This is a genomic window from Stenotrophomonas bentonitica (assembly GCF_013185915.1).
In the GTDB taxonomy this organism is placed as follows: Bacteria; Pseudomonadota; Gammaproteobacteria; order Xanthomonadales; family Xanthomonadaceae; genus Stenotrophomonas; species Stenotrophomonas bentonitica.
Window position 1 is genome coordinate 977,346 of record NZ_JAAZUH010000001.1, and the last position, 113,300, is coordinate 1,090,645.

General features: G+C 66.6%; 100 protein-coding genes, 5 tRNA genes and 5 pseudogenes (2 of these 110 cut by a window edge). 37 read left to right on the plus strand and 73 right to left on the minus strand.

The window, feature by feature from the left end; all coding sequences use genetic code 11:
* Together HGB51_RS04330 and HGB51_RS04335 are read left to right on the plus strand one after the other, a co-directional pair.
* On the plus strand, positions 1–296 hold the 3' portion of the coding sequence (locus HGB51_RS04330) for a SufE family protein (protein WP_070209252.1). Its footprint begins 148 nt before the window's first position; 296 of the gene's 444 nt are visible here — the last part of the coding sequence; its start codon lies beyond the left edge, outside the window; its stop codon occupies positions 294–296.
* Positions 293–1,546 carry an MFS transporter gene (locus HGB51_RS04335; RefSeq protein ID WP_070209253.1) on the plus strand — a complete coding sequence of 418 codons (1,254 nt, stop codon included), beginning with the start codon at positions 293–295 and terminating at the stop codon, positions 1,544–1,546. Before HGB51_RS04330 ends, HGB51_RS04335 begins: the two co-directional genes overlap by 4 nt.
* A 296-nt stretch (positions 1,547–1,842) precedes the next feature.
* Here HGB51_RS04335 and dksA read toward each other — a convergent pair whose 3' ends face one another.
* Positions 1,843–3,033 carry an RNA polymerase-binding protein DksA gene (gene dksA, locus HGB51_RS04340; RefSeq protein ID WP_084739125.1) on the minus strand — a complete coding sequence of 397 codons (1,191 nt, stop codon included), beginning with the start codon at positions 3,031–3,033 and terminating at the stop codon, positions 1,843–1,845.
* A gap of 248 nt (positions 3,034–3,281) precedes the next feature.
* Here dksA and yidD point away from each other — a divergent pair, with 248 nt between their 5' ends.
* Genes yidD through HGB51_RS04355 form a run of 3 tightly spaced genes read left to right on the plus strand, consistent with a single transcriptional unit; the run spans position 3,282 to position 5,729 of the window.
* A complete protein-coding gene (gene yidD, locus HGB51_RS04345; RefSeq protein WP_070209637.1) occupies positions 3,282–3,536 on the plus strand; it encodes a membrane protein insertion efficiency factor YidD in 255 nt (84 codons plus the stop codon).
* Between the two features lies 1 nt (position 3,537).
* Positions 3,538–4,884 carry a dihydroorotase gene (locus tag HGB51_RS04350; protein WP_070209638.1) on the plus strand — a complete coding sequence of 449 codons (1,347 nt, stop codon included), beginning with the start codon at positions 3,538–3,540 and terminating at the stop codon, positions 4,882–4,884.
* Complete coding sequence (locus HGB51_RS04355; RefSeq protein ID WP_070209639.1) at positions 4,884–5,729, plus strand: M23 family metallopeptidase; 846 nt, start codon at positions 4,884–4,886, stop codon at positions 5,727–5,729. The genes HGB51_RS04350 and HGB51_RS04355 overlap by 1 nt, the downstream gene beginning before the upstream one ends.
* A gap of 254 nt (positions 5,730–5,983) precedes the next feature.
* On the opposite strand, the gene HGB51_RS04360 is transcribed toward HGB51_RS04355, so the two are convergent.
* From HGB51_RS04360 to efp, 5 genes are all read right to left on the minus strand, one after another.
* Positions 5,984–6,691, minus strand: coding sequence for a squalene/phytoene synthase family protein (locus HGB51_RS04360; RefSeq protein ID WP_171966738.1), 708 nt, complete (start codon positions 6,689–6,691; stop codon positions 5,984–5,986).
* The gene (locus HGB51_RS04365) at positions 6,688–7,389 is read right to left on the minus strand and encodes a phosphoglycolate phosphatase (RefSeq protein WP_256123638.1); all 702 of its coding nucleotides are present in this window, start codon (positions 7,387–7,389) and stop codon (positions 6,688–6,690) included. The genes HGB51_RS04360 and HGB51_RS04365 overlap by 4 nt, the downstream gene beginning before the upstream one ends.
* Positions 7,382–8,113: a bifunctional 2-polyprenyl-6-hydroxyphenol methylase/3-demethylubiquinol 3-O-methyltransferase UbiG gene (ubiG, locus tag HGB51_RS04370; protein ID WP_070209429.1), complete on the minus strand. Its 732-nt coding sequence runs from the start codon at positions 8,111–8,113 to the stop codon at positions 7,382–7,384. The genes HGB51_RS04365 and ubiG overlap by 8 nt, the downstream gene beginning before the upstream one ends.
* A 16-nt stretch (positions 8,114–8,129) precedes the next feature.
* Positions 8,130–9,470: a TRZ/ATZ family hydrolase gene (locus HGB51_RS04375; protein WP_070209428.1), complete on the minus strand. Its 1,341-nt coding sequence runs from the start codon at positions 9,468–9,470 to the stop codon at positions 8,130–8,132.
* 78 nt (positions 9,471–9,548) lie between these two features.
* A complete protein-coding gene (gene efp, locus HGB51_RS04380; RefSeq protein WP_070209427.1) occupies positions 9,549–10,118 on the minus strand; it encodes an elongation factor P in 570 nt (189 codons plus the stop codon).
* Positions 10,119–10,211: 93 nt separating this feature from the next.
* Here efp and epmB point away from each other — a divergent pair, with 93 nt between their 5' ends.
* Entirely contained in the window at positions 10,212–11,216 is a 1,005-nt protein-coding gene (gene epmB, locus HGB51_RS04385) for an EF-P beta-lysylation protein EpmB (RefSeq protein ID WP_070209426.1), read from the plus strand.
* 9 nt (positions 11,217–11,225) lie between these two features.
* Here epmB and HGB51_RS04390 read toward each other — a convergent pair whose 3' ends face one another.
* Genes HGB51_RS04390 through HGB51_RS04400 form a run of 3 tightly spaced genes read right to left on the minus strand, consistent with a single transcriptional unit; the run spans position 11,226 to position 15,105 of the window.
* A complete protein-coding gene (locus HGB51_RS04390; protein WP_070209425.1) occupies positions 11,226–13,352 on the minus strand; it encodes an EAL domain-containing protein in 2,127 nt (708 codons plus the stop codon).
* A complete protein-coding gene (locus HGB51_RS04395; RefSeq protein WP_084739106.1) occupies positions 13,349–14,278 on the minus strand; it encodes a phosphate/phosphite/phosphonate ABC transporter substrate-binding protein in 930 nt (309 codons plus the stop codon). The genes HGB51_RS04390 and HGB51_RS04395 overlap by 4 nt, the downstream gene beginning before the upstream one ends.
* A 56-nt stretch (positions 14,279–14,334) precedes the next feature.
* Positions 14,335–15,105 carry an RNA methyltransferase gene (locus HGB51_RS04400; RefSeq protein WP_070209431.1) on the minus strand — a complete coding sequence of 257 codons (771 nt, stop codon included), beginning with the start codon at positions 15,103–15,105 and terminating at the stop codon, positions 14,335–14,337.
* A gap of 120 nt (positions 15,106–15,225) precedes the next feature.
* Here HGB51_RS04400 and HGB51_RS04405 point away from each other — a divergent pair, with 120 nt between their 5' ends.
* On the plus strand, positions 15,226–16,053 hold the full coding sequence (locus HGB51_RS04405) for an inositol monophosphatase family protein (protein WP_070209423.1): 828 nt from the start codon (positions 15,226–15,228) through the stop codon (positions 16,051–16,053).
* 560 nt (positions 16,054–16,613) lie between these two features.
* Here the strand turns inward: HGB51_RS04405 and htpX are convergent.
* Entirely contained in the window at positions 16,614–17,486 is an 873-nt protein-coding gene (htpX, locus tag HGB51_RS04410) for a protease HtpX (protein WP_070208529.1), read from the minus strand.
* A gap of 92 nt (positions 17,487–17,578) precedes the next feature.
* Here htpX and gluQRS point away from each other — a divergent pair, with 92 nt between their 5' ends.
* From gluQRS to phaR, 3 genes are all read left to right on the plus strand, one after another.
* The gene (gene gluQRS / locus HGB51_RS04415) at positions 17,579–18,463 is read left to right on the plus strand and encodes a tRNA glutamyl-Q(34) synthetase GluQRS (protein WP_070208530.1); all 885 of its coding nucleotides are present in this window, start codon (positions 17,579–17,581) and stop codon (positions 18,461–18,463) included.
* Between the two features lie 68 nt (positions 18,464–18,531).
* Complete coding sequence (gene phbB, locus HGB51_RS04420; protein ID WP_070208531.1) at positions 18,532–19,272, plus strand: beta-ketoacyl-ACP reductase; 741 nt, start codon at positions 18,532–18,534, stop codon at positions 19,270–19,272.
* Positions 19,273–19,604: 332 nt separating this feature from the next.
* Complete coding sequence (gene phaR / locus HGB51_RS04425) at positions 19,605–20,129, plus strand: polyhydroxyalkanoate synthesis repressor PhaR (RefSeq protein WP_070208532.1); 525 nt, start codon at positions 19,605–19,607, stop codon at positions 20,127–20,129.
* A 69-nt stretch (positions 20,130–20,198) separates the two neighbouring features.
* Here the strand turns inward: phaR and HGB51_RS04430 are convergent, their stop codons facing one another.
* From HGB51_RS04430 to HGB51_RS04455, 6 genes and pseudogenes are all read right to left on the minus strand, one after another.
* Entirely contained in the window at positions 20,199–21,149 is a 951-nt protein-coding gene (locus HGB51_RS04430; protein WP_070208546.1) for a TraB/GumN family protein, read from the minus strand.
* A gap of 5 nt (positions 21,150–21,154) precedes the next feature.
* Positions 21,155–22,090 carry a DUF1684 domain-containing protein gene (locus HGB51_RS04435; protein ID WP_070208533.1) on the minus strand — a complete coding sequence of 312 codons (936 nt, stop codon included), beginning with the start codon at positions 22,088–22,090 and terminating at the stop codon, positions 21,155–21,157.
* Positions 22,091–22,101: 11 nt separating this feature from the next.
* Positions 22,102–23,964: a DNA mismatch repair endonuclease MutL gene (gene mutL, locus HGB51_RS04440; RefSeq protein WP_070208534.1), complete on the minus strand. Its 1,863-nt coding sequence runs from the start codon at positions 23,962–23,964 to the stop codon at positions 22,102–22,104.
* A gap of 312 nt (positions 23,965–24,276) precedes the next feature.
* Entirely contained in the window at positions 24,277–25,920 is a 1,644-nt protein-coding gene (locus HGB51_RS04445; protein ID WP_070208535.1) for an N-acetylmuramoyl-L-alanine amidase, read from the minus strand.
* Positions 25,921–26,002: 82 nt separating this feature from the next.
* A complete protein-coding gene (gene tsaE / locus HGB51_RS04450) occupies positions 26,003–26,485 on the minus strand; it encodes a tRNA (adenosine(37)-N6)-threonylcarbamoyltransferase complex ATPase subunit type 1 TsaE (RefSeq protein ID WP_070208547.1) in 483 nt (160 codons plus the stop codon).
* Between the two features lie 5 nt (positions 26,486–26,490).
* A pseudogene (locus tag HGB51_RS04455) lies at positions 26,491–27,303 on the minus strand (NAD(P)H-hydrate dehydratase); the annotation flags it as partial.
* Positions 27,304–27,356: 53 nt separating this feature from the next.
* Here HGB51_RS04455 and queG point away from each other — a divergent pair.
* A complete protein-coding gene (queG, locus tag HGB51_RS04460) occupies positions 27,357–28,445 on the plus strand; it encodes a tRNA epoxyqueuosine(34) reductase QueG (protein ID WP_070208536.1) in 1,089 nt (362 codons plus the stop codon).
* A gap of 67 nt (positions 28,446–28,512) precedes the next feature.
* Entirely contained in the window at positions 28,513–29,847 is a 1,335-nt protein-coding gene (xseA, locus tag HGB51_RS04465; RefSeq protein WP_070208537.1) for an exodeoxyribonuclease VII large subunit, read from the plus strand.
* On the opposite strand, the gene HGB51_RS04470 is transcribed toward xseA, so the two are convergent.
* Complete coding sequence (locus tag HGB51_RS04470) at positions 29,848–30,765, minus strand: M48 family metallopeptidase (protein WP_070208538.1); 918 nt, start codon at positions 30,763–30,765, stop codon at positions 29,848–29,850. It abuts the gene before it with no gap.
* Positions 30,766–30,815: 50 nt separating this feature from the next.
* Entirely contained in the window at positions 30,816–32,711 is a 1,896-nt protein-coding gene (locus HGB51_RS04475; RefSeq protein ID WP_246233403.1) for a formylglycine-generating enzyme family protein, read from the minus strand.
* Between the two features lie 82 nt (positions 32,712–32,793).
* On the opposite strand from HGB51_RS04475, the gene rnd reads away from it, so the two are divergent.
* Entirely contained in the window at positions 32,794–33,876 is a 1,083-nt protein-coding gene (rnd, locus tag HGB51_RS04480; protein ID WP_070208540.1) for a ribonuclease D, read from the plus strand.
* Between the two features lie 44 nt (positions 33,877–33,920).
* Here the strand turns inward: rnd and HGB51_RS04485 are convergent.
* Together HGB51_RS04485 and HGB51_RS04490 are read right to left on the minus strand one after the other, a co-directional pair.
* Positions 33,921–36,226: pseudogene (locus HGB51_RS04485) on the minus strand (TonB-dependent receptor).
* A gap of 128 nt (positions 36,227–36,354) precedes the next feature.
* Positions 36,355–38,907, minus strand: coding sequence for a Cache 3/Cache 2 fusion domain-containing protein (locus HGB51_RS04490; protein ID WP_070208541.1), 2,553 nt, complete (start codon positions 38,905–38,907; stop codon positions 36,355–36,357).
* A gap of 322 nt (positions 38,908–39,229) precedes the next feature.
* Between HGB51_RS04490 and HGB51_RS04495 the strand changes: the two genes are divergently transcribed.
* A tRNA-Ala gene (locus HGB51_RS04495) sits at positions 39,230–39,305 on the plus strand.
* Positions 39,306–39,399: 94 nt separating this feature from the next.
* Here the strand turns inward: HGB51_RS04495 and HGB51_RS04500 are convergent.
* The 6 genes from HGB51_RS04500 to HGB51_RS04525 form a co-directional block, all read right to left on the minus strand.
* Positions 39,400–40,491, minus strand: a complete 1,092-nt coding sequence (locus tag HGB51_RS04500; RefSeq protein ID WP_070208542.1) for an alpha/beta fold hydrolase — start codon at positions 40,489–40,491, stop codon at positions 39,400–39,402.
* Positions 40,492–40,569: 78 nt separating this feature from the next.
* The gene (locus tag HGB51_RS04505; RefSeq protein WP_171966739.1) at positions 40,570–40,731 is read right to left on the minus strand and encodes a hypothetical protein; all 162 of its coding nucleotides are present in this window, start codon (positions 40,729–40,731) and stop codon (positions 40,570–40,572) included.
* 71 nt (positions 40,732–40,802) lie between these two features.
* The gene (locus HGB51_RS04510) at positions 40,803–41,633 is read right to left on the minus strand and encodes an alpha/beta fold hydrolase (protein WP_070208543.1); all 831 of its coding nucleotides are present in this window, start codon (positions 41,631–41,633) and stop codon (positions 40,803–40,805) included.
* Between the two features lie 214 nt (positions 41,634–41,847).
* Positions 41,848–42,216: a response regulator transcription factor gene (locus tag HGB51_RS04515; protein ID WP_070208544.1), complete on the minus strand. Its 369-nt coding sequence runs from the start codon at positions 42,214–42,216 to the stop codon at positions 41,848–41,850.
* A gap of 62 nt (positions 42,217–42,278) precedes the next feature.
* Positions 42,279–42,911 (minus strand): response regulator transcription factor, encoded by a 633-nt coding sequence (locus HGB51_RS04520; protein ID WP_070208545.1) that lies wholly within the window; start codon positions 42,909–42,911, stop codon positions 42,279–42,281.
* Positions 42,908–44,383, minus strand: coding sequence for a PAS domain-containing sensor histidine kinase (locus HGB51_RS04525; protein WP_171966740.1), 1,476 nt, complete (start codon positions 44,381–44,383; stop codon positions 42,908–42,910). The genes HGB51_RS04520 and HGB51_RS04525 overlap by 4 nt, the downstream gene beginning before the upstream one ends.
* Positions 44,384–44,603: 220 nt before the next feature.
* Between HGB51_RS04525 and HGB51_RS04530 the strand changes: the two genes are divergently transcribed.
* From HGB51_RS04530 to HGB51_RS04545, 4 genes are all read left to right on the plus strand, one after another.
* A complete protein-coding gene (locus HGB51_RS04530; protein ID WP_070209378.1) occupies positions 44,604–45,122 on the plus strand; it encodes a Dps family protein in 519 nt (172 codons plus the stop codon).
* A 31-nt stretch (positions 45,123–45,153) separates the two neighbouring features.
* Positions 45,154–45,663, plus strand: a complete 510-nt coding sequence (locus HGB51_RS04535) for a redoxin domain-containing protein (RefSeq protein ID WP_070209379.1) — start codon at positions 45,154–45,156, stop codon at positions 45,661–45,663.
* A complete protein-coding gene (locus HGB51_RS04540; RefSeq protein ID WP_070209380.1) occupies positions 45,660–46,178 on the plus strand; it encodes a DsbA family protein in 519 nt (172 codons plus the stop codon). Before HGB51_RS04535 ends, HGB51_RS04540 begins: the two co-directional genes overlap by 4 nt.
* 72 nt (positions 46,179–46,250) lie before the next feature.
* Positions 46,251–47,291, plus strand: a complete 1,041-nt coding sequence (locus tag HGB51_RS04545; protein ID WP_070209381.1) for a cupin domain-containing protein — start codon at positions 46,251–46,253, stop codon at positions 47,289–47,291.
* Between the two features lie 137 nt (positions 47,292–47,428).
* On the opposite strand, the gene HGB51_RS04550 is transcribed toward HGB51_RS04545, so the two are convergent.
* Complete coding sequence (locus HGB51_RS04550; RefSeq protein WP_070209382.1) at positions 47,429–48,274, minus strand: AraC family transcriptional regulator; 846 nt, start codon at positions 48,272–48,274, stop codon at positions 47,429–47,431.
* A 73-nt stretch (positions 48,275–48,347) separates the two neighbouring features.
* On the opposite strand from HGB51_RS04550, the gene HGB51_RS04555 reads away from it, so the two are divergent.
* Both HGB51_RS04555 and HGB51_RS04560 read left to right on the plus strand, forming a co-directional pair.
* Positions 48,348–49,538, plus strand: a complete 1,191-nt coding sequence (locus HGB51_RS04555; RefSeq protein WP_070209383.1) for a YbfB/YjiJ family MFS transporter — start codon at positions 48,348–48,350, stop codon at positions 49,536–49,538.
* A 182-nt stretch (positions 49,539–49,720) separates the two neighbouring features.
* Positions 49,721–49,796 (plus strand) — tRNA-Phe (locus tag HGB51_RS04560).
* A 178-nt stretch (positions 49,797–49,974) separates the two neighbouring features.
* On the opposite strand, the gene HGB51_RS04565 is transcribed toward HGB51_RS04560, so the two are convergent.
* Positions 49,975–50,268, minus strand: coding sequence for a hypothetical protein (locus HGB51_RS04565; protein ID WP_070209384.1), 294 nt, complete (start codon positions 50,266–50,268; stop codon positions 49,975–49,977).
* A gap of 333 nt (positions 50,269–50,601) precedes the next feature.
* Here HGB51_RS04565 and HGB51_RS04570 point away from each other — a divergent pair, with 333 nt between their 5' ends.
* From HGB51_RS04570 to dxs, 6 genes are all read left to right on the plus strand, one after another.
* Positions 50,602–51,078 carry a hypothetical protein gene (locus HGB51_RS04570; RefSeq protein ID WP_141739232.1) on the plus strand — a complete coding sequence of 159 codons (477 nt, stop codon included), beginning with the start codon at positions 50,602–50,604 and terminating at the stop codon, positions 51,076–51,078.
* Positions 51,079–51,155: 77 nt separating this feature from the next.
* Positions 51,156–51,695, plus strand: coding sequence for a lipocalin family protein (locus HGB51_RS04575; protein WP_070209386.1), 540 nt, complete (start codon positions 51,156–51,158; stop codon positions 51,693–51,695).
* Between the two features lie 168 nt (positions 51,696–51,863).
* A complete protein-coding gene (locus HGB51_RS04580) occupies positions 51,864–52,349 on the plus strand; it encodes an LEA/WHy family protein (protein ID WP_070209387.1) in 486 nt (161 codons plus the stop codon).
* Positions 52,350–52,385: 36 nt separating this feature from the next.
* Entirely contained in the window at positions 52,386–54,176 is a 1,791-nt protein-coding gene (locus HGB51_RS04585; RefSeq protein ID WP_171966741.1) for an acyl-CoA dehydrogenase C-terminal domain-containing protein, read from the plus strand.
* A 187-nt stretch (positions 54,177–54,363) separates the two neighbouring features.
* A complete protein-coding gene (locus HGB51_RS04590; protein WP_070207843.1) occupies positions 54,364–55,023 on the plus strand; it encodes an HNH endonuclease in 660 nt (219 codons plus the stop codon).
* A gap of 115 nt (positions 55,024–55,138) precedes the next feature.
* Positions 55,139–57,031 carry a 1-deoxy-D-xylulose-5-phosphate synthase gene (gene dxs, locus HGB51_RS04595; protein ID WP_070207842.1) on the plus strand — a complete coding sequence of 631 codons (1,893 nt, stop codon included), beginning with the start codon at positions 55,139–55,141 and terminating at the stop codon, positions 57,029–57,031.
* Between the two features lie 3 nt (positions 57,032–57,034).
* Here dxs and HGB51_RS04600 read toward each other — a convergent pair whose 3' ends face one another.
* The 4 genes from HGB51_RS04600 to HGB51_RS04615 all read right to left on the minus strand — a co-directional run bounded on the left by HGB51_RS04600 (position 57,035) and on the right by HGB51_RS04615 (position 60,095).
* A complete protein-coding gene (locus HGB51_RS04600; RefSeq protein ID WP_070207841.1) occupies positions 57,035–57,583 on the minus strand; it encodes a DUF3011 domain-containing protein in 549 nt (182 codons plus the stop codon).
* A 121-nt stretch (positions 57,584–57,704) separates the two neighbouring features.
* Positions 57,705–57,950 (minus strand): hypothetical protein, encoded by a 246-nt coding sequence (locus HGB51_RS04605; RefSeq protein WP_246233404.1) that lies wholly within the window; start codon positions 57,948–57,950, stop codon positions 57,705–57,707.
* A gap of 127 nt (positions 57,951–58,077) precedes the next feature.
* Positions 58,078–59,424 carry a sensor histidine kinase gene (locus HGB51_RS04610; RefSeq protein ID WP_070207839.1) on the minus strand — a complete coding sequence of 449 codons (1,347 nt, stop codon included), beginning with the start codon at positions 59,422–59,424 and terminating at the stop codon, positions 58,078–58,080.
* Positions 59,421–60,095 (minus strand): response regulator transcription factor, encoded by a 675-nt coding sequence (locus HGB51_RS04615; RefSeq protein WP_070207838.1) that lies wholly within the window; start codon positions 60,093–60,095, stop codon positions 59,421–59,423. Before HGB51_RS04615 ends, HGB51_RS04610 begins: the two co-directional genes overlap by 4 nt.
* Positions 60,096–60,209: 114 nt before the next feature.
* Here HGB51_RS04615 and HGB51_RS04620 point away from each other — a divergent pair, with 114 nt between their 5' ends.
* The 4 genes and pseudogenes from HGB51_RS04620 to HGB51_RS20505 all read left to right on the plus strand — a co-directional run.
* Positions 60,210–60,986 carry a MipA/OmpV family protein gene (locus tag HGB51_RS04620; protein WP_070207837.1) on the plus strand — a complete coding sequence of 259 codons (777 nt, stop codon included), beginning with the start codon at positions 60,210–60,212 and terminating at the stop codon, positions 60,984–60,986.
* 10 nt (positions 60,987–60,996) lie between these two features.
* Positions 60,997–61,419 carry a hypothetical protein gene (locus HGB51_RS04625; RefSeq protein ID WP_070207836.1) on the plus strand — a complete coding sequence of 141 codons (423 nt, stop codon included), beginning with the start codon at positions 60,997–60,999 and terminating at the stop codon, positions 61,417–61,419.
* Positions 61,420–61,495: 76 nt separating this feature from the next.
* Positions 61,496–62,263, plus strand: a complete 768-nt coding sequence (locus HGB51_RS04630; protein ID WP_070207835.1) for a transporter — start codon at positions 61,496–61,498, stop codon at positions 62,261–62,263.
* Positions 62,264–62,375: 112 nt separating this feature from the next.
* Positions 62,376–62,627: pseudogene (locus HGB51_RS20505) on the plus strand (type II toxin-antitoxin system HicB family antitoxin); the annotation flags it as partial.
* Positions 62,628–62,690: 63 nt separating this feature from the next.
* Here the strand turns inward: HGB51_RS20505 and HGB51_RS04640 are convergent.
* From HGB51_RS04640 to HGB51_RS04655, 4 genes and pseudogenes are all read right to left on the minus strand, one after another.
* Positions 62,691–62,864 (minus strand): DUF1328 domain-containing protein, encoded by a 174-nt coding sequence (locus tag HGB51_RS04640; protein ID WP_070207834.1) that lies wholly within the window; start codon positions 62,862–62,864, stop codon positions 62,691–62,693.
* A 434-nt stretch (positions 62,865–63,298) separates the two neighbouring features.
* The gene (locus HGB51_RS04645; protein ID WP_084738940.1) at positions 63,299–63,691 is read right to left on the minus strand and encodes a response regulator; all 393 of its coding nucleotides are present in this window, start codon (positions 63,689–63,691) and stop codon (positions 63,299–63,301) included.
* Entirely contained in the window at positions 63,688–64,695 is a 1,008-nt protein-coding gene (locus HGB51_RS04650; RefSeq protein WP_070207845.1) for an HWE histidine kinase domain-containing protein, read from the minus strand. The genes HGB51_RS04645 and HGB51_RS04650 overlap by 4 nt, the downstream gene beginning before the upstream one ends.
* 129 nt (positions 64,696–64,824) lie before the next feature.
* Positions 64,825–65,205: pseudogene (locus HGB51_RS04655) on the minus strand (GNAT family N-acetyltransferase); the annotation flags it as partial.
* 471 nt (positions 65,206–65,676) lie between these two features.
* On the opposite strand from HGB51_RS04655, the gene HGB51_RS04660 reads away from it, so the two are divergent.
* Complete coding sequence (locus HGB51_RS04660) at positions 65,677–66,159, plus strand: hypothetical protein (protein WP_070207833.1); 483 nt, start codon at positions 65,677–65,679, stop codon at positions 66,157–66,159.
* A gap of 130 nt (positions 66,160–66,289) precedes the next feature.
* Here the strand turns inward: HGB51_RS04660 and HGB51_RS04665 are convergent, their stop codons facing one another.
* The 10 genes from HGB51_RS04665 to thrS all read right to left on the minus strand — a co-directional run bounded on the left by HGB51_RS04665 (position 66,290) and on the right by thrS (position 74,558).
* Positions 66,290–66,727: an acetyltransferase gene (locus HGB51_RS04665; protein WP_070207844.1), complete on the minus strand. Its 438-nt coding sequence runs from the start codon at positions 66,725–66,727 to the stop codon at positions 66,290–66,292.
* A gap of 83 nt (positions 66,728–66,810) precedes the next feature.
* Positions 66,811–66,887: transfer RNA gene (locus HGB51_RS04670), tRNA-Pro, on the minus strand.
* Positions 66,888–66,954: 67 nt separating this feature from the next.
* Entirely contained in the window at positions 66,955–67,311 is a 357-nt protein-coding gene (locus HGB51_RS04675; protein WP_068853353.1) for a MerR family transcriptional regulator, read from the minus strand.
* Positions 67,292–67,591 (minus strand): integration host factor subunit alpha, encoded by a 300-nt coding sequence (locus HGB51_RS04680; protein ID WP_005410432.1) that lies wholly within the window; start codon positions 67,589–67,591, stop codon positions 67,292–67,294. Before HGB51_RS04680 ends, HGB51_RS04675 begins: the two co-directional genes overlap by 20 nt.
* Before the next feature lie 26 nt (positions 67,592–67,617).
* Positions 67,618–69,996: a phenylalanine--tRNA ligase subunit beta gene (gene pheT, locus HGB51_RS04685; protein WP_070207832.1), complete on the minus strand. Its 2,379-nt coding sequence runs from the start codon at positions 69,994–69,996 to the stop codon at positions 67,618–67,620.
* A gap of 82 nt (positions 69,997–70,078) precedes the next feature.
* Positions 70,079–71,074 (minus strand): phenylalanine--tRNA ligase subunit alpha, encoded by a 996-nt coding sequence (pheS, locus tag HGB51_RS04690; RefSeq protein WP_070207831.1) that lies wholly within the window; start codon positions 71,072–71,074, stop codon positions 70,079–70,081.
* A gap of 153 nt (positions 71,075–71,227) precedes the next feature.
* Positions 71,228–71,587, minus strand: a complete 360-nt coding sequence (rplT, locus tag HGB51_RS04695) for a 50S ribosomal protein L20 (protein WP_017355264.1) — start codon at positions 71,585–71,587, stop codon at positions 71,228–71,230.
* A gap of 10 nt (positions 71,588–71,597) precedes the next feature.
* Complete coding sequence (rpmI, locus tag HGB51_RS04700) at positions 71,598–71,795, minus strand: 50S ribosomal protein L35 (RefSeq protein WP_017355265.1); 198 nt, start codon at positions 71,793–71,795, stop codon at positions 71,598–71,600.
* Between the two features lie 270 nt (positions 71,796–72,065).
* Complete coding sequence (gene infC / locus HGB51_RS04705; protein ID WP_026070650.1) at positions 72,066–72,605, minus strand: translation initiation factor IF-3; 540 nt, start codon at positions 72,603–72,605, stop codon at positions 72,066–72,068.
* 48 nt (positions 72,606–72,653) lie between these two features.
* Positions 72,654–74,558: a threonine--tRNA ligase gene (gene thrS, locus HGB51_RS04710; protein WP_070207830.1), complete on the minus strand. Its 1,905-nt coding sequence runs from the start codon at positions 74,556–74,558 to the stop codon at positions 72,654–72,656.
* Positions 74,559–74,860: 302 nt separating this feature from the next.
* Here thrS and HGB51_RS04715 point away from each other — a divergent pair, with 302 nt between their 5' ends.
* The 5 genes from HGB51_RS04715 to HGB51_RS04730 are packed head-to-tail and all read left to right on the plus strand — an operon-like array spanning position 74,861 to position 79,114.
* Positions 74,861–76,267, plus strand: a complete 1,407-nt coding sequence (locus HGB51_RS04715) for a TonB-dependent siderophore receptor (protein ID WP_246233405.1) — start codon at positions 74,861–74,863, stop codon at positions 76,265–76,267.
* Positions 76,179–76,982, plus strand: coding sequence for a TonB-dependent siderophore receptor (locus tag HGB51_RS20250; RefSeq protein WP_246233468.1), 804 nt, complete (start codon positions 76,179–76,181; stop codon positions 76,980–76,982). The genes HGB51_RS04715 and HGB51_RS20250 overlap by 89 nt, the downstream gene beginning before the upstream one ends.
* Positions 76,979–77,275 (plus strand): hypothetical protein, encoded by a 297-nt coding sequence (locus tag HGB51_RS04720; protein ID WP_256123603.1) that lies wholly within the window; start codon positions 76,979–76,981, stop codon positions 77,273–77,275. The genes HGB51_RS20250 and HGB51_RS04720 overlap by 4 nt, the downstream gene beginning before the upstream one ends.
* On the plus strand, positions 77,275–77,538 hold the full coding sequence (locus tag HGB51_RS04725; protein ID WP_070207828.1) for a hypothetical protein: 264 nt from the start codon (positions 77,275–77,277) through the stop codon (positions 77,536–77,538). Before HGB51_RS04720 ends, HGB51_RS04725 begins: the two co-directional genes overlap by 1 nt.
* 10 nt (positions 77,539–77,548) lie before the next feature.
* Positions 77,549–79,114: a PepSY-associated TM helix domain-containing protein gene (locus tag HGB51_RS04730; RefSeq protein ID WP_070207827.1), complete on the plus strand. Its 1,566-nt coding sequence runs from the start codon at positions 77,549–77,551 to the stop codon at positions 79,112–79,114.
* Positions 79,115–79,171: 57 nt separating this feature from the next.
* On the opposite strand, the pseudogene HGB51_RS04735 reads toward HGB51_RS04730, so the two are convergent.
* The 14 genes and pseudogenes from HGB51_RS04735 to HGB51_RS04800 all read right to left on the minus strand — a co-directional run bounded on the left by HGB51_RS04735 (position 79,172) and on the right by HGB51_RS04800 (position 99,003).
* A pseudogene (locus HGB51_RS04735) lies at positions 79,172–80,343 on the minus strand (glycoside hydrolase family 18 protein).
* Between the two features lie 190 nt (positions 80,344–80,533).
* Complete coding sequence (gene pnp, locus HGB51_RS04740; RefSeq protein ID WP_070207826.1) at positions 80,534–82,642, minus strand: polyribonucleotide nucleotidyltransferase; 2,109 nt, start codon at positions 82,640–82,642, stop codon at positions 80,534–80,536.
* A gap of 150 nt (positions 82,643–82,792) precedes the next feature.
* Complete coding sequence (gene rpsO, locus HGB51_RS04745; protein ID WP_070207825.1) at positions 82,793–83,053, minus strand: 30S ribosomal protein S15; 261 nt, start codon at positions 83,051–83,053, stop codon at positions 82,793–82,795.
* Positions 83,054–83,217: 164 nt separating this feature from the next.
* Complete coding sequence (gene truB / locus HGB51_RS04750) at positions 83,218–84,126, minus strand: tRNA pseudouridine(55) synthase TruB (protein WP_070207824.1); 909 nt, start codon at positions 84,124–84,126, stop codon at positions 83,218–83,220.
* 46 nt (positions 84,127–84,172) lie between these two features.
* A complete protein-coding gene (rbfA, locus tag HGB51_RS04755; protein ID WP_070207823.1) occupies positions 84,173–84,583 on the minus strand; it encodes a 30S ribosome-binding factor RbfA in 411 nt (136 codons plus the stop codon).
* 93 nt (positions 84,584–84,676) lie between these two features.
* The gene (gene infB / locus HGB51_RS04760; protein WP_070207822.1) at positions 84,677–87,310 is read right to left on the minus strand and encodes a translation initiation factor IF-2; all 2,634 of its coding nucleotides are present in this window, start codon (positions 87,308–87,310) and stop codon (positions 84,677–84,679) included.
* Between the two features lie 95 nt (positions 87,311–87,405).
* Entirely contained in the window at positions 87,406–88,917 is a 1,512-nt protein-coding gene (gene nusA, locus HGB51_RS04765; protein ID WP_070207821.1) for a transcription termination factor NusA, read from the minus strand.
* 4 nt (positions 88,918–88,921) lie between these two features.
* Positions 88,922–89,512 carry a ribosome maturation factor RimP gene (gene rimP, locus HGB51_RS04770; RefSeq protein ID WP_070207820.1) on the minus strand — a complete coding sequence of 197 codons (591 nt, stop codon included), beginning with the start codon at positions 89,510–89,512 and terminating at the stop codon, positions 88,922–88,924.
* A 298-nt stretch (positions 89,513–89,810) separates the two neighbouring features.
* Complete coding sequence (locus HGB51_RS04775; protein WP_141739126.1) at positions 89,811–90,017, minus strand: hypothetical protein; 207 nt, start codon at positions 90,015–90,017, stop codon at positions 89,811–89,813.
* Between the two features lie 127 nt (positions 90,018–90,144).
* A complete protein-coding gene (locus tag HGB51_RS04780; RefSeq protein WP_171966742.1) occupies positions 90,145–91,275 on the minus strand; it encodes an RHS repeat-associated core domain-containing protein in 1,131 nt (376 codons plus the stop codon).
* An 18-nt stretch (positions 91,276–91,293) separates the two neighbouring features.
* Positions 91,294–92,739 (minus strand): RHS repeat-associated core domain-containing protein, encoded by a 1,446-nt coding sequence (locus HGB51_RS04785; RefSeq protein ID WP_070207237.1) that lies wholly within the window; start codon positions 92,737–92,739, stop codon positions 91,294–91,296.
* 17 nt (positions 92,740–92,756) lie between these two features.
* Positions 92,757–94,211 (minus strand): RHS repeat-associated core domain-containing protein, encoded by a 1,455-nt coding sequence (locus HGB51_RS04790; RefSeq protein WP_070207236.1) that lies wholly within the window; start codon positions 94,209–94,211, stop codon positions 92,757–92,759.
* A 3-nt stretch (positions 94,212–94,214) separates the two neighbouring features.
* Positions 94,215–97,748, minus strand: coding sequence for an RHS repeat domain-containing protein (locus tag HGB51_RS20450; RefSeq protein ID WP_171966743.1), 3,534 nt, complete (start codon positions 97,746–97,748; stop codon positions 94,215–94,217).
* A 223-nt stretch (positions 97,749–97,971) separates the two neighbouring features.
* The gene (locus HGB51_RS04800) at positions 97,972–99,003 is read right to left on the minus strand and encodes a hypothetical protein (protein ID WP_141739084.1); all 1,032 of its coding nucleotides are present in this window, start codon (positions 99,001–99,003) and stop codon (positions 97,972–97,974) included.
* A gap of 712 nt (positions 99,004–99,715) precedes the next feature.
* Here HGB51_RS04800 and HGB51_RS04805 point away from each other — a divergent pair.
* The gene (locus HGB51_RS04805) at positions 99,716–100,339 is read left to right on the plus strand and encodes a hypothetical protein (RefSeq protein ID WP_070207233.1); all 624 of its coding nucleotides are present in this window, start codon (positions 99,716–99,718) and stop codon (positions 100,337–100,339) included.
* A gap of 80 nt (positions 100,340–100,419) precedes the next feature.
* On the opposite strand, the gene HGB51_RS04810 is transcribed toward HGB51_RS04805, so the two are convergent.
* The 13 genes from HGB51_RS04810 to HGB51_RS04870 all read right to left on the minus strand — a co-directional run.
* Positions 100,420–100,496 (minus strand) — tRNA-Met (locus HGB51_RS04810).
* A 172-nt stretch (positions 100,497–100,668) separates the two neighbouring features.
* Positions 100,669–100,745, minus strand: a tRNA-Met gene (locus HGB51_RS04815).
* Between the two features lie 107 nt (positions 100,746–100,852).
* Positions 100,853–102,313, minus strand: a complete 1,461-nt coding sequence (gene nuoN, locus HGB51_RS04820) for an NADH-quinone oxidoreductase subunit NuoN (protein ID WP_070207240.1) — start codon at positions 102,311–102,313, stop codon at positions 100,853–100,855.
* 15 nt (positions 102,314–102,328) lie between these two features.
* Positions 102,329–103,837: an NADH-quinone oxidoreductase subunit M gene (locus HGB51_RS04825; protein ID WP_070207232.1), complete on the minus strand. Its 1,509-nt coding sequence runs from the start codon at positions 103,835–103,837 to the stop codon at positions 102,329–102,331.
* Between the two features lie 23 nt (positions 103,838–103,860).
* A complete protein-coding gene (gene nuoL, locus HGB51_RS04830) occupies positions 103,861–106,059 on the minus strand; it encodes an NADH-quinone oxidoreductase subunit L (protein ID WP_070207231.1) in 2,199 nt (732 codons plus the stop codon).
* A 7-nt stretch (positions 106,060–106,066) separates the two neighbouring features.
* On the minus strand, positions 106,067–106,372 hold the full coding sequence (nuoK, locus tag HGB51_RS04835; protein WP_068853402.1) for an NADH-quinone oxidoreductase subunit NuoK: 306 nt from the start codon (positions 106,370–106,372) through the stop codon (positions 106,067–106,069).
* Entirely contained in the window at positions 106,369–107,028 is a 660-nt protein-coding gene (locus tag HGB51_RS04840) for an NADH-quinone oxidoreductase subunit J (protein WP_171966744.1), read from the minus strand. Before HGB51_RS04840 ends, nuoK begins: the two co-directional genes overlap by 4 nt.
* 5 nt (positions 107,029–107,033) lie before the next feature.
* Positions 107,034–107,522 (minus strand): NADH-quinone oxidoreductase subunit NuoI, encoded by a 489-nt coding sequence (gene nuoI / locus HGB51_RS04845; protein ID WP_070207230.1) that lies wholly within the window; start codon positions 107,520–107,522, stop codon positions 107,034–107,036.
* 3 nt (positions 107,523–107,525) lie between these two features.
* Positions 107,526–108,617, minus strand: coding sequence for an NADH-quinone oxidoreductase subunit NuoH (nuoH, locus tag HGB51_RS04850; RefSeq protein WP_070207229.1), 1,092 nt, complete (start codon positions 108,615–108,617; stop codon positions 107,526–107,528).
* Positions 108,614–110,857 (minus strand): NADH-quinone oxidoreductase subunit NuoG, encoded by a 2,244-nt coding sequence (gene nuoG / locus HGB51_RS04855; RefSeq protein ID WP_070207228.1) that lies wholly within the window; start codon positions 110,855–110,857, stop codon positions 108,614–108,616. The genes nuoH and nuoG overlap by 4 nt, the downstream gene beginning before the upstream one ends.
* Positions 110,854–112,194 (minus strand): NADH-quinone oxidoreductase subunit NuoF, encoded by a 1,341-nt coding sequence (gene nuoF, locus HGB51_RS04860; RefSeq protein WP_070207227.1) that lies wholly within the window; start codon positions 112,192–112,194, stop codon positions 110,854–110,856. Before nuoF ends, nuoG begins: the two co-directional genes overlap by 4 nt.
* Before the next feature lie 3 nt (positions 112,195–112,197).
* Positions 112,198–112,725 (minus strand): NADH-quinone oxidoreductase subunit NuoE, encoded by a 528-nt coding sequence (gene nuoE, locus HGB51_RS04865; protein WP_070207226.1) that lies wholly within the window; start codon positions 112,723–112,725, stop codon positions 112,198–112,200.
* A gap of 94 nt (positions 112,726–112,819) precedes the next feature.
* Positions 112,820–113,300 carry the final stretch of an NADH-quinone oxidoreductase subunit D gene (locus HGB51_RS04870; protein WP_070207225.1) on the minus strand. 827 nt of this gene lie beyond the right edge of the window, so only the last 481 of its 1,308 coding nucleotides appear in the window; the start codon falls outside the window, past its right edge; its stop codon occupies positions 112,820–112,822.

Here is a 113,300-nt window from a genome sequence, read left to right on the forward strand (position 1 = left end):
GGAAGACGGAGGAGCACCGGCTGCTCGGCTGCCAGTCGATGGTGTGGATCGTGCCGGAAGGCAACGCCGATGCGCTGCGCTTCCACGCGATCAGCGATTCGGCGATCGTGTCGGGCCTGATCTATCTGGCGCTTCGGGTGTACTCGGGGCGTTCGGCGGCGGAGATCCTGGCCACGGAGCCGACCTACATCCAAGACATCGGGCTGTCGCGGCACCTGTCGCCGACGCGCAGCAACGGGGTGGCGGCGATGCTGGCGTTCATCCGTGAGACGGCGCAGGCGCAGTCGGCGTCGTGAGTTCGCCTGCCCCTTCGGAGCCCGCCGAAAGCGCGCTGGGCCTGCTGCGTCGTCCGGGTTTTTCGCTGCTGCTGGCGTACCGGATCCTGGCGATGCTGTCCTATCAGATCGTGGCGGTGACGGTCGGCTGGCATATCTACGAGGTCACGCGGAATCCGTTCTCGCTGGGACTGGTGGGGCTGGCGGAGGTGCTGCCGTTCTTCTGCGTGGCGCCGTTCGCGGGCTATCTGGTGGACCACCTGCCGCGTCGGAAGCTGGGCATGGTGGCGTGCAGCGGGCTGGTGCTGACGGCGGTGGTGCTGACGGCGGTGGCGGAGGGCTGGCTGCCGTTCAACGGGGTGTGGCCGATCTATGCGGCGGTGGCGATGACGGGCATGGTCCGGGCGTTCCTGTCGCCGATCTACAACGCGTTGTTTGCGCGGGTGCTGGAACGGCACCAGTTCGCGCGCGGTGCGGGGCTGGGTTCGGTGGTGTTCCAGGCGGGCATGGTGGTGGGCCCGGCACTGGGCGGGCTGCTGGTGGCCTGGGGCGGCAAGAGCCTGTCGTACGGGGTGGCGGTGGTAGCGGCGCTGGCGGCGCTGGGCTGCCTGGCGACGCTGCGGGTGTCCGAGCCGGTGCACACGGGTCCGGCGGCGCCGATCTTCAAGAGCATCGCGGAGGGCGGGCGCTTCGTGCTGGGCAACCGGATCATGGTCGGCGCGATGGCGCTGGACATGTTCTCGGTGCTGCTGGGCGGGGTGGTGGCGATGCTGCCGGCGTTCCTGCACGAGATCCTGCACCACGGTCCGGAAGGGCTGGGCATCCTGCGCGCGGCGCCGGCGCTGGGTTCGGTATGCGTGGGCCTGTGGCTGGCGCGCCGGCCGCTGCAGCGCAATGCGGGGCGGGTGCTGTTGTTCGCGGTGGCGGGGTTCGGCTTGTGCGTGATCGGGTTCGGACTGTCGCACAGCTTCTGGCTGTCGGCGGTGATCCTGCTGTTCTACGGGGCGTTCGACGGAGTGTCGGTGGTGATCCGCTCTACGATCCTGCAGTTGGCCACGCCGGAAGAAATGCGCGGGCGGGTGTCGTCGATCAACGGCATTTTCATCAGTTCGTCGAACGAACTGGGCGCGTTCTACGCGGGCACCATGGCCAAGCTGCTCGGCCTGGTCCCGGCGGTCGTACTGGGCGGGTTTGCGGTGTTGAGCGTGGCCGGCATTACTGCCTGGAAGAACCCGACCCTGCGACGGTTGAATCTGCGCGACCTGCAGTAGCGCGCGCGCCCGTGGGTTTGCAAGCAGCCTGGTAGAGCCGGGCCCTGCCCGGCTGCTGTTGGACTCAGGCGAACAGCCGCCGCCTGCGCGGTTTCCCTGGTCAGGGCCGTCGGGTGCGGGTTTGTGGGGGACGCCGTAAATACATCCATGTAGGCTCATCGCCGCATCCATGCGGCTCGTGCCCCCTCAAACCCACCCCCGCCGACCCTCCGACAGTCGATCGGTGGCCACGGGAAAGGCGCAAAAAAAACCCGGCCATGGCCGGGTTTTTCGTTTCAATCAACTGCGACCTGGGATCAGTCGCCCTGCTGCTTCTGCAGGTGTTCCCAGCGTTCCTGGGCGTCGATGGTGCGTTCGGCGGTCAGGCGCGCTTCGAGGCGGTCCAGGCCGATTTCTTCGCCGGTGTCGACGCAGTAGCCGTACTCGCCGTCTTCCAGGCGCTTGAGCGTGCTGTTGATCTTGGAGATCAGCTTGCGGTAACGATCGCGGGTGCGCAGTTCCAGCGAGTTTTCGGTCTCGCGGGTGGCGCGCTCGGCTTCGTCGCCGATGTCGCGCACTTCTTCCTGCAGGTTGGCGATGGTCTGCTTGGACTCTTCGATCAGCTCATTGCGCCAGACCAGCAGACGCTGGCGGAAGTACTCCAGCTGCAGCGGGCTCATGTACTCCTCTTCCGGGCTCGGCTTGTAGCCGGCCGGCAGGATCGGGCGGCCAGTGGCCTCGTCGGTCTTGTATTCCACCACTTTCACCTTGGTGCGCGGGGCCGGTGCGGCCGAACGGGCAGCCACGGCCACGGCGACCTTGCCAACCGGACGCGACACGGGCTTGGGAGCGGATTCGGTTTTCACGGGAGTTTTTGCAGGCGATTTCGAAACGGGCACGGGATTCTTGTTTTGCGGGGCCTTCGGGGCGGGGGCGGCCGCTACCGGCTTCGGCGCGGCGGCCGGAGCGGGAGCAGGCTTGGCCGCGGCCTTGGCCGGGACAGACTTGGCCGGGGCCGGCGATGCCGGCTTCGGTGCGGACTTCACTACGGGTGCTGCAACCGGCTTGGCAGCCGGCTTGGTGGCGGCAGGCTTGCTGGCCGGCTTGGCCGGTGCAGGCTTGGCAGCCGCCTTTTTCACCGGCGCGGACTTGGCCGCCGGTGGGGTCGTTTTCTTGGCCGTGGTCTTGCTGGCCGGTGCGGCGGCCTTTTTCACCGGGGTCTTGGCGACCGGCTTCTTGGCTGCCGCGGTCTTGGCGACGGCCTTCTTTGCGGCCGGCTTGGCAACAGGCTTCGGCGCTGCCTTCTTGACCGGCGCCTTGGCGACCGGCTTCTTGGCAACGGCCTTCTTCACCGCCTTGGCCGGCGCCTTGGCGGCCGCCTTCTTCGCAGGTGCCGGCTTGGCGGCCGGTTTTTTGGCAACAGGCTTGGCCGCCAACTTCTTTACAACGGGCTTGGCGGTTTTCTTGGCGGCCTTGACGGCCTTCTTTGCAATTTTTTTAGCAGCCACGAAACGCTCTTCCTTGGTTTCCCCGGGGCCCGGGAAAGCGGGCCTTTATAGCCTACCCGACCAGCAGCAGCAACCTCTTCACCCACTCCGTTCAGGCCTGGAGTCTGGCGGGGGTTCCCGAGCTGCGCAGTTCGGAACCTGACCCGGCGATGGCGCCGGGGCGGCCCGCCGCGCCTGCGCGCGGACGGGTCCAACACCCCATCCTGCGACAAATGCGGCCTTCATGCCAACTGCTCTAAGATTGGGGGGTGATCTCCCACCTGCTCATCGCCCTGTTGCGCTTCTACAAGCGCTTCATCAGCCCCCTGCTCGGGCCGCGCTGCCGGTTCGTGCCCAGTTGTTCTGAATACGCCATGCAGGCCATCGCCACGCATGGTCCCGCGCGCGGCAGCTGGCTGGCCGCGCGCCGGCTGGGGCGCTGCCACCCCTTCCATCCCGGTGGCGTGGACGAGGTGCCGCCGCGCACCGCGCACGCCGATTGCCGCTGCACAGGAAAACACTGAAATGCCCTCCACGCTCATCGTCAACGCCCGCATGGTCAACGAAGGCCGCGTCTTCAACGGCGACCTGCGCATCGAAAACGGACGCATCGCGCAGATCGGCACCGGCCTGCAGCCGCAGGACGGCGACCAGGTGGTCGACGCGGCCGGGCGCTGGCTGCTGCCCGGGATGATCGACGACCAGGTCCATTTCCGCGAACCGGGCCTGACCCACAAGGGCGACATCGCTACCGAGTCGGCCGCGGCCGTGGCCGGGGGCCTGACCAGCTTCATGGACATGCCCAACACCAACCCGCCGACCCTCAACGCGGCCGCCCTGCAGGCCAAGTACGACTCCGCTGCCGGTCGTGCGCGCGCCAACTACGGCTTCTACATGGGTGCCAGCAATGACAACCTGGAAGACGTCAAACTCATCGACCCGCTGACCACGCCGGGCGTCAAGGTGTTCATGGGCGCCTCCACCGGCAACATGCTGGTAGACAACCCCGAGACGCTGGACGCGATCTTCAAGTTCGCGCCGACCCCGATCATCACGCACTGCGAAGACACGCCGATGATCGACGCCAACGCCAAGGTGTACGCCGAGAAGTACGGCGATGCGCTGAGCGCGGAGCAGCACCCGGACATCCGTTCGCGCGAGGCCTGCCTGAAGTCGTCGGTGCTGGCCGTTTCGCTGGCGAAGAAGCACGGCACCCGCCTGCACGTGCTGCACATTTCCACCGCCGACGAGCTGTCGCTGTTCGAGAAGGGCCCGCTGGTGCGCGCCGACGGCAGCCGCAAGCAGATCACCGCCGAAACCTGCATCCACTTCCTGCGCTTCGACCGCAGCGACTACGCGCGGCTGGGCAACCTGATCAAGTGCAACCCGGCGATCAAGGAAGCCAGCGACCGCGAGGCACTGACCCGCGCGGTGGCCGAGGACGTGATCGACGTGCTCGCCACCGACCACGCCCCGCACACCTGGGAAGAGAAGCAGAAGCCGTACCCGCAGGCGCCGTCGGGCCTGCCGCTGGTGCAGTACGCGCTGGTGGCGGCACTGGAACTGGTGCACGAGGGCAAGCTGGAGATCACCCAGGTGGTGCAGAAGTTCGCGCACGCCCCGGCCCAGCTGTTCGACGTGAGCCAGCGCGGCTATCTGCGCGAAGGCTACTGGGCCGACCTGGTGCTGGTGGAAGACGTGCCGTTCACCGTGAAGCGCGAGGACGTGCTGTCCAAGTGCGGCTGGTCGCCGTTCGAGGGCATGACCTTCCGCTCGCGGATCGCCTCGACCTGGGTCAACGGCCAGCTGGCCTGGGACGGCACCCATCTGGTGGGCGCGCCGAACGGCCAGCGCATGAGCTACGACCGCTGATGCGGGCACGTGTTCTGGGCCTGGGGCTGGTGCTGCTGGCCCCGGTTGCCGCGCTGGCGCTGCTGCCCTCGCCCGCCGTGGCCCAGGCCGATGCGCGCGTGGTGTTTCCAGCCAGCGCCTCGCAGGGTGCGATGGTGATCGGCAAGGTGCCGGCCGGCAGCGTGGTCCGCTATGACGGGCGCACGCTGCGGGTGAGCGGCTATGGCAGCGTGGTGTTCGGGATCGGCCGCGACGCGCAGGGACCGCTGCAGGTGCAGGTGCAGCGCCCCGATGGGGGCAGCGAAACGGTGAGCATCGCGGTGACCCCGCGCGACTGGCCGGTGGAGCGCGTCAACGGCGTGCCGCCGAAGACCGTGAATCCGCCGCCGGCGATTGCCGAACGGATCAAGCGCGAACAGGCGCTGGTCACCGCCGCGCGTGCGCGCGACGACAACCGCACCGACTTCGCGCAGGCCTTCATCTGGCCGGTGCAGGGGCGGATCAGCGGTCGCTTCGGCAATGCGCGGGTGTACAACGGCCAGCCCGGCTCGGGTCATTCGGGCATGGATATCGCGGTGCCGACCGGTACGCCGGTGAAGGCACCGGCGGCGGGCGTGGTGACGTTCGCGGGGCCGGATCTTTACCTGACCGGCGGCACCTTGTTGCTCGACCACGGGTTCGGGATCAGCTCGAATTTCCTGCACCTGTCGCGGATCGACGTGAAGGTGGGCGACCGGGTCGAACAGGGCCAGGTAATTGCCGCCGTCGGCGCCACCGGTCGTGCCACCGGCCCGCACCTGCATTGGGGCATGAACTGGTTCGACACGCGCATCGACCCGTTGTTGGTGCTTGAACGCGGGAAGTAATCGAGTGGTCGCTCCGGCGGCCGCTCACCTGAAATGACCGCTCGCCGGTAGGGTCGGTTCCCAAACGACCGCCGATAACGGTGATCGGTGCGACGAACGCATGACCCACACCGAAATGCGCATTCCGATCAGGGGTCCATGCCCCAACAGAACGATGCACGTTTATCGGCGGTCGTTTGGGAACCGACCCTACCGGCGATGCGTGCGATCGCACGCATGCCAAACCCCGGAATGCCGCAAAAACGCGTGTCGCTTTAACCTCGCGCGGCCCACCAGGTGCGCAGGAGGGTGCGTACCGGCGTCGCTTTGAGCTCCTGCCCATGCGACCACGCCTGCTGGCGGGTGCGGGCCAGGGAGGCGTACAGGCGGCGTGGGCGCGGGCCGGCGACGCGGGCCGGCCAGTTCCGCAGCAGCTGCTGGCCCCAGCGATGGGTGGCATTGCCATCGTCGTCGGCCAGCAACGAACGCGGCACGGCGGCGACGCCGGCTTCGTGCAGGCGCTGGGCCAGGGTCTGCAGCACCACCGGGGTGGCGACGTCACCGCGCGCCGGGGTCTCGAACATCACCGCTTCCACCGCCGCTACCGCCGCGCCATAGGCCTGCAGCGCGCGTTGGGCCTGGGCCGGGTCGACCGGCACTGCGCGCGCTTCGATCAGGTCCGGCAGCGTCTGCGCCAGTTCCGCCCATGGTGCGCGCACCGGCTCCAGCATCCGCCCCAGCGGATGCCGCGAGCGCTGCGCCGACCAGCTGCGCAGTTCTTCGCCCCACCACGCCAGCTTGGCGTCGGCCGGCATCGGGTCGCCGCTGGTGTTGAGGATGTCGTCGAATTCCTGCAGCAGCGAGAACCAGGCCACCACCAGGGTGCGCTGGGCTTCCGGCACGAACGGTTCGGCCACCTGCCATTCCGGCCAGCGGGTGCGCCATTTGTCGAGGAAGCTGTCGAGGGCGGTGGAGGTGGTCATTGCGAGTTCCTTGCCGCCGGCCAGGCGCGCGCATGCTGCAGCTCAGCAGGCTGTTCGACCATGACCTCGGCACCCCAGGCCAGCGGGTTGTCTTCGTCAAGGCGATAGCCCCACAGCGCGGCCACCGAGGCCATGCCGGCGGCGTTGGCGGCGACGATGTCGCGCTCGTCGTCGCCGACGTAGATGCAGGTGCCCGGCGCGATCTGCATGCGCTCGGCGGCGGCCAGCAGCGGCAGCGGATGCGGCTTGCGCTGGGCCAGGGTGTCGCCACCGATCAGCACCGCGCAGCGGGTTTCCCAGCCCAGCTGCGGCAGGATCAGCCGTGCCAGGTACTCGGGCTTGTTGGTGACGATGCCCCACACGCAGCCGGCCGCTTCCAGCGCGTCCAGCATGCCGGCCACGCCGTCGAACAGCACCGCGTGCTGGCCGATCAACGCTTCATAGCGTTGCAGGAATTCGGGAATCAGCGCATCGCGCGGTGCCTGCTCCAGCTCGGGGAAGGCGACCGAGACCATCGCACGGGCGCCCTTGGACACCACCGGGCGCAGTGCGTCCAGCGTGATCGGCGCGCGACCGCGCGCGTCCAGCATGGCGTTGGCGGTGGCCAGCATGTCCGGGGCGCTGTCCAGCAGCGTCCCGTCCAGGTCGAACAGCACGGCGGCCGGGAATGCCGCAGCGGTCGAAGCGATCTCAGACACCGGCGCTGTCTTCCGGCTTGACCGCATGGGCCAGGTAGTTGATGTCGGTACGCGAGCTCAAGCGGGCGCGGTTGCGCCACGGCTCGTAGGCCATGCCGCTGACATCGCGCAGCGTGAAGTCCGCCTCTCGCAGCCACCTGCCCAGCTCGGCCGGCTTGATGAAATCCTGGTAATGGTGCGTGCCCTTGGGCAGCAGGCGCGCGACGTACTCCGCGCCGACGATGGCCACCGCGAACGCGGCCGGGGTGCGGTTGATGGTGGACAGGAACAGCTGGCCACCGGGCTTGAGCAGGCGGTGGCAGGCGGCGATGATCGCGCCCGGGTCCGGTACGTGCTCCAGCATTTCCATGCAGGTGACCACGTCGAAGCTGCCCGGCTGTTCGGCGGCCAGGTCTTCCGCAGCCTGCACGCGGTAGTCCACGCTCACGCCCGACTCCAGCCCGTGCAGGCGCGCCACCTTGACCAGCTCGGGAGCGAGGTCGATGGCGGTCACGTTGGCACCGGCCTGGGCCAGCGCTTCGCTGAGCAGGCCGCCGCCGCAGCCGATGTCGAGCACGCGCGCGCCGCGCAGCGGTGCGCGGTCGGCCACGTACTTCAGGCGCACCGGGTTGAGCGCATGCAGCGGCTTCTGCGGGCCGTCGGCGTCCCACCAGCGGTTGGCGAGCGCGGCGAACTTGTCCAGTTCAGCCTGGTCGAAATTGGTGGAAGCGTGGGGAGCGTTCATGGGGGTCCTCAAACGTTTAGCGGACGTGGCGGATTCGCTCGCGCCACTGGCGGGCGTTGGCCACGAGGGCGGCAGTGTCCATGCCGACCAGCTCGCGCTGGACCAGCTTGGGCTGCCCGGCGATCCACACGTCGCTGACCTGGTGGCGGCCGGCGGCGTACACCAGCTGCGAGAGCACGTGGTGCAGCGGCTGGGTTTCCAGCGCCGACAGGTCCACGCAGACCAGGTCGGCCTGCTTGCCCACTTCGATCGAGCCGATGCGGTCGCCGAAGCCCAGCGCGCGGGCGCCGCCCAGGGTAGCCGCACGCAGCGTGGTCGCCGCGTCCAGCGCGGTGGCGTCGTTGGCCACAGCCTTGGCCAGGATCGCCGCGGTGCGGTTCTCGCTGAACATGTCCAGGTCGTTGTTGCTGGCGCAGCCGTCGGTGCCGATCGCCAGGTTGACCCCGGCGCGCTGCAACGCGCAGGCCGGGCAGAAGCCGGAGGCCAGCTTCAGGTTGGATTCGGGGCAATGCACCACGCTGACGCCGCGCTCGGCGCACAGGTGGATTTCCGCTTCGGTGAGCTGGGTCATGTGCACCGCGATCAGGCGGTCGTTGACCAGGCCGAGGCGGTCCAGGCGCGCCAGCGGGCGCTGGCCGTGCAGCTTGATCGAGTCGCTGATCTCCTGCGCGGTTTCATGCGTGTGCAGGTGCACCTGCATGTCCAGCTGGTCGGACAGCATGCGCACGCGTTCGAAGTTGGCGTCGTTGACGGTGTACGGCGCGTGCGGGGCGAACGAGGTGCCGATCAGCGGGTCGTTGCGCCACTGGTCGTGCAGTTCGCCGGCCTTGGCGAAGTACTCGTCGTCGCTCTTGGCCCAGGCGGTGGGGAAATCGATGATCACCGCGCCGACCAGCGCACGGAACCCGTGCTGCTTGTACACGGCGGCCTGGACGTCGGCGAAGAAGTAGTTTTCGTTGGCGCAGGTGGTGCCACCGCGCAGCATTTCGGCAATCGCCAACGTGGTGCCGTCGGCGACGAATTCGGGGCCGATCACCGCCGCTTCCACCGGCCAGATGTGCTGCTGCAGCCAAACCATCAGCGGCAGGTCGTCGGCAACGCCGCGCAGCAGGGTCATCGGGTTGTGGGTGTGCGCGTTGACCAGGCCCGGCATCAGCGCCGCGTCCGGGCGCGAGACGGTCTGCTTCGGGGCGAAGCGCGCGCGCGCTTCGGCACGCGGCAGGATCGCGACGATTTCGCTGCCGCGCACGGCCACGGCATGGTCTTCCAGCACCACCGCATGCGGTTCGATCGGGACCACGTAGCCGGCTTCGATCAGCAGGTCACAGGGTTCGGGAATGCGGGGGGTGTCGGTCATGCGGGCTCGCTTTTTCGATGAATCATTACGACAGCGCCGGGCCAAGCCCGGCGCCGCCGACATTCGACCGGGGTCGAATTATTTCGCAGCGCGTGCGGAGTATTCGCCCGAGCGGGTGTCGACCTTGATGATTTCATCCTGGTTGACGAACAGCGGCACGCGGACCACGGCGCCGGTTTCCAGGGTGGCCGGCTTGCCGCCGCCGCCGGAGGTGTCGCCACGGACGCCCGGGTCGGTTTCGGTGATCTTCAGTTCCACGAAGTTCGGCGGCTGCACGAAGATCGGCTCGCCGTTCCACAGGGTGACGATGCAGGACTCTTCGCCCTTCAGCCACTTGTCGGCGCCGCCCATGCCGGCCTTGGTGGCCTGGACCTGCTCGAAGGACTCCGGGTCCATGAAGTGCCAGTACTCGCCGTCGGTGTACATGTAGTTCATGTTGGTGTCGACAACGTCGGCCTTCTCCACGTCATCGGTCGCCTTCATGGTCATTTCGACCACGCGGCCCGACTTGATGAAGCGGTACTTCATACGGGTGAAGGCCTGGCCCTTGCCCGGCTTGACGTACTCGGTCTCGGTGATGACCGCCGGTTCATTGTTGACCAGGATCTTCATCCCGTTCTTGACGTCGTTCATGCCAACAGTGGCCATGCTGAAACTCCTGAATGGGCAAACGCCGCGCGGGCGCGGCGAGCCGGATAGAATGGAAAGGCTTTCCCTATGATAACCGCAGGCCCCCATTCCATGCAGCTTTCCGCCACGCCCCTGCCCACCCCCGTCCGCTGGCAGCAGCTGTGGCGCGAGGCGGTCCGCGACCCGCGCGCCCTGCTGGAACAGCTGGGGCTGGACCCGGACGCGCTGCCGCTGTCGGGTGAGGCCGCCGCACAGTTCGCGCTGCGGGTGCCGCAGGGCTTCATTGCCCGGATGCGCAAGGGCGACCGCCACGACCCGCTGCTGCGCCAGGTGCTGCCGGTGACCGACGAGCTGCAGCACGCGCCCGGCTTCACCCTGGACGCGGTGGGCGACGGGCTGGCGCGCAAGGCCACCGGGGTGATCCAGAAGTACCACGGCCGCGCCCTGCTGGTGACCACCGGCAGCTGCGCGATCAACTGCCGTTACTGCTTCCGCCGCCATTTCGACTACGGCACCGAGAACGCGGCCCGCGAGGGCTGGCGCGAGGCGGTGGACGCCATCGGCCAGGACCCGGGGATCGACGAGGTGATCCTGTCCGGCGGCGACCCGCTGTCGCTGGCCACCCACAAGCTGGTCGAGCTGACCCAGGCGCTGAAGCAGATTCCGCACCTGCGCCGGCTGCGCATCCACAGCCGCCTGCCGGTGGTGCTGCCCGAACGCGTGGATGACGAGCTGGTGCAGTGGATCGCCGGGCTGCCGTGGCCGGTGGCGTTCGTGATCCACGCCAACCACGCCAATGAGTTCGATGGCGCGGTGGATGCGGCGATGGCGCGCCTGCGCGCCGCCGGCGCCACCCTGCTCAACCAGGCGGTGCTGCTGCGCGGGGTGAATGATTCGCTGCAGGCGCTGCAGGACCTGAGCGAGCGCAGTTTTGCTGCGGGCGTGCTGCCGTATTACCTGTACCAGGTGGACCGGGTGCAGGGCGTGGCGCATTTCGAGGTGGACGACGACACGGCCAAGGCGCTCCACGCGCAGCTGACCGCGCGGTTGTCGGGTTATCTGGTGCCGAAATTGGTGCGGGAAATTTCCGGGGATGCGAGCAAACGCCCCGTGTAACCGGGCGCATCAACGCCCGGATTCAATCATCTCCACGACCTCGGTCGCGGTGATCGGCACGCTCAGCCAATAGCCCTGCGCCAGGTCGCAGCCGCGCTGGCTCAGCAGGTCGAACTGCACTTCCTGTTCGATACCCTCGGCCACCACCGTGATGCCCAGTGCATGCGCCATGGCGATGATCGCGGTGGTCAGGGCCAGGTCGTCCGGGTCGCGCTGCATGTCGGCGACGAAGCTCTTGTCGATCTTCACCCCGTCCACCGGTACCTGGCGCAGGTGGCTCAGGCCGGAGAAACCGGTGCCGAAGTCGTCCAGCCATACCTTCACGCCGGTGCGGTGCAGCTTGTCCAGCAGCGCCGCGGCCAGCATTTCATCGCCGATCACCGCCGTTTCGGTCAGCTCCAGGTGCAGGCGCGAGGCCGGCAGGCCGGTGTCGCGCAGGCAGTCGGCCACCAGGGCGGGCAGCTCGCCGCCGCGCAGCTGGCGCGGCGACACGTTGACCGAGACGAACATGCCTTCGCCGTCGACCGAATGCGGCCACTGCACCGCCTCCATGCACGCCGCACGCAGCACCTTGGGCCCGATCACTTCGATCAGGCCGCTCTGCTCGGCCACTTCGATGAATACCGACGGCGGAATGGTGCCCAGGGTCGGGTGCTGCCAGCGCAGCAGCACTTCCACCCCGACCATGCGGCGGTCGCGGGTGCGGAAGATCGGCTGGTAGACCAGGCGCAGCTCGCCGCGCTCCCAGGCGCCGCGCAGCTCCTGCTCCATGTGCACGCGGCGCTCCACCGCATGGTCCATGGCCCGGCTGTAGTAGCGGTAACAGTTCTTGCCGGCGACCTTGGCCTGGTACATGGCGATGTCGCCATTCTTCAGCAGGGTGGTGGCGTCGGCGGCATCGTCGGGGAACAGGGTCACGCCGATCGAGGTGCCCAGGAACAGCTCCCTGCCCTGCACCACCAGCGGCTTGCTCAGTTCGCGCACCAGCAGTTCGGCCAGCTGGCGTGCCCCGGCGGCAACGTCGCCGTCGCCGATCAGGATCACGAACTCGTCGCCGCCAAACCGCGCCAGCAGCGCTTCGTCGCCACCGGCCTGTGCCACCGCCGCGCTGATGCGCTGCGCGAACTGCAGCAGCGCTTCGTCGCCGGCCTCGTGGCCCAGGGTGTCGTTGACCCGCTTGAAGTCGTCCATGTCGGCGAACAGGAGGCCGAGGCGGTGCCCGGAGGCGCGCGCGGCCATCAGCCGGTGGTCCAGCGCCTCACGGAACGCCAGCCGGTTGGTCAGCCCGGTCAGGGCGTCGGTGTAGGCCATGTGCCGCACTTCGCGGTCATGCCGGGCAATCGCTTCGCTCATTCGGCCGAAGGCGCGGACCAGCTCGCCTACTTCGTCCTGGCGGCTGTTGTGGCTGAGCTGCGGGCGGTAGTCGCCGGCCTCGATCTGGCGCGCCGCTGCGGCCAGGCCACGGATCGGCGCGACCAGGGTGCGCTGCACGTAGACGATGACCATCGCACCGATCACCAGCAGCAGGCCGAGCATCAGCAGCAGCCAGCCCAGGTGGCGCTTGCCGACCTGCTGCAGGCGCTCGCCCAGGGTGGTGTTGGCGCGCTGCTCCATCGCCTGCACGTCGTCCAGCGCCATGCCGACGCGGACCCCGCCGATGCGCTGGTTGCCGACCATGATCGGCATCGCGTTGTCGAGCACCTTGGGCGATTCCTGCACCACCAGCTTGCGCGCGGCCACCGCACCGGGTGCCAGCGGGTCCTGCATGGTCTTGCCGAAGTCGATCACTTCGGTGCTGCCGTCGTGGATCAGCTTGCCGTCTTCGTCGAACACCAGCACATAGCGCACCACCTGCTGCCGCGAGGTATTGCGCACCAGCGCACCGACCTGGGCCAGGTCGTTGTAATAGAGTGGATTGGCCAGCGCGTCGGACAGCTCGCGCGCCAGGGCCTCGCCCCGGCTGCGCACGCTTCGGTCGAACAGCTCATGGATGACGCTGCCGCTGAGGCTCTTGACCTCATCCTGCATCGCCGCCTGGCGCCCCAGCACCACGGCCACGATCGCCACCACCACCACCATCGCCCCGCCCATCGCCAACACGAAACGGGACTGCATTCCGGAACCCAACGGCCTCATTCCACTTCCATCCGCACGCGTGTAAGACCCTGTTTCAATTCATCCAAACGGTGCTGCATCTGCGCATCGACCCGATGGAACCCGGACGTACCAAAAAACTTTTCCAGCGCGTCCTGCGCCTGCGGATCCGAAGCGGCATCCAGCAACACCTGCTGCAACCGGTCGCGCACCTTCGGGTCCAGCCCCGATCGCACCACTTCCACTGCACGCGGGTACGGCTCGGTGCGGAGGATGACGCGGAAATCCCGCCGGAACGTGGCCGGGATGCGGTGTTCGTCCGTCCAGTCGACGCTGCTCACGGCACCGGCGTCGACCACCCCCTTGTGCACGTAGGTGGCGATGTTCGCCTCCGAGCGCGCGAACACGTAGCCCACGGTGTCCGGTGCGGCCGCGTCGCGCGCGGACAACAGGATCTCCGGGGTCAGTCCGTTCTGCAACAGGGTCATCACCGGTACCAGGTAGGCGCTGGTGGAGGCCACGTTCTGCAGGGCCAGGGTGTGGCCCTTGAGGTCGGACAGCGAGGTGATGGGGCTGTCGCGGCGCACGAAGAACACGGTCTGGTAGTCGCGCACGCCGCTGCGTTCGGTCAGCAGCAGCGGCTGGGCGCCACTGCGCAGGCCCAAGGCCACGGCAGTGCCGGCGGTTTCCGTGACCCAGTCGACCCGGCCACGGCGCAGGTAGCTGGCCATCTGCTGCGCATCCGGTGCCATCAGGATGCGGCCTTCGGTGATGCCGACGTCGCGCATGCGCGGGACGACGTAGTCGAGCAGGGGTTGCAGTTGCGCATAGTGTGACTTGGGATTGTCGCTGATCCGGCCCAGTACGAGGACGTTGTCAGGGCCGGCGGCTGCGGTACCGGCCATCAATATGATGCCCAGACACAGCAACCCTCCCTGCAACAGCCATCGCAGAACCGGCAATCCCATTCGCTCCCCCCAAGGAATGGCCACAGCCTACCCGAAAAAGTGAGACGTGCGTCAGGTCATTCGGGCTTGGCGTTCGCCAGGCGGGCCATCCGCTGGGCATCGGCAAGGATGCCGCGCAGCAGCCGCACTTCCTGTTCGCTGAGTTCAGAACGCAGGAACAGGCGGCGCAGCTTGCGCATGGCCGAGTCCGGGGCGCGGCCCTTGTGGAAGTCGATCTCGTCCAGGGTCTGGCCGAGCTGGCCGAACAGGCCTTCGACCTGGGCATGGCTGGCCGGCTGTTCACGGTGTTCAGGATCGGCCGGGGCGGCGGCTTCGACCCCGCCGAGGCTGGCCATGCGCAGTTCGTAGGCCAACACCTGCACGGCGGCGGCCAGGTTCAGCGAGCTGAACTCCGGATTGGAGGGAATGTGCACGGCCAGGTGGCACAGCTGCAGTTCTTCGTTGGTCAGGCCAGTGCGTTCGCGGCCGAACACGAAGGCGACCTCGCCTTCTTCTTCGGCGGCCTTGGCCAGTCCGCGCTGGGCGGCCACGGCGGGCAGCAGCTCTTCGAGCTGGACCCGGCGGGCACGGGCGGTGCAGCCCAGCACCAGCCGGCAGTCAGCCACGGCTTCGGCGAGGGTGGCGACCACGGGGGCGTCGCCGAGCACGTCCTCGGCGCCGGCCGAGCGGCGGAAGGCCTCTTCGTCCAGGGGTTTTTCGGGCGCGACCAGCACCAGCCGGCCCAGCCCCATGGTCTTCATGGCACGGGCGGCGGCGCCCATGTTGCCGGGGTGCTGGGTGCCCACGAGGACGAAACGGATGCGGGATTGAGCGGATTCTGAAGACATGAACAGGCCAAACGCGAGCAGGACAGTCACAAATGGTAAACTGTGCGACCGGCCTTTGCGCCGGAACCGCTCTTTTCCCCCGCCAGTACCCCATCTCTGCCTTTCCGGGAGCTTTTCGCCATGCAGAAACCCGCCGTCACCGTCATGGTCAAGGCCGCCCGCCTCGCCGGCAACGTCCTGTTGCGCAACATCAACAAGCTGGAGGCGTTGAACGTCGTCCAGAAGGGGCGCATGGACTACGCGAGTGAAGTCGATGCGGATGCGGAAAAGGTCATCGTCAAGGAACTGAAGCGCGCCTACCCGGATTACGGGATCATGGCCGAAGAAAGCGGCGTGACGGCGGTGAACCGTTACATGTGGGTGATCGACCCGCTGGACGGCACCAGCAACTACCTGCGTGGCTTCCCGCACTACTGCGTGTCGATCGCCCTGGTGGAAAACGGCGAGCCGATCGACGCGGTGATTTTCGACCCGCTCCGCAATGAACTGTTCACTGCCAGCCGTGGCGCCGGCGCCGTGCTGAACGACCGCCGCATCCGGGTGACCGACCGCAAGGACATGGAAGGGGCGATGATCCACACGGGCTTCGCGCCGCGCGAGCGCAGCCGCACCAGCAGCCAGCTGAAGGCGATCGACGCGCTGCTGGTGCACGCCGAAGACGTCCGCCGCACCGGTTCGGCCGCGCTGGACCTGGCCTACGTGGCCTGCGGCCGTGCTGATGCTTATTTCGAAGCCGGCGTGAAGGCGTGGGACATCGCCGCCGGCGTACTGCTGGTCCGCGAAGCCGGTGGTCGTGTCTGCGACTTCAAGGGCGCCACCCCGGCCCGCATGGACAGCCGCGGCCCGGAAACCCAGCAGATCGTGGCTGGCAACGTGAAGAACACCGATGTGCTGCAGAAGGTGCTGGTCAACACCGGCTATGCAGCAGAGTTCGACGCGAAGTTCTGATCGGTTTGAAATGATCTTCCAACAACGGCGCCTTTGGGCGCCGTTGTTGTTTTTGGGTCCCGCCGGTAGAGCCGGGCTCTGCCCGGCTGCTGGACTCTGCGCGAACAGCCGGCGCCTCAATGCCACGTGCAGGGGCGGCCGCCGGGCAGCCCCCATACATGGTCGTGTGCGGTTGGGAACGGCGGACACGCATGGCGTGTCACTACGCGGGTGGTCCGTCGGCGTAGTTGGGTTTCCCGTGGCCACCTGCCAACTATCGGAGGGTCGGCGGGGGTGGGTTTGAGGGGGCACGAGCCGCATGGGTCGGGCGCATGCGCCCGACGGGTTGGGCAGGAGCCCAACCCCGGTCTTGCCGTGTGCGCAGGACAGCGCACACGTGCAAGCGGCGATGAGCTTACATGGACGTACTTGCAGCGTCCCCCACAAACCCGCACCCGACGGCCCTGACCAAGGGGACCGCGCAGACGGCGGCTTTGGCTTTGGCTTTGGCTTTGGCTTTGGCTCCAAACAAAAACGCCCGACCAACCGGCCGGGCGTCTTCAAACATCAATATCCGCGAATCACGCCACAGTGCTGCTCGCAGCCTTCAGCGCAGCAATGCGCTCTTCCAGCGGTGGGTGGCTCAGGAACAGCTTCTTCGCGGTGGAACCGGCGATACCGAACGCAGCGATCTGGGTCGGCAGCGTGCTTTGGCCGTGGTTGAGCTTCAGGCGCTCCAGCGCCGCGATCATCTTCTGGCGGCCCGCCAGGTGCGCACCGCCCGCGTCTGCACGGAATTCGCGGTGGCGCGAGAACCACATGGCGATCATGGTGGCGAACAGGCCGAACACCATTTCCAGCAGGAACACGATGATGAAGTACGCGAAGCCACGACCGCCGCCCTCGCGGTTGCCCGACAACGCGCTGTCGACGATGCCGCCCACAATGCGCGCCGCAACGATCACGAACGTATTGAGCACGCCCTGCAGCAGCGCCATCGTGATCATGTCGCCATTGGCAACGTGCGCGATCTCGTGGCCCAGCACCGCCTCGGCCTCGTCCTCGCTCATGTTGTGCAGCAGGCCCGTGGACACCGCCACCAGCGCATTGTTGCGGTTCGCACCGGTCGCGAACGCATTGATTTCCGGACCGTCATAGACCGCCACTTCCGGCATCCCGATGCCCGCCTCGCGCGCCTGGCGCTCCACCGTCGCCAGCAACCAACGCTCGGTCTGGTTGCGCGGCTCCTTGATGACTACCGCACCCGTCGAGCGCTTGGCCATCCACTTCGACATCAGCAGCGAGATCAGCGAACCGCCGAAGCCCAGGATCGCACCGAACACCAGCAGACCGCTCATCTGGGTGGGATTGACGCCCAACAGTCGCATCACCAGGCTGGCCAGGAGCAGCACAGCAAAGTTGGTGGCGAGGAAGAGTGCAATACGGCTGAACATGGCAGAGGCTGCTTGTATGTAGGGGTTATCCGCAAATCTGCGGGGACTTCAGGTTGAATTCAAGCCACAACCTGACCGACGATTCATAGTTCATGTCCATGACTGCCTACCGAGGGCGTTTCGCCCCCTCCCCCACCGGCCCCCTCCACGCCGGCTCTTTGCTGGCCGCATTCGGCAGTTGGCTGCTCGCCCGCCATGCCGGCGGCCGCTGGGCCGTCCGCATTGAAGACATCGATCCACCCCGAACCGTCCCCGGCGCCATCGGCCAGCAACTGACTGCACTTGCCGCGTTCGGGCTGGCCAGCGACGACCCCATCGTCCACCAGAGCCAGCGTGATGCCCTGTACCAGGCCGCCCTCGACCGGCTGCTGGCCGAGGACAAGGCTTTCCCCTGTCACTGCAGCCGCACCGACCTGGCCGACCAGCATGGCATCCACCATTACTGCGTTGGACGTACGGAGCGGGCCCGACCGGCCATCCGCCTGCGCGTCCCGCCCGGCAGCCTCGTCACCTTTCAGGACGGCCTGCGCGGCCCGATTCAGCAGGACGTGCATGCCGACGTCGGCGACTTCGTCCTGCGCCGCGCCGACGGCTACTGGGCCTACCAGCTCGCCGTCGTCGTCGACGACGCCGACCAGCGCATCACCGACGTCGTCCGCGGCGCCGACCTGCTCGACTCCACCGCCCGCCAGATCCTGCTCCAGCAGGCCCTCGGCCTGCCCACCCCGCACTACCTGCACCTGCCCCTGCTGCTCGAGCCCGACGGCCACAAGCTGTCCAAATCCGACGCCGCCCGCCCGGTCGACCCGCATGCCCCCGTGCCCGCCCTGCAGCAGGCCTGGGCCCAGCTCGGCCAGGACCCCGCCGTGCTGGCCCGCGTTTCCGACGTCCCCGCCCTGCTCGACCGCGCCCGCGCCGGCTTCGACCCCGCGCGTTTGCCACCGGGCGACATCCGACTCGCCGCAGACCCCGCCTGAGCCGCCCCCTTTTTCGCCGTGATGTTGCAGAATCGCTTTCCCCCCTGCTGGTCCCGGAGTAGCTGCTCATGACATCTCGCGTCGCACTGGTCACCGGTGGTACCGGCGGTATCGGTTCCGCCATCTGCCAACGTCTGGCCGACCAGGGCCATCGGGTTGCCACCAACTACCGCGACGAAGCCAAGGCCCTGGCCTGGCGCGAGCGCATGCTGGCGAAGGGCTGCGATGTGGCGATCTTCCCCGGCGACGTGTCTGACCCGGACACCGCCGAGAAGATGGTGCACGACGTCGAAGCCGCGCTCGGCCCGGTCGAGATCCTGGTCAACAACGCCGGCATCACCCGCGACACCACCTTCCACCGCATGCGTGCCGACCAATGGCACGACGTGATCAACACCAACCTCAACTCGGTGTTCAACGTCACCCGCCCGGTCATCGAAGGCATGCGCCGCCGCGGCTGGGGCCGCGTAATCCAGATCAGCTCCATCAACGGCCTCAAGGGCCAGTACGGCCAGGCCAACTACGCCGCCGCCAAGGCCGGCATGCACGGCTTCACCATCTCGCTGGCACGCGAGAATGCCGGCTTCGGCATCACCGTCAACACCATTTCCCCCGGCTACGTCGCCACCGACATGGTCATGGCCGTGCCCGACGAAGTCCGCGCCAAGATCATCGCCGACATCCCCACCGGCCGCCTCGGCAAGCCCGAGGAAATCGCGTACGCGGTAGCGTTCCTGGTCGCCGAAGAAGCCGCCTGGATCACCGGTTCGAATCTCGACATCAACGGTGGACATCACATGGGTTGGTAACGGTTACAACACCGTTTTCGCCCATCAACCCGAGGAGCCGGCCGGCGGCCGGCACTACGGATTTCTGCGGTTTTTCAATGAATTAACTCTTCCTCCCTCTGGAGGAGAGCCCCCTTTTTGTTAAAGGGGGCGCGGCGAAGCCGCGGGGATAAGGAAACATACCGAGGGGGCCCACGTTTTGCTGCGCAAAACGTCGGCAGTGCAGCATTGCCGCAGGCAATGCTGCAGTTCATGCTGCGCAGCATGAAGAATTCAATAGGATGACCAAAGGAGGTTGCAACCGGTGCTGCGCTGCGCCATGCTGCGCGCCTACGCTTGCGAGTGATTGCTTCATGGCTGCGAACCGCATCATCAAGAAGTATCCCAACCGCCGTCTCTACGACACCGAAATTTCCAGCTACATCACCATCGAGGACGTGCGCCAGCTGATCCTGGACGGTGAAGACTTCGAGGTCCGCGACGCCAAAAGCGGCGACGACCTGACCCGTTCCGTCCTGCTGCAGATCATTGCCGACCAGGAACAGGACGGCGAGCCGATGCTCTCCACCCAGCTGCTCAGCCAGCTGATCCGCTTCTATGGCGATTCCCTGCAGGGCTTCATGGGCAACTACCTGGAGCGCAGCATGCAGGTGTTCCTGGACCAGCAGCAGCAGTTCCGCCAGCAGATGGGCAACCTGCTCGGCCAGACCCCGTGGGCGATGATGAACCAGCTCACCGAACGCAACCTCGAACTCTGGCAGGACTTCCAGCGCAACATGGGTGGCGGCTTCGGCCCGCGCCCGCCGGGCACCTCCACCGGCACCTCCACCGGCACCGGCAAGCCCGAGGCCCCGGCCACCGGCAAGACCCGCCGCTGATCCACGGGCGGCACCAAAAAAAAGGCGCAGCCCCCGGGCCGCGCCTTTTTTCGTTTCAGGCTGAAGGGTTCAGCGCTTGGACTTCGGCTTCGCACAGCCGCTGCAGACCCGCTCCACCTGGTAGCCCCGGGCGCGCAGCTTTTCGACCACGCCGTCCTCGCCCAGCAGGTGCAGCGTGCCCACCACCACCAGCGTGCCGCCCTGCCCGGCCTTGAGCTGCTGTTCCAGCTTCGGCACCCAGGCGTCGTTGCGGTCGGTGTTGATGCGCTTGTACAGCTGCGGGTATTCGCCGCGCATCTCCGCGGCCATCGAGGTCCACAGCAGCTTGTCGTCGCCGCGACGCCACGCGTCATGCAGCTTGCGGCCTTCCGCGTCGGCCTGGTCGGCCTGGTCCAGCGCCTCGGCCACCATCTGCTGCTGTTCCTGCAGCGACATGCCCGACAGGACCGCCACCTGGGTGTCGATGTCTTCCAGCCCGCTGGTCGGCTTGCCGGCGTCGGCAGCGCGGGCCATGAAATGGCGGTCCAGGCCCAGCTCCGGGTCCAGCCCCATCTTGGTGAACTGCGACAGGGTGATGGTCAGGCCCACGAACCACGGCTTCATGCCCTGCAGCTGGGCCAGCGGCAGTTTGTTGTCGGCCGCGTACTTCTGCAGCTTGGTCCAGGTCGCTGCGTCCAGGTCACGCTTCAGCTCGCTGCCATCGGTGCGCATCGCCGCCTGCAGCATCTTGCGGGTCAGGTCCGGCGACTGCATGTCCTGCGGCGAGAGTTCGAACACCACCCGCTTCGACGCCGCGAAGGCCTGGTCCACGTCGGCCGCCAGCGGATAGTCCTCGGCGCGCAGCAGGTGGAACGAGCCCAGCAGGTACAGGCGGCTGTCGCCCGGGCCGGTCACCTTCCACAGCAGCGGCACCGGCGCGGTCGACGCGGCCGAGGTCGTGGCCGGCGCGGCGCTGGCCGCGGTGCCCAGCAGCAGGCCGGTGGCAAGCAGCAGCGGTGCAGCCAGTCGCTTCAACATCATCATGGTCAAGCCCCTCCCTGGGGCGGGTGATAGGCCTGCTCGCCCGCCTCGACCCGCAGGTCCAGGCGGTTTTCCGGCGGTGTCAGCGGGCACGTGGCGAACGGCGTGAACGCACACGGCGGGTTGTAGGCATGGTTGAAATCGATCACCACGTTGCCGCTGGCGTCCGGCGCCGGCAGGTCCAGGTAGCGCCCGGCCGGATAGCTGCCGTGGCCGCTGGTGCGGTCGCCGAAGATCACGAACAGCTCGCGGCCCGGCTCGCCCAGCGCTTCCAGCCGCCAGGTCTTGCCGTCGCGCTCGAACTCCAGCGCGCCGGCATTGGGCATGTCGGTGGTGAGCCCGGTGATGTCCACGATCGGCAGGGTCTTGCCGACCGGGTGCGGCACGAAGCGCGCGGTAACCCGCCAGTCCGGACCGCCCGGCCAGTAGTCCAGGCCGGTGAAGCCACTGCGCGAGTATGCATCGGCATGCTTCACGCGCAGCGCGAAGCGCTCGCCGCGATGGATCAGGCTGAGCTGGCCCTTGCCGTCGTCGAAGGCAATCTTCGTGGGCGTGGCATCGCGGTCGCTGTAGAAGCGGATGCGGCCGGTCAGCGGCTTGCCGTCCACGCTCAGCGCCACGCCACGCTCAGGCGTGAAGGTGACCGTATCGCCGTTGCGCGCCACCATGCCCAGTTTGGCCGGGCCGACCGCCAGGCGGATGCCGCTGCCCGGGCCGCTGCCGATGTAATGCGCCTTGTGTTCCAGCCAGTGCAGACCGACCAGGCTGGTCCAGCCATCGGGCGCGTGCAGTTCGTTGTAGCGCTGCAGGCGCCACTGCTGCTGTTCGGCCGCGAATGCCGGATCCACCGCCGCCTTGACCGGCGCAGCCTCCTTGTCGCCGCAGCCTGCCAGGCCCAGCGCCAGCAGTGCCGCGCCGAGTCCCCATCCCCAGATACGCATCGTGCTCCCCTTCAACGTCCGCGTAGGAACCAGCGGTCGATTTCCGCCAGTGAAAAACGGGCCCAGGTCGGCCGGCCGTGGTTGCACTGGCCGGACCGTTCGGTAATTTCCATGTCGCGCAGCAGCGCGTTCATTTCAGGCAGGGTCAGCCGCCGGTTGGCGCGCACCGCACCGTGGCAGGCCATGGTCGACAGCAGCTCGTCGCGCGCGCTGGCGATGCGCCGGCTCTGCCCGTGTTCGCGCAGGTCGGTCAGCACGTCGCGCAGCAAACCTTCCGGTTCGGCATTGGCCAGCAGCGCGGGAATGCTGCGCACATGCAGCGAGCCGGGACCGGAGCGGGTGATTTCGAAGCCCAGCGCGGTCAGCGTTTCCGCTTCGCGCTCGGCGGTGTCGGCATCGCGCTCGCCCACCGCCAGGGTGATCGGCACCAGCAGCGGCTGCGCGTGCAGGCCGGTGGCATCGTGCGCGGTCTTCAGCCGTTCGTAGCCGATGCGTTCGTGCGCGGCATGCATGTCCACCACGATCAGGCCTTCGGCGTTCTCGGCCAGGATGTAGATGCCGTGCAGCTGCGCCACCGCGTAGCCCAGCGGCGGGACGCCGCTGTCGGCCGCGGTCACCGGCAAGCCCTGCTCGCTCGGCATTGGCGGCAGGCTGCTGTCGTCGCTGCCAGGCGGCCGCGCGTACAGCGCCGCGTATGCGGACGGCGCATCGGCCACGCGCAGGCCCAGCGGCGACTGCTGCGGTCGCCAGGCCTGGCTGCCCATTCCGCCACCGCCACCACCGCCGGCCAGCGCGTAACCGTTGCCGGCGGGCGCGGTGGCGTACATCGCGGCGGCCGCTTCAGCCACGCCTTCGGCGCTCGCGCCCACGGCGGTCATGCCGGCGCGGGTTTCGGCGAGCGCTTCCTTGAGCGTGCGGTAGACGAAGTCGTGGATCAGGCGCGAATCGCGGAAGCGCACTTCGTGCTTGGCCGGGTGCACGTTGACGTCGACGCGGGTCGGATCGAGTTCCAGGAACAGCACGTAGGCCGGCTGGCGGCCATGGAACAGCACGTCGCCATAGGCCATCTTCACCGCATGCGCGACGCTGCGGTCGCGCACCGAACGGCCGTTGACGTACAGGTACTGCTGGTCGGTACTGGCGCGGGAATAATGCGGCTGCGCGATCCAGCCATGCAGGCGCAGGCCGGCACCGCTGTGATCAACGCGCATGGCCTGGGTGGCGAAATCCTCGCCGAGGGTTTCGCCCAGGCGCGCATCCGAATACAGATCGCCGGGCTTGTAGCGGCGCGACGGCTTGCCGTTGTGCGACACGCGCAGTTCCACATCGGGACGCGCCAGCGCCAGCGAGCGCAGCCATTCTTCGATGTGGCCCAGTTCGGTACGTTCGGCGCGCAGGAACTTGCGGCGCGCGGGCACGTTGTAGAACAGCTCGCGCACTTCCACGGTCGTGCCCGGCGCATGCGCACGCGGCGTCACCTCGCCCAGCTTGCCGCCTTCGATCTGCAGCGCCGAGCCATGCTCGTCGCTGCGCCGGCGCGAGGCCAGCGTGAACCGGCTCACCGAGGCGATCGACGGCAGCGCTTCGCCACGGAACCCGAGCGTGGCCACGGCTTCAAGGTCATCCAGGCTGGCAATCTTGCTGGTGGCATGCCGCGACACCGCCAACGGCAGCTCCTCGGGCGCAATGCCGCCGCCGTCGTCGCGGATACGGATCAACCGCACCCCGCCCTCCTCCAGGTCGATATCGACCCGGCTGGCGCCGGCATCCAGCGCGTTTTCCACCAGTTCCTTGACCACCGACGCCGGCCGCTCCACGACTTCGCCGGCAGCGATCTGGTTGATGAGGATTTCGGGGAGTTGGCGGATGCTCATCGCGTGATGATAGCGAAATGCGCGCCCCAACAGCCGGGCAGAGCCCGGCTCTACCGCCTTTGGATGACTCACCTGCCAACTATCGAAGGGTCGGCGGGGGTGGGTTTGAGGGGGCACGAGCCGCATGGATGCGGCGATGAGCTTACATGGACGTACTTGCAGCGTCCCCCACAAACCCGCACCCGACGGCCCTGACCAGGGAACCCCCGCACCCCAAGGCTGTTCGCCCAGATCCAACAGGGGCCGGGCAAAGCCCGGCTCTACGCCATCTGTCGAATACCGAACCAAACAAAAACCCGCTTTCGCGGGCTTTTATTTGCTACCCCCGGCAACCGTCCCGGCGGCGTCTATTTCGGCCTGGGCGCGGGCCGCGTAAAGCGTGCCTGGCGGAGGCTGGCGGCTGAAGAAGGTGTGTACGCCATCAAGCACCGCACCCGCGATCTGGCGCTGGTAGGCCGGGTCCATCAGGCGGCGCTCTTCGTCCGGATTCGAGATGAACGCCGTTTCCACCAGCATCGCCGGCATGTCCGACGTGCGCAGCACCGCGAAGTTCGCGCGCTCGATGTTCGGCTTGTGATTCTTGCCAATGCGCTTCAACCCACCCAGCACATGCCCCGCCGCATCTTCCGACGCCTTCATGTAACCGCTCTGCGCCAGGTCCAGCAGCACGTTGGCCAGCGTCCCCTCCGTCTGCTGCAGACGCACGCCACCGACCAGATCCGCCGCGTTTTCCTTGTCCGCCAGCCAGCGCGCACGCTGCGAAGACGCACCCTTGGTCGACAGCACATACACCGACGACCCCGTCGCCGCGCGGTTTTCCGCCGCGTCCGCATGGATCGAAATGAAAATGTCCGCCTTCGCCGAACGCGCCTTCTGCGCACGCATCGGCAGCGGAATGAACACGTCCGTATCGCGGGTCAGGTACGCCTTCAGGCCCGGCGTCGCATTGACCTGGCGTGCCAGCTCACGTGCCACCGCCAGCGTGATGTCCTTCTCCCGCTTCCCGGTCGGCCCCACCGCACCCGGATCCTGGCCGCCATGGCCCGGATCGATCGCCACCACCAGCGGGCGCATGCCCGACTGCATCTTTACCCGCGACGCATCGCTCGGCATCGCCGGACGCGGCGGTACCACCGTCGTCTGTACCGGCGTCGGCGCAGGCTGCGCAGGCGCCACTGCCGCCGTCGGCTGCCCGGCCAGGATCGCCGCCGGCGACGCCGCATTGCTGGCCGCGTTCGCCGTTCCGGCTGCGGCCACGTTGGTAGTCGTCACTGCGGTCGGTGCTGCCGGCGTCGGCACCGCCGTCGCCACACTCGCACTCGCCTGCTGCCGCACCGTAGCGGTCAGCAGCGCCGCCGCGCGGGCCGCATCAGCACGCGCCTGCGCCTGCGCAGCTTCGGCAGGCGTCGGCGGCAAGGTACGGGTCGTTTGAACAACGGGCGCCGGCGTCGGCTGCGCGGCCACCGGCGTCGACGCCGTCGGCGTCGTTGCAGGCGGCGTCGTTGCAGGCGCGGCCGCAACCGGCGCATTCGCCACAGGCGCCTTGGCCACGCTGGCCGGCGCATCGCCCGGCCACTCGATCACCAGCCGCGAATCCTGGCCCTGCTTCACCATCTGCGGCTTGAACGGCGCCACCGACTCCGCCAGGTCGAATACGACCCGGAACGTGCCCGGCACCGGCTGCCCGGTTCGCACCGCCGTGACCACACCCGTGGGCGCAGGCAGCTTCAGGTTGCGCACCGCGCTCGAATCCGGGAAATCCACCACCAGCCGGTTCGGACCGGACAGGCTCAGCGTCTTGTAACCACCGCTGCCGGCCAGCGCGATCTCCGCGCGGGTCCCGGTCGAACCGGTCTCCAGCGCCACCTGGCGGACCTCGCCAGCCCACGACATCGCGCTCGCCAGACAGAGTCCGACGGCGGCGCAGATGGCGGTGAGTGGTTTCCCCATTGGCATGGCTGAGGATTCAATCACCGCGCTGAATGAAATGCAACCGCTTTTTCCTTAATAATCCGTAACCTGGGGGTCTTTCCTACTGTCAGCCCACAGATAGGGCCTGCAAGTCGCCCCCTTGCGGCAGCCGTTCCAGCCATTCATGTCCGGCGGCACTGACCGCCGAGAGCCGCGCGCGACGGCCCTGCCCCTCGATTTCCAGCGCCACGATCAGGTCCGTCGGCGGCAGCGCCCCGGCCCCGCGCTCCGGCCATTCCACCAGCCACAGCGACGCGCTGCCCTCGTCCAGCCCCAGGAAATCCAGCTCCTCGGCCTGGCCGATCCGGTACAGGTCCAGGTGCCAAGCCTCGTGCCCGTCGGCCAGCGGGTAGCGCTCCACCAGCGTGTAGGTCGGACTGCGGATGCCGCCCTCCACTCCCAGCGCACGCAGCAGCGCCCGCGCCAGCGTCGACTTGCCGGCGCCCAGGTCGCCCTGCAGCTGGACCACCGCATGCGGCGGGCGGGTCGCGGCCAGCCATTGACCCAGCAGGTCGGTGTCCTGCGGTTCGGCCAGGAAGAAATCGATCATCGGCATCACGGTTCCGGGTTCGCCCGCCGGCGCAGCGGCACCAGCAGGTCGGTGGGGAGCAGGCCACGCTGGCCGTCGCGGGCCGCGTCGTCGCCGGCCAGGGCATGCAGCAGCGCGCCGCCGCTGGCGGCGTCGAACGCGTCCAAGCCCTGCGCGCGCAGGGCCGCAATGATGCCGGTGAGCAGGTCGCCCATGCCGCCCACGGCCATGCCGGGGTTGCCTGCCGCGATGCGCCGCGGCCGCGCATGCGGCGCGGCGACCAGCGTGCCGGCGCCCTTGAGCACCACCACCGCATTGAAGCGTGCCGCCAGCGCGGTCACCGCAGCGACGCGGTCGGCCTGTACGCTGGCGGTGTCGGTGCCGAGCAGGCGCGCGGCCTCGCCCGGGTGCGGGGTCAGGATCGCGTCGTGCAGCGGCTGCGGATGCGCAGCCAGCAGGTTGAGCGCATCGGCGTCGATCACCAGCGGTTTGCCGCAGGCCTCCACCTGGCGCCACAGCTCACGCGCCCAGTCATCCTGGCCCAGCCCGGGGCCGATCGCCACCACCGTCGCACGCGGCAGCAGCGCCTGCAGCTCGCCGCTGTCCTGCACCGCGTGCACCATTGCTTCCGGCAGGCGGCTGAGCAGCGGCGCCACGTGCTGTGGCTGGGTGGCCACGCTGACCAGCCCGGCGCCGGCGCGGAGCGCCGATTCGGCCGCCAGCATCACCGCGCCGCCGCTGCCCGCATTGCCACCCACGCACAGCACATGGCCATTGCGGCCCTTGTGGCTGTCCACGGGCCGTGGCGGCAGCAGCGGCACCAGGCGCTGCGCCTCCCACAGGTCATACGGTTCAGCAAGCTCGGACATGCCGGGATTCTATACTTGTCGCCATGTCCGCGGTTCCCCTGCCCACGCCCGTCCACCTGCCACGCGCTGCCGAGCGCGTGCGCGCACTCGCGCGCGAACACGGCTTCCAGCGCTGCGGCATCGCCGGCATCGAACTGGGCGAGGACGAAGCACATCTGGCCGACTGGCTCGGCAAAGGCCTGTACGGCACCATGGAATGGATGGCGCGCCATGGCACCCTGCGTGCGCGCCCGGCCGAACTGCTGCCCGGCACCGTGCGCGTGATCTCGGTCGGCATGGATTACGGCCACAAGGACGACACCCAGGCCTGGGACACCCTGCACGACGGCGACCGCGCCTACGTGGCGCGCTACGCGCTGGGCCGCGATTACCACAAGCTGATGCGCAACCGCCTGCAGAAGTTCGCCGACGCATTGGCGGCAGAGATCGGCGCGTTCGGCTACCGGGTCTTCGTCGACTCGGCACCGGTGCTGGAGCGTGCCCTGGCGCGCAATGCCGGGCTCGGCTGGATCGGCAAGCACACCTGCCTGATCGACCGCCACGGCGGCTCGTGGTTCTTCCTGGGTGAGATCTACATCGACCTGCCGCTGCCGGTGGACACCCCAGCCACCGCGCACTGCGGCACCTGCACGCGTTGCATCGACGTGTGCCCGACCCAGGCCATCATCGCGCCGCAGCGGCTCGACGCGCGGCGCTGCATTTCCTACCTGACCATCGAACACGATGGCGCCATTCCCGAAGACATGCGCGTGCCGATGGGCAACCGCATCTACGGCTGCGACGACTGCCAGCTGGTCTGCCCCTGGAACAAGTTCGCGCGGCGCACCGACGAACCGGATTTCCGTGCGCGCAATGATCTGGATACGGCAAGCCTGGCGCAACTGTTCGCGTGGGAAGAAGACGAGTTCCTGCGCCGCACCGAAGGCAGCCCGATCCGGCGCAGCGGACACGAACGCTGGCTGCGCAACATCGCGGTGGCGCTGGGCAACGCGCCCGGCCATGCCGAGACCCTGGCCGCGCTGCACTCGCGCGTTGAGCACTCCTCCGCGCTGGTGCGCGAGCACGTGCAGTGGGCACTGCAGCAGCACGCCACGCGCGGCAACGCCGGCTGACCGCCGCCTGCACGCCGCGCGCCCGGGCATGCGACCATGGACGCCCGTTCGTACCGTTTGACCCGTCATGGACCGCAGCGCGCAGATCCTCACGCCCAGCCAGCTCAACATCCTGGCCCGCGACCTGCTGGAAGGCTCGTTCCCGTCGGTGTGGGTGGAAGCCGAGCTGGGCAGCGTGACCCGCCCCGCCTCCGGCCACATGTATTTCACCCTGAAGGACGCGCGCGCGCAGATCCGTGCGGCCCTGTTCAAGCCCAAGAGCCAGTGGCTGAAGTTCGTGCCGCGCGAAGGCATGCGCGTGCTCGCCCGCGGCCGGCTGACGCTGTACGAAGCGCGCGGCGAGTACCAGATGGTGCTCGACCACATGGAAGAAGCCGGCGAAGGCGCACTGCGCCGCGCCTTTGAGCAGCTCAAGGCGCGGCTGGAAGCCGAAGGCCTGTTCGCGCCCGAACGCAAGCGTGCCCTGCCCGCCCACGTGCGCCGGCTGGCGGTGATCACCTCGCCCACCGGCGCGGCCGTGCGCGACGTGCTGAGCGTGCTGGAACGACGCTTCCCCCTGCTGGAAGTGGACCTGTTGCCCAGCCTGGTGCAGGGCGACAGCGCCGCCGCGCAGATCACCGCGCTGCTGCGCAGTGCCGACGCCAGCGGCCGCTACGACGTGATCCTGCTGACCCGTGGCGGCGGCTCGATGGAAGACCTGTGGGCATTCAACGACGAGCAGCTGGCGCGCGCGATCGCCGCCAGTACGACGCCGGTGGTGTCGGCGGTCGGCCACGAAACCGACTTCAGCCTGGCCGATTTCGCCGCAGACCTGCGCGCACCGACGCCGTCGGTAGCGGCCGAACTGCTGGTGCCCGACCAGCGCGATCTGCAGCTGCGCCTGCGCCGCCAGGCGGCACGACTTGTGCAGCTGCAACGGCACGGGCTGGGCCAGGCCATGCAGCGCGCCGACCGCGCCCTGCTGCGGCTCAATGCGCAGAGCCCGCAGAACCGCCTGCAGTTGCTGCAGCGCCGCCAGCAGGACCTGGCGCGCCGGTTGGCCGGCATCTGGCAGCAGCAGCACGAACGGCGCCTGGCGCGCCTGCGGCATGCCGCCGTGGTGTTGCGCAACGGCCACCCTCAACGCCAGCTGGATGCGCTGGGGCAGCGACTGCAGCGCGCCCTGCCGCGCGTGGAAGCAGCGATGGCCCGGCAGCTGCAGCGCGACACCCTGCGCCTGCGCGCGCTGGCGCGTTCGATGGAAGCGGTGAGCCCGCTGGCGACGGTGGCGCGCGGTTACGCGATTCTTACGCGGGAAGACGACGGCCGCCTGGTGCGGTCGCCGTTGGATGTGGCGCCTGGGGATGCGTTGCAGGCGCGGGTGCAGGACGGGGTGATCGACGTGGTGGTCAAGGACCGTTGATCACTGCATGGCGGCCGACCCACCGGCCGTTTCGCAGAACCGTTGGCGGTATTCCATGGCCTTTGGCATCAATGCCTGCAGGTTCTGGATGCGGGTGCCCGGGTTCGGGTGCGTGGACGAGAATTCCGGCGGCGCCTGGCCGCCACTGGCCTGGCCCATGCGTTCCCACAGCGGTATCGCTTCGCGCGGGTCGAAACAGGCGGCCGCCGCCAGCATGAGGCCCACTTCGTCGGCCTGGGTTTCATGGCTGCGCGCGTAGGGCAACAGATACCCATAGCCCATCGCCGACATCACCATCTGCTGCTGCCCCGGGTCCATGCCACTGGCGGCACCGGCCATCTGCCCGATCTGGGTGAGCTTCTGCTGGGCCATGCGCTGGGCGCCATGGCGCAGCAGCGCGTGCGCGATCTCATGGCCCATCACCACCGCCATCGCGTCCTGGGTCTGGGCCACTGGCACCAGCCCGGTGTACACCGCCATCTTGCCGCCGGGCAGGCAGAACGCGTTGGCCTGGTCGGACTGGATGACGTTGACCTCCCACTGGAAGTCACGCGAGAAGTGCGCCGGCTTCAACCCGTGTTCCTGCGCCAGCGAAGTCTCCACCACGTCGACCTTGCGGATCAGGCGTTCGGCAATGGCGCGCACATCGCGCGAGACCTGCGCGTTGGGGTCCAGCGGGCGTTCCTGCTGCAGGATTTCCTGGTAGGCCTGCAGGCCCATCGCCATTTCCTGGTCGGCATCGAGCGAGCTGTCGATCAGCACGCTTTCGCCGGTGTACGGGTCCACGCTGCGGTTGGAGAACCAGTAGAACGCGGCATAGCCGGCAAACGCCAGCAGGACCCACCAGCGGATGTTGCCGAACAAACCCGGGCGCCGTGCCCGTTGCTGCTGCTGACCGCCGAAGGGATCGCTGCGCATGCTGGTGGTTCCTGAGGGTTGAGGGAAATGCTACCGCCAAATCCGCCCGGTCAGATACCCCGGACCAGGCGGAACCCGATCCTGGCGCTGGTCGTGTCCGAATCCTGTGATTGTCGCCAGGCGGCCCGGGTCTGTTCCGGCGCGTTGGCCCAGTTGCCGCCGCGGATCACCCGCTGCCGGCAGCCCGGGTTGAACCAGGCCAGGCCGTCGGCCGGGGCGCGCCGGTAGCTGGCATGCCAGCAGTCGGCCACCCACTCGCTGAGGTTGCCGGCCATGTCGTGCAGGCCCCAGGCGTTGGGCTCGAAGGTGGCCACCGGGGCGGGGCCCCACCAGCCGTCGCCATAGCCGACGAAGGCGTTGAACCAGCGCCGGCCGGACGGCGAGACGTCTTCGCCGCCGGTGAAGTTGCCCGACAACGGCGGCGGCGTGCCCTCGTTGCCCCACGGATACCGGCCGCTGGTCCCGGCGCGCATGGCGTACTCGAATTCGGCTTCGCTGGGCAGCCGGTAGGAGCGCCCGGTCTGTTCGGACAGCCACATCGCGTAATGCTCGGCATCGCGCACGCTGACGTGCATCACCGGCGAGTTGGCGATGGCCGGGGTGCCGTCGTAGCCCGAGCGCCAGTCCACGCCGCTGCTGCGGGTGAAGTTGCCGCTGCGCTCGTCGTAGATGATCGAATGGCCGCGCCGGGTGGCGCGCGGGCGTGCGTTGCTGGCCTGCACGTAACGACGGTAGTCGGCCACGGTGACTTCGGTGATCGCCATGGCGAAACCGCGCTCGAAGCGTACGTAATGGGCCGGCTTTTCCGCATCGCTGGCGCCCAGCTCGCTGTCGCCCGCGCCCATCTGGAAGCCGCCGTGCGGGACCACGATCATCTGTGGGCCGCGGCCGCCGTCGCGCAGCGCGTCGCTGAACACCTGGCGCGGACGGAAGCTGCCGTAATGGGTGGCCAGCTCGATGCGCTCGCGCAGCTGGCCCACCACCGGATCGCCGGGCATCGCGATGCGCAGTGCGTCTTCCAGCTTCTCCCGTGCGGACTTGAGCCCCTGCGGCGTAGCGAGGTCACGCAGCCCCTGGTCGCGGAGGCGAACCAGGGTCTGGGCACGGATGGCTTCGATCCGCTCGAAGGCGTCGTCAATGGTCGGCGCCGAGTCGCGCACCTTGGCCGCTTCGGCCAGCCAGGTCCCGGCGGCGGTGAAGTCGGCGCTGCGCGCGGCCGCTTCGGCGCGCCGGATCAGCGCGCTTTCGGCCGCGGCCAGGCCCTGCCGCGCACGCGGGCTGTCGGGCTGCAGCGCCAGCGCCTCGCGGAAGTTGGGAATGGCGCCGTCGCCGTCTTCGCCGACCCGGTCGGCGCGCAGGTCGTCTTCACCCGCACGGTTGTAGGCGATCACCCGCTGCGCGAGTTCCACGCGGGACTGCAGCTGCCGCACCTTGGGATCGTCGGGCGCCAGGGTCAGCAGGACCAGCGCCATCTCGCCCGCCTCGGCCACCGCCTCACGCTGCTTCAGCGGGCGCTCCAGCAGGGCCGAAGCGTCAATGAGCAGGCGCTGGCGGGCCTTGGCCAGCCCGGCCTGGGCCTGGCGATCCTTCGGGTCGCGCTCCAGCAGCGCCAGCCAGATCGGAATGGCATCGGCGGCCGTCGCATACAGCCGGTCTTCGGCCAGGGCCTTGTTCGCATCCCGCCGCGCCTGGGCCACGCCGTCGTCGGCAATGACCACCGCCGGCGGCTGCCAACGCTGCGCGGTCTCGGCCGCGTCTTCACCGCCAATGGTGACCTGGGCCGGCGCTGGGGCGGCGCGTTTGGCCGGTTTGGCCGGTGCCTTCTGCTTCGCCGGCTCGGCCTGGCGCGCCGTTGGCGGCGTCGGCGCAGGCGTGTCGGGCGAGCACGCGGTCGTGGCCAGCAGCAGCGCGGCCAGCAACAACGGGGCGGGGCCTGGAATACGCAATTCGGGATCCTTCGGCGGGGCAGGTTCGACGTTAGGCTATTCTCCCTCACCTGAGCAAACCTGCAGTAGACGGAACCCCTACGTGGCCTATTGGATCAAAACCCCGGCGGAACTGGACGAGCGCTACCGCCAGCGCCCCACCCGGATCGGGCTGGACACCGAATTCATCCGCGAACGCACCTACTGGCCGCAGCTGGCCCTGGTGCAGATGGCGGTCGGAGACGAGATCCTGCTGATCGACCCGCTCATCCCGGGCATGAACGAAGCACTGGCCAAGTGGCTGGCCGACACCTCGATCACCAAGGTCATGCACAGCGCCAGCGAAGACCTGGTCACCTTCAAGGTGGCCTGCGGCGTGCTGCCCCGGCCGCTGTTCGATACGCAGATCGCCGCCTCGCTGGCGGGGATCGGCGGCGGCATGGGCTACCAGAAGCTGGTCACCGCGATCACCGGCGTGACCCTGGCAAAGGGCGAGACGCGCTCGGACTGGATGCGCCGCCCTCTGTCGGACGCGCAGCTGGAATATGCCGCCGACGACGTGGAGTACCTGTTCGCGATCCACGACGTGGAGGAAGCGAAACTGGCCGAACTCGACCGCCGCCAGTGGCTGCAGGACGACGCCGAGCGCCTGCTGGCCAGCGTGGAGCATGATGAAGAGCGCTGGCCGCACGTGGCGATGCGCTCGGCGCAGTTCATGGACGCGGCTGCCCAGCGCCGCCTGCTGCGCCTGCTGCGCTGGCGCGATGTGCAGGCGCGTGCCAGCGACAAGCCGCGCAGCTGGATCCTGGACAACGAGCTGGCCGCCCTGCTCGCCCGCACCCCACCGGCCGACGCGGCCGCACTGGCGAAGGTGATGGAAGGGTTCCCGAAGGCGCCGCGCAAGCTCGCCACGCAGGTGTGGGACGCGCTGGACACCCCCCTGCATGATGAAGCCGAGGCCCCGCTGGCGCTGCCTGCCAACGATGCCAACAAGCAGGCGTTGAAGCGGTTGCAGGACGCGGTAAGCGCGCGCACCGCCGAACTCGGCCTCCCCGACGGCGTACTGGCGTCGCGCAAGCACCTGGAAAGCTACCTGGAAAGCCGCAAGTGGCCGCAGGCCCTGGCCGGCTGGCGCCAGGCAATGCTGGAACCGGTGCTGGCGCCGTTGTTGCCATCGGCCACCTGAAATGAAAAGGCCCCGCTCGCGCGGGGCCTTTTGCATTCAACGCATCACCAATTGAGGTTCAACGACACCCCCACGGTCCGCGGTTCGTTGTACACCGCCGCCATGTAGTTCTCGATCACGCCCTTCAGGTTCTTCTCGTTGGTGATGTTGCGCGCAAACAGCGCCGCTTCCCACGCACCATAGTTGCCGGAGTAGCCCAACTTCAACCCACCCTCGAAGCTCCCCTTCGAATTGAATTCGGCAGTGTCGTACAGCACGAAGCTCGTGTACCCCTGCTTGTTCCAGTCGGTGGAAATGAACACCGCGTCGCTGTCGTTCACCGGCAAGTCGTAACGCGCGGCGAAGTTCAGGTTGTACTTCGGCGCGTTCGGCAGCGGGCTGCCATTGATCTGCGCGAAGGTGTTGGCACCCACCTTGATGGTCGGGTCGTTCACCGTGCACACCACCACGCCGTTCAGCGCGCACACCTGCGCATACACTCGGTCGTCCTGGATCTCACTGTGCAGCAGGCTCACGCCGGCGGTCAGGCTCAGGTTCGGGATCGGGCGCAGCTCCATGTCCGCTTCCAGGCCGTAGGCCTTGGCCTTGTCGGCATTGAACAGCACGCCGTTGCCGTTGGAGTCGTTGCCGTTGAGCTGGATGTCGTTGACCGTGTAGGTGAACGCCGTGGCATTCAGGCGCAGGCGGTTGTCCCACAGGCTGCTCTTGACGCCTGCTTCCCACGACAGGATGGTTTCCGAATCAGCGGTGGTGAAGTCGGCGTTGAACACCGCCGAGCGGCCCTGGATGGTCGGTCCGCGGAAACCGCGTGCCACCTTGGCATACACGCTCACCTGCGGGTTGAACGCGTACATCGCGCTCAGGTCCCAGCTCGGCGTGGTGTCGGACATTTCCACGTCGGTGCGGCCACGGTAGGTGACCACGCCGGCGGCGGTGTCGGCGGTCTTGAGCAGGCGCGTGCGCTTCTCGTCGCGGGTCTGGCGCAGGCCGGCGGTCAGCGTGAACCTGTCTGTCACGTCATAGCTGAGCTGGCCGAAGCCGGCGAACGAGGTGTTGGTGTTGCGCAGGCGCACCCAGTTGTTCGGGTTGCGCGCGGCACCCTGCAGGAACCAGGCGCGCTGGTAGAAGTCGGTGGTGTCGCGGCCGTCGAAGTAGTACGCGCCGACCTGCCACTTCAGGCGGTTGTCGTCGGCGTTGGCCAGGCGCACTTCCTGGGTCCACTGGTCCAGGTCGCGGACTTGGCCCATCGACTGGCCATAGCCGTTCGGCACGCCGTTGACCGGGAAGTTGACCGCCGCGCCGCCGTCGGTGTCGCCACGGCTGTAGCCGGAGGTGGTTCGTAGGCGGTGATCGAGGTCAACGAGACATTGCCGAAGTCGTAGATCGCCTTCAGCGAGCCGCCGTAGGTCTTGTACGCCTGCGGGTTGTTGTCGGCTTCGTCGTAGGCCACCTGATCGCGCGGCGCGTCCACGCGGTTGGAGCCCTTGGTGATCGCGCTTCGCAGGAACAGGGTCGAGGTGCCTTCGTAATCGCGCGCATGCGCCGAGGCCAGCAGCGAGAAGGCCTCGCTGGGCTGCAGCAGCAGCTGGGCGCGCACGTTGCGGTCGTCGAAGCCGCCCATCGCGTTCTTCTTCGGCGCCACCGTGCCGTCGGCGCTGGGGCCGGTGTAGGTGTTGTCCACGTAATCATCGCGGTGCTGGTACAGCGCCGAGACGCGGAACGAGGCGATGTCGTTGATCGGGCCGCCGAAGCCGCCGTCCACCGCCACGCTGCCGTAGCTGCCATAGCTGGCCTGCACGCGGCCGGCGTAGTCCTGGCTGGGCTTGATGCTGTCGAACTTGACGATGCCGGCGGTGGTGTTGCGGCCGAACAGCGTGCCCTGCGGACCACGCAGCACTTCCACCTGGTCCACGTCGAAGACCGGATTGGACTTGAGCACCACGTGCTCCAGCACCACGTCGTCCTGGATGATCGAGACCGGCTGCGAGGCACCCAGGTAGAAGTCGATGTTGCCTAGGCCACGGATATAGAAGCGCGGGAAGATGCGTCCGGTGGTGGTTTCGGCGTAGAAGCTCGGCACGCGGCCGCTCAGCGCCAGCAGGGTGTCGTCGCCACCGGCGGTGAACTCGCGCAGGCGCTCGCCCTGGACCACGCCGACCGAGACCGGCACGTCCTGCAGGTTGCGCTCGCGGTGGTCCGCGGTGACGGTGATGGCATCCAGCGAGGTCGGGCTGACATCCTGGGCAAGCGCGGTGCCACTCAGACCCAGCAGCGCGGTGCACGCCAGCGCCAGTGCATGCGGGCGCGGCTGACGCAGGGTCGAAACGGAAACAGTGTGATGGGAAGACATTCTGTGGGCTCGGGTAGCGCGTTTGAGATGCGGCACGATATTGCGCCGATGTTTCAAACGAGTTTCAAGCCCACGTTGACCCGGCAGTGGCGTCTGCGACTCCCCATCGCAGACGCCACTGCACCCGATCAGGCCGCAACGCGCTCCATGCGCGCGGGCTGCGCGTCAGCCAGGCGGAACTGCCCGACCGATTGCTGCAGCTCGGACGACTGCGCGTTCAATGCGCGCGCAGCGGCCGAAGCCTCCTCGACGAGGGCAGCGTTCTGCTGGGTCACACCGTCCATCTGCACGATGCCCTGGTTGACCTGCTCGATCCCTGCCGCCTGTTCCTGGCTGGCGCTGGCGATCTCTTCGATCAGCCCGCCCAGCTCGCCCACCGACGCCACCACGCGCTGCAGGGTCTGCCCCGCCTGGTGCGCCAGCTCGCTGCCGTCAGCGACCTGGGCCGCCGACGCTTCGATCAACGTCTTGATTTCCTTGGCCGCGCTGGCCGAACGCTGCGCCAGCGCGCGCACTTCCGAAGCGACCACTGCGAACCCTCGGCCTTCTTCGCCCGCCCGTGCGGCTTCCACCGCGGCATTGAGCGCCAGGATGTTGGTCTGGAACGCGATGCCGTCGATCACCGTGGTGATGTCGGCAATGCGGCGCGATGACGCCTCGATGCCACTCATGGTCTCCACCACCTGGGCCACGGCAGTACCGCCCTGCACCGCCACTTCTGCCGCTTCAGACGCCAGACGGTCGGCACGGCGGGCGTGGTCGGCGTTCTGCTTGACTGCAGCGGTCAGCTCTTCCAGCGATGCCGCCGACTCTTCCAGGCTCGCGGCCTGCTGCTCCGTACGGCGCGACAGGTCGTCGTTGCCGGCCGCGATCTCCGCCGACGCGGTCGCCACCGACACCGCCGCCTGCTGGATCCCGCCGACAATGGCGGTCAGCTGCGCCACGGTGGCGTTGGCATCGTCGCGCATGGTAGCGAACACGCCCTGGAACTGGCCGTCGATGCGCCCGCGCAGGTCGCCCTGGGCCAGGGCGCGCAACAGACCGGACAGCGCACTGAGGTTGCGGTCGGCGGTGACCATCAGGGTATTGAGGCCGTCGACCATCACCCGGAAGTCGTGCTGGTAGGCCTCGGCATTGCCACGCACGCTGAAGTCGCCAGCGGCCGCCGCTGCGACCAGGTGCTTGATCTCGCCATTGATCGCCTGCAGGCGGTCGCGCACGCCATTGACCGCTTCGGTGATGCGGGCCTTCTCGCCCGGCAGCTGCTCCATGGACTGCGAGAGGTCGCCATCGGCGTAGCGACGGACCAGTTCGACCATGCGCATCTTCACCGAGATGTGCGCGTCCACCAGTTCATTGGTGCCCGCCACCATCGTGCCGAACTCACCCTCGAAGCGGCTGGCGTCGATGCGGTGGCTGATCGTGCCCTCGGCGTGGCGCTGGCTCATTTCGTTCTGCGCCTGGATGATCTCGCGCAGCTTGTCCTGCATCTGCTGCAGCGCGCCCATCAGGCGGCCTACTTCATCCTGGCTGTTCACCACGATGCGCTGGTCCAGGCGGCCGGCGGCCACGTCCCGCGCGACCTGCCCGGCCCGGGCCAGCGGCGCGCTGATGACGCGACGGACCACCACGATCAGCGCCACGATCACCGCCAGCAGGCCGGGCCCGGACACCACGCCGATCTGCACCATCAACTTATGCAGCACCGCCTGCAGCACCGAGGTCGGCTCCAGGCCGAGCACGGTCCACTGCCACGGGCCGTAGCTCTGCGCACTGACGAAGTACGGCGTGGCCGGGGCGTCTTTTGCACTGCGCAGGTTGAGCGTGGCCTGCGTGGCCTTGCCGGTCAGCAGCGCCTCCAACGCCGCCTGGTCGGCCGGGTCCACCAGCGCCGATAGCATCTCGCCTTCGCCCGCAGTGGCGGCCACCACAGTGCCGAACTGATCGCCGGCGCGCGTGTTGACCGCCAGGAACTGCCCTTCCTTGCCCAGCTTGGACTCGCGCAGGCGGGTTTTCAGTGCTGCCAGGCCTTCGGTGTAGTTCTGGCCGACGAAGGCGATGCCGGACACTTCGCCTGCGGCATCCTTGATCGGCATGTAGTGGGTCATGTAATCCACGCCGAACAGCCGTACCGGACCGGTGAAACCTTCGCCGGCCAGCATCTTCGGATAGGCCGGGCTGGCGTGGTCGAGCACGGTGCCCATGGCGCGGGCACCTTCGGCATTGCGGACCGAGGTGGAGACGCGCACGAAATCATCGCCGTCGCGTACGAATACAGTCGCCACGCCACCGCCGGTGGCTTCGGCGAAACGATCCACCGCGCCCTCCTGCAGATTCAGCACCTCCTTGCCGAATCGCAGGGTCGGGGTCTGGCGCTCGCCTACCGCGACCTGTTTGGCCGGGTCCACGCTGACCTCACCGGTCGGCAGCATGGCGCGGAACATGCCCGCCATGCGCTCGGTGCTGTCGCTGAGGCTGCGGTCGTACAGCTCGACCGAGTCGCGCATCAGTTCGGTCGAGCTCTGCAGCCCGGCTTCAACGCGCTGCTGATAGCTGGTGGCAGCCTGGCGGTAGATCAGCACGGCCAGCGCCACGAAGGCCAGGGTGGTGATCAGGCCCATCAGCAGCGCGAGGCGCGCGCCAAGGGAAGTGGAGAAAACGGTGGCGGCACGGGTCGTCATCGTCGGAGCTCGGAGGGAGGATTGGATTGAGAGATTCGTCACAGTTCTTATCGGCACCGAAGTGGTCCTCTTTACGTAAAAAAAGACAGAATCGATAGACCTTTCGTTTCCTCCAAGTGATTGATCCACAAGGGATGTCCTCCGGTCGCATCTTCACGAAGCCGGTGATCCGTTCAGAAATGGTCGAAATTTCTCAAGTTGCGCCTATGGCTGCCGCAGACGGCGACGGCCTCGAAGTCCGTAGTCAGACTCTTGGCAGCGCGGGGCACGCAGCGCTACACTTGGATCCATCGCGGCACCCACGCCGCGTAGCAGCACACATGGGGCCATAGCTCAGCTGGGAGAGCGCGTCGTTCGCAATGACGAGGTCAGGAGTTCGATCCTCCTTGGCTCCACCACATTCCCGCAGCCATCCCATGGATGGCAGCGAAACGAAAAAGCCACCCGTCGGGTGGCTTTTTTGTTCGTGCTCCGATGGGGCGAACGTAGACCCTACCGCCCGTCCCCTGCCCGCTCGGCTATGGGTCGCACCTGCTGCACAAGCGTCAGGAGCGTCTTCCCTGGCTCCTCGATCATCACTTCGTGCGCGGACTGCTCGAACCAGACCAGCTGCTTGCTGGGCGCGCGCACGGTCTCGAACCATTCGGCCGCCAGTTCGGACGAGACGTTGTAGTCATGCCGGCCCAGGAACAGGAACAACGGGGTCTTCAGCTCGCGCACCTGGCTCATGTCCTGGGTGAGTACCCCGGACAGCAGGTGCTGCATGGAAAAGTCGTTGCCCTTCCACATCGCGGTCACGTCCTGGTCGGAGTACTCGGGCGAAAGCCGGATGGCAGCGGCTTCGGCACTCCCACCGGTGCGGTTGTGGACCATGCCACCGTACTGATTGAGCCACTTGCGCTGCTTGAACAGCGTTTCAAGTGGCAACGGCGCGTTGCCCTCCGCATAAGGCGCGAGCGATTCAAGTTCGGCCACTGCTTCCGCGTTACCGGCTGCCTTGGCCTGCTGCAGCGTCCACGCCCAGCCACGACGTTCGCTTTCCGGCGCGTTGGTTATCTGGCCCATGCCGATATAGGCATGCAGCCATTCGGGACGACGCTGGGCCAGCTCCAGCCCCAGGTAGCTCCCCCAGGAATGGCCAAGGACGAAAACCCTGTCCTTGCCGAACTCCTTGCGCAGCCAGGCCACCATCTCTTCGGCATCAGCGACCATGCGCTCCCGGGTCATTGTGGGGGCCACGAGAGTCGGATCATTCGACGCATACGTCTTGCCGGCGCCGCGCTGGTCCCACTGGACCACGGTGAAGTATTCCTCCCACCCACGCTGGAAGTACCAACTGGTAGGCATTGCCACCCAGCCCGGACCACCGTGCAGCATCAGCAGGACGGGATTACGTCGATCACTGCCTCGAATCGACACCCACTGGTTGATACCGCCGATAGGCACCGTCTCCAGCCGCTCGATGCCATTGTCTGCCACCACCTTGCGGATGTCGGCGACAATACGAGTGGCTTCAGCGCGACTGGCGGGCGACGGCGCCTGGGTTTCGGCAGTCGCCGCGAGCGGAACGAACAGCATCAGCATGGCCCTGCAGAGCAGGCCGGCAATCCCATGTTTCATCGGCGTACAACCCGTGACGGCAGCGGTGGTACGCCGATTGTGTCACGCCTCCGGATTGTCCTTGGTCGGCGGACGGCGGCTCTCGGACTCGCGGATCTGCTCGTCGGTCTGCCCCTGGCGGGTCTTGGCAACCTCGTCCTGCTTGCGGTCCTGCTGGGCTTCCTTGACGCCCTGCTGCTTGCCGGGCTGCTTTTCAGTGTTCATGGTGCGCGCTCGTTGTGGCCAGCCCTGTCTGGGCATGGCCACAACCTAGCCATTGGCGCGTGACGCAGGGGTCAACCTTCCACGAAAGCCAGCAGTTCCGCATTGATCGCGTCGGCGTGGGTGGTGCACATGCCGTGCGGATAGCCCGGGAAGACCTTCAGAGTGCCCTGATTCAGCAGCTTGATCGTCAGCAGGCTGGCATCGGCGATCGGTACGATCTGGTCGTCATCGCCATGCAGCACCAGCGTCGGCACGTTGATCGCCTTCAGGTCTTCGGTGAAGTCGGTTTCCGAGAACGCCTTGATACCTTCGTAGTGTGCCTGCGCGCTGCCCGTCATGCCCTGCCGCCACCAGTTGCGGATGGTGCCTTCCGACACGGCGGCGCCGGTGCGGTTGAAACCGTAGAACGGGCCGCTGGCCAGGTCCAGGTAGAACTGCGCGCGGTTCTGCGCCAGCTGGGCGCGGAAGCCGTCGAACACGGACAGCGGCAGCCCGCCCGGGTTGGCCGGGGTCTGCAGCATGATCGGCGGCACCGCGCTGATCAGCACCGCCTTGGCAACCCGGCCCGGAGCCGCCTTTGCCACGTAGCGCGCCACTTCGCCACCGCCGGTGGAGTGGCCGATATGCACCGCGTTCTTCAGGTCCAGATGGTCGGCAACTGCGGCCGCATCGGCCACATAGTGGTCCATGTCGTTGCCTTCGCTGACCTGCGCGGAGCGGCCGTGGCCGCGGCGATCGTGGGCGACCACGCGGTAGCCCTTGGCAAGGAAGAACAGCAGCTGGGCGTCCCAGTCGTCGCTGGATAGCGGCCAGCCGTGGTGGAACACGATGGGCTGGGCGCCTTTCGGGCCCCAGTCCTTGTAGAAAATCTCGACGCCGTCGGCGGTGGTGATGATGCTCATCGGTGCTGCTCCTGGAGTAGTGGGGACTGCAGGGACAGCCTAGGTGGAGGCGTTGCAGCGCGACATCGTACGCTTGGGTCGCTGGCTCATACCGAGGTATGGATGGTAAGCGGCTACCGATCAGGGTCATGCGTTCGTCGCACGGATCATTCTGGTCGGCGGTCGTTTGGGAACCGACCCTACCCGGCCGAGGCGTGGCTGGTGCCGGCCGGCATCATGCTATGCCGAGCGCCTCAGCCAGGCATTGCGCCATGGCCTCACCGTCCACCGGCTTCACCAGGAACGCGCGGGCGCCACGCGCCATTACGCGGGCACGCAGGGCGTCGTTCGGGAAGCCGGTCATGAAGATCATCGGGTAGGTGCAGCCACGGGCCAGCAGCTCGGCCTGCAGCTGGTCGCCGTCCATCTGCGGCATCTGGATGTCGGTGAGCACGCAGTCCGGCGGGTCGCCGTCGTCGGCGAGGAAGGCGGTGGCGGAGGGATAGGTGCGCACTTCGTGGCCCAGCGCGCGTACCAGGCTCGAGAGGGACTGGCGCACGCCGTCATCGTCGTCAACGATGGCAATGCGGTAGATCGGCTTCATGGCTCCATTTTCGCCCGATCCGCCCGCGCCCGGGAACCATACACAGGTTTGGGCCAGCGCCCTCAGCCCGGCGGATGCCCCACGCCCAGCGCTTCCGCCTGCCGCACCAGGTCAGCCAGCGCGCGCACGCCCATCTTTCGCATGACGTTGCCGCGATGGATCTTCACCGTGATCTCGCTCAGGTTCAGCTCGCCGGCCACCTGTTTGTTCATCAACCCGGCCACCACGTGCGCCATCACCTCGCGCTCGCGTTTGGTCAGGGTGGCGTAGCGCGCATCCAGCGACCCGCGCGCGGCGCTGTCCTGGCGGCGGCGGGTGTCGCGCTCTATCGCCGCGCTGACCGCGTCCAGCATGTCCTGGTCGCGGAACGGCTTGGACAGGAAGTCGACCGCGCCGGCCTTCATCGCGCGCACCGTCATCGGTATGTCGCCATGCCCGGTCATGAACACGATGGGCAGATGGATGCCCTGCACGGCGAGCTGACCCTGCAGGTCCAGTCCGCTGATGCCGGGCAGGCGCACATCCAGCACGATGCAGCCGGGAATGTCCGGCAGTTCGGTTTGCAGCAGCTCGGCCGGCGACCCAAGCACCCGGGTCTGCAATCCCACCGAGCGCAGCAGGCTGTCGAGCGCGTCGCGGACGGCAGCGTCGTCGTCGACGACCACGACCAGGGGCTGGGGAGGGGTTCGGTTCATGACGGCACGCCTTCGTGGATCGGGGTGGCCAACACCAGCCGGAAGCGCGCGCCACGGCCGGGCGCGTTGTCGACCGACAGCTGCCCGCCGTGTGCTTCGGCGGTGGATCGGCAGATCGCCAGACCCATGCCCATGCCCTGCGGCTTGGTGGTGAAGAACGGTTTGAACAACGTGTCCAGATGGTCCTCCGGAATGCCCGGGCCACTGTCGGTGATGTTGATGACCACTTCGCCCGGGGCACCCGCGCGCGCGTCCACCTGCAGCTGGCGCGCGTGGTCCTGCCCGGCCATGGCCTGGCTGGCGTTGATCAGCAGGTTCACCAGCACCTGCTGCAGCTGCACCGCATCGCCGTGCAACGGCGGCAGGTTGCCGGCCACGGCCACGCGCAGCTGCACCGCTTCGCGGTTGAGTTCGTGCTGCACCAGGCGCACCGCGTCGTCGATCAGGGTCGCGGTATCCAGGGTTTCGCGGGGCGTGCTGCGCTTGGCCAGGAACGCGCGCACCCGCTTGACGATCTCGCTGGCGCGGCGTGCCTCGGCCACGGTGCGGTTGATCGCCGCATCCACTTCGTGCAGGTCGGGGCTGTCGCGGTGCAGCCAGCGCAGGCCGGCCTCGCCGTTGGTCACCACCGCCATCAAGGGCTGGTTGACCTCGTGCGCTAGCGTGGCTGCCAGTTCGCCGAGGGTGGCCACGCGCGTGGCATGGGCCAGCTCGGCCTGCGCGCGCAGAGCTGCATCCTCGGCCTTGCGGCGTTCGGTGACATCGGTATGGGTCTCCATCACGCCCACGGCCCGCCCTTGGCCATCGCGCTGGATCACCCAGCGGCTGTCCAGCACGCGCCACTGCCCCTCGCGGGTGCGTTGCTCCAGCGTGCCTTCCCAGCTGCCGTGTTCGAGCAGCGCGGCCTCCACGGCCTCGCGCGCTTCCGGGTACCGGGTGGAAAGCAGCCTATCGGCCACCTCACCGATGGCCTCGTCCGCGGACCATCCGTACAGCTGCGCAGCAGTGCGGTTCCAGAACGTGATTACGCCGCCCCAGTCGCGCACGAAGATCATGTCGTGCGACAGGTCCAGCAGCATCGCCTGGCCACGCAGGCGCTGCATGGCGTGCTGGTGCTGCAGCGCCAGCAGCGCGGTGATGCCGATGGCAGCAAGGCTGACCAGTGCGCGGAAGGTCTGTGAGCCGACATGGTTCACGCCATGCGAATCCACGTACGCGACCACGGTAAGGACGATGCCGGCCATCGCCACGACGACGATATCTCCGCGCCGCCCGGTGCGCGCCACCAGCAGCACGGCCACCACGTACAGCACCGCCACCGCGCCTTCCAGCGTGCTCATTACATCGATCAGGAAAATGCCCAGGGTCAACAGGGCGGCCGCCACGCGGAACAGGGTTCGGCGGCGCGGCGAGGCCCCGACGACGCGCTCGCGGTCGGGGCGGGTGCTGGGCACGGTCTGGCCGGCGGGCATCGCGCAGTCACCTTCGGTGGGATGGGCGCAGTATCCCCCGCCCTTGCGTCCGGTTGATCCCTCAAAAGAGGGATGCGCCGCCGCCCGGCCCAAACCAACGTATGAGACGGGAAAACGATGGCGCAATACCGGCGCCGCGCGCCCCTGCCTAGTCTGGATCCGTCGGCCCCACCGCGCTGCCAGCGGACCGGGCCCACCACCCCAGCTACCGAGACCCGCCATGAACGAGCTTTCCCCGCAGGCACGCCAGACCGCCCCGCTGCGCACCCCGTCCGACCTCAGCCAGCAGGCCGGCAAGGACATCGCCGGCGCGCTCACCGTACTGCTGGCCGACGTGTTCGCGCTGTACCTGAAGACCAAGAACTTCCACTGGCACATGTCCGGCCCGCACTTCCGCGACTACCACCTGATGCTGGATGAACAGGGCGACCAGATCTACGCCACCACCGATGCCATCGCCGAGCGCGCCCGCAAGGTCGGCGGCACCACCCTGCGCTCGATCGGGCAGATCCACCGCATCCAGCGCCTGCTCGACAACGATGCCGACTATGTGACCCCGCAGGACATGCTGGCCGAGCTGGCCGACGACAACCGCCGCCTGGTCCAGTTCCTGCGCGCCACCCACGAGGTCTGCGACACGCACAACGACGTGGCCACCGCCAGCCTGATCGAAAACTGGATCGACGAGGCCGAAGGCCGCAGCTGGTTCCTGTTCGAAAGCACCCGCCCCACCCGCTGAGCCACGCTTCCTTCCCCCACAGGAGTCCGCCATGAGCAACGCATCACGCAGCGCCGCGCCGGTGGGCGACCCCGCGCCGCCGTTCCAGCTGCCCGCCACGCCCGACCAGCGGCTGAGCCTGGACGAACTGCGCGGCCGCCCGGTAATCCTGGCGTTCTATCCCGCCGACTGGAGCCCGGTCTGTGGCGACCAGCTTGCCCTCTACAACCAGCTGCTGCCCGAGTTCCAGCGCAGCGGCGCGCAGCTGGTCGGCATTTCGGTGGACGGGGTGTGGTGCCACGCCGCCTTTGCCGGGGAGCGCCACCTGCATTTTCCGCTGCTGGCCGACTTCGAACCCAAGGGCGAGGTCGCCCGACGCTACGGCGCCTACCGCGAGCAGGACGGCGTGTGCGAACGGGCGCTGTTCGTGATCGACGCCGAAGGCATCGTGCGCTGGCGCTACATATCGCCCCTGGGCATCAATCCCGGCGCCGACGGCATCCTTGAAGCGCTGGCGCAGCTTCCCTCCACCGCCGTACTTCCTGCAGGAGCAGCATCATGAAAGGACTATCCATAGCGGTCAGCGCGAACGACCACAGCCAGGGCCCGCGCGACGCGCCGATCACCCTGGTCGAATACGGCGACTACCAGTGCCCGTACTGCGGGGCGGCGTACCCCGTGCTCAAGGCGGTGCAGCGGGCCATGGGCACGCGGATGCGCTTCGTGTTCCGCAACTTCCCCATTACCGAAAGCCACCCCAATGCACTGGCCGCCGCCCGCTTTGCCGAAGCCGCCGCCGAGGGCGGGAGGTTCTGGGAAGCGCACGACCTGCTTTACGCGCGCCAGGACGCACTGGCCCCTGACGATCTGAAGACCTATGCCAGCGAGCTGGGCTTGAACAAGGCGCTGCTCGACGCCGCCGACAACGGGGCGTTCGATCATCGGATCGAGAGCGACTTCATGGGCGGCGTGCGCAGCGGCGTGAACGGGACACCGTGCCTGTTCATCAACGGCTCGCGTTACGACGGTCCCGTCGATGTGGACAGCCTGATCGAATTCATGACCGAACTGGCCTGACCTGTTACGCCGGCGCGCCGGGGCACGCCCCTCCCCCACCCGGGCGCGCCGGCACCTGCATAGGATCCTGCAATGCCCACTTCCCGCCACGTCCGGTCGTTGTCGACGGCCCCCACCGTTCACGACGACGCCCTGGGTTCGATCCGCCGTCTCAACGCCGACGACTTTCCGCTGCTGGAACGGATGTCTATCAAGCGCATGCTGCTGGCGCCCGGCAGCATCCGCGAACCGCACTGGCATGCTAATGCCAACGAGCTTGGCTACGTGCTGGCCGGCAGCGTGCTGATCACCATCGTGGGCAATGCCGATGCGGTCAGCACCCTGCGCGTGCACGCGGGTGAGATGTTCCACATCGACAGCGGCGCGCTGCACGCCATCGAGAACGTCGGCGAAGAAAGCGCCGAGCTGGTGATCGTGTTCAGCCATGAGCGTCCGCAGGACTTCTCGCTGCACGCCGCGTTCGGTGCCATGTCCGACGCGGTACTGGGCAACACCTACGACTTGGATAGCAAGGCGTTCAGCACCCTGCCCCGCGACACCGGCTCGCCGTACCTGGTGAAGCGCAGCGGACCGCCGGTGGTGCCGGAAGAGGCCGACCGCGCCGACCCGCATCGCTTCGCCATCGAAGCGCAGTCGCCGCCGGTCGACTTTCCGTACGGCCAGGCGCGGGTGTCGCGGACGCAGTTCTGGCCCGCCCTGCGCAACCTCTCGATGTACTCGCTGCGCATCGCCGACGACGGCATGCGTGAGCCGCACTGGCACCCGGAGACGGCGGAGCTGGGCTACGTGCATCGCGGCCAGGCAAGGATGAGCATCCTGGACCCGGACGGCTCGGTGGACACCTACCTGCTGCAGCCGGGCGATGTGTACTTCATTCCACGCGCCTACCCACACCAGATCGAAGTACTCGGCGACGACGTGCATTTCCTGGTCTTCTTCGACCAGCCCACCCCGGGCGACGTCGGCTACCGCCTGGCCGCCACCGCGTTCGCACCCGGCGTGCTGGCGGCCACCTTCGGCGTGGAGGCGGCAGCGCTGCCAACCTTCCCACGGACCACGCACGACCCGTTGATCGTGGCGCGTCGGAATGCGCTGGACCCGTTATCCACATGATCCAGCTCTGGCTCCCGAGGTAGGGTCGCATCCCAATCGACCGCCGATAACTCCGCCACGACCGGTGGGGCATGACCTCGAACGATGAGGCGCTGTCGCCAACCGCGCGCGCGGTATCGGGTCCATGCGTCAATGCATCACCGAATACGGTCGGCGGCCGTTTGGGAACCGGCCCTACCGCGCCGCCACTGCAATGGGCTCATCCCCATCTCCACCCGGAACATGTAATTGAACGCCGAGGCTGAGGCGTAGCCCAACTCGTGGGCGATGGTGGTCGGCGAACGCCCCTGCGCCAGCCATTCAATCGCGCGTAGCAGCCGCAACCGCGTACGCCAGGTCCGCAGGCTCATGCCGGTTTCGCGCTCGAAGTGCCGCGCCAGCGTGCGCGGCGATGCGCCCAGCACGCTGGCCCACTCTTCCACGCTGCGCGCATCGGCAGGCTGGTCGTGCAGTGCCTGGCACCAGCGCTGCAGGCGCGCATCCTGCGGCCATGGCAGATGCCGCACGTGCTGGCGCTGGCGACGCAACTGCGTGGTGACCAGTGCACACAGATGCGCGTAGTAGCCCGCATCGTCTTCGGCGCGCACCTGCCCCAGTTCCACGATCAACTCACGCAGCAACGGCGTCACATCCAGCACCGCACAGTGGTCCGGCATGCCGAGTGCGGGATCGTCGGCTACATACAGGTTGCGGAACGCCGCCGCACTCACCGCGCCTGTGTGGTGCACCATTCCGGTTGGCACCCACAACGCCTGCTGCGGGGTGATCACGTGGCGCGCGTTGCGCGCGGTGACCTGCAGCACACCCTCGGTAGCAAACACCACCTGGTTCCAGTCGTGCGCATGCGGCGGGAAGCGCTCGCCCGCCGCCAGGTGCTGGCTGCGCGCCACCACCGGCCACGGGAGCGTGCGCAGCGGCGGCACCGGCACTTCTTTCCAGAGGCCGTCGGGCGCGGAAGTCGGGGCGTGGCGGCTGATCGACATGATGCGGCATTCTATCGAAAGACAGCCGCACCGACCTGGCTGAGGATGACCTCACTCTTCCCCGGTCGCGTCGATGCCCACCCCCACACCCCACCCCGCTTCCCTGAAACCCTGGCAGGTCATCGGCGCCGGCATCTGCGCGCTGGTGCTCACCGTCGGCCTGGCCCGCTTCGCCTACACCCCGCTGCTGCCGCTGATGCGCGTGGACGCCGGGCTCAGCGCCGCGCAGGGTGGCTGGCTGGCCACCTTCAACTACCTGGGCTACCTGTGCGGCACCCTGCTGGCGGCGCGGGTCGGCGACATGCAGCAGAAATTCCGCTTCTACCGGATCGGCCTGCTGCTGGCGGTCGGCGCCACCGCGTTGATGGGCGTCACCACCCAGCCCTGGCTGTGGAGCCTGCTGCGCTTCGTGGCGGGCCTGTCCAGCACCGCCGGGCTGCTGCTGGCGTCCGGGCTGGTGCTCAACTGGCTGCTGGCCCACCAGCACCGCCCACGGCTCGGCCTGCACTTCGCCGGGCTGGGGCTGGGCATCGTGGTCTCCGGCGTGGCCACCGGGCTGCTGGCCGGGCACGCCAGCTCCAGCGCGCAGTGGATCTGGCTGGGCCTGCTCGGGCTGCTGTTCCTGCTGCCCGCCTGGGCCTGGATGCCCCGCCCCACCCCCGCCTCTGCCCACAGCGCCGCCCAGGCCCCGCCCCCGCCCAGCCAGCGCTGGCGCCGCCTGCTGATCGCCGCCTACTTCTGTGCGGGGGTCGGTTTCGTGGTGAGCGCCACCTTCATCGTCGCCATCCTCGAACAGACCCAAGCCTTCCGCGGCCACGGCAGCGCCGTATGGGTACTGGTCGGGTTGGCCGCCGTACCCTCCACCTTCGCCTGGGACCGCATCGCCGCCCGGATCGGCCTGATCCGCGCCCTGATGCTCGCCTTCGCCCTGCAGGCCGCCTCATTCGTGCTGCCGCTGCTGGACGACGGGCTGGCCGCCGGCATGGGCAGCGCCCTGTTGTTCGGGCTGACCTTCGCCGGCATCGTCAGCCTCACCCTCACCGTGGTCGGCCGCCACTACCCGCACAATCCGGCCAAGGCGATGGCCAACCTCACCCTCAGCTACGGCGTTGCCCAGATCCTGGCACCCGCGCTGGCCGGCACCCTGGCCCGCAGCAGCGGCAGCTACCAGGCGTCGCTGGTGTTGGCCGCAATCTTCATGGCGATCGGCATCGTGTTGCTGGCAGCGATGCCGGATGACGTGGCAGATCACGCACGGACGTGACTGCGCGCGGCGCGCACAGATGAACGTCGATTCATGCGTGTGCCGTACTAACGATCAAGCACTTAAGCCCACGTACCAAGGCCGCAGCAACGAATGTGAAATTTTTTGGTCGAAAAGCTTGCCGAACCCTGCAGACCTACGTATTATTCGCGTCCTCGCCAGCGGCAACGCAGCGATGAAGTGGCCGAGTAGCTCAGTTGGTAGAGCAGGGGATTGAAAATCCCCGTGTCGGCGGTTCGATTCCGTCCTCGGCCACCATGATTTTGAAAAGACCTGCAGAAATGCGGGTCTTTTTTTTGTTCGTTGAACTTCGGACAGCGAAGCGCCGGGCTCTGCCCGGCCGCTCTTCGTTTGATGGTCATGAAATCTGACAGATGTCTTCGGTCGCGTTTACACCCGGCTCCTGTATCTGGCCTATGCCTTACCCATTCAACATCTAGGCAAGGTTCCATGCAGGAAGAGCCACCCCCAGTACCGCCAGGGCGACTGCTCCGACGCCCAACATCCATGAGCGCCGCCGGTGAGACGCGCGCTCCCAGAGGCGATTTGCCATGTATCCCGCGATGCAGGCTGACAGAAGGCCCAAGGCGCCCCACGCCCACCAGAAGAATTCAGGGCCCACCAACATATAGAGAAGGTAGCCGCCGATTGCCAAGGAGAACCATAGCCAGAAAAGGGCACCCAGCAGCACATAGACCGCGACGCAGAGTTTTCTCATGGTCTGGCTCAAGCCGGCTCGGGCCGACTACCTCGGGGCATTGGATAGCCCAGAGTAGTCGAAGGCTGCTGCGTTGAACGTAGGAATACCCTTAGCTGGCTCTGAGTAGGCACAGGAGGTGCGCCCCGACAACGTGCCATTGGACGCCGCGCAGCGCGAAGCATTGCAGAAGCAGCTGGGCCTGCAGAAATGTTCCTTTTTCACTCCATTTGCAATCATATGGAGAATTAATGGAACACGGTGATTCGATTGATCAGTCAATGAGGACGCTGCGAGCGTGACGGTATTGGCGGTGCAACCCGTGGCAGGCACACTACGGCCTCCGTCATTGAACAAGGATGTCTCATGCGTGTTGCTGCACTTCTGACGTTGCTTCTCCTCACCGCCGGTTGTGCGCACCAGACGGCGATGACCGCACCGAAGCCGACGGTTGCGCCGATGGCGCCCATGGTGCCGGGTTGGATCACCCCTGCCGAAGCCGTGTTCGCAGCCAACGAAGATCCGCAGCGTGGCATCAGCGGCACCTTCGTGTTTACCGTCAAGAACACCGACGTCACCGAGCACCGCCTGTACCTCAACAGCGAACGCGACTATCGCCACCAGCTCGCGTTGAATGTGTCGCTGGACGCTGCACAGCGCGAAGCACTGCAGAAGCAGCTGGGCATGCCGCTGGAGCGTCTGGTCAATCGGCGGCTGCTGGTGACGGGTACGGCACACCGCGCGCGGATCGACTTCACCACCGACGGTAAGCCCACCGGAAAGTACTACTTCCAGACCCAGGTCAAGATCAACGACCCCCGGCAGGTGCGTTTCGCGCCCTGAGCGCGCGCCTGACGAAACCTTTACATCCGCTTTCACGCCGCCCCCTAAGCTCGGGCCTCCTGTCGGGAGACCCGTTCATGCGCCTTCGCCCTGCCCTGCTTGCCGCCGGCCTGCTGCTGTCCTGCCTTACCGCCCATGCAGCGGAACCGGTGCGTTCGGTGCCGGCGCTGGATATGGGTCGCTATGCCGGGCAATGGCACGAGATCGCGCACCTGCCGGTGTCGTTCCAGAAGAAGTGCGTGGGCGACATCACCGCGACCTATGCGCTGCGTGGCGATGGCCGGATCAGCGTGCACAACGCCTGCCGCACCGGCGACGGTGAACGCATCGCCGCCGAAGGCGTGGCGCGCCCGGTCGAGGGCGAACCCGGCCAGCTGCAGGTGCGCTTCGTCCCGGACTGGCTGGCCTGGGTGCCGCTGGTCTGGGCCGATTACTGGGTGATCGCGCTGGATCCGGACTACCAGTGGGCGGTCGTGGGGGATCCGGACCGGAAGTACCTGTGGATCCTGTCGCGCTCGCCGAGCATGGACGCCACGCTGTTTGCCAGCCTGAAGGCCAAGGCGGAGGCCATGGGGTATGACCTGGGGCCGCTGAAGGTGATGGCGCCCGTGGATTGATCCGCGGCGCGGTAGAGCCACGCCCTGCGTGGCTGAAACCCCGAGGTGGCACGCACCACGTGGCAGCCACGCGCGGCGTGGCTCTACCATTCATGGAAGCCCCCCCGGCACACCTGCACAACCTCCATACGCCGTAGTATGCTCACACCTGCAAGAGGACTTTCACCCATGTTCCATCGCCTCCGCCCCGCCCTCACCGTGGCCCTGCTGGCCGGCATCGCCGTTGGCCTGGCCGCCTGCAGCACCAACGTCAAGCGCGTGTCGCCGCCGGCGGCCAGCGTGCAGCAGTTGACCGTGGGCGCCAATGGAAACTGGACCCTGGCCCTGCGCCTGCAGAACTTCAGCTCCATGCCGATGACCTTCGACAGCGTGGACCTGCAGATGCAGGTCGGCGACCAGGACGCCGGCAAGGTGAGCGCGCGCCCGGCAATCTCCATCGGCGGCGTTTCGGCCGACGTCATCAACGTTGAACTGCAACCGACCTCGGCCGCGCGCATCGTGGTCGCCGACGCGCTGGCCGGCAACCGCACCCTGGCCTATTCGCTCAAGGGCACCGTTGCCGCCACGCCGCAGGAAAAGAAGCAGCGCAGCTTCGATATCGACAACCGCAGCACCCTCAACCAGGCCCCCGGCCTGCCCGGCGTGCTGCGCTGATTTCCCCATCTATTTGCATCTGATCGAGACCTGACGATGAGCAGCTACACCGCCCCGCTTTCCGATATCCGCTTCGCCCTGCACGACGTGCTGAAGGTGGAGTCGCTGTTCGCCCGCCTCGGTTTCGCCGACGCCACCCCCGACGTGGTCGATGCGGTGCTGGAAGAAGCTGGCCGTTTCAGCGGCAGCGTGCTGGCGCCGCTCAACAGCGTGGGCGACGAAATCGGCTGCGTGCTCGACCAGGCCAGCGGCGAAGTAACCACTCCGCCCGGTTTCAAGCAGGCGTACACGCAGTTCGTCGACGGCGGCTGGACCGGCCTGACTGCGGCGCCGGACCTCGGCGGCCAGGGCCTGCCGCACACGCTGGGCGTGCCGCTCAACGAAATGATCAACGCCGCCAACCTGGCGTGGGGCAACTTCCCGCTGCTCTCGCACGGCGCCATTGAAGCGCTCAAGCAGCATGGCGAAGCCTGGCAGCAGGACGCCTTCCTCAAGCCGCTGATCGAAGGCCGCTGGACCGGCACCATGTGCCTGACCGAACCGCATTGCGGCACCGACCTGGGCCTGCTCAAGACCAAGGCCGAACCCAATGCCGACGGCAGCTACGCCATCACCGGCACCAAGATCTTCATCACCGCCGGCGAGCACGACCTCACCGACAACATCGTGCACCTGGTGCTGGCCAAGCTGCCCGACGCCCCGGCCGGTGCCAAGGGCATTTCGCTGTTCGTCACCCCGAAGTTCAAGGTCGACCGCGAAGGCAACGTCGGTGAGCGCAACGCGCTGCGCTGCGGTTCCATCGAACACAAGATGGGCATCAAGGGCTCGGTCACCTGCGTGATGAACTTCGACGGCGCAGAAGGCTACCTGGTCGGCCAGCCGCACAAGGGCCTGCAGGCGATGTTTACCATGATGAACACCGCGCGCCTGGGCGTGGGCCTGCAGGGCATCGGCCTGAGCGAGCGCGCCTACCAGAACGCGCTGAAGTACGCGCGTGAGCGCCTGCAGTCGCGTTCGCTGAGCGGCCCGAAGAACCCGGACAAGCCGGCCGACCCGATCCTGGTCCACCCGGACGTGCGCCGCATGCTGCTCTCGATCAAATCGCTGGTCGAAGGCAGCCGCCTGCTGGCCCTGCACGCGGCCACCCTGATCGACGTGGCCCACCACGCCGAAGACCCCGCCGAGCGCGAGCGCGCCGAGACCCTGGTGAGCTTCCTCACCCCGATCTCCAAGGCCTGCCAGACCGAATGGGGCATCGAAAACACCTACAACGCCCTGCAGTGCTTCGGTGGCCACGGCTACATCCGTGAGCACGGCATGGAGCAGCTGGCCCGCGATGCGCGCATCACCACCCTGTACGAAGGCACCACCGGCATCCAGGCGCTGGACCTGATCGGCCGCAAGACCGCCGCCAGCCAGGGCGCCGGCCTGAAGCTGATGCTGGCCGAGATCGAAGCCTTCGCCAAGGCCAACGAAGGCAACGCCGCGCTGGCCGAGTTCATCGCCCCGCTGCGCGCCAAGGCCGACGAATGGGGCAAGCTGACCCTGGCCACCCTGCAGCGCGCGGCCGCCAACCCGGACGAACTGGGCGCAGCCAGCTTCGATTACCTGTTCTATTCCGGCTACGTGGTCCTGGCCTACTGGTGGGCCCGCAGCGTCGCCGCCGCCGACGCCTCGGCACAGAGCGACGCGTTCAAGCAGGCCAAGCGCGAAACGGCGCGGTTCTATTTCGCGCGGATGCTGCCGCGCACCCTGAGCCACGCCGCCGCCATCCAGGCCGGCGCAGACTCCCTGATGGCAATGGAAGACGCCCGCTTCGGGGAATGAAGAAGTGCCGCCCGAAGGGCGGCAACCCAACCATGCATCTGGAGAAAAGCCCCCTTTTGTTAAAGGGGGCGCGCCAACGGCGCGGGGTATAGGAGGCATTCCCCCGCACGGATTGGATACGGTTTGGGTACAGGCGCGTCGCGCCTATACCCAAACCGTAACCAATCCGGTATAAGCTGTTTTCCCGATGGAGACAGACACTACACGCCTAGGTCTGATCGATACCGGAGCCTCGTCCGCCCCGGTCGCTGAACTATCGCCGATCGCCACGCTGCATCGGCCCGGAAGCGTCCGATTGCTGTCCCTGGACGCCCATGGCCGCGTCCTCGACTGGATCACCTGGCAGGACGCCGCCTGCCTCTACTCGCGCGACGCCGTCTCCTGGACCCTGGGCGACCCCTGCCTGCACATCCACGGTGGCATCAACCGCCTGACCGGCCTGCAGAGCGGGATCGACCTGCATCCGATCATCGCCGCCCGCGGCCACGCCCGCTCGCGCGCCATCGACCCCACTCCGAACCTCTCCAACCAGGCCCTGTTCGCGCGCGACGCGCACCTGTGCATGTACTGCGGCCAGCAGTTCCACCGCCCGCAGCTGACCCGCGACCACGTCATGCCGCTTTCCAAGGGCGGCCTGGACGTCTGGGAGAACGTGGTCAGCGCCTGCTTCCACTGCAATTCGCGCAAGAGCGACCGCACCCCGCAGCAGGCCGGCATGCCCCTGCTGGCGGTGCCGTACCGGCCCAGCTGGATCGAACACATGATCCTGTCCAACCGCAACATCCTGGCCGACCAGATGGCATTCCTGAAGGCGCAGCTGCCCAAGCGCTCCAAGCTCGCCGCCTGACCCTGCGACCACTTGTCGCAGGGCACCCTCACTGTTTGCTCACCGGCACAGCGGTTTGCTTGCCCCACCCCGGTTTGAGGGCGAAAATAGGCGCTTGAGAAGAAGCGCGATAAACATGATCGATTCCGCACGCTATCCCCGCCTGTCGCGCATCCAGAACCCGGATGACCTGCGCAGGTTCGATGAATCCGAACTGCCCGCCATCGCAGATGAACTGCGTGCCTACCTGATCGAGTCGGTCGGCAAGAGTGGCGGCCATTTCGGCGCCGGGCTGGGCGTGATCGAACTCACCGTGGCCCTGCACTACCTGTACCAGACGCCGGTCGACCAGCTGATCTGGGACGTGGGCCACCAGACCTACCCGCACAAGATCCTCACCGGCCGCCGCGACCAGATCCACACGGTCAAGCAGAAGGACGGCGTGGCGCCGTTCCCCAAGCGCGAGGAAAGCGAGTACGACACCTTCGGGGTCGGCCATTCCTCCACCTCGATCTCGGCCGCGCTCGGCATGGCCATCGCGCGCCAGCGCGAGGGCGACGACCGCCGCGTGGTGGCGGTGATCGGCGACGGCGCGATGACCGCCGGCATGGCCTATGAAGCGCTCAACCACGCCGGTGGCATGGACAACGAGCCGAACCTGCTGGTGATCCTCAACGACAACAACATGTCGATCTCCGAGGCAGTGGGCGGGCTCACCAAGATCCTGGGCCGCGCCACCGGCAGCCGCACCCTCAACGCACTGCGCGAGGGCGGCAAGAAGATCCTGGGCGACAAGAAGAAGTCGCCGTCAGCCCGCTTCGTCAAGCGCTGGGAAGAACACTGGAAGGGCATGTTCGTGCCCTCCACCTTCTTCGAGGAAATGGGCTTCCACTACACCGGCCCGATCGACGGCCACGACGTGCCCGCGCTGGTGGCCACGCTGAAGACGCTCAAGGGCCTGAAGGGCCTGAAGCTGCTGCACGTGATGACCACCAAGGGCAAGGGCTACGAACGCGCCGAAGGCGACCAGATCGGCTACCACGCGGTGGGCCCGTTCGACCCGGACAAGGGCCTTGTTTCCAAGGGCGGCGCCAAGAAGCCCACCTACACCGACGTGTTCAGCGACTGGCTGTGCGATGCCGCCGCCGCCGAACCGCGCCTGCTGGGCATCACCCCGGCGATGCGCGAAGGCTCGGGCCTGGTGCGTTTCAGCAAGGAATACCCGGAACGCTACTTCGACGTGGCCATCGCCGAGCAGCACGCGGTGACCCTGGCCGCCGGCATGGCCACCCAGGGCGCCAAGCCGGTGGTGGCGATCTATTCCACCTTCCTGCAGCGCGCCTACGACCAGCTGGTGCATGACGTGGCGGTGCAGAAGCTCGACGTGCTGTTCGCCATCGACCGAGCCGGCGTGGTCGGCCCGGACGGCGCCACCCACGCCGGCAACCTGGACCTGAGCTTCCTGCGCTGCGTGCCGCACATGGTGGTGATGGCCCCGGCCGACGAGGCCGAGTGCCGCCAGATGCTCAGCACCGGCCTGCAGTACGAGGGTCCGGCTGCGGTGCGTTACCCGCGCGGCAGCGGCACCGGCGTGGACGCCGGCACCGATCTGTCCACCCTGGAGATCGGCAAGGCCGACCTGCGCGTGCAGGGCAGCCGCATTGCGTTGCTGGCCTTCGGCAGCACCGTGACGGCGGCCGAGGCCGTGGGCCGCGAGCTGGGCCTGACCGTGGTCAACATGCGCTTCATCAAACCGTTGGACCGTGCCCTGCTACTGGAGCTGGCCAAGACCCACCAGGGCTTCGTGACCATAGAAGACAACGTGGTGGCGGGCGGCGCCGGCTCCGGCGTGGCCGAACTGCTCAACGCCGAAGACGTGCTGCGCCCGTTCCTGCACCTGGGCCTGCCCGACAGCTTCCAGCACCACGCCAGCCGCGAAGACCTGCTGGCCGAAGCCGGGATCGACGCGGCCGGCATCCGGGCGGCGGTGTTGAAGCGGTGGCCGAAGGTGGCCACCCAGGCGGCGTAACGGTTACCGGATTTCGAACTCCGCCCGGCACCCGCCGTTCACCCACACCCCATCGCGATCATGACCCCACGTACGGCCTTCAACGCAGGCCGTACGCGAGGTCTGGCGCACCAGCCGCACATCGCGGCGCACGCTCACGTTGCAGCGGCGCAGGCGCTGGTCGTTGGAATCGCAGCTGATGATCTGGCCGCGCCCGCCACCCCAGCCGCCGCCGTTGTTGCCATTGTTACCCCAGCCGCCCCCATGTGAAGGACGGCCGCGTTCGGCAATGAACTCGGCGCGGCAGCCGCGGGTCACCCACACCCCGTTACGGGCCTGGCCCCAGGTGTCGCCTTCAATGCAGGGCGAGCCGGACAGCTGGCGCACCAGGCGCGCACGACCGTCGATCTGGCATTGCTGGGTACGGTTCTTGATCGACTCGCAACGCACCGGGCCGTCGTTGTAACGGTCGTCGTAGCGGTCATCGTAGCGCTGCGCCTGCGCGCTGCCGGCCAGGGCCATCAGGGCTGCCGGCAGCAGGGCCCACATTCCGATCTGCGTTGCCTGCTTCATTGCGGTGTTCCTCGTGCCGGTGGATGAATAGGCACAGGATCAGCGAAATCCCGCACTTCGCCTATAGGCCGGAAGGGGGTTATTTCAGGCGCGATTCAACAAGCCGACGCGCAGCTGAAACTCAGTCGTAGTGAACGGCGTCCACGAACGCTTCGCCCACTTCTACCCGGACCCCACTGCTATCGCCGGTTTCGGCGTGGTGGGCACGGGCCAGGTCGTTGGCGAAATCGAAGGCGCTGGCGCCACTTTCAAACGGAACCGGCGCAGCATCAGGCTGGACGACCTGCCATTGGTGGTCCTGGTGTTGCACTTTGATCATCATCAGAACGGCCTCGATGTGGCTTCCTGCGGGGGCAAGGCGCGGCATGCAGCGGCCAGCGCGGGGGATCTTGCATGGCGTGGGTTCCTTCCCGACGCTTGAGAAAAGATACGTGCGCAATGCCCGCCGGGCTATCGGATAAGTCTGATTCTGGTATCAGCCCGTCACGCTGCTCTCACACTGCCGCCCGCTCCACCGGCAACGACATCACGAACCGCGCGCCCCCGCCGGCCGCCTCTTCGGCGACGATGCTGCCCCCATGGCGAAGCAGGATTTCGCGCGCCAGGTACAGGCCCAGGCCACTGCCGCTGCCACTGGGTCGCAACCGATGGAACGGTTCGAAGATGGATTGGCGCGCCTGCTCGGGCACGCCGTCGCCTTCGTCGCTGACAGAAAGCACGCCACCGGGCTGCAGTTCCACCAGCACCGTTCCGCTGCCACCGCCATGCGCGATGGCGTTCTGCAGCAGTCCGCTGATCACCCGGTGCAATGCATCCGGATCGCCGCGCACCCACACTTCCGTGTCCGGTGCATCCACCTCGAAGGCGTAGCCGGCGTCGATCAGCAGCGGCGCCACGTCGCCGGCCACCTCGCGCGTGAGTGCGGCCAGGTCGACCCGCTGGTGCTGGCTGCGGTGATGGTCCAGCCGCTGCAGGTCCAGCAGCTGCTCGGCGATGTTGCTCAACCGGCCCAGGTCGCGCTGCAGGCGCGCGCGCACCTGCCCCGGCGGCAGATCGGCAATGCGCGTGGCGAGGATCGCGATCGGCATGCGCAGCTCGTGCGCCGCACCGACCAGGAAGCGGTCCTGCGCGTCGTAACTCTCGCCGATGCGGCGCACCGCCGCATTGAACGCATCCACCAGCGGCACGATTTCGCGCGGCACCGCGTGCGTGTCCAGCCCGCGCCCACGCTCGGTGATCTGGATCGCCGCGGCCTGCGCGGCCACCCGGTTCACACCGCGCAGCGAACGGTGGATCGCCCACGGTGCCACCACCAGGGTAATCACAATCAGCGGCAGCGTGATCCAGCCACCGAGGTAGCCGATCACCACCAGCAGCTGCCGCCAGAAGCCGCGCTGCGGCAACCCACCCACCATCACGTGCAGGCGGCCTTCTTCGCGGTCGGAGACCCACACCCGCATCGCCAGCTCCAGCCCGCGGCTGCGCGTGCGCACATCGGTCGGTTCCACATGCGCCAGCTGCTCGGCCAGCGGGCGATACACCGCCGGCACCACGCCATGCTCGAGGCGATGGCCCTGCTCGTCGGCGGCGGCAAACCAGAACGTTGCCGGGCGGTCCGGCGCGGCCGCATCCACCGCCGCCCAGTCCACCTGCAACGAATCGCCTTGCAGGCGGATCGCATCGGCCACCGCTTCGCTGGTCTTCCAGTCCACGTAGGCGGTGCTGCGGTCGCCATAGACCAGCGCGATGCCGGTCAGCGCGATCAGCACCATCGCCACCTGGATCAGGCAGATCTTCCAGGCCAGGCTGAACGACAGCGAGCCGGGTTTGAGGAACTTCATGCGGTTTCCTTCAGCAGATAACCGATGCCGCGCATCACGTGGATTTCCACCTGTGCATCCGCATCGGCCAGCGCGCGGCGCAGCTTGGAAACGTGCGCGTCCAACGCGTTGGACTGGATGTCATCGTCGAAGCCATACACCGCCTCCTGCAGTGCCGCGCGCGCCACCGTGCGCCCCTGGCGCAGCGCCAGCGCTTCCAGCACCAGCAGCTGCCTGCGCGGCAGCGCCAGCAGCGCACCGCCCACACGGGCTTCGCGCGCCACGAAATCGAACTGCAGCCGCCCGAGCTCCAGCATCGGCAAGGTGATCTGCGCCGGCCGCCGCGAAATCGCACGGAACCGTGCCAACAGTTCTTCCACCGCGAACGGCTTGGTCAGGTAATCGTCGGCGCCCACATCCAGGCCGACCACCCGGTCGGCCACCGAATCGCGCGCGGTCAGCATGATCACCGGCAGGTTGGGCACGTGGCTGCGCGCCACCCGCACGAAGTTGGCGCCGTCGCCGTCGGGCAGCTGGCGGTCCAGCAGCAGCACCTGGTGCACCCCGGCCTTGAGCGCCTCGGACGCCTGCGCCATCGACACCACCAGGTCCACCACCATGCCATGCCGGCCCAGGCTGGCCTGGATGGCGCCGGCCAGTTCGGGGTCGTCTTCGAGCAGCAGGATGCGCATGGGCAGTGCAGGCAGGGGCGGAGGCCGCCGATGGTACCGCGCCAGGTGACGCAACGTTCCCATAATGTCCGGGGGACATCATGGCGGTTTGATCGTCCCCCAGGAGCGTTACCCATGCACAGTGGTTCACGGAAGACAGCAGCGGCAGGCCTTGTCCTGGTCGGGTTGCTGGCCAGCGGCAGCGTACTCGCCCAGGCCGCTCCCGGGGCCAAGCCACGCAGCAGCGTGGGACTGGCGGTGGTCGCACAGAAGTCGCCCTACGCCGGCTACGACACCGACGTGCTGCCGGTGCCGGTGATCAACTGGGAAGGCGAGCGTTTCCATTTCCGTGGCGGCAGCCTCGGCTACACCCTGATCAGCACCGGGCAGACCGAAGTCTCGCTGCTGGCCTCGCCCTACTTCATGCGCTTCAAGCGCAACGATTCCGACGATCCGCAGATGCGCCAGCTCTCCAACCGCAGCATGTCGGCCATGGCCGGCGTGGCGGTGCGCCATACCGCGCCGTGGGGCGTGCTGCAGGGCAACGTGCAGGCCGAGGTCAGCGGCCACGGCGGTGGTTTTGCGGCCGACGCCAAGTACACCTACCCCATTCCCACCGGCCGCGTGGTGCTGGTGCCGGGCGTGGGCGCGCAGTACGCCAGCAGCGACCTCAATGACTACTACTTCGGCGTGAGCGCGGTGGAAGCACAGCGCAGTGGACTGGCGGCCTACAGCGCCGGCAGCGGCGTCGCCCCGTACATGGACTTCAGCGCGGTAATGCCGCTGGGCCCGCGCTGGACCGCCACCGCCTCGCTGCGCCGCACCCTGCTTTCCAGCGCGGTCAAGGACAGCCCGATGACCGTGGGCTCCCACATGGACAGCGCGCTGCTGGCACTGAGCTACGCATTCTGAGCATGCGCACATGAGCCGCCCCTTCCCCCTGCTCAGCACCACCGAACCGGCCAACGTGCCGGCACTGGCCAGCGCACTGACCGAATTCGACCGCGCGGTGCAGGCACTGATTGCACAGGATCCGGATGCCTACGGACGCTTTTCCCGCGCGTATGTCACCGCCATCTTCCGCGCCTGCCTGCTGCCACCGGAACCCGGCGCGGGCACGCCGCGCGGACGACCCGACCCGGAAGTGGCGCAGGCGCTGAAGCAGTGGATCCAGGCGCAATTGCAACTGCACCCGGGCGAAGGCGACGACCATCGCCTCACCGCTGCGCGGCGCGCCGCGCACGGGTTCTGGCTGCAGTCGATGGCCTGCCCGATCGACGGCGACGGGCAACCGCGTGCGGCGCGCCTGCTGGAAGGCCTGCTGGCCCTGACCCGGCCGCTCTGACCCCACCGCCCCGCCCTCACGGCGCGTTGCCGCCACATCGCTAGGCTGCTTCTGTTTCCTCAGCGTGGGTGTGGCAATGCGAGCATGGGCGGGTCTGATTCTGGTGGCGTTTGCGGCGCCGGCATGGGCGCAGCAGGACGACGAAACCCCGGCCTTCGACCGTCCGGGGCTGGGCTTTGCGGCCTCGGTGCTGCCCGCCGGTGGCGTCGCACTGGAGCTGGGCCTGCCCGATTACGAGCGCGACCGCGACGACGTCGGCACACGCACCACGCAGTACGGCACCGACCTGCGCCTGCGCGTGGGACTGGGCGCAAACCTTGAGTTGCAGGCCTTTGGCAGCCCATGGAACCGCCTGCGCGAAGCACCGCGCAACGCCCCTTCCACCACCACGCGCGGCGCGGGCGATACAGGACTGGCGCTGAAGTTCGCACTGCCCCTCGAATCGGAACGCCACGCAATTGCGCTCCTGGCCAGCACCAGTTTTGACACCGGCTCGCGCGATTTCAGCGAAGGCGGCACCCAGTACCAGCTCGGCGCCAGCTACGAATACACCTTCAACGACCGCTGGACCGGCGCGCTCTACGGCAACGCCACCCGTGGCGCAGGCGAAGACGCCTTCGAGTGGTCGCCCAGCCTCAGCCTGGCCGTAAGCGACAACGTCAGCGCCTACATCGAAGCCGGATTCACCCACACCGACGGCGAATCCTCCACCTCGGTGGCCGGCGCCGGCCTCACCTGGATGCCCGCCCGCCGCGTGCAGCTGGACGCCTCCTTCGACCTCGGCCTGGACCGCAACAGCCCGGATCTACAGGCCGGGCTGGGGGTTTCGTTCTATTTTGACTGAGGCTTTCGACCACCTCGCGTCGTGCCACTCGATTCACAGCACTAATCAGTTCGCTCAAATCGTGCTGTTGAATCAATTGGACGAGCACTCCTGAGCGTGTCCTCCTGTTTCGATGCCCCTTCAAAACCTGTACCCGGTCTACGTCCATCACCAAGGCAACAGCGCCTACGGTGCGATCCTCCCCGACCTGCCCGGGGTGCACTCCGCCGCTGACGAGCTTGTGCAGCTTCCAGGCGAAATCAGGGAAGCCGTTGCCTTGATGTACGAAGGCGACCTGGGCGAAGTTCCACCGCCGTCCCCGATCGCCTCATACATCGGTAAAGCGGAGTACGAAGGTGGCTTCTGGATGCTGGTGGACATCCAGCCAACAAAAAGCCTGCGCTTCGCTGCGCAGGCTTTTGCGGTTCTACATGCTGCGACCTTGCGGTCAGGTCACCTTCTTGGCGACCGTCATGCCCAGCAGGAACAGCACGACGGCGATGATGATGCCTGCCCAGAACAGGAACTTGGCCACGCCGATGGCGGCGCCGCCGATGCCGGCAAAGCCGAGCGCGCCGGCAATGAGGCCGATGATGGCGAAAATGATGGCCCACTTGATCATGATGTTCCTTTGCCCGAAGTGCGGGATGACTGACAGGCCTCCACGCTATCGATCCGGCTGTGCCGCAGGGGTGAATGAGACGCGGGCAGCATGTGAAGGCGCTACCGAATCTGAACGGCCCTCGCCACGTATTCAGGAGCGCTTGTAGGAATTTTCCGACAGACGGTAGGTGCCCGGATTGCCGCTTAACATGCAAGTGATTGATTTGAAAGCTCGCTCACGCAAGCTCTCATCACACCTCTGAATGTGTGACCGTTGCCGCAATTTCACCACATGGTCACAATGATGACGTCCCACTACGGCCGATCACGCCATGCGCGCATTCGTTACCAAGCAGCACCCTGCTCTGCTCAAGGTCTATTTCGTGGCCTGTTACGTGGTGCTGATTGAAGAAGTGATCCGCGCGATCAGCTGATCGCGCGACCGCCGCTGCCTCAGCGCAGCGATGCACCGTCGGCGCCGGGCGCTGCCCCGCCGGATGGGTTTCGCACCCTCTCGATTTCTCTGCGCAGCTCGCGCATCTTGAACGGCTTCTGCAGGCCATAGCGCCCTTTCAGGCGCTCGGGAAGGCTGTCCGGCCCATAGCCGGTGAGGAACATGTACGGAATGCCGCGCGCTTCCAGCACATCGGCCACCGGGAACGACGGCGTGCCGGCCAGGTTCACGTCCAGCAACGCGATATCGATGCTGCACTGCTCGGCCGCGTTCAACGCATCATCCAGCGTGCCAGCCAGGGCTACTACCTCGTACCCCTCATCGACGAGATAGTCCTGGACCATCATCGCGACCATCGATTCGTCTTCGACCACCAGCACGCGCCCGTTCAAGGGTGTACCCGCATGTCGTCATCCACCGGCGGGAACAGCACCCGGTAGCGCAGGCCACCCGGGTCGAAGGCCAGGTCCACTTTTCCGCCCAGATCATGCTTGAGACCCTGCTCCAGCAGGCGGGACCCGAACCCACGCTGGCTCGGGGGCTGCACCGGCGGACCGCCGCTTTCCTGCCAGACCAGCTCGATCATGTCGCGGCCGCCAACCTTCTGTGTGTCCCATTGCAGCGACACGCGCCCATCCGGGCCAGACAACGCCCCGTACTTGACCGCGTTGGTGCCCAGCTCATGGAGCGCCATGGCCAGCGCCAGCGCACGGCGCGGGTCCAGCCGGCAGGGCTCGCCCTTCAGCTCATAGCGTTCGTCGCGGTCGTCGGCGTGCACCGTCGCGGTCGCCTGGATCAGCTCCAGGATGTCCGCGCTGTGCCAGTTCTCGCGGGTCAGCACGTCATGCGCCGCGGCTAGCGCCATCAGGCGCTGCTCTACCTTCTCGCTGGCCTCGGCCACGTCAGCCGCGTTGCGGAAGGTCTGCCGGGCGATGGACTGCACCATCGCAAGCGAATTCTTGACCCGGTGGTTGAGCTCGTTGATGAGCAGCTGCAGGTGCTGCTCATGGCGCTTGCGCTCGGTCACGTCACGGGTGCTGCCGGCAATCGCCTCCACCTCCCCGTCCGGCCCGATCACCGGGGTGAAGATGTAGTCGTAGATGCGCACGCCCTCGGTGGCGTGGGGAAACGGCACGTCGCCGCGGATCGGCTGCTTGGTCGCAATCACCCGGTCGATTTCCGCATCATGCATGGCCGCATGCCACGGCTCGTAGCCGATCTCCAGGCAGGTCTTGCCCATCGCCTCATCCCAGGTCATGCCCCACATGCTGAGCAGCGCTTTGTTGGCATAGATGAAGCGATGGTCCAGGTCGAATACATACGAAAGATCGGGCGTTGCCTGCAACAGGGCTTCGTAGATGCGCCACTTGGGGGTGTCTTCTTCCTGCTGCTGCAACACGGCTCGAACCCTGTGAATTTCGCCCGAGCATAGGGCGGTCGCCGTGAAGCCCGGATCACGCCCAGGTAGTGCTTTCTGCATGGGCTGATAGACCAGACCGGCGTACTCGCCCACCGGTCCGGCCACGACAAATCCGTAACGCTGGTAGTTCGCCACAGCGGCCAGCGACGCCCGCACCGTGACCACCTCGGCCCGTGCGCAGTCCAGCAGCGCGTCCATCAGCGCCCGGCCAATCCCCTGCCCCTGCCAGCCCGGAGCCACGAACAGGGTGGCCACGTGCTGCCCGCCCATCAGCTCGGCCACCCCGACCACCTGGCCATCGGCCTCGTACACGAACATGTCGTTCCCGTCGGACAGCCGCCCGGCAAACCCGTCGACCGAGACGATCCCGGCAAAGGTGGCAATACCCTCCGGGCCCAGCGACGGCGCAACCGCCTCCATGAAGGAGGCCATGCACACGGCACTGGCCTGCTCCAGATCGACAGCCCGCACTCTCCTTGTTGCCATCTGCCTGCGCCTGATGCTTGGGTTCCGGTCTGGAACCGACAGGGAAATGGTAATGGGGCTGCCGCTCGGCCGCAGAGATGGCCCCCAAGCCTCCGCTCTAGATGAGACGTGACGCACGTTAGACGGCGGCAATCGCGACAAACTGGCGAAAGCAAACGTTCCCAGTGCACAATTCGGCCGGCTGGATATTGACAGCCTTTGAGCACCGCGAGCAGGATCGCCGTGTCGCCGAACAGTCGGCGACCGGGATTGGCGTCCCGAGCCAAAGGCGCACCAGCGCCCATCGGCCGATGCACGGCGCTTTTTTTGCGTCGTTGCATCGGTCGATGGCGATTGCTTGCCAGTTCTATGGCGGGCGGTGCGCGGGGGCCTTCGGGCCCACCGGACCTTTGGCCGGCACGCCAACCGCGTACCGTCCGTCACCCCAATTGGCGTTGGAGTGGCGGACTCAACTTCCAGAGGAATCCAACCATGTCCATTGAACAGTTCGCCGCGCCTTCGCGCGTCACAGTTGACCTCAGCTACTACTTCACCGCCATCGCAGAGACCTTGGACTGGGGCAGCCCCGCCTGGGTCACGCTCGAATCCAAGCTCCGAACCGACATCCGCACATCAGACCAGCTGACGATGGGCGAAATACTGAAGGCAATCTCATCGACGCGCTGCGATGCCACGACAAAGCCGGGAACGCAGGTGCATCGCCTGATCGGTGCCAGTGACCCTTCAAGACACGAGGTGTTCCGCGCAATCCGCAGTCTGCTACGCATCTACGACCTACGCATTGTCGAGCTGCTATCACTCGTCGATGTAATCGAGCGATGTCCTGGCAACGTCGAAGACATGAGCATCAAGAACCTGCTGGCGCTGATCTCGCTCGTGGACCTGGAAGAGGTGCCGATGGCACCGCTGGGGCCGCCGCCGTCAGGCTCGGGCGCACCGGCTCCCGTCCAGTAAGCACTGCCACACACTTGCGCCGCACTTGGAATGGAGGCCCCTACCGGGGCCTTCGCTCGACGACAACACCAGCCAGCGTGTCACCGTGATCCGGCGCCCCGCAGCCGACATTCGAACCGGAGGCTCTCGATCAGTCCACGTACTTGAGGTGGATCAGCGGATACGGCCTACCCTGCCCGTCTACTTCAGAGCGCCCGGTTCTTCGAAATCCCATCCGCTCGTAGAAGCCCACCGCCTGTGCATTCTGCTCGTTTACATCAGTCGTCAGTGTCGGATGCAGCGCGAGCGCGTGGCGCACCAGCGCGGCACCGACACCGGTTCCGCGATGGGCGGGGTCTACGAACAGCGCTTCCATGTGCCCTTCATCAAGCAGCATGAACGCCACTGGATAGTCGCTGTCATCCGCTGCGATCCACAGCGGTGCATCGGGCAGGAACCCGCACACCATGGTGTCGATGGCCTGGCGATCTTCGGGCGTCAGGAAGTCGTGGGTCGCATCAACGGCCGCACGCCAGATCTCGATGACGCGTGCGCCCTCGTCGGGTCGGGAAGGTCGAATGGCGGTCATGGTTGCCCTCTGCAGAATCCAGTCGTGCTGAAACAAAAAAGGGCCCGCACCGAAGTGCGAACCCTTGATCGTGTCACCAACAATGGTCGGGACGGCCGGATTTGAACCGACGACCCTCTGCCCCCCAGGCAGATGCGCTACCAGGCTGCGCTACGCCCCGATGTTGCTGGTGTTGTTCCCGCCTTGCAGCGGGCCGACGAGTATAACCGGTTTGGCTTGAAAAGGGTTCAGCGGCGCAGCAGCTGAAGCACTTCTTCCAGTTCCATCCGCGTCTGTTTGATGATCTGGTTGCTCAGTGCCGATTCGTCGCGCGCACCCGCACCTTCCAGGCGCAGGCGGGCACCGCCGATGGTGTAGCCCTGCTCGTAGAGGAGGCCGCGGATCTGGCGCACCATCAGCACGTCGTGGCGCTGGTAGTAGCGACGGTTGCCACGGCGCTTGGCCGGCTCCAGGCTGGGAAATTCGGTTTCCCAGTAGCGCAGCACGTGCGGCTTTACGTCGCACAGCTCGCTGACTTCACCAATGGTGAAGTAGCGCTTGGCCGGTATCGGCGGAAGTTCGCGGTTACTGCCCGGATCCAGCATATGCCTCTACCCTTTCCTTGAGCTTCTGGCCCGGACGGAAGGTGACCACCGTACGGGCGGAAATCGGAATTTCCTCGCCGGTTTTCGGATTGCGGCCCGGGCGCTGGTTCTTGCGCCGCAGGTCGAAATTGCCGAACCCGGAAAGCTTCACCTGCCGTCCCTGTTCCAATGCTTCACGCAGCACATCGAAGAACGCGTCGACAAATTCCTTGGCCTCGCGCTTGTTCAGACCCACTTCGTCGAACAGCTTTTCGGCCATCTCCGCCTTGGTCAATGCCATTGCCTGCTACCCCCCATGCTGCCCGCTCAACCGCGGATCCGGGCGTGGTGTTCACGCTCCATCGCGGCCACCGCCTCGGTGACCACCGCATCCACGTCGCGGTCCGTCAGAGTGCGCGACTTGTCCTGCAAAATCAAGCCCATAGCGAGACTCTTGAAGCCCGGCTCTACCCCCTGGCCCACATAACGGTCGAACAGCGTCACCTGCTGCAGCAGCGGGCCGGCGGCCCGGCGCAGGGTGGCTTCCAGGTCGGCCCAGGCCGCCGCCTCGGGGACCAGGAAGGCCAGGTCGCGGCGGACCGAGGGGAACCGGGACAGGTCGCTGGCGCGCGGCAGGGCGCGGGCAGCCAGGGCGGCCAGGTCCAGCTCGAAGCCGAACACGTCGGCGTCGATGTCCATGGCCTTGGCCAGGCGCGGGTGGATCTGGCCGATCCAGCCCAGGCTGACCCCGTCACGCAGGACCTCGGCCGAGCGGGCCGGGTGGCCGTACGGGCGGGTCGAGGGCACGAAGCTGAGCACGGCGCCGGAGGCGGCGGCCAGCGATTCCAGGTCGCCCTTGAGGTCGTGGAAGTCGACCTTGCGGGTGGCCAGGCCCCACTGTTCCGGGGTGGCGTCGCCGCACACGGCCACGGCCACGCGCTGGGTTTCCAGCGGGGCGGCGCCCTGCCCGGCCTGCGGGTGGAACACGCGGCCCAGCTCGAACAGGCGCACGGTGGGCTGCTGGCGCGCGGCGTTGCGGCCCAGGGTGGCGACCAGACCCGGCAGCAGCGCCGGGCGCATCACCGCCAGCTCTGCCGAGAGCGGGTTGGCCAGGGCCACCACGTTGTCCTGCAACTGCCAGCTGGCCAGCAGGCCAGCGTCGACGAAGGCGTAGTTGATGGTTTCCTGCAGGTCGCGGGCGACCAGCTGGCGACGGGTGCTCAGGTCGTCCAGGCGGGTCTCGCTGGGCATGGCGATGCGCGCCGCGCCACCCGGCAGGGTGGTCGGAATGCGCTCGTAGCCGTGGATGCGGGCCAGCTCTTCGATCAGGTCTTCTTCGATGGCGATGTCGAAGCGGCGGCTGGGCGCGGTGACCTGCCAGCCGTCGGCGGCAGCGGCCACGTCCATGCCCAGCGCGCGCAGGATGCGCTCCACGTCGGCGTCGGCGATCTGGATGCCCAGCACGCGGGCGATGCGCGCGCGGCGCAGGCCGATGGTCGCGGTGGCCGGCAGGTCGTCCTGGCGCACGGCCTCGGTGACCGGGGCAGGGGTGCCGCCGGCCAGGTCCAGGACCAGGCGGGTGGCGTATTCGATGGCAGTGCGCGGCAGCGCCGGGTCCACGCCACGTTCGAAGCGGTGGCCGGCGTCGGTGTGCAGGCCCAGCTTGCGGCCACGGCCCATGATGGCGGCCGGGGCGAAGTGCGCGGCCTCCAGGAACACGGCGGTGGTGTCGTCGGTGACGCGGGTATCGAAGCCGCCCATCAGGCCGGCCAGGCCGACCGGACGGTCGGCGTCTGTGACCACCAGGAAGCTTTCATCGAGGGCGGCATCGCGGCCGTCCAGCAGCTTCAGGGTTTCGCCGGCGCGCGAGCGGCGCACGCCGATGCTGCCCTGCAGGGTGCCCAGGTCGTAGGCGTGCATCGGCTGGCCCAGTTCGAGCATCACGTACTGGGTGATGTCGACCAGCAGCGACACAGGGCGCACGCCGCTGCGGCGCAGGCGCTCGGCCATCCACAGCGGGGTGGCGGCGCGCGGGTTCACGCCTTCGATGACGCGGCCCAGGTAACGCGGGGCTTCGGCACCGGCGTTGAGCGCGATGGTCAGTTCACGGGTGCCCACGGCGGCCACTGGGGCAGCGTTGAACGGCACCACTTCGCTGGCGCACGCGGCGGCCACGTCGAAGGCGATGCCGCGCACGCTGAAGCAGTCGGCGCGGTTGGGGGTCAGCTTGATCTCGATGCTGGCGTCGGGCAGGCCGAGGTACTCGACCAGGGTCTGGCCGACCGGGGCGTCGTCAGGGAGCTCGAACAGGCCGGACGCGTCGCTGTCCAGGCCCAATTCCTTGGCCGAGCACAGCATGCCGTTGGACTCCACGCCACGCAGCTTGGCGGCCTTGATGGTCATGTCACCAAACTTGGCACCGACCATCGCCAGTGGCGCAACCAGCCCGGCGCGCGCGTTGGGCGCGCCGCACACGATCTGCAGGTGCTCGCCCTGCCCGGCGTCGACCTGGCAGATCTGCAGGCGGTCGGCTTCGGGATGGCGCTCGGCGGAAATGATGCGCGCGACCACCACGTGGTCGAGGTTCGCGCCGAGGTCGGTGACCTCTTCCACTTCCAGCCCGATCGCGGTCAGCACCGCGCTCAGCTCGGCGCGCGAGGCGGTGGTGGGAACGTGGCTGCGCAGCCAGTTTTCAGAGAATTTCATGGTGTCACCCTGGTGGGCCGGCGCACGCGCCTGGGCCGTAATTCAACAATCGTAGTGCCGGGCTCTGCCCGGCAGTCCGTCATCAGGCGAATTGTTTCAGGAACCGCACGTCGTTTTCGAAGAACGCGCGCAGGTCGTTCACGCCGTAACGCAGCATGGCGAAGCGCTCCACGCCCAGGCCGAAGGCGAAGCCGGTGTAGCGCTCCGGGTCGATGCCGACGCTGCGCAGCACGTTCGGGTGGACCATGCCGCAGCCGAGCACTTCCAGCCAGCGGGTGCTGCCGTCGGGCTGCTGCCAGGCGATGTCCACTTCCGCGCCGGGTTCCACGAACGGGAAGTAGCTGGGGCGGAAGCGCATTTCGAAGTCGCGCTCGAAGAACGCGCGCACGAACTCGGACAGGGTGCCCTTGAGGTCGGCGAAGGTCGAATGCTCGTCCACCAGCAGGCCTTCGACCTGGTGGAACATCGGCGAATGGGTCTGGTCGCTATCGCTGCGGTAGACCTTGCCGGCGGCGATCATGCGCAGCGGCGGCGCGTGGTCGCCCATGTAGCGCACCTGCACACCGGAGGTATGCGTGCGCAGCAGGCGGCCGTCGCCGAAGTAGAAGGTGTCGTGCATCGCACGCGCCGGGTGGTGCGGCGGGAAGTTCAGCGCTTCGAAGTTGTGCCAGTCGTCTTCGATTTCCGGGCCTTCAGACAGCTCGTAGCCGAGGCGGCCGAAGATTTCGGTGATGCGTTCCAGGGTGCGGGTCACCGGGTGCAGGCCACCGCGTTCGGCGGCACGGCCCGGCAGGGTGATGTCGATCGCTTCGGCGGCCAGGCGCGCGTCGAGCGCAGCGTCTTCCAGCACGGCCTTGCGGTCGCCCAGCGCGGTGGTCAGCGCGTCGCGCGCCTGGTTGATGGCTTCGCCGGCGGCCTTGCGCGCGTCGGCAGGCAACGCACCGAGCTGCTTGAGCTGGGCGGTGATGCTGCCGCTCTTGCCGAGCAGGGCCACGCGCAGCGCTTCAAGCGCATCGGGGCTCTGTGCGGCGGCCACGTCGGCCAGCGCCTGGGTGGTCAGGGATTGGATGTCACTCATGGATAGCCAGGACCTCGCGTCGGTATGCCTTCGCGATGCGCGCCGGGCCGACTCCCGGCGGCACAAAAAAGAATGGGGAAGGACTTGCGCCCTTCCCCATGCATTGCCTTACCCGCAGCCGTTGCGTTTACACGGCAACGGCGGGGAATGGACTTATGCCGCCAGCGCGCCCTTGGCCTTTTCGGCCAGTGCAGCAAAACCGGCTGCGTCGTGCACTGCGATATCGGCCAGGACCTTACGATCCAGGGTGATACCGGACTTCAGCAGGCCGTTCATGAAACGGCTGTAGCTCAGACCGTTGATGCGGGCAGCCGCGTTGATGCGGGTGATCCACAGCGAGCGGAAATTACGCTTCTTCTGCTTACGACCGATGTAGGCGTACTGCTGTGCCTTGATGACGGCCTGCTTGGCAACGCGGAAGACCTTGCGGCGTGCGTTGTAGTAACCCTTTGCAAGGGTCAGGATTTTCTTGTGGCGGCGACGTGCCTGTACACCACGCTTTACTCGAGCCATGGTTCAGTCCTCAGAGGTAGGGAAGCATACGGTTCAAACGGCCTGCGTCTTCTGCACGAACATGGTTCGTCTGACGCAGATTGCGCTTACGCTTGGTCGACTTCTTCGTGAGGATGTGGCTGCGGTTGGCGTGGCCAGCCTTGAACTTGCCGGAGGCGGTCTTGCGGAAACGCTTGGCCGCCGCCCGGTTGGTCTTGATCTTGGGCATTGCAATGTCCTTGATGATGTTTTTTTACTGACCAGGGCGGTGGCGATGCCACACTTTCCGTCCGTGCCCTTGCCTGCTTTTAAGCCCGGATTCCCCTCTGGGAACCGGGCGGGTCCTTCACCCCGCAATACGGGGCCGCCCATTATGCCAGCGACCGGAGCCGGTTGCAAATGGTTGATTGGGCGGGGGTAAGCGGCCGGACAGAGCCCGGCATTCAGCGGTTCAGCCACGCATGGCGTGGCTCTACGCTGGGGTCGCGCCGCTGGCGCGTTACTTCTTTTTCGGCGCGATCATCATGACCATCTGCCGGCCTTCCAGGCGCGGACGGGACTCGATCACGATGTCCTCGCCCAGATCGGCTTCGATCCGGTTGGCCATTTCGCGACCCAGTTCCTGATGGCTCATTTCACGGCCACGGAAGCGGATGTTCACCTTGATCTTGTCACCCTCTTCCAGGAAACCGCGCATCTTGCGCAGCTTGATCTGGTAGTCGCCTTCGTCGGTGACCGGGCGGAACTTCACTTCCTTGATTTCGACCTGCTTAGTCTTCTTCTTGGCCTCATTGGCCTTCTTCTGCGCTTCGAACTTGAACTTGCCGAAGTCCATGATCTTGCACACCGGCGGATCAGCCTGCGGCTGAATCTCGACCAGGTCCAGACCTTCGTCTTCGGCCATCGACAGCGCTTCATCACGCGTCAACACGCCAATCATTTCACCGTCGCTGCCGATCACGCGTACGCGCGGCACCCGGATTTCCTGATTCTTGCGGTTCTGTTTGTTGTCAGGGGTACTGATATTGCAATCTCCCAGAGGAATCAAACCGGCCCATGGCGGATCATCCGCGGGGCCGGGACTGTCTTACACGGACTGTTCTGCCTGCAACCGCTCGATGAAGGCCTGGACGGACATGCTGCCCAGATCCTCGCCCGAGCGCGTACGCACGGCTACGGCGCCATTTTCCTTCTCACGGTCGCCCACCACCAGCAGATACGGGACCCGCTGCAGCGTATGCTCGCGAATCTTATATCCGATCTTCTCGTTGCGCAAATCGGCCGTTACCCGGAGGCCTTGATCTGCAAGGGTTTTCCTGACCCCTTCTACGTATTCAGCCTGGGCGTCGGTGATATTGGCCACCACGGCCTGGACCGGGGCCAGCCAGGCCGGGAAGTGGCCGGCATGGTGCTCGATCAGGATGCCCAGGAAGCGCTCCATGGAGCCCACGATGGCCCGGTGCAGCATGACCGGGTGCTTCTTCTGGCTGGCTTCGTCCACGTACTCGGCGCCGAGGCGGCCGGGCATCATGAAGTCGACCTGCATGGTGCCCAGCTGCCAGGTGCGGCCGATGGCGTCCTTCAGGTGGTACTCGATCTTCGGGCCGTAGAACGCGCCCTCGCCCGGCAGCTCCTGCCATTCCACGCCACAGCTGGACAGCGCCGAGCGCAGCGCGCTTTCGGCTTTGTCCCAGGTGGCGTCGTCGCCCAGGCGCGATTCGGGGCGCAGCGCGATCTTGATCTGGATCTCTTCGAAGCCGAAGTGCTGGTACACCGCCAGCGCCTGCTGGTGGAAGGCGGTCACTTCCGATTCGATCTGCGCCTCGGTGCAGAACACGTGGCCGTCGTCCTGGGTGAAGCCGCGCACACGCAGGATGCCGTGCAGCGCGCCCGAGGGCTCGTTGCGGTGGCAGGAACCGAACTCACCGTAGCGGATCGGCAGGTCGCGGTAGCTGTGCAGGCCCTGGTTGAACACCTGCACGTGGCCCGGGCAGTTCATCGGCTTGACCGCGTAGGTGCGCTTCTCCGATTCGGTGAAGAACATGTTGTCCTGGTAGTTGTCCCAGTGGCCGGACTTCTTCCACAGGCTCACGTCCAGGATCTGCGGGCAGCGCACTTCGCCGTAGCCGCTCTTCTGGTAGACCTTGCGCATGTACTGCTCGACCACCTGCCACAGCGCCCAGCCCTTGGGGTGCCAGAACACCAGGCCCGGGGCCTCTTCCTGCAGGTGGAACAGGTCCTGCTGCTTGCCGATGCGGCGGTGGTCGCGCATTTCGGCTTCTTCAACGCGCTTGATGTACGCCTCGAGCTGCTTCTTGTCGGCCCAGGCGGTGCCGTAGACGCGCTGCAGCTGCTCGTTCTGCGCGTCGCCGCGCCAGTAGGCGCCGGAGATGCGGGTCAGCTTGAAGGCCTTCAGGAAGCGCGTGTTGGGCACGTGCGGGCCGCGGCACATGTCCACGTATTCCTGGTGGTAGTACATGCCCATGGCCTGGATGTCCGGCGACATGTCTTCGATCAGGCGCAGTTTGTAGTCTTCGCCACGGGCCTTGAAGATTTCCACCACCTCGGCGCGCGGGGTCAGCTTCTTGACCACGTCGTAGTCCTGCGCGATCAGCTCGCCCATGCGCTTTTCGATGGCGGCCATGTCGTCCGGGGTGAACGGGCGCTCGGAGAAGATGTCGTAATAGAAGCCTTCGGCGATGACCGGGCCGATCACCATCTTCACGTCCGGGTACAGCTGCTTGACCGCGTGGCCGAGCAGGTGGGCGCAGGAGTGGCGGATGATCTCCACGCCTTCCTCGTCCTTGGCGGTGATGATGCGCAGGCTGGCGTCGTGGTCGATCACGTCGCTGGCATCGACCAGGGTTCCGTCGACGGCACCGGCGATGGTGGCCTTGGCCAGGCCGGCACCGATCGACTGGGCGACGTCCATGACACTGACAGGGTTTTCGAACTCACGGCGGCTGCCGTCGGGAAGCGTGATCGCGATCATGGCTGGGTTTCGTGCTTTATTCGGATAAAAGAAAAGCGCCACGAGGGCGCCTGGGCAAGGGGCCGTCGGGAGCGTCAGCAGTGGGCGATGGTAGTGCTCATGTCGCACGCTGGACCGGCGCGGGGCGCGGGTCACCTTGGTACCAGGAAAAGGTGGATGGGGTCGATCTTAAACCAATCGGGGATTTCCTGCCCGCGCCGCATCACGTGGATGAATAGACCCTTGTGGCGAATGAAAACAGCAATGATTACCATATGCACATTGCCCGCAACCGTTGCCGGGCCTGCCTTTCCGAGGATTCCATGCGCTCCGCCGCCCGCCCCCTGCCCCGCCTGCTCAGTGCCGCCCTGCAGATTGCCCTGTTCGCCACCCCGAGCCTGGCCCTGGCCGAGGCCGCCGACAGCGCGCGCACCCTGGACACCGTGCAGGTCACCGCGCCGATCGCCACCGATTCGGGCAGCGCAACCAAGACCGACACGCCGCTGCGTGAGATTCCGCAGTCGATCTCGGTGATCACCGACCGCCAGATGCGCGACCGCGGCATCCACGGGGTGGAAGAAGCCGTGTGGTACACCGCTGGCGCCCAGGGCGGCCAGTACGGCGACGACACCCGCAGCGACTGGCTGCTGGTGCGCGGCTTCAAGCCGGCCCGCTACCTGGACGGCCTGGCCAGCGTGGAAGGCACCTGGACCGGCGAGTCGCGCATCGAGCCCTACGGGCTGGAACGCATCGACGTGCTCAAGGGGCCGGCCTCGGTCAACTACGGCGCAATGCCGCCGGGCGGGCTGGTCAACTTCGTCAGCAAGCGCCCGCACGCCAACCAGGCCCAGGAAGTGGAGCTGCAGGTCGGCAGCCACGACCTGAAGCAGGCCGCGTTCGACATCGGCGGTGCGCTCAATGACAGCGGCACCGTGCTGTACCGCCTGACCGGCCTGGCGCGCAACAGCGACAACATGATCGATCACGTCCACGACGACCGGTACTACTTCGCGCCAGCCGTGACCTGGACCCCGGACGAGGCCAACTCGCTCACCGTGCTGGCGCGCTACCAGAAAAACGACACGGTGGAGGCCGGCGGCTTCCTGCCGTATGAGGGCACCATGGTGCCGGGCGCGAATGGCCGCTACATCCGCCGCAGCTTCTTCGGCGGCGAGCCGGGCGTGAACGACTACACCAAGGAAACCGCGTCGCTGGGCTACGAGTTCCGCCACGACTTCGGCGATGAAACCGTGTTCGCGCAGAACGTGCGCTACACCTGGGCCGAGGTGGACGCCAGCGCCGGCACGCTGGGCCTGTTCGGCCTGGCCGCGCCGGGCAGCACCGAACTGGTGCGCTACTACTACCCGCGCATGAACACCTCGCGCAGCTTCGCCATCGACAACAACCTGACCTTCCGCTTCGCCACCGGCGCGGCCGAGCACACGCTGCTGGCCGGGCTGGATTACCGTCGTTCGGAAGACGACTACGCCTCGGCGTTCGCGTTCGGCGCACCGTCGCTGGATGCCTACAACCCGGTGTACGGCGCGCCGGTGACCATTCCGGACTACACCTCGCGCCAGGCTGCAGACCCAGGGCACGCTGGGCCTGTACCTGCAGGACCAGATCCGCATCGACCGCTGGCTGCTCACGCTGGCCGGGCGCCAGGACTGGGTGGGCACCGACACCGACCAGCGCATCGGCACGCCGAGCTCGGCGCACCAGAGCGATGACCAGTTCTCCGGCAAGGTCGGCGTGAACTACCTGTTCGACAACGGCCTGAGCCCGTACGTGAGCTGGTCGCAGTCGTTCCAGACCACGATCGGCACCGATTTCTCCGGCAAGGCGTTCTCGCCGACCACCGGCGAACAGTACGAAGCGGGCATCAAGTACCAGCCGGCCGGCGGCAAGCTGCTGCTGACCGCAGCGGTGTACCAGATCGACCAGGACAACACCCTCACCGTGGATCCGGAACACACCCTGTTCTCGATCCAGCAGGGCCAGACCCGGGTGCGCGGCGGCGAGCTGGAAGGCCGCTGGAACATCGGCCAGGGCCTGAGCATCTATGGCGCCTACACCCACCTGGACGCCAAGGTGCGGCAGAGCACCGACGACGCCTCGGTCGGCAAGCGCGTGGCGCTGGTGCCGAAGCAGAGCGCCTCGCTCGGCGCGGACTACACCTTCACCCAGGGCGTGCTGAGCGGCTTCGGTTTCGGCGGCGGCGTGCGCTACAACGGCGGCATCTACGGCGACATCTACAACCAGTGGTACACGCCGTCGTTCACCCTGTTCGACGCGGCCGTGCATTACGACCGTGGCCCGTGGCGGGTGCAGGTCAACGCCAGCAACCTGACCGCCAAGGAATACGTCTCGGCCTGCAACAGCAGCACCTGGTGCTACTACGGCTACTCGCGCACCGTCACTGCCAGCGTCCGGTACCAGTGGTGAGTGCCGATACTCTGGCGATGCTGTACTGCGCGCTGGCTGGCCTCGCGTCGGCGTTTTCGGCGCTGGCGTTCTATGCCGCCTCACCGCATTGCCGCTGGCCGCGCCTGCGCCGTGGTGCGCGGCTGGGCCGCCAGCTCGGGCTGGTGGCGGCCGCCACGTCGCTGTGGCTGTGGATGGGCCAGCTCGGCCTGGCCACCGGCCTGTGCGTCACGCTGGGGATCTGGATGCTGACCGCGCTGGTGCTGCCCTACCTGGCCGCCTGGACGCGGCCCGAAGCAGAGGCGCGACGCTGATGTGGGCACGTGCACTGGCCGGCCTGCTGGCCGGCTTCTTCGTGGCGGCTGCGGCCGCCGGCCTGATCACCTGGGTGCCGCCGGGTTCGTGGCAGTCGGTGATCGTGCCCAGCATGGTCGCTTTCATTCCGTTGTGGATGCTGGCCGCGCTGTGGGCATTCGCGTTCCGCACCGGGCTGCGCGCGTGGCTGTGGCTCAGTGCCAGCGCCGCGTTCGGCTTCGGCCTGCTGTGGCTGCTGCGCCACTTCGATTGGGTGCAGTGAGGTCTATTCGATGAAATTCAGTTCGCTCACCCTGCGCACCTTCACCACGCTGCACACCTGGGTCGGCCTGGTGGCCGGCTTTGCATTGTTCGTGGCGTTCTACGCCGGTGCGATCACCGTGTTCCACCACGACCTGCCGCTGTGGCAGTCGCCGCAGGGCATGGACCAGCCGGCGCAGACCCTGGACGACGCGCAGCGCCTGCTCGATGGCGTGCTGGCCAAGCACCCGGACGCGCGCAAGCACATCGGCATGACCTTCCCGGGCGCGGAGACGCCGCAGTCCATCGCGTACTGGCAGGACGCCAAGGGCACCTGGCTGTTCGCCTGGGCCGACCATGTGGATGGCAGCCCTACTCCACCGCAGGCGGGGTTGGCCGAGCTGGTCAATGAACTGCACTACACGCTGGGCCTGCCGGTGGCGGGCATCTACCTGATGGGCGTGGTCAGCCTGCTGTACGGGCTGGCGCTGCTGTCCGGGCTGGTGATCCACCTGCCCAAGCTGGTCGGTGATCTGTTCGCGCTGCGCCCGGGCCGGAATCTTAAACAGATGTGGCAGGACGCGCACAACGTGATCGGCGTGCTGAGCCTGCCGTTCCACCTGCTGTTCGCGGTGACCGGTGCGCTGTTGTGCCTGATGTTCCTGCAGATGGCCGCCCTCAACCCGCTGATTTACGACGGCAAGCTGCTGGCGGCGATTCCCGATGCGACCGATACCGCACCGATCCGCGCGCCGGCCAACGAGCCGGTGCGTGCCGGCAGCCTGACGATGCTGCATGCGCGCTCGATTGCGGTGGCCAACGAGATGGGCCAGCAGCGCTTCGAGCCGGCGTACCTCAAACTGGCCAATGCCGGCGATGCCAATGCGGTGATCGAGATCACCGGCGACGGTGGCGTGTCGCTCGGCCCGCTGGGCGCGGTGGCGATGGACGCCAACACCGGCGAGGTCCTGCACACCCAGCTGCCGGGCCAGCGCGACGCCAACCATGCGACGCTGGCGGCGGCCTATGCGCTGCACTTCGGCGAGTTCGGCAACGGGCTGGTGCCGTGGCTGTACTTCGTGCTCGGGCTCGGTGGTGCGTTCCTGTTCTATTCGGGCAACCTGCTGTGGATCGAGTCGCGCCGCAAGCGCCGCCAGGCCGAACAGGGGCGCGCGCAGGTGAACATGGCGCGGGCCACGGTAGGCGTATGCATCGGGCTGTGCGTGGCGGTATCGGCCGCGTTCGTGAGCGTGCAGCTGCTGGAGCATCTGGCACCGGCGCACGCCGACGCTGGCATGCGCTGGACCTGCTTCCTGGTCTGGGGCGGTTGTGCCCTGTGGGCGGCGCTGCGCGCGCCATCCAGGGCCGCCGTGGAGCTGCTGTGGGCGGCCGCCGTGGTCACCGCGTTGATCCCGGTGGTGCACGGGGCGATGAGCGGGCTGTGGCTGTGGACCAGTGCCATGCACGGGTATTGGCCGTTGTTCTGGGTGGATGGTGTGGCGTTGGCAATGGCGGTCGGTTTCGCAGCGATGGCGCAGGCGACCCGTCGCCGTGCGGTCCACGGCGACCCAAACAGCGTTTGGGCGCACGCGCGGTAGAGCCACACCCTGCGTGGCTGAACCTCCCGCCGAAAAGCAGCCACGCAGGGCGTGGCTCTACCGGAAGGGGGCCGCCATTGCGTTGAGCAGGCTGGCCTGGTCGTCATCACCCGTCAGCTCCCAGGTGAACACGCCGCGCAGCTTCTGTTCCTTGGCGAAATCCGCACGGATGCCGATCGACTGCGGGTCTTCGTAGCTGATGAACACCTTCTGCGCCGGGTTGTACAACCACGGGGTCTGCGCCACCGGGTGCCAGTGGCGCTGCCAACCGGGCTTGCCGAGGAATTCGGCCTTTATGCGGCGCCAGTCGCCGGCGTCGAACGGCGCGCTGTACGGCTGGTACAGGCCATCGGCGCCTGCACCGGTGACGTTGAATCCGCGCCCATAAAACGGCACGCCCAGCACCAGCTTGTCGGCCGGCACGCCGTGGTCGCGGTAGAACTGCACTGCCGCTTCCACGTTGTTCCAGCGGCGCTGCTCCTTCGCCAACGGGTCCTGCGGCACTTCGCGCAGCGGCGCGTTGAAGGTTGAGACCTTCGAGAAGCCGGTGCCCATGTCGTAGCTCATCAGGTTGATGAAATCGAGCTGTGCGCCCAGTTCCTTCAACTCATAGCTCAGCGCCGGGTCGTAGGGCCCATCGGTCTGCACGCGACCGGCCGGCAGCGCGGCGGTGAGCAGGCGGTGCGGGCCCTTGCCGCCGTCCAGCGCGTCCAGCTGGCGGCGGAACTCCTGCACCAGCAGGGTCATGTTGTGGCGGTCTTCGGGGCGGTCGGTGATTTCCAGCGGGCCGCCAGACACCGGGAACTCCCAGTCGATATCCACGCCGTCGAAACTGCCGCGATGCTGCTCGAAGAACATCGCCACGCAGGAGCCACGAAACGCTCGCGGCTTTCCGGGGTGAGCGCCGCATCGGAGAAACCGCCTGCGTTCCAGCCACCGATGGAGATCATGCTGTGCAGCTGCGGGTGCGCACGCTTGAGCGCGGCCAGCGCCTTGAAGTGTGCCGGTGCAGCAGCGTCCACCACGCAACGACCGTCTTCAATGCGGGCGAAGGCGTAGAACAGATGGGTGAGCGTGTCGGCCGGAATGCTGGCCACCGCGTAGCGTTCGGCTGACCCGCCAGGATAGTAGGCGCCGATCACGGTGTTCGACGCGGGCGCGGCGTGGCTGGACAGCGGCAGTGCGGCGACGATGGCCGCACCGAGCAGGGAGACGATGAAACGGGACATGGCAACTCCGTGGACCTGGATGAGGCCAACGGTAGCAAGCCGCGCAGGCGCGTGGCGGGATGTCCTGCGAATCTGTCCGGCGGACACGCGACGGCGCCCTGCGAGGGTCAGCGCGGACAAAAAAAAACGGGCCGAAGCCCGTTTTTCTTTCAGGAGGAGTGACGACCAGCGGCCGTCACCCACCGCCTGATCATTCTGCCGAAGCGCCTTCACCTTCTTCGACGGCCTTCATCGACAGGCGGATACGGCCCTGCTTGTCGACTTCCAGCACCTTGACCTTGACCACGTCGCCTTCCTTCAGCTTGTCGCCGACCTTCTCGACGCGCTCGCTGGAGATCTGCGAGACGTGCACCAGGCCGTCCTTGCCCGGCAGGATGGTCACGAACGCACCGAAGTCCATGATCTTGGCGACCTTGCCTTCGTAGATGCGACCCGGCTCGACGTCCGAGGTGATCTGCTCGATGCGGGCCTTGGCGGCCTGCGCGGCAATGGCGTTGACCGAAGCGATGACGATGGTGCCGTCGTCCTGGATGTCGATCTGGGTGCCGGTTTCCTTGGTGATGGCCTGGATGGTGGAACCACCCTTGCCGATCACTTCGCGGATCTTGTCCGGGTGGATCTTGATGGTCAGCAGGCGCGGCGCGTAGTCCGACAGCTCTTCGCGCGGGGCGGTCAGGCCGTGGGCCATTTCACCCAGGATGTGCAGACGGCCGGCCTTGGCCTGCTGCAGGGCCTGCTTCATGATCTCTTCGGTGATGCCTTCGATCTTGATGTCCATCTGCAGGGCGGAGATGCCCTCAGCGGTACCGGCAACCTTGAAGTCCATGTCGCCCAGGTGGTCTTCGTCACCCAGGATGTCGGACAGGACGACGAAGCGCTCGCCTTCCTTGACCAGGCCCATGGCGATACCGGCCACCGGCGACTTGACCGGCACGCCGGCGTCCATCAGGGCCAGCGAGGAACCGCAGACCGAGGCCATCGACGAGGAACCGTTCGACTCGGTGATTTCCGAGACCACGCGGATGGTGTACGGGAAGGCTTCCAGCGACGGCATCACTGCCAGCACGCCGCGCTTGGCGAGGCGGCCGTGGCCGATTTCGCGACGCTTCGGGCCCATCATGCGGCCGGTCTCACCCACCGAGTACGGCGGGAAGTTGTAATGGAACAGGAAGTTGTCCTTGTACTCGCCCGAGACGGCGTCGATCACCTGGCCGTCGCGTGCGGTGCCCAGGGTGATGGCGACGATGGCCTGGGTTTCACCACGGGTGAACAGCGAGGAACCGTGGACGCGCGGCAGGATGCCGGTCTTCACGGCGATCGGGCGGACAGTGTCCAGCGCACGGCCGTCGATGCGGACCTTGGTGTCCAGCACCGAGTTGCGCATGGTGCTGTATTCCAGCTCGCCGAATTCCTTCGACAGTTCGGCCGGGTTCCAGCCGTCGGCGGCAACGCGGCCGGCCAGCGACTCGGTCACGTCCTTCTTGATCGCCGAGATGGCGTCGCGGCGCTGCAGCTTGTCGCGCACCTGGAAGGCTTCGCCCAGGCGCGGGCCGATGGCTTCCTGCAGGGCGCTGATCAGCGCGTCGTTCTTGGCCGGGGCGACCCAGGTCGACGGCTTGGTGCCGGCTTCCACGGTCAGCTCGTTGATGGCGTTGATGACCTTCTGCATTTCGCGGTGACCGAAGGTCACGGCGCCCAGCATCACGTCTTCGGACAGCAGCGCGGCTTCGGACTCGACCATCAGCACGGCGTTGGCGGTACCAGCCACGACCAGTTCCAGCTCCGAATCCTTCAGTTCGGTCACGGTCGGGTTGAGGATGTACTCACCGTTCTTGTAACCCACCTTGGCGGCGGCGATCGGACCCTTGAACGGGGTGCCGGCCAGCGACAGGGCGGCCGAAGCACCGATCAGCGCCGGGATGTCGCCGTCGATGTCCGGGTTCAGCGACATCACCGTGGCGATGATCTGAACTTCGTTCTTGTAGTCTTCCGGGAACAGCGGACGGATCGGGCGATCGATCAGGCGCGAAATCAGCGTCTCTTTTTCGGTCGCGCGGCCTTCGCGCTTGAAGAAGCCACCCGGGATGCGGCCACCGGCGTAGAACTTCTCCTGATAGTCACAGGTCAGCGGGAAGAAGTCCTGGCCCTCACGCGCGCTCTTGGCAGCCACGGCGGAGACCAGCAGCACGGTGTCGTCGAACTTGACGATGACGGCGCCACCGGCCTGACGGGCGATTTCGCCGGTTTCAAGCGTGACGGTGTGCTTGCCGTACTGGAAGGTTTTGGTGATTTTTGCCACGGGGGATGTCCTTGGGATGATGCTGTCTTCGAATGGACCGCAGGCGACCCTTGCCGCCGACGGGTGACCGGTAGTCCGGTCCAAGCGATGTATTCGGTACTGCCAAAACAAAACCGCGGCGCATTCCTGCGCCGCGGTCGGGATTCTTGCTTAGCGACGCAGGCCGAGCTTTTCGATCAGGGCCTTGTAACGCGGGGCGTCTTTCTTCTTCAGGTAGTCCAGCAGGCTGCGGCGGCGGTTGACCATCTGCAGCAGGCCACGACGGCTGTGGTGATCCTTCTTGTGGGCCTTGAAGTGGCCGGTCAGCAGCTCGATGCGGGCGGTGAGCAGGGCGACCTGCACTTCCGGGGAGCCGGTATCGGCGGCGCTGCGCTTGTTTTCTTCAATGACCTTCTGGGTGTCGATCGACATTGCTTTCTTCTCTTTTAGATGCGTGGCCCGCAGAAACGTCCCATTGACGTACCGCGCGACTCGCCGTTAACGAAATGATGAACCCGCAGAAGCGGGCATGCCTGAAAAGGCCGCGAAATTGTAACGTTCGCGGCCTCCCGGGACAAGCGCCGGGTACGTCCGGGTCAGAGGTTGAAGCAGCGCTGCGGGGACAGCCGGCCCGTCTCGTCGACCTCGCCAAGCCCCAGGATCGGGCCGTTCGGGCCGTATACCGCGACCGTGCCCGCGCCCCAGGCCGGGTCGCGCAGGCGCTGCCCCACCGAGAACCGGGGTGCCTGTTCAGCATCCAGGTCGATTCGCGGATAGTCCGCCAGGCCGGCCGCCAGCGGCAGCAGCAGGGCTTCCAGAGCGGTTTCGTCGCCCTGCCCGGCCAGCTCGCGCAGGCTGTCCAGGGTGACCATGGGGGCGTCGCGGAACGGGTCCACCCAGAGGCGGCGCAGCCCGGCGATGTGGGCGCCGCAGCCCAGGGTCTCGCCCAGGTCGCGGGCCAGGCTGCGGATGTAGGTGCCTGAACCGCAGGTCACCCGCAGCGACAAGCGGGTCGGCTGCTGGTCCAGCACCTCGATGGCGTGGACCTCCACGTCGCGCTCCGGCGCTTCGATGGTCTCGCCACGACGCGCCTTCATGTACAGCGGTTCGCCACCCTGCTTGAGGGCGGAATAGATCGGTGCGCGCTGTCGTATCCGGCCCTTCAGCGGCGCCAGTGCGGCTTCGAGCTGCTCACGGCTGATGGCGGGCACGGGGCGTTCCAGCAGCACGCTGCCGTCGGAATCGTCGGTGTCGGTGGTCTGGCCCAGCACCACCTCGGCGTCGTAGGCCTTGGCCGAGCCCAGCAGCAGGCCGGCGATCTTGGTGGCCTCGCCGAAGCACAGCGGCAGCAGGCCGGTGGCGAGCGGGTCGAGGCTGCCGGTGTGGCCGCCCTTTTCAGCACGGAACAGACGGCGCGCGATCTGCAGCGCGGCGTTGGAGCTCATGCCGGCGGGCTTGTCGAGCAGCAGGATGCCGTCGAGGCGACGGAAGGTGATTCGGGTCATGGTATTTCGAATGTGACAACAGCCCTTTCGGGCTGTCGTGGTTGGATCACTTGGCTTCGGTGTTGTTGTCGTCGTCGCCGTCTTCGGCTTCGCGGCTCTTTTCCGCCGCCAGCGTGTCAGGCAGGTCACGCAACAGGTTGTCGATGCGCTCGCCACGGTCGACCGAGTCGTCGTAGTGGAAGTGCAGCTCCGGCACGTGGCGCAGCTTCATGGCCTTGGCCAGTTCCATGCGCAGGCCCCAGGCGATTTCCTTCAGGCCCTTCATCGCCTCTTCCGAACGTTCCGGCATGAGGGCGGTGACGAAGATCTTGGCGTGCGCCATGTCACGCGTGATTTCCACGTCGGACACACTCACCGAAGGCAGGCCGTGTTCACGCACCGCGTTGTGCACGAGCGTACCCAGCTCACGGCGGATCTGGGCGGAAACACGGTCGGTTCGATGGAAGGTTTTGGGCACAGGTGGTCTCTTGGTTCTTTGAGTGTCCGGCCAGCGGCCGGACCTACGGTATCTGTTCGCGGCCCGACCGAGGGGGTCGGGCCGCGCGGGGTATTACAGGGTACGCGGCACTTCGATACGTTCGAAGCATTCGATCTGGTCGCCGGCCTTCACGTCGTTGTAAGCCTTCACGCCGATACCGCATTCGGTACCGTTGCGGACTTCTTCCACGTTTTCCTTGAAGCGACGCAGCGATTCCAGCTCGCCTTCGAACACCACCACGCTGTCGCGCAGGACGCGGATCGGCTTGCTGCGCTTGACCGTGCCCTCGATGACCATACAGCCGGCCACGGCACCGAACTTGGAGCTGCGGAACACGTCGCGGACCTGGGCGATACCGATGATCTCTTCGCGGATTTCCACGCCGAGCAGACCGGATGCCACCTGCTTCACCTGGTCGATCACGTCATAGATGATCGAGAAGTAACGCAGGTCCACGCCATTGGATTCGATGATGCGACGCGCCGAAGCGTCCGCACGCACGTTGAAGCCGATGACGGTGGCCTTGGAGGCGACGGCCGAGTTGGCGTCGGACTCGGTGATGCCGCCCACGCCGGAGTGGATCACGTTGATGCGGATGTCGTCGTTGGACAGACCCACCAGGGCCTGGCTCAGCGCCTGCACCGAACCCTGCACGTCGGCCTTGATCACCAGGTTCAGCACCTGCTGGCCATTGCCCTTGCCCAGGGTCGCCATGATGTCTTCCATGCGGCTGCCGGCGGACTGCACCATGCGCGATTCACGGCGCTTGGTTTCGCGCTGCTGCGCGACGTCCTTGGCCAGGCGCTCGTCCTCGACCACGACGAAGTCGTCGCCTGCGTCCGGCACGCCGGACAGGCCCAGCACCTGCACCGGAATCGACGGACCAGCGTGGTCCGGCTGCTTGCCGGTTTCGTCGAACAGCGCGCGCACGCGGCCGTACTGGATGCCGCACACCAGGTAGTCGCCCTTCTTCAGCGAACCCTGCTGCACCAGCACGGTGGCGATCGGGCCACGACCCTTGTCCAGCGAGGACTCGATGACCACGCCGCTGGCGCGGCCTTCGGCCACGGCCTTCAGTTCCAGCAGTTCGGCCTGGATCGAGATGGCGTCCAGCAGGTTGTCGACGCCCGTGCCAGCCTTGGCCGAGATCTCCACCATCTGGATGTCGCCACCGAAGTCTTCGGCCACGACCTGCTCGGTGAGCAGCTCGTTCTTGACCCTCATCGGGTCGGCACCGGACTTGTCCATCTTGTTGATCGCCACGATCAGCGGGACGCCGGCCGAGCGGGCGTGCTGGATGGCTTCCTTGGTCTGCGGCATGACGCCGTCGTCGGCTGCCACCACCAGCACCACGATGTCGGTCAGCTTGGCACCGCGGGCACGCATCGAGGTAAACGCGGCGTGGCCCGGGGTATCCAGGAAGCTGATCACGCCCTTCGGCGTTTCAACGTGGTACGCACCGATGTGCTGGGTGATGCCGCCGGCTTCGCCGGTGGCGACCTTGGTGCGGCGGATGTAATCCAGCAGCGAGGTCTTGCCGTGGTCGACGTGGCCCATGATGGTGACCACCGGCGGACGCGCAATGGCTTCGCCCTGCTCGCCTTCGTTCAACGCCAGCAGCGCGTCTTCGGCGTCGTTGGTGTTGGCACGGGTCACGTTGTGGCCGAGTTCTTCGGTCACCAGCGCGGCGGTGTCGTGGTCGATGGTCTGGGTGATGGTGGCCATCACGCCCATCTTGAACAGCGCCTTGACCACGTCGCCGCCCTTCAGGGCCAGCTTCTGGGCCAGGTCGGCCACGGTGATGGTGTCGCCGATGGTGACGTCACGCACGATCGGAGCGACCGGACGTTCGAAACCATGGGCACCGCCGCCGCTGCGCGACTGGTTGCTGTCGCGGCGACCCGGCTGGGCACGCCCACCCGGACGACCACGCGTGTTGCTGTTGTTGCCACGGCGCGCACGGTCGGCGGCCGACAGGTGCATCTGGCCGGCGAAGCGGTTGCCACCGTCTTCGTCGCGCTTGGCGCCGGGGCGGTTGTTGTTCGAATTGCGGTCATCCGCACGACCGGCCGGGCGGGCCGGAGCCGGTGCCGACGGACGCGCGGCAGCACGTGCCGGCGCTTCGCTGGCGGCCGGGCGCGGTGCAGCCACGGGTGCCGGCGGCGCGTTCTTTGCGGCTTCCGCAGCGGCTTCGGCGGCCTTGCGCTCGGCTTCGGCGCGGTCCTTGGCGTCCTGCTCTTCCTGGCGCTTGCGTGCGATTTCTTCGTCGCGCACACGGTCCTTTTCGGCCAGCGAACGCTGCTCGTCCAGATTGCGCTGGCGGGATTCCTCCAGCTTGCGCAGGATGTCGGCGCGCTCCTCATCCGGCGTCATCGCCTTGCCACTGGCGTCCTTGGTGTAGGTGCGCTTCTGGCGCACTTCCACGTTGACGGTGGTCTTGCTGCGGCCAGCGCTGACGGTCACTTCCTGCAACTTGCGACGGTTCAGGGTGATCTTCTTTGCCGCCTCGTCTGCGCTTTCGACGGGCTGCTCGGCCTTGCCATGCGAACGACGAAGGAAGCCCAGGAGCTTCACCTTCTCGGTGCTGGTCACGACCTGGTCGGGACCGCTGAACTTCATGCCGGCTTCGGCAAGTTGTACAAGCAGTTTTTCGACCGGCGTGTTGACCAGTTCGGCAAGCTTGCGGATGGTGGTTTGCTGCGACATTCGGATCCTATGATCTGGTTGGCGCTCCTTCGAAACGGGCGAAGGCAGCGCGGAGTCTAAGCCCTGATCGGGTCAGGGCACTGTTCATCGCTGGCTCATTCGCCGCGCTCCAGGCGGGCGATCTCCTCGGCTCGGGCGGCAAGGATCAGGGCGGCGGCGCGCTCCTGGTCCATGTCTTCGATGCCGAACTCGAGGATCTCGTCGGCGGCCAGGTCCGACAGGTCCTCACTCGTACGCACGCCATGGCCGGCCAGGGCGTAGGCGGTTCCCTCGTCCATGCCTTCCAGGGCGAGCAGGTCTTCAGACGGCGAACCTTCATCCAGACCTTCTTCCACCGCGAGCGCTTCGTTGAGCAGCGCATCGCGGGCACGGGCACGCAGTTCTTCGACGATGTCTTCGTCGAAGCCTTCCACGGCCAGCAGTTCGCCGACCGGGACGTAGGCGATTTCTTCCACGGTGTTGAAGCCTTCGGTCACCAGGATGGCGGCGATTTCTTCATCCACTTCCAGCTTGTCCATGAACAGCTGGCGGGCAACGCCCTGCTCTGCCTCGGACTTGGCGGTCACCTGGTCCTGGGTCATCACATTCAGCTGCCAACCGGTCAGGCGGCTGGCCAGGCGCACGTTCTGGCCGCCCTTGCCGATCGCCTGGGCCAGGCGCTCTTCCGCCACGGCCAGGTCCATCGAGTGCTTGTCTTCATCGACGATGATCGACTGCACTTCCGCCGGCGCCATCGCATTGATGACGAAGTTGGCGGGGTTGTCGTTCCACAGCACGATGTCCACGCGCTCGCCATTGAGCTCGTTGGACACGGCCTGCACGCGCGAACCGCGCATGCCGATGCAGGCGCCGATCGGATCGGTGCGCGCGTCGTGGGCGAGCACGGCGATCTTGGCGCGGTCGCCCGGGTCGCGTGCACAGGCCTTGATCTCGACCAGGCCCTGGCCCACTTCCGGCACTTCCAGCTTGAACAGCTCGATCATGAACTCCGGGGCGGCGCGGCTGATGAACAGCTGCGGGCCACGCGGTTCCGAGCGCACTTCGGCCAGGTAACCGCGCACGCGGTCGCCGGCGCGCAGCACGTCGCGCGGAATGCCCTTGTCCTTCGGAATGAAGGCCTCGGCGTTGCCGCCCAGGTCCACGTAGATGTTGCCGCGCTCGGCGCGCTTGACCACGCCGGTGACCAGTTCGCCCACGCGGTCCTTCCACGCATCGACCACCTGCTGGCGCTCGGCTTCGCGCACGCGCTGGACGATCACCTGCTTGGCGGCCTGCGCCGCAATGCGGCCGAAGTCCGGGTTTTCGATCTGTTCTTCGATGAAGTCGCCCACTTCCACGCCGTCGGCTTCGTCGATGGCGTCCATCAGGCGCACCTGGCGGTCCGGCGATTCCATGACCACGTCATCGGCCACCACTTCCCAGCGGCGGAAGGTTTCGTAGGTGCCGTCCTTGTGGTCGATCGACACACGGGCCAGCACTTCCTCATCGGGGTAGCGCTTCTTCGCGGCCGAAGCCAGCGCGGCCTCGATGGCATCGAAGATCACTTCACGCGGAACGCCCTTTTCATTGGCGACCGCATCCACTACCAGCAGAAGTTCCTTGCTCATTGGCTCACTCCGCGCGCGGCTTCTTGGCCGCGGGCTCGTTGGATGGTTTCTTGTTCGCCTTGCCACCCTGCTTGGGCGCCGGGCCAGTCGGTTTGGTCGGAGCCAGGCCGAGGGCGGCCCAGTCCGGCATGATGCGTGCCTTGTCGATATTCTCGACATCGGCGGTAAACGGGGAATTGTCGACCTTGAAGGTGACCGTATTCTGTTCGGCGTCCACGCCCAGGATTTCGCCCTGCAGGCGGCGGCGGCCGTCCTGCGGCAGCTTCAGCACGACCTTGGCCGATTCGCCGATGGCGCGCTCGAACTGCTCGAGGGTGAACAGCGGGCGGTCCACGCCCGGCGAGGACACTTCCAGCGTGTAATTGGCGGTGATCGGGTCTTCCACGTCCAGCTGGGCCGACACTTCGCGGCTGACGCGCTCGCAGTCGTCGATATTGACCATGCGCTCGGGCTGTTCGGCCAGCGGCACGTCGATATACAGGCGCAGCGTGGCGCCACCCGGGGCGGTCAGGTATTCCACACCCAGCAGCTCGAGACCCAGCGACTGAACGGTGGGGCCGAGCAGATTCGCGATTTCAGTTGCCTTGTCGCTCACAGTCTGCCTTGATTCGTTGAAAGAGGTGCTGCCCCGGCTTGCGCCCTGGGGCCCGGAAACAACAAAGGGCCCGCTGGGCCCCTTGTCCGGAACGACTCCGGTCATGCTGGATGGCCAGCCTTCCGGGGGGTCACGACTACCTGGTGGGAAGTCGCACGGCCCGGAAGCCGGTCGCGGGACGGTCCGCATTCCGGGGAATGGGTCCTGTCAGGTAGTCCGCTAAGCCGTGGATGATAGCCGTTGCACCGCGCTGGTGCAACGGCTGGGGACCCTTCAGACCTGGGCACCCCGTTCAGATTTACCTGCCGAAGCCCAGCGAGTCGTAGCCGGGCAAGGTCGCCTGGTCATAACTCGGCGGCCGATCGAGCAGCGACTTCCATCGGGCACCGATCCAGCGCACCAGCTCCTGCCGCCTGGCCGCCTGCTCGTAGGCGGCCATCGCTTCAATGGCGGAGACATGCCCGGCCGCGTTGACCGGCCGCCCCGCTCCCCCGGTGACGGCCATATGCCCGGTCGTGTAAGCAGGGGACGGATATTGTTTGAGCGGTGGGGGCGTCCACTCCACCACAGGTTGATAATTCGCATTCGCCAAGCCGTCGAGAATCGCGTTGTTCTCCGCCGCATTACTGCCATCAGGGTGGACGGCCAGCTGTCGGCGGAATGCAGGGCGCCCCCCCCGGTCGCGGGGCCGAATTTGATACGGGGTACGTTGCGAACGTGCGCGACGACTTGCCCAGGTGCGGCGCCTTGGCCGCATACCAGGATGAGGCAGAGGGCGAAGGCGCGGGCGTACGCGCTGCGGACGAAATCATTCCCTGCGAGGCGCGCCCTCCCCCTGCGCCCGCCCGCAGCGAGATCGCGGTGGACCGACCACCGGCAATGCGTTGTGCGAAGCGTCCGAAGCGCATGGCGCCTTTCATTGCTGTCTTGGCAACGGCCGGTGCGGCACCGGCGACCCCCAGCCCCACGCCGACCCACCCCAACACGTTGGCGGCCTTTTCATCACCCGCAGCGCTCGCGCCAAGGGCGCCCACCTCGGCACCTACTGACAGGACACCCAGGGTGGTGGCGGCAATGGCCGCTGCACCGGATTTGGTGAGCGCTGCGATTCCGCCGGCCGCTATCGCACCGACTGCTGCACTGGCCGCGCCGAAGCTCGCCACTACCGCGACCACGCCCAAGGCGATTCCCACGCCGGCCAGGATCCACTTCAGGAAGTGGCCGCTCGGATCGGAGAAGTTGATCGGGTCGCCCGCGCAGTAGGCCAGTGTGTTCAGGCCACCGGCACTGAACGGGCTGGCCGAATCCGGCGCCAGGAACATACCCAGGGTGGGGCTGTACGGACGATGGTGGCCGGGGCCGAGCAGATAGCAGCCCGAGCCGACATCCAGCGATTCGCCGTTGAACGCAGGCGTGGCGCGCGCAGCGGTTTCCTCGCGGTGGCCGTGCGGCGCGTACGCCAGCGTTCGCACCTCGGCATCGGCTTCCAGCAGGACCGAGCCGCCGGGCGCGCCGGCGAGCAAGGTGGAGCGTTCGCCCGGCCCGGCCACCTGCTCCGCCACGGACGTCACCCAGGTCACCTGGACCTCGTCGCCGCCGTCGTTGGCGGCGCGCAGTTCGTTGACCACCCGCCCATTCCGCCAATAGCGCCAGTGCGTACGGTCCGGATTCGACATTCGCACCCACAGGCCACCAGCGTCGTAGCCATAGGACTGCGGCAGTTCGAACGGACTGCGACCCGTGTCATCGTCATGCGTTGCCATATGCGTGCTCCGTCGGTGTCATTCGGGAACGGGCGGCATCATGCCGTGCCGCCGCAGCAGGTTGTCCATTTCGGCATTGCCGTTCATCTGGCGCAGCTGGGCCAGGATGTCGTCGCCCCCGAGCTGGCGCACCATGTAGAAGTCGATGAAGTTGTGCATCGGCGTGGCGGTACTGGGGTCGGTGACCTTGACCGCGCGCAGCCGGGTATTGGTGGTGATCGCTTCGGCGATGCCCTTGCCGTTGACCGCCGGACGCTGGGTCACGCGCAGGGCGTCGACGTCGTCGGCATACATGGCCAGCACCACGCCGTCCTCGCTGCGGCTGGCGTAGTGCGCGGCCGAGCCGTACCGATCGGTTACATATAGGCTGTCGGCACCGCCGCTCAGGATCTTCTCGGCGTTTGCGCCGGAGGTGCCGTGGTAGCCCACGAAGGTGGAGCCGCTGCGCCCCGAACTGGAGCCCGGCACGATGGGCGCCCGGCGGGGCCGTTGCGCCGGTGCGGCCATGCTGGCCCGGCGTGCGGGGGCGGCCATGCTGGGCCGACGCGCCATCTGCTGTCCTGCGCTGATCGCACCGTCGCCGGACAAGCCCACGCGGCGGATGCGGTCAATGCGGCGGGTAAAACCGGTAAACCGGGTGAGCAGTCGGCCCGCCCCCTTGGCGACGGCGGGCGCGGCGCCGACCAGGCCCAGCCCGAGACCTACCCAGCCGAGGACCTCGGCCGTCGCATGATTGCCTGTTGCGCCGGCGACAATCGCGCCCGTTTCGGCGCCGAGCGCGGACACGCCCAGGGTCAGGGCCGCGATCGCGCCTGCCCCGGATTTGGTCAACGCGGCAATCCCTCCCGCAGCCAGTGCACCCACTGCCGCACTGGCCGCGCCGAAGCTGGCCACCACCGCCACCGCGCCGAACACGATGCCTGCGGCGGCAACGATCCACTTCCAGAAATGCCCACTCGGATCGGAGCGGTTGATAGGGTCGCCTGCGCACCACGCCAGCGTGTTCAGGCCGCCCGCGCCAAATGGACTGGCACGATCTGGCGCCAGGAACACCCCAAGCAGCGGGCTGTAGGGACGATGATGTCCCGCGCCCAGCAGGTAACAGCCGGAGACTTCGTCGCGCAGCTCACCGTTGAAGGCTGCGGTCGTCAGGCCCCCGTTGCGGTGCCCGTGCGGCGCATAGCTTGCCTGGCGCACCTGTGCGTCAGCCTCGAGCAGCACCGAACCTGCGGCGTCGGTGGCCAGCAGCATGCGCCGCGCAACGCCGCCATCTGTTTCCTCGACCATCGGTCGCCCGGCCTCGCGCAGCCAGGTGACGCGCACGTCGCCATCGCCCTGCCTGCGCAATGCGTTGGCCGGATACCTCCCACGCCAGAACAGGTCGCTGCTTCGTCCTGGCGCGCGCATGCCGGCCAGCAACCCGGTCGCGTCATAGCAGTACTGCTGGATCGGCATGCTGTCCATATCGCACTCGTGCGCGGTCAGAAGTAGAACTCGTTCGGGTTGTAAGGCGGTGGCGAGCCCTGCGGATACGGCGGCGGCAGGCCAGGATCGTAGGCCGGTGGACTGGAAGGAAAACGTGTGAAGTTCCGATCTGCGAAAGCAGGGGGAACATCGTCCCAGCGGGTTGCGGTACGCCGAAACGGGTGAAGGTTCACGGGGATCTCCCGAGCCTGGGCTGCGCGGACAGGCGTACGCACCGCAGGACGGGGGGGGGGATTCGGGTTCCAGCGTGCCAACACCCGGTCTGAGCCAAACTGGACGCTGGTTAAACCTTCTTCGTGGGTGAAATCAAACATCGCCTCCCGCCCCCTGGCTTGGCCGAGCCAGTTTCTCGCGTTGGCCTGCGCGTTGGACCGGCCGTACTCGGAGAGTTCGCTCAGGAGCGGATAGCTACGGTTTCGTGCCAGCTCGCGCGCGGTTTCGTTTGCGTAGCGGCTGCGGGTAGCACGGCTCACCGCCTGCACGGAATCTCCGGTACCGGAGGCGCCGGCCTCGGCGGCCCCGCCCACCGCGCGGGTCTGTTGCGCCCAGCTGGCACCGGCCCGGGACGCACCGCGCCCGGACAGCCCTACGTTGCGGATGTTGGCGATGTGGCGATTCCATCGGGTGAACTTCTGCCCGAGCTTCACCACTGATTTGGCGATGGCCGGCGCGGCCGCGACCAGGCCCGCTGCGCCGATGCCAAGACCGACATACGAGAGGATCGACGAGGTGGCTTCGTCCTTCACCGTAGCAGCCGCGATTTCAACGCCCAGTCCCGCAACGCCAAGTGCAGCTCCGATCACCCCGGAAACCGTTACGCCCACCACCGCCAACGTACCGAAACTCGCGACAGTGGCGATGGCCGCAACGGCAATGCCGATCCATTTCCAGAAGTGCCCGCTCGGGTCGGTACGGTTGATCGGGTCACCCGCGCAGTACGCCAGTGTGTTCAAACCACCGGCACTGAACGGACTGGCCGTATCGGGTGCCAGGAACATGCCCAGGGTGGGACTGTAGGGGCGATGGTGCCCTGCCCCCAGCAGATAGCACCCGGAACCGGCATCGAACCATTCACCGTTGAAACCCGGGGTGGCGAGCGCCGCGGTTTCGTCACGATGGCCATGCGGGGCGTACGCCAGGGGGCGAACGGCCGTGTCCGCCTCGAGCAGGACCGAGCCACCGGGTGCCGACGCCAGCAGCGTCGAGCGCGCACCGGCACCTGCCACCTGCTCGGCCAGCGTGCTGCCTGCGCCGCCTACCCAGGTCACCCGGTCGTCGTCCGCGCCATCGGTGGGCACCCGCAGCTCATTGGCCACCCGCCCGCCCGCCCACCAACGCCAGTGGGTACGATCCGGCCGGGTTAGACGCACCAGGACACCGGCTGCGTCGTAGCCATAGGACTGCGGCAGCCGCCCCAGTTGGAGGACGCCTTCTTCGCCGTGCGTAACCATGGGCTACCTCGATGCCGTCGGAGCGGCCACTTCAACCAGCTGGTTCTGCCGGTTCCAGCTGAGCGTGCGTCCGCGCTCGTCGCGAATCATCCGCCCTGCCCCGTCCCACTGCAGATCCAGCAGGCGACTGGGATAGTCCTGATGGCTGTGCACGATCCGGGTGAGCTGGGCGGGATCATCTTCCTCGTAGTCGTAGCGCGCGACATTCCAGCCGCCGGGGAAGCGCGTGGTGATGCTGAGAATGCGGTCGAAGGCATCGAAGCGGAACTGCTGCCGGTTGATGGTCTTCCCCCAGGGATCAACCGGTGGTTGGCTGCCCGTGCACCGGTAGTCGACCAGTCGACCGCGTTCGTCGTAGGTGAAAATCTCCTGCCGCAGCACGTCGCCTGCCTGCTCCAGCTTGCGTTTCTCGAGTCGTCCGCTGTGGTCGTAACGCATCGACAGCTCCTGGACCACGGTCTTCCCACCGGCTACGGCGGTGAACTTCCGGCTCAATTCACGACCGAAATCATCGAACACGATGTCCGTCACCATGGACTGCAGGCCTTCGTGCGTCTCGATCTTGTGCACGCGTCCGAAGGTGTCGTACGTAAGCTCCGCGGTGAGGTTGCCGTGCGTAAGCTTCTCCGGGCGATCAAACTGGTCGTGGGTTACCTCCTGCGTCACCCCGAACACGTTGGTGTAGGACTGTGCGGTACCCAGCAGCGAGTGCCGATGCGATGCTGAACGTTCCACACCGGTCTCGTTGTTCCAGCGCTCGACCTTGAGCATTCCCGAGTCGTAGTACTCCAGGTTCTTGGTAAGGCCGTCGCGCTCGGTGCAGGTGAGCTGCGCGTTCTTGGGGTTGTAGTGGAAGATCGACTCGCTCTCCGACGTCATCTTGGTCAGCCGCATGCCGAGCCTGGGCTCGTAGGTGTAGCTCACCTTCTCGTTCAGTGGCGTGATCATCGACTCTGGCTGCAGGATGCCTTCGTCGTAGTTGAAAGTCACCGTACGCCCGCCGACCACGTAGGTGCGTCGCCGCGACAGGCCATCGAAGGTCTGCGTGCCCAGCAGCAGGCGCCCGCCCAGGCTGGGATGGGTGATACCGATCTCCACCGGCAGCTCATCGCCGCTGTGGTCGGCGTACCTGGTGTCGACCTCGGCACCATCGGTCAGGGTCGTGCTGACGACGCGGTCAAACGCATCGAACGTATAGGAGGTCTTGTAACCACGCCGATCTGTGGACTCCACGCAGCGCCCGATGCCATCGTACTCAAACGACTCCGTGCCGTGCAGCTTCCCGGCGGCATCGAGATACTCGATCTTGTACGGTTTGCCGAACACGGTGCCGTACGTCTTGGTCTGTCCGGTCTTCTTCCCGCCCGCATCCTCGATCCACGTGGTTTCGACCAGGGTCAGGGGGTCGGCGTCGATGACGTCCACGGTGCCGTCCGGGTGCACCGTCCGGGTCTGCTGGCCCCAGTCGTCATACACGAACTTCGTGGTCAGGGTGGCACGCTTCACGCCATCCACCCAGTCGGTGTGGCTCTGCGCGACCAGTTCGCCGAAGGCGTTGTAGGTCTTGGTCCAGATCTCCCGGAAGGTGTCGACCTTCACGTCCACGTCTTCGACCTCGCCCCGCACCTCCCGACCCAGGCCATCCAGGTGGGCTACCGCACGGCCACCGGTGACCTCATGGGTGGTGATCGAGACCGGATCGCCCGCCTTGCTGGCCAGCACGTAACTCATGGTACGCGTGGCCTCGAATGTCGTGCCCGGCGCTGCCGTCTGCGCGACCACGCGGCCCAGCACATCGAAGGTGTAATCGATGGCGCTGTCGGCCTCGTCCTCATGGATGGTCAGACCGCTGACCAGCGATTGGACTTCTGTGGCGGTACGCTTGTGCTCGTCATGCCCGGTGAACACGGTGTCGATCCGCAGCGTCGCTTTGGCCTCGTCCAGTGTATACGTGTACTGTACGTTGGAAGCGTGGCGATTGAGCGTGGTGGTCTCCTTGTCCACCAGGCCATGCCAGGCGCTTTCGACGTCGTTGATGTACTCCGTGCTGCTGGTACCCAGGTCGATCTTCATATCGCCATCGAGTGCCACTTTAACTTCGTTGACCAGCACCAGATAGCCGGGATCGTCTTCAACACGGGACGGGAGCAGGTCATACCGATAGATGGTTTCCACCGGCGCAGCACCCGCCGCGCGCCCGGGCATGGGCGTGGCGGTCAGCGTCTTCAGGCTGCGCACCATGTTCAGTGGATCCGGCGGGCAGCCGTCTTCGCCTTCGGCCTTGTAGTAGGCGCGTGTCTCGGTCAGCCCGGTTTCGTCGAGCTGGTAGATGAGATTTCCGTAGTCGTCGTAGTCGGTGATAACCACCTCCACGCGCGGAGGGGGCGGGTTTTCCCCGGTCCGTGACCAGGTGGTGGTAACGGTGTGCGGCAGCTGGAAGTACGGCTTCTGCTCGACAAAAGGAAGCGCGGGGTCGTCGTGGTAGTCCGTGCTCTTCGCCAGCACGCAGTCGTTCTGGGTAGTGGTCTCCTTCACCAGCAGATGCAGGCGGTTGAATTCGGACCTGACGGTGCGTGTGAGCTTGCCGCTCTCGACCTCCATGTCCATGGTCGCGATGCAGTGGTAAAGGTATTCCTCGCCCGCGGCTGCAGTGAGACGGTATAGGTTGTCTTCGTTGGCGCGCCATTGCAGGCCCGAATTGTGACCAAGATAATTGCGGCTGCTGTACTCGTACGTTGTCGTGATGGGAGGTTGCGGATAGGCCGTCCGCCGGTGCAGCCTGACATACGGGACGTGGCTGGTTGGTGCACCTGGCAGGCACTGATGGCCTTCCTCGGTGTACTCCACCGTTTCGAAGCCGCCGGTCGGCAGTTCCACTTCGGTGATGTAGTTCAGCCCGCCAACCTTTTTGTAGGTGAACCTCCATCCCGTATCTCCCACCTCCTCCGGGAGCTTCAGGCGCGACAGTTTGTCGTTGTTCTGGACCAGGGAAAATACCACCGGCTTCGGACGCTCGGGATGTACCGTTACCGTCACCAGGGCCGACGTGCGCTCGATCGCCAGCAGCGTGTGCGTTTCGTCACTCACCTTGCGCAGGCGGGGGGCTGCCGTGAACGAGTACTCCAGGTACACGCGTCGCCCGTCCGGCGAGCGGATCTCCACCGGAACCGCCACGTCGGCCGTGCCGTTCAGCGTTGACAGTTTCTCGACGACGCCATTCTTGTGCTGAACCCAGAACGTGCCGGCGCTGTCCGGGTCACGCCGCATGTGGAACGTCACCAGCTTGCGATCCTTGAAGGTGAATTCGCTCACCGTCAGGTCTGCCACGAAGCGTTCGCCGGTAGACAGCGACACGATCCTGTTCGACGGTTCGTAGGTGGTGAGCCCTCCCAATGCCCAGCCTTCGCCATAGCCCAGGTCGTCGATGAGCTGGGAACTGAAGCCCAGGCTCAGCTGCACCGTGGGCCCCTGCAGGTTGTTGGCCTCCAGGGCCGGCAGGCTCATGGAACAGGTGAAGTCGCCGGTGCGCACGTCCACGCCCGTCTGCAGGTGGCTCAGGAAGTTCTGCGCATTGGAGTAGTTGGGCGATCCCGTATTGAACGGGCCCTCCGGAGCGGATTCGGGTTGTTCGGATGGATCCTGGATGGTGTCATCGGTGACAGACATGAACGTGCTCCGCTTGGATGCTGCACAGGGAAGTGGCAAAGGCGAGGCGGCGCCGGCGCTTTGGCGCCGACGGCACATGCCAGAACGGAAGACGCTACTTGTACAGCTCGAGGTCGAACCGACCGGTCGGGCTGTCGTCCTTGAACTTGATGTTCAGTGCGTGGTCGTTGCCGTTCGCATCGATCGCGGTAACCTTGCAGGGCCCATCGTGGTATACGGCGCTGTCATAGTCGAAGAGGATGTTCGTGTCGCCGGCAAGGATGATGGTCCCCTTGTCCTCGATCGGGTTGCTTATCGTGGGATTGGGAGTGTGACTTCCGTACACGATCTGCCGGTTGTAGATGGCTTCGTCGCTGTTCGGCTCGCCATAGCCCACGTAGGAGGCGAAGGTTTCCTGCGGTGCCTTGTCATGCCATTGGATCATGCCGCCCTTTTCGACTTCCATGCTCCGGAACCCGACGGGCACGTTGTCGTTACCCACTACGGCCAGGTGGTAATACGCAACGAAGACCGGCGAGCCGCCATCTTCGCGAAGACGGTCCTTGTCGAACTCGCTGGCTGCATCGCGGATGCCGGGCGTTTCGCGCACGATGATCTTTTTGAAGGGGTAGTTTTCGATGGTGTAGCTCGGCGGCTTGATCGGCCGCAGCGTCACCTCGTAGTCTTTCTCCCAGAAGTCCGTTCCGTTGGTGATGATCACCTGGTTATCGCTTTCCCGGGTCAGCGCCAGCGCCAACCTATGGGTGAGTCCGGAGCCTTCAAGGGTGGAAACGAACAGGTCGATGACATACTTGCCGTCCTCCGCAGGACCTGCGGATGCGGGCGCGAGGGTGCTCTTCCCGTTCTCGGGGTAGTAGTCATAGCCCTGCCAAACCCGCCCGATCTTCCAACCGGCAGGCAGCTCTTCATCGGTGTCATAGTTGACCAACCTGACGCTGGCCAGCTCCTTTGTTGTCAACGCGGCCGGTACACCATCCAAATGGGGATGGATGTGGACCTGCAGCAAAACTTCCTGGCGACCGTTCGCATAAAGCCGTGTGCCGGGCGAGCGTATCGTTGCATCAAAGCGGGAGAATGCATTGAACGTGTGCTCTGCCCGCCCCGGGGCAGTTGTGTTCTTTTCCATGGCGAATTCCCCATCGAACTACCGCAAGAATCCCCCGATTCCTGTCTTGGACAGAACCTGCTATGTACGCCCGGCATCGTAAATTTGGCGTGAGGTTTTTCTGCGATTTTCGTATGCCCTGCACTTCATGCCAGGCTAACGGCGCTGGCGGTATCCAAGGCGATGCCGGAGGCATCCGCTCGTCCACCGGCAAGGCAACGGGGGTTGCTGTCGCGCGGGATCAGTCGCGCTTGCGAGGGCATCACCTTGGCGCAGGTTCCATCGGCAACGCCGACACGCTCAATCTCCGCGCTCGCACACTTCTGCTATGACGCCGAGGGCCTGCTGTCCTGCATCAGCAGTCCCGATTCAAATCGGTATCGCTACTGGCGGGACGACCGTGCCGCTGCCGAAGCCGGGACACAGGATCCCGACCCGCACGACCCGGTGAGTTGGTTATGGATCGCCGATCAGCCTGTGGCCGAACTCGCGCCTGCGCGATCGTTCGTGCCGCTGCTGCTGGCCACCGATGCATCCCTCTCCCCTGCCCTGGAACTGGACGACGCGCCGCGCGGGGTGGCCTACGCGCCACACGGACACCACGCGGCCACGTCACTCCGCCCGCTATCGCCGCTTGCGCAGCTTGGCTTCAACGGCGAACTACTGGACACGGCCAGCGGCCTCTACCTGCTGGGGCCGCGCAACCACCGCCCCTACTCGGCCAGGGATCGGCTTGACCGCCGCCGGCGTCGTCGCCGCACTTCCCGCCATCGCCAAGGCCGGGACGCAACTGGCAAGCAAGGGCAAACGGTTCGTGCAGCGGCTGGCGAGCGCGCGGCCGCAGACGTTCGCCGACAAAGGCATGCGTACCACGTTGAAGGCGTGGCCGATCAGCACGTCGGCACGCGGGTCGCAGACAAGCATCGTCAGTGTGGGCGACGATCTGCTCGGGAGCTCGCAGATTGCCAGTGACGATTTCATCGACATCTTCCAGGGCCACGGCGCGCGGTTCCTGACCGCTACGAAGGAGAACGTGTCGGGCGGCAAGCTGGCGTCCATCATTCGAAAGAGCTTCGGCAAGGACCATGTATTCCAGCGCATGGAACTGCAGTCGTGCAGGACGGCGTTCGGCGGCAAGTACGCGTCGCAGGCGCAGCGCGTGGCCGACAAGCTGGGCGTACCCACCAGCGGGTTCCAGGGAAAGGCCGAGTTCATGCCCAACATGGGCCGCAACCGGAGTTTTGGCACGCGCCGGATCATGGAACCGCAGACCGGCTGGCGCAAACGTCGGACCGCCATCCTCAACGGTGTGCTCAGCCGGCTGGTGGGACTTCGCTACAAACTCTCTTCGATATAGCGCGGAGTGCGCGCAACGCAAAACGGCGACCCGAGGGTCGCCGTTCTGGTGCTGGATGTCTGACGTCCAGCAATACTATTTGGTAGCGGGGGCAGGATTTGAACCTGCGACCTTCGGGTTATGAGCCCGACGAGCTGCCAGACTGCTCCACCCCGCAGCAGAAGCGGAATTGTAAGGGAGTTTACCCATTCGTGCAACCCCACGATTCGTTGCGATCAGCTTGGCTGGGGTTGCCACGCAGGGCGTGGCACTACCGCGGAACGAGAAAGGCGACCCCGTTGCCGGGATCGCCTTCGTCGTTCCAGTCACCGGTTTGCACCGGGACAATTTGGTAGCGGGGGCAGGATTTGAACCTGCGACCTTCGGGTTATGAGCCCGACGAGCTGCCAGACTGCTCCACCCCGCAGCAGAAGTGGTGAGTCGATTCATACCGCAACGATATTCTGGCGAAACCGCTGCATCAACAACTCAGGAAACGAATATTACACTATTCACGCAGTTTTGTATCGCTTTTTATGCGAGATGTGCAAAAGCCTGCTGACACCAGACCATGATCGGGTTCCAAGCCAGGCCGAGCGCCAGCAGCGCCAGGGCATTCACGCCCAGCACAACGCCCAGCACGCGGTCGTTGTTGGCCGGCAGCGGCTCGCCCACCGGCTCGTCGAAGTACATGACCTTGATCACGCGCAGGTAGTAGAAGCAGCCGATCACCGCGCAGATCACGCCGAGGATCGCCAGCCACAGCATGCCGCCGTTGATCGCCGCGCCCAGCACTGCCAGCTTGGTCCAGAAGCCCAGGAACGGCGGAATGCCGGCCATCGAGGCCATGATGCACAGGACCAGGCCCGCCATCCACGGGTTGCGGGCGTTCAGGCCCTTCAGGTCGTCGATCTTCTCGGCATCGAAGCCATTGCGCGACAGCGCGATGATCGCGCCGAAACCGGCGGTGGACATGATCGCGTAGCTCAGCGCATAGAACAGCGCTGCGGCGTAACCGCGCTCGCCGCCGCCGGCAATGCCGAGCAGCAGGAAGCCGATGTGCGACACGGTCGAGTAGGCCAGCATGCGCTTGAGGTTGCTCTGGGCGATCGCCATCAGGTTACCGACCACCAGCGACAGCGCGGCCAGGCCACCAATCAGGTACTTCCACTCGTCCGACAGCGGGCCGATGCCCATTTCCAGCAGGCGGTAGGCCATGCCGAACGCGGCCAGCTTCGGCGCCGAGCTGATGAACAGTGCGATCGGTGCCGGGGCACCCTGGTACACGTCAGGCAGCCACATGTGGAACGGGGCCGCGCCGAGCTTGAAGGCGACGCCGGCGATCATGAACACCGCGCCGGTCAGCAGCAGCATCTTCTCGTCCGACTGCGGAATGGCGGCGTTGATCGCGTCCAGGTGCAGCGAGCCGGTGGCGCCGTAGATCAGCGACATGCCGTACAGCAGCAGGCCCGAGGCCAGCGAACCCAGCACGATGTACTTCATCGCCGCTTCGGTCGCCAGGCCATTGTCACGGTTGCTGGCCACCAGGGCGTAGGAGCACAGCGCCAGCAGTTCCAGGCCCAGGTACACCATCAGCAGGCTGCCGGCCGAGACCAGGATCATCATGCCGGCGGTGGCGAACATCACCAGTACCGGGATTTCACCCTGGAACAGGTCGCGCTCGCGCAGGTAGCTCCAGCCATAGATGAGGGTCAGGCCGCTGCACAGCACGACCACGACCTTCATCACATCAGCCGCGGTGTCGCGGACGAACATGCCGTGGAAGACCTCGCCCTGCCCGCCCACGCCCGTGGCGAGCATGAACAGCACGACTGCCAGCGCGGCAACCGAGAACAGGTGGGTCCAGATCTTGTTCTGCTTGCTGATGAACAGGTCGAGGATCATCAGGGCGAACGCACTGCCGATCAGCACCAGCTCCGGAGCGAGCGGCGGCAGGTCAGCGGCGGTCAATGGCAACAGCGGCGAGGTGGTCATCATCAAATCCTGGAATTACAGCAGCTTGCTGGATGCGATCTGCATCGCCAGCTTTGCGATCGAGGGCTCCATCAGGTCGGTCAGCGGCTTGGGATACAGACCCAGCGCCAGCGTACCGACGGCGAACACGCCCAGCACCAGCCACTCACGGCCGTTGATGTCCTTCAGTTCGGCCACGTGCTTGTTGGCCACTTCACCGAAGAACACGCGCTTGTACAGCCACAGCGTGTAGGCGGCGGTGATCACCAGGGTGGTCGCGGCGCCCAGCGCCAGCCACGGGTTCCGCTGGAAGCTGGCCATGATGATCATGAACTCGCCGACGAAACCGCTGGTGCCCGGCAGGCCCGCATTGGCCATGAAGAACAGCATGGCGAAGGTGGCGAACCACGGCATCACGTTGACCACGCCGCCGTAATCGGCGATGCGGCGGCTGTGCATGCGGTCGTACAGCACGCCCACGCAGGAGAACATCGCACCGGACACGAAGCCGTGCGAGACCATCTGCACCATGGCGCCCTGCAGGCCCAGGCGGGCGGCGTCGGCGTTGCCGGCGTCACGCACCAGCCACAGCGCGATGAAGGTACCCAGGGTGACGAAGCCCATGTGCGCGATCGACGAATAGGCGATCAGCTTCTTCATGTCGTCCTGGACCAGGGCGACCAGGCCGACGTAGATCACCGCGATCAGCGACAGCGCGATCACCAGCCAGGCCCAGTCGTGCGAGGCGTCCGGGACGATCGGCAGGTTGAAGCGCAGGAAACCGTAACCGCCGATCTTCAGCGCGATGGCGGCCAGGATTACCGAACCGGCGGTCGGCGCTTCGACGTGCGCGTCCGGCAGCCAGGTGTGCACCGGGAACATCGGCACCTTGACCGCGAAGGCGATCAGGAAGGCGAAGAAGATCCAGGTCTGCTCCTGGCTGGACAGCTGCAGCTGGTACAGGTCGGCCAGCTGGAAGCTGCCGCCCTTCAGGTACAGGTAGATCAGCGCCACCAGCATCAGCACCGAGCCGAGGAAGGTGTACAGGAAGAACTTCAGCGCGGCGTAGATGCGGCGCGGGCCGCCCCAGACACCGATGATCAGGAACATCGGTATCAGCATCGCTTCGAAGAACACGTAGAACAGCATCGCGTCCGTCGCGGCGAAGATGCCGACGGTGACGCCTTCCAGGATCAGGAAGGCCGCCACGTACTGGTTGACCCGCTTGTCGATGGCGCTCCAGGCGCCGATCAGCGCCAGCACCGAGACCAGCGTGGTCAGCAGGATCAGCGCGATGGCGATGCCGTCCACGCCCAGGTTGTAGCCGATGTCGTAGGCCGGGATCCAGGCGCGGGTCTCGACGAACTGCAACGCGTCGTTGGACACGTCGTAGCCGCTGAGCAGCGACAGGCTGGCCACGAAGGTCAGCACCGCCACGCCCAGAGACGCCCAGCGGGCGGTCTGCGCATCACGGATGGCAAGGATCAGGGCACCGCCGAGGATCGGCAGCCAGATGAGAACACTGAGTAGAGGCCAGTTCGACACGTCTTCTTATTCCGTACAGGTCATCAACGCAGGTAATGCATCAGGACGCCCAGCAGGGCAATCAGGCCGATGATCATCGCGAAGGCGTAGTGATAGAGGAAACCGGATTGGGTGCGACGCAGCAGGTTGGCGGCCAGGTCGATCAGGCGCGCCGAACCGTTGACCACCACACCATCGACGATGTTCGTGTCGATCGCGCGCGAAACCTTGCCCAGCTTGACGCCGCCACCGGCGAAGCCGCCGATCCACAGCTTGTCGAACCCGTACTTGTTTTCCAGCACCGAGACCAGCGGCGCAAAGGTCTTGCGCGCACGGGTCGCCAGTTCCGGCTTCCACAGGTAGAACAGCACCGCCAGCAGGAAGCCGGCCACGGTCAGGAAGAACGCCGGGGCCATCATGCCGTGCAGGGCGAACGCGACCGGACCGTGGAACTCTTCAGCCAGGGCGCCAATGGTGTTGCGCGCCGGGTCATAGAAGTCGACCACGCCGGTGAAGAACGAATGCACCTGGCCCGGAATCGCATGCTCGGCATGGTGGCCGGCCCAGTCGGTGCCGTACAGCATCGGACCGATGCTGAAGAAACCCACGAGGATCGACGGGATTGCCAGCAGGATCAGCGGCAGGGTGACCACCCACGGGGTTTCGTGCGGCTCATGCGGACCGTGGCCATGGCCGTGGTCGTCATGGTGCGCGTCGCCATGGTGGGCGTCGGCATGGTGTGCATCGGCAGCATGGTGGTCGTCATGGCCGTGGCCATGCGCGTCATCGTGGTGCGCGTCGCGGAAGCGTTCCTTGCCATGGAAGGTCAGGAACAGCAGGCGGAAGCTGTAGAAGCTGGTGACGATCACGCCACCCAGCACCGCCCAGTACCCGTAGGTCGCCACCCAGCTCGAGGAGACGTGCGCGTGGTGCTGCGCCGCTTCGATGATGGTGTCCTTGGAGTAGAAGCCGGAGAAGAACGGGGTACCGACCAGGGCCAGCGTACCGATCCACATGGTGATGAAGGTGATCGGCATGTACTTGCGCAGGCCGCCCATCTTGCGCATGTCCTGCTCGTGGTGCATGGCGATGATCACCGAGCCCGCGCCGAGGAACAGCAGCGCCTTGAAGAAGGCGTGGGTCATCAGGTGGAACACGGCCGCCGAGTAAGCCGACACACCCAGCGCCACGGTCATGTAACCCAGCTGCGACAGCGTGGAGTACGCGACGACGCGCTTGATGTCGTTCTGCACGATGCCGATCAGGCCGGTGAAGAACGCGGTGGTGGCACCGATGAACAGCACGAAGTTCAGCGCGGTCTGCGACAGCTCGAACAGCGGCGACATGCGGGTGACCATGAAGATGCCCGCGGTGACCATGGTCGCGGCGTGGATCAGTGCCGAGATCGGGGTCGGGCCTTCCATCGAGTCCGGCAGCCAGACGTGCAGCGGCACCTGGGCCGACTTGCCCATCGCGCCGATGAACAGGCAAATGCAGATGATGGTGGCGATCGACCAGATCACCGGCTCGCTCATCAGCTGGATGTTCTGGCCGAACAGGGTCAGCGAACCCGACCAGACCTGCAGCTGCGCTTCCGGGTGGGCCAGGATCGAGGCATTGGCGAACACGGTGGCGTAGTCCAGGGTGCCGAACACCCACAGCACGCCGGCGATGCCGAGGATGAAGCCGAAGTCGCCGACGCGGTTGACCAGGAACGCCTTCATGTTGGCGAAGATCGCGGTCGGACGCTTGAACCAGAAGCCGATCAGCAGGTACGAGACGAGGCCCACCGCTTCCCAGCCGAAGAACAGCTGCAGGAAGTTGTTGCTCATCACCAGGGTGAGCATCGAGAAGGTGAACAGCGAGATGTAGCTGAAGAAGCGCTGGTAGCCCGGGTCGTCCTGCATGTACCCGATGGTGTACACGTGGACCAGGAACGACACGAAGGTCACCACCACCATCATCATGGCGGTGAGCTTGTCGATCATGAAACCGACATGCGCCGAGTAACGGCCGACTTCAAAGAAGGTGTAGACGTTTTCGTTGAACGGCTGCGCGCCGCCCCACAGCAGCTGGTAGAACACATAGCTGGACAGCACGCAGCTGACCGCGACACCGAGGATGGTGACGGTCTGGGCGCCGAGGCGACCCACCTGGCGACCGAACAGGCCGGCGATGATGCTGCCGAGCAGTGGCGCAAGCACCACGGCGATCAACAGACTCTTGGAGAGAGTAATTTCCATCTACGGATCAGCCCTTCAGCGAATCGACTTCGCCGACATTGATGGTGCGGCGGGTACGGAACAGGGTTACCAGGATCGCGAGGCCGATCGCGGCCTCGGCCGCGGCCACGGTCAGGATGAAGAACACGAACAGCTGGCCGGCCGTGTCGCCCATCTCACGCGAGAACCCGACGAAGTTGATGTTCACCGAGAGCAGCATCAGTTCGATGGACATCAACAGCACGATGATGTTCTTGCGGTTGAGGAAGATGCCGGCAAGGCTGATGCAGAACAGCAGCGCGCCAAGGGCCAGGATATGACCAAGGGTGATCACGGGGCGGCCTCCTCGTTGCTGGACGGCTTGGTAAGGGTGTGAACCACCGGCTTTTCGGCATCCATCTTGACCACGCGCAGGCGGTCATGGCCCTTGACCATGGTCTGCTCGGACGGGTTCTGGGTCTTCAGGCCGGTGCGGCGACGCAGCGTCAGCATGACGGCGGCGACCACGGCCACGGTCAGGATGACGGCGGCGAACTCGAACGGCAGCAGGTATTCGGTGAACAGGCTGCGTGCCAGCCAGGTGATGTTGGAGCTGTCGGCGGCGAGCGCGGCGGCGTTGTCGGCCGGCAGCGGGTTGACCGCCCTGCCCTTCACGCCGATCAGGATCAGCATCTGCACCAGCATGGTGACCGCGACCACCAGGCCCAGCGGCAGGTAACGCACCCAGCCTTCGCGCAGGTTCGAGGCGTCGATGTCCAGCATCATCACCACGAACAGGAACAGCACCATCACCGCGCCGACATAGACCAGCACCAGCGCCACGCCGAGGAACTCAGCCCCGACCAGGATCCAGATGCAGGCCACCGAGAAGAAGGTCAGGATCAGGCACAGCACGGCATACACCGGATTGCGCACGCTGATCACCGCCGCGGCGGAAATGCCCGCCACGATGGAGAAGACCCAGAAGAAGATATTTACCCAATCCATCATGGACCTCAGCGGAAAGCGGCGTCGGCGGCGCGACGCTCGGCGATTTCGGCTTCAAGCCGATCACCGAGGGCCAGCAGCTGCGGCTTGGTAACGATGTTTTCGCCACGCTTCTCGAAGTGGTACTCGAGGATGTGCGTCTCGACGATCGAGTCCACCGGGCAGCTTTCTTCGCAGAAGCCGCAGAAGATGCACTTGAACAGGTCGATGTCGTAGCGGGTGGTACGGCGGGTGCCGTCTTCGCGCTTGGCCGAGTCGATGGTGATCGCCAGCGCCGGGCACACCGCTTCGCACAGCTTGCAGGCGATGCAGCGTTCTTCGCCGTTGGGGTAACGGCGCAGCGCGTGCAGGCCGCGGAAGCGCGGCGACTGCGGGAACTTCTCCATCGGGTACATCAGCGTGTACTTCGGCTTGAAAGTGTACTTGAGGGTCAGCCACAGGCCCCCGAGCAGCTCAAGCAGCAGCAGGCTTTTGAAGTAATGGGTAATTCGATTCATCACTTAGACGCCCTTCTGGATCACGCCGTAGAACACCATCAACGCCGTCACAGCAATCCACGCGATGGTGAGCGGGATGAAGACCTTCCAGCCCAGACGCATGATCTGGTCATAACGGAAGCGCGGGAAGCTGGCACGGAACCAGATGTAGGCGCTGGCGAAGAAGAACACCTTCAGCAGCAGCCACGGGGCGCCGCCCTTCCAGATCCAGTCGATCCACGGCGAGATGTCCGCCGTGATCCAGCCCTGGAACGGGCTCAGCCAGCCGCCGAGGAAGAAGATCGAGATCAGGAAGCTGATCAGGATCATGTTGGCGTATTCGGCCAGGAAGAACAGCGCGAACGCTCCACCGGAGTACTCGACCATGTGGCCGGCGACGATTTCCGATTCGCCTTCCACCACGTCGAACGGCGCGCGGTTGGTTTCGGCCACGCCGGACACCCAGTACACGACGAACAGCGGGAACAGCGGGATCAGGAACCAGTCGAAGAAGCCGGAGTTGCCGGCCTGCGCCATCACGATGCTGCTCAGGTTCAGGCTGCCCGCCGCGATCATCACGCCGACCAGGGCGAAGCCCATGGCGATTTCGTAGCTGATCATCTGCGCCGAGGCGCGCATGGCACCGAGGAACGCGTACTTGGAGTTGGATGCCCAACCGGCCAGGATGATGCCGTACACGCCCAGCGAGGTCATCGCCAGCAGGTACAGCAGGCCGGCGTTGGCATTGGACAGCACCAGCTGCGCGTCGAACGGCACCACCGACCAGGCCGCGAAGGCCGGTGCCAGGGTGATCAGCGGCGCCAGCACGAACATCGCCTTGTGCGAGCTCGCCGGCTGGATGATCTCCTTGAACAGCAGCTTGAAGACGTCGGCGAAGGCCTGGAAGATGCCCATGCCCACGTACATCGGGCCGTGGCGGACGTGCATCCAGCCGATCAGCTTGCGTTCCCAGACCACGAAGAAGGCCACCGCGATGATCACCGGCATGGCGATCACCAGGATCTTCAGCACGATCCACAGCAGCGCGCCGATTTCACCCAGGCCCAGCAGCCACTGGTGAAGCGGGTCGACCGCGTTAATCAGCAACTCGTTCATGCAGCCACCACCGTTACGCGTGCGGCACCCAGCGGTGCGGTTGCACCGTGGCCCGATTCAATCCAGACCGAACCCGCGGCGACGCGGGCGTCGACCACCACCGGCAGGGTGGCCTTGCCGGCATCGGTGCCGACCTTGGCCATCTGCCCTTCGACCAGCTGCAGGCGGGCGGCGTCATCGCTGTTGAGCACGATGCGCGGCGCGACGTTGAGCGGGTGCGACTGCAGCGCCTGGGCGCGACGGACCACCGCGTCGGTGCGGTAGATCGCAGCGGTGGACGCCACTTCCAGGCCTTCGCCGGCCACCGGCGTTGCCGCCGAAGTGGAGACGTTGACGGACACCGGGGCCAGGCTGGCACGCAGGCCGGCCAGGTCGGTGAATTCGAAACCGGCCAGGGCCAGCTCGCCACCCAGCGCACGCAGCACGCGCCAGCCTTCACGGGCTTCGCCCGGCAGCTTGCCGCCGGCACGTGCCGACTGCTCGCGACCGTCAAGGTTGGTCAGGGTGGCGTCGATTTCCGGCAGCGCACCGATCGGCAGGATCACGTCGGCCACGTCGCGGGTCGAGGCGCAGGCGAACTGGCTGAAGGCCACCACCTGCGCACCAGCCAGCGCCTTGCGGGCGGCGGCAGTGTCGGCGAAGTCCAGGCCCGGCTCGATGCCGTACAGGGCATAGGCCTTGCGCGGCTGGGCCAGCATGGCGTTGACGTCCTTGCCGGCCGGCAGCACGCCGGCGCGGGACAGGCCCACGGCATTGGCGCCCTGCGGAATGCGGCACAGCTTGGCACCGGTTGCAGCAGCGAAATCACGCGCGGCGGCGCGGATCGCGGCGGCCTGCGGGTGGTTTTCGGCGATGCCACCGACGATCAGCACGGCGTTGCCGGTGACCGCCTGGCGCAGCTCGGCGTTGCCGAGTGCGTCGACGAACTTCGACGGTGCCACGATCTGCTTGCCGGCCAGCTTGAACGCGAAGTCGAAGTCGACCGGGTTGATCGCGTGGATCTTCGCGTTGCGGGTGGTCTGCGCCTTGCGCAGGCGGGCGTGCAGCAGCGGCAGTTCGTGCCGGATGTTGCTGCCCAGCACCACGATGGTGTCGGCCGCTTCGATCTCGGCCAGCGACAGGCCGAACACTTTGGCCGTCGCGGCGTCGGAGAAATCGCGGTTCTGGATGCGGTGGTCGATGTTGCCGGTGCCCAGGCCGGAAGCAAGACGGGCCAGCAGTGCGCCCTCCTCGTTCGAGGCCGACGGGTGCACCAGCACGCCGAGGTCGTCACCCTTGTTGGCAGCCAGGATGTCCTTGGCGGCGGCCAGGCCTTCGGCCCAGCTCACTTCCTGCCATTCGCCATTGACCTTGCGCAGCGGCTTGACCGCGCGGTCGGCGCTGTACAGACCCTGGTGCGAATAACGGTCGCGGTCGGACAGCCAGCATTCGTTGACCAGCTCGTTGTCGCGCGGCACCGAGCGCAGCACTTCGCCGCGGCGCACGTGCAGGAACAGGTTCGAGCCCATCGCGTCGTGGTAACCCAGCGACTCGCGTGCGGTCAGTTCCCACGGACGGGCGCGGAACTGGAACACCTTGTTGGTCAGCGCGCCGACCGGGCACACGTCGACCACGTTGCCCGAGAGCTCGGTGGTCAGCGGCTTGCCGTCGTAGGTGCCGATCTGCAGGTTTTCACCGCGGTACATGCCACCCAGTTCATAGGTACCGGCGACGTCGGCGGTGAAGCGGACGCAGCGGGTGCACTGGATGCAGCGGGTCATTTCGGTGGCGACCAGCGGACCGATGTCCTCGTCGGGCACCACGCGCTTGCGCTCGTTGAAGCGGCTCACCGAACGGCCGTAGCCGAGCGAGACGTCCTGCAGTTCGCATTCGCCGCCCTGGTCGCAGATCGGGCAGTCCAGCGGATGGTTGATGAGCAGGAACTCCATCACCGAACGCTGGAACTTGAGTGCCTTCTCGCTGCGGGTGGCGACCTTCATGCCGTCCATCACCGGAGTGGCGCAGGCCGGCGCCGGCTTGGGCGACTTTTCAACGTCGACCAGGCACATGCGGCAGTTGGCCGCGATCGGCAGCTTCTCGTGGTAGCAGAAGCGCGGGATCGGAATGCCGGCCTTGTCGGCGGCCTGGATGATCATCGAGCCCTTGGGCACGACCAGGGACTGGCCGTCGATCTCGACGGTCACATGCCCTTCCGGCACGATCGCCGGGGTGCCACCAGGGTTGTTGGGTTGCGCGCTCATGCGGCGGCTGCCTCCACCTTCTTGCCGTCGACCATCGAATGACCGTTGACGATGTAGTACTCGAATTCGTCCCAGAACTGGCGCAGGAAGCCCTGGATGGGCCATGCCGCCGCTTCACCGAACGCACAGATGGTGTGGCCTTCGATCTGGCCGGCCACCGCCTTCAACTGGTGCAGGTCTTCCATGGTCGCCTTGCCGGCGACGATGCGCTCGAGCACGCGGTGCATCCAGCCGGTGCCTTCACGGCACGGGGTGCACTGGCCACAGGATTCCTTGTGGAAGAACTGCGAGATGCGGCAGGCGAACTTGACGCAGCAGACGCTGTCGTCCAGCACCACGATGGCACCCGACCCCAGGCCGGTGCCCAGGGCACGCAGGGTGTCGTAGTCCATCTGCAGGCCCTTGAGTTCTTCGGCCTTCAGCACCGGCATCGAGACGCCGCCCGGCACCGCGCCCTTCAGGGTGCGACCCGGCTTCAGGCCGCCGGCCATTTCCAGCAGCTCGTCGAAAGTGGTGCCCAGCGGCACTTCGAAGTTGCCGCCCTGCTGCACGCAGCCGGAGACCGAGAAGATCTTCGGACCGCCGTTCTTGGTCAGGCTCAGGCCCTGGAACCACTCCGGACCATTGCGGATGATCGCCGGCACCGAGGCATAGGTCTCGGTGTTGTTGATCGTCGACGGCTTGCCGTACAGGCCGAAGTTGGCCGGGAACGGCGGCTTGTAGCGCGGCTGGCCCTTCTTGCCTTCCAGCGACTCCATCAGCGCGGTTTCTTCGCCGCAGATGTAGGCGCCGGCGCCCAGCGCGCCATAGATGTCGATGTCCACGCCGCTGCCAAGGATGTCCTTGCCCAGCCAGCCGTTCGCGTACGCGTCGGCCAGGGCCTGTTCGAAGTTCTCGAACGGCTCGTGGTGGAATTCACCGCGCAGGTAGTTGTAGCCCACGGTGCTGCCGGTGGCGTAGCAGGCGATCGCCATGCCTTCCACCACCGAATGCGGGTTGTAGCGCAGGATGTCGCGGTCCTTGCAGGTGCCCGGCTCGGACTCGTCCGAGTTGCACAGGATGTACTTCTGCATGGTGCCCTTGGGCATGAAGGACCACTTCAGGCCGGTCGGGAAGCCCGCGCCACCACGGCCGCGCAGGTTCGACTGCTTGACCATCTCGATGACCTGCTCCGGCGAGATCTTCTCTTCGAGGATCTTGCGCAGGGCGGCGTAGCCACCGGTCTTGAGGTAGTTTTCGTACGACCACGGGGTGTCGTAATGCAGGGTGGTGTAGACCACCTGGTGCGGCAGCGGTGCGGGACCGACGGGACCGGACGGTGCGTGATGATGTGCCATGTCTTACTCCAACCCGTCCAGCAGCTCGTCGACCTTCTCGACGGTCAGGCGCTCGTGGTAATGGCCATTGATGACCATCATCGGCGCACCGGCGCAACCGGCCAGGCATTCTTCTTCACGCTTGAGGTAGATGCGGCCGTCGGCGGTGGACTGGCCAGTCTTGCAGCCGAGCTTCTTCTCGGCGTGCGCGACCAGGTCCTCGGCGCCGTTCAACCAGCAGCTGATGTTGGTGCAGAAGGCCACGTTGTGGCGGCCGACCTTCTCCAGCTCGAACATCGAGTAGAAGCTGGCAACCTCGTAGGCCCACACCGGCGGCAGGTCCAGGTACTTGGCGACGCCGGCGATCAGCTCGTCGGTCAGCCAGCCGGCATTCTGCTCCTGGGCAGCGTGCAGGCCCTGCAGCACCGCCGAACGCTTGCGGTCCGGCGGGAACTTGGACAGCCAGTGATCGATGTGTGCGCGCGTCTTGTCGCTCAACACCACCATCGGGTCGACGTCGCGCGCCGCCTCGAAATTACCCGTCGCCTTCATCGGCCGACCCCTGCAAATACCAGAATATTGGGAACCAGAACCTGCAGCGCCGGCATCGGCCGGCGGGTGTCAGGCATCGTGCATGCGCTTGCCATTACCGGTCCACCTCACCGAACACCAGGTCGTAGGTGCCGATCATGGCCACCACGTCGGCGAGCATGTGCCCGCGCACGACCGAGTCGATCGAGGACAGATGGGCGAAGCCCGGCGCGCGCAGGTGCACGCGGAACGGCTTGTTGGCGCCATCGGACATCAGGTAGCAGCCGAACTCGCCCTTGGGCGCTTCGACCGCGGCATAGGTTTCGCCGGCCGGGACGCAGTAGCCTTCACTGAACAGCTTGAAGTGATGGATCAGCGCTTCCATGTCGTCCTTCATGTCCTCGCGGCTGGGCGGCGCGACCTTGAAGTTCTTGACCATGACCGGGCCGGGGTTGGCACGCAGCCAGTCCACGCACTGCTTGATGATGCGGTTGGATTCGCGCATCTCGGCAACGCGGACCAGGTAACGGTCGTAGCAGTCGCCTTCCTTGCCGAGCGGGATGTCGAAATCGACGGCGTCGTACTTGGCGTACGGC

What these genes read in the sequence shown, in the direction of transcription:
- HGB51_RS04785 (WP_070207237.1), bottom strand. Translation starts at nt 92,739, where the DNA reads ATGGACAGCATGCCGATCCAGCAGTACTGCTATGACGCGACCGGGTTG.
- HGB51_RS04520 (WP_070208545.1), bottom strand. Translation starts at nt 42,911, where the DNA reads ATGAACCGAACCCCTCCCCAGCCCCTGGTCGTGGTCGTCGACGACGAC.
- HGB51_RS04675 (WP_068853353.1), bottom strand. Translation starts at nt 67,311, where the DNA reads ATGCTGGATCCGGGCAGTAACCGCGAACTTCCGCCGATACCGGCCAAG.
- nuoE (WP_070207226.1), bottom strand. Translation starts at nt 112,725, where the DNA reads ATGAAGGCGACGGGTAATTTCGAGGCGGCGCGCGACGTCGACCCGATG.
- pheT (WP_070207832.1), bottom strand. Translation starts at nt 69,996, where the DNA reads ATGAAATTCTCTGAAAACTGGCTGCGCAGCCACGTTCCCACCACCGCC.
- HGB51_RS04525 (WP_171966740.1), bottom strand. Translation starts at nt 44,383, where the DNA reads ATGCCCGCCGGCCAGACCGTGCCCAGCACCCGCCCCGACCGCGAGCGC.
- HGB51_RS04555 (WP_070209383.1), top strand. Translation starts at nt 48,348, where the DNA reads ATGCCCACCCCCACACCCCACCCCGCTTCCCTGAAACCCTGGCAGGTC.
- truB (WP_070207824.1), bottom strand. Translation starts at nt 84,126, where the DNA reads ATGACCCGAATCACCTTCCGTCGCCTCGACGGCATCCTGCTGCTCGAC.
- HGB51_RS04665 (WP_070207844.1), bottom strand. Translation starts at nt 66,727, where the DNA reads ATGACCGCCATTCGACCTTCCCGACCCGACGAGGGCGCACGCGTCATC.
- HGB51_RS04585 (WP_171966741.1), top strand. Translation starts at nt 52,386, where the DNA reads ATGAGCAGCTACACCGCCCCGCTTTCCGATATCCGCTTCGCCCTGCAC.
- HGB51_RS04535 (WP_070209379.1), top strand. Translation starts at nt 45,154, where the DNA reads ATGAGCAACGCATCACGCAGCGCCGCGCCGGTGGGCGACCCCGCGCCG.
- HGB51_RS04445 (WP_070208535.1), bottom strand. Translation starts at nt 25,920, where the DNA reads ATGCCAATGGGGAAACCACTCACCGCCATCTGCGCCGCCGTCGGACTC.
- HGB51_RS04400 (WP_070209431.1), bottom strand. Translation starts at nt 15,105, where the DNA reads ATGTCTTCAGAATCCGCTCAATCCCGCATCCGTTTCGTCCTCGTGGGC.
- HGB51_RS04395 (WP_084739106.1), bottom strand. Translation starts at nt 14,278, where the DNA reads ATGGGATTGCCGGTTCTGCGATGGCTGTTGCAGGGAGGGTTGCTGTGT.
- HGB51_RS04435 (WP_070208533.1), bottom strand. Translation starts at nt 22,090, where the DNA reads ATGCGTATCTGGGGATGGGGACTCGGCGCGGCACTGCTGGCGCTGGGC.
- HGB51_RS04360 (WP_171966738.1), bottom strand. Translation starts at nt 6,691, where the DNA reads ATGACCACCTCCACCGCCCTCGACAGCTTCCTCGACAAATGGCGCACC.
- HGB51_RS04470 (WP_070208538.1), bottom strand. Translation starts at nt 30,765, where the DNA reads ATGCGCAGCGATCCCTTCGGCGGTCAGCAGCAGCAACGGGCACGGCGC.
- HGB51_RS04625 (WP_070207836.1), top strand. Translation starts at nt 60,997, where the DNA reads ATGAGCCGCCCCTTCCCCCTGCTCAGCACCACCGAACCGGCCAACGTG.
- HGB51_RS04405 (WP_070209423.1), top strand. Translation starts at nt 15,226, where the DNA reads ATGCAGAAACCCGCCGTCACCGTCATGGTCAAGGCCGCCCGCCTCGCC.
- HGB51_RS04375 (WP_070209428.1), bottom strand. Translation starts at nt 9,470, where the DNA reads ATGACCGACACCCCCCGCATTCCCGAACCCTGTGACCTGCTGATCGAA.
- HGB51_RS04510 (WP_070208543.1), bottom strand. Translation starts at nt 41,633, where the DNA reads ATGAGCATCATCACCACCGCCGACGGCGTCGAGATTTTCTACAAGGAC.
- xseA (WP_070208537.1), top strand. Translation starts at nt 28,513, where the DNA reads ATGGACCGCAGCGCGCAGATCCTCACGCCCAGCCAGCTCAACATCCTG.
- HGB51_RS04550 (WP_070209382.1), bottom strand. Translation starts at nt 48,274, where the DNA reads ATGTCGATCAGCCGCCACGCCCCGACTTCCGCGCCCGACGGCCTCTGG.
- HGB51_RS04620 (WP_070207837.1), top strand. Translation starts at nt 60,210, where the DNA reads ATGCACAGTGGTTCACGGAAGACAGCAGCGGCAGGCCTTGTCCTGGTC.
- HGB51_RS04680 (WP_005410432.1), bottom strand. Translation starts at nt 67,591, where the DNA reads ATGGCATTGACCAAGGCGGAGATGGCCGAAAAGCTGTTCGACGAAGTG.
- HGB51_RS04730 (WP_070207827.1), top strand. Translation starts at nt 77,549, where the DNA reads ATGAAATTCAGTTCGCTCACCCTGCGCACCTTCACCACGCTGCACACC.
- nusA (WP_070207821.1), bottom strand. Translation starts at nt 88,917, where the DNA reads ATGAGCAAGGAACTTCTGCTGGTAGTGGATGCGGTCGCCAATGAAAAG.
- HGB51_RS04580 (WP_070209387.1), top strand. Translation starts at nt 51,864, where the DNA reads ATGTTCCATCGCCTCCGCCCCGCCCTCACCGTGGCCCTGCTGGCCGGC.
- efp (WP_070209427.1), bottom strand. Translation starts at nt 10,118, where the DNA reads ATGGCCACTGTTGGCATGAACGACGTCAAGAACGGGATGAAGATCCTG.
- HGB51_RS04355 (WP_070209639.1), top strand. Translation starts at nt 4,884, where the DNA reads ATGCGGGCACGTGTTCTGGGCCTGGGGCTGGTGCTGCTGGCCCCGGTT.
- HGB51_RS04640 (WP_070207834.1), bottom strand. Translation starts at nt 62,864, where the DNA reads ATGATCAAGTGGGCCATCATTTTCGCCATCATCGGCCTCATTGCCGGC.
- HGB51_RS04500 (WP_070208542.1), bottom strand. Translation starts at nt 40,491, where the DNA reads ATGCTGATGCTGTTCGTTCCGCTCGCGGCGACTGCCGAAACCCAGGCG.
- HGB51_RS04775 (WP_141739126.1), bottom strand. Translation starts at nt 90,017, where the DNA reads ATGGCCGTCACCGGGGGAGCGGGGCGGCCGGTCAACGCGGCCGGGCAT.
- HGB51_RS04505 (WP_171966739.1), bottom strand. Translation starts at nt 40,731, where the DNA reads ATGAACACTGAAAAGCAGCCCGGCAAGCAGCAGGGCGTCAAGGAAGCC.
- HGB51_RS04725 (WP_070207828.1), top strand. Translation starts at nt 77,275, where the DNA reads ATGTGGGCACGTGCACTGGCCGGCCTGCTGGCCGGCTTCTTCGTGGCG.
- thrS (WP_070207830.1), bottom strand. Translation starts at nt 74,558, where the DNA reads ATGATCGCGATCACGCTTCCCGACGGCAGCCGCCGTGAGTTCGAAAAC.
- HGB51_RS04605 (WP_246233404.1), bottom strand. Translation starts at nt 57,950, where the DNA reads ATGCCGCGCCTTGCCCCCGCAGGAAGCCACATCGAGGCCGTTCTGATG.
- HGB51_RS04530 (WP_070209378.1), top strand. Translation starts at nt 44,604, where the DNA reads ATGAACGAGCTTTCCCCGCAGGCACGCCAGACCGCCCCGCTGCGCACC.
- rpsO (WP_070207825.1), bottom strand. Translation starts at nt 83,053, where the DNA reads ATGTCGATCGACACCCAGAAGGTCATTGAAGAAAACAAGCGCAGCGCC.
- nuoN (WP_070207240.1), bottom strand. Translation starts at nt 102,313, where the DNA reads ATGACCACCTCGCCGCTGTTGCCATTGACCGCCGCTGACCTGCCGCCG.
- HGB51_RS04790 (WP_070207236.1), bottom strand. Translation starts at nt 94,211, where the DNA reads ATGGTTACGCACGGCGAAGAAGGCGTCCTCCAACTGGGGCGGCTGCCG.
- nuoF (WP_070207227.1), bottom strand. Translation starts at nt 112,194, where the DNA reads ATGGCACATCATCACGCACCGTCCGGTCCCGTCGGTCCCGCACCGCTG.
- htpX (WP_070208529.1), bottom strand. Translation starts at nt 17,486, where the DNA reads ATGTTCAGCCGTATTGCACTCTTCCTCGCCACCAACTTTGCTGTGCTG.
- epmB (WP_070209426.1), top strand. Translation starts at nt 10,212, where the DNA reads ATGCAGCTTTCCGCCACGCCCCTGCCCACCCCCGTCCGCTGGCAGCAG.
- tsaE (WP_070208547.1), bottom strand. Translation starts at nt 26,485, where the DNA reads ATGATCGATTTCTTCCTGGCCGAACCGCAGGACACCGACCTGCTGGGT.
- ubiG (WP_070209429.1), bottom strand. Translation starts at nt 8,113, where the DNA reads ATGAACGCTCCCCACGCTTCCACCAATTTCGACCAGGCTGAACTGGAC.
- HGB51_RS04780 (WP_171966742.1), bottom strand. Translation starts at nt 91,275, where the DNA reads ATGGCAACGCATGACGATGACACGGGTCGCAGTCCGTTCGAACTGCCG.
- HGB51_RS04570 (WP_141739232.1), top strand. Translation starts at nt 50,602, where the DNA reads ATGCGTGTTGCTGCACTTCTGACGTTGCTTCTCCTCACCGCCGGTTGT.
- nuoH (WP_070207229.1), bottom strand. Translation starts at nt 108,617, where the DNA reads ATGAACGAGTTGCTGATTAACGCGGTCGACCCGCTTCACCAGTGGCTG.
- HGB51_RS04715 (WP_246233405.1), top strand. Translation starts at nt 74,861, where the DNA reads ATGCGCTCCGCCGCCCGCCCCCTGCCCCGCCTGCTCAGTGCCGCCCTG.
- HGB51_RS04840 (WP_171966744.1), bottom strand. Translation starts at nt 107,028, where the DNA reads ATGATGGATTGGGTAAATATCTTCTTCTGGGTCTTCTCCATCGTGGCG.
- HGB51_RS04800 (WP_141739084.1), bottom strand. Translation starts at nt 99,003, where the DNA reads ATGGAAAAGAACACAACTGCCCCGGGGCGGGCAGAGCACACGTTCAAT.
- mutL (WP_070208534.1), bottom strand. Translation starts at nt 23,964, where the DNA reads ATGAGCATCCGCCAACTCCCCGAAATCCTCATCAACCAGATCGCTGCC.
- rpmI (WP_017355265.1), bottom strand. Translation starts at nt 71,795, where the DNA reads ATGCCCAAGATCAAGACCAACCGGGCGGCGGCCAAGCGTTTCCGCAAG.
- HGB51_RS04600 (WP_070207841.1), bottom strand. Translation starts at nt 57,583, where the DNA reads ATGAAGCAGGCAACGCAGATCGGAATGTGGGCCCTGCTGCCGGCAGCC.
- HGB51_RS04390 (WP_070209425.1), bottom strand. Translation starts at nt 13,352, where the DNA reads ATGAGGCCGTTGGGTTCCGGAATGCAGTCCCGTTTCGTGTTGGCGATG.
- queG (WP_070208536.1), top strand. Translation starts at nt 27,357, where the DNA reads ATGTCCGCGGTTCCCCTGCCCACGCCCGTCCACCTGCCACGCGCTGCC.
- HGB51_RS04630 (WP_070207835.1), top strand. Translation starts at nt 61,496, where the DNA reads ATGCGAGCATGGGCGGGTCTGATTCTGGTGGCGTTTGCGGCGCCGGCA.
- infB (WP_070207822.1), bottom strand. Translation starts at nt 87,310, where the DNA reads ATGTCGCAGCAAACCACCATCCGCAAGCTTGCCGAACTGGTCAACACG.
- HGB51_RS04545 (WP_070209381.1), top strand. Translation starts at nt 46,251, where the DNA reads ATGCCCACTTCCCGCCACGTCCGGTCGTTGTCGACGGCCCCCACCGTT.
- HGB51_RS04515 (WP_070208544.1), bottom strand. Translation starts at nt 42,216, where the DNA reads ATGAAGCCGATCTACCGCATTGCCATCGTTGACGACGATGACGGCGTG.
- pheS (WP_070207831.1), bottom strand. Translation starts at nt 71,074, where the DNA reads ATGAGTGACATCCAATCCCTGACCACCCAGGCGCTGGCCGACGTGGCC.
- HGB51_RS04615 (WP_070207838.1), bottom strand. Translation starts at nt 60,095, where the DNA reads ATGCGCATCCTGCTGCTCGAAGACGACCCCGAACTGGCCGGCGCCATC.
- HGB51_RS04660 (WP_070207833.1), top strand. Translation starts at nt 65,677, where the DNA reads ATGTCCATTGAACAGTTCGCCGCGCCTTCGCGCGTCACAGTTGACCTC.
- HGB51_RS04350 (WP_070209638.1), top strand. Translation starts at nt 3,538, where the DNA reads ATGCCCTCCACGCTCATCGTCAACGCCCGCATGGTCAACGAAGGCCGC.
- nuoL (WP_070207231.1), bottom strand. Translation starts at nt 106,059, where the DNA reads ATGGAAATTACTCTCTCCAAGAGTCTGTTGATCGCCGTGGTGCTTGCG.
- HGB51_RS04575 (WP_070209386.1), top strand. Translation starts at nt 51,156, where the DNA reads ATGCGCCTTCGCCCTGCCCTGCTTGCCGCCGGCCTGCTGCTGTCCTGC.
- rplT (WP_017355264.1), bottom strand. Translation starts at nt 71,587, where the DNA reads ATGGCTCGAGTAAAGCGTGGTGTACAGGCACGTCGCCGCCACAAGAAA.
- HGB51_RS04590 (WP_070207843.1), top strand. Translation starts at nt 54,364, where the DNA reads ATGGAGACAGACACTACACGCCTAGGTCTGATCGATACCGGAGCCTCG.
- gluQRS (WP_070208530.1), top strand. Translation starts at nt 17,579, where the DNA reads ATGTCCATGACTGCCTACCGAGGGCGTTTCGCCCCCTCCCCCACCGGC.
- HGB51_RS04540 (WP_070209380.1), top strand. Translation starts at nt 45,660, where the DNA reads ATGAAAGGACTATCCATAGCGGTCAGCGCGAACGACCACAGCCAGGGC.
- HGB51_RS04490 (WP_070208541.1), bottom strand. Translation starts at nt 38,907, where the DNA reads ATGACGACCCGTGCCGCCACCGTTTTCTCCACTTCCCTTGGCGCGCGC.
- nuoG (WP_070207228.1), bottom strand. Translation starts at nt 110,857, where the DNA reads ATGAGCGCGCAACCCAACAACCCTGGTGGCACCCCGGCGATCGTGCCG.
- HGB51_RS04430 (WP_070208546.1), bottom strand. Translation starts at nt 21,149, where the DNA reads ATGATGTTGAAGCGACTGGCTGCACCGCTGCTGCTTGCCACCGGCCTG.
- dxs (WP_070207842.1), top strand. Translation starts at nt 55,139, where the DNA reads ATGATCGATTCCGCACGCTATCCCCGCCTGTCGCGCATCCAGAACCCG.
- phbB (WP_070208531.1), top strand. Translation starts at nt 18,532, where the DNA reads ATGACATCTCGCGTCGCACTGGTCACCGGTGGTACCGGCGGTATCGGT.
- nuoI (WP_070207230.1), bottom strand. Translation starts at nt 107,522, where the DNA reads ATGAATCGAATTACCCATTACTTCAAAAGCCTGCTGCTGCTTGAGCTG.
- phaR (WP_070208532.1), top strand. Translation starts at nt 19,605, where the DNA reads ATGGCTGCGAACCGCATCATCAAGAAGTATCCCAACCGCCGTCTCTAC.
- HGB51_RS04610 (WP_070207839.1), bottom strand. Translation starts at nt 59,424, where the DNA reads ATGAAGTTCCTCAAACCCGGCTCGCTGTCGTTCAGCCTGGCCTGGAAG.